The organism is Pelistega europaea (genome assembly GCF_013133775.1).
GTDB lineage: Bacteria > Pseudomonadota > Gammaproteobacteria > Burkholderiales > Burkholderiaceae_B > Taylorella > Taylorella europaea.
Map to the genome: position 1 here is coordinate 1 of NZ_JABGBO010000012.1, position 83,675 is coordinate 83,675.

Below are 83,675 nucleotides of genomic sequence, written 5' to 3' on the forward strand. Positions count from 1 at the left end.
GAAGAGTGGTTAACTGTTTATAATACGCAAAGACCCCATGATGCACTAAAAGGTTTAACACCCCTAATGTACAAACAAATGCATTCCGTTTCTACTTCTTAGTTGTACTAAAAATGGGATGGGTACAATTGTAATTGAAGGGCGTCTGAGGCTCTAGATAAGCCAATGGATTATTGATGTCAAATTTGATAGAAAGTACAGGCACCATCTGTGAAGATGGAATGCGGAGAAATATATTTACCAAGAGCGTTCTGTCAGTGTACAGTTAGCCTGCATGGTGGTAGGGATTAGCATATCCACCTTTTGTTAGGAGGTCAGACGAGATGAGGAAAATTAAGCGGTAGTGCAAAGTTTTATTACAATCGCCACCTGTGTTGTAGATAATAATTTGGTTACTCATTATACTGTTCCATATTGTTAATGTAGACTTTTTAAAGTATTACTATCGGTAGTTTTGAATATCTATTTAACTATTATTGCTGTTGGGTATCTGTGTTAAAAGATCCTTTATGAAACTCTGTATTTCCTATTGGATGTATTACACGACGAACCATAGTGTGTATTAAATCACTCAAACTCAATCTCCTCAGAAAGTTTATTATAAATATTCACCTGTGTTTTGATGCTTAACTCAGTTACCAACCATCCGTGTAAAGAAGCTTGTTTTATAAAATCATCTATTCTATTAACACCCTTAATCTCTTTAAGTGTGACGACAACACCGAAACGGATGCCTTCTCCATCTCTGCTGTGAAGTCTTTCTAGGGTTCTGATGCTCATGCCCCAGAGTGGACTACTTTTATTCATAACCTCTTTGGCTTGTTTTCGGCTCGAAAATACCTCACGGATGTGCTTGATGTTATCCCATTTCCTAAAGAGTCCACGAGCTCTGTCTTCTTTGATATAGCCAGGGGCATCATCTAAATTCTGTTTATCACGATTGATAGGTTTTATGCCGTTATTGGTCAATGGACCGAAATGAAGATTGAGTTCAGTGTTCGTGTAGTCAACACCTTGGTGTCTAGAGCATTTGGGAAAGTAGCACATAGTTGCCTTAGCAACGTAGGGATATTTTTGGTTGACGATAGGTACTGGGAATCGATAGTTATAAGAATGATATTTCTCAGACACACCAGATACGATAAATTTAATTTCATCATCTGGTGTACTGAGAATGTCTTGTATCTTGATGGGTACTATACCGTTGCCGATGAGAGTTGTTTCTTCAAAGGTTTTTTTGTCGTTCCATTGAATAGCGGAATCAACGAGTAATGCTTTGGCCTCTTCTCTGCTTAGTCCCATGATATGAATGAGATAGGCAAGTTTTCTGGCAATAAATGGGGCCGCATAACTAGTCCCAGTGACATGAGCAAGTCCTAATGGTTTGCAAACGTTGATATACTGACCGTTGCCTCCCCCATAGTAAGCAATATCTGGTTTGATAAAAAAGGATAGAACAACTCCTTGACGGGTATATCGGGTGGGTTGTCCACTAAAATCAACTGCATTTACAACAACCGAGTTTAAAGAGTCAGCAGGTGCCCCTATTTTCTTTCGTTGTAAGGATGAGTCACTTGCATTGGTTCCTGCTATCACAAAAATAACATCGTACTCAAATTGAATATCATCAAGTACTGCTGCTTCTGCGGAAATAAAGTTGTCTTTGATTTCATCATTAGAGCCAAGGGAGAGGTTCCATACTTTGATATCTGTATTTTGAGAAACAATTTCTTTGATTTTTTTGATGATAGAGAAAGAGTTAAATCCTTTATGAAGAGCAACACCAAAGTGTCTCACGCGAAATCTACCGCATCCGTCGTCTAAGTTTTTATTGAGATTAGGTGCATCGACAATCAAAGAGGATACTGCTGTACCATGTTCGTAATCCTTGGCTTCTCTACGAATTTCTCTAGAAATACAGTCATGATAGTCTACCCAATCCTTAAAATACACTTGTTCGTCAAATAAAGTGTCAATGACGCCAATTGTTGGTTCATTGTGAGGAGGTGGAATAAAAGACGAGATTTGTTGAGCAGCTGAATGGAAGTTTTCTGGAAAGAGTGTCGAGAAATCTTCTACTGCCATAGATACCAAATAGGGAATATGTATGAAAACTCGTTCTACATATTTCTCATCTAGGAGTACTGTTGTATCGTCTAACATATTGGCAGATGAAATATGAATATCTAACTTTTCAAGTAAGTCATGGATATTCATATCCACATCATAAAAGGAGACTATAGCCTCTTTAGTAGATGGGAGAGAAGCTGTCTCAATGTCAAATTTTTCGACAAAAATAGTGTCTCTTAGGAGTTGTTTAAAGGTGGTCTTTGATAATCCATACTTGGGATACGGTAAATTATCAAACGTGCTACTTTTATTAAAGTCTTGATAGGATAGTACGCCACTAGGGAATGTATGTCGAAAGAGAGCTATGACCTGATGCGATAATTCAATCGTCTTATTTAGGGTTTCTTGAGATATATAGTGAGTAATAATGTGTTTTGTTTTATCGCTGTTAAATTTAGCACCGACAACCGTATCATTAGAGTGAGAATTACTTTTAACACGAAAATATGCACCGATGCGGTTACTTTTAGCCACTATCCTGTCGTAATAGACGCTGATTAATGCTCCTTCAATAAACGCTTCTTGAGCCCAGAATTCACTCACCCTAACTAGGCAATTATGTAGTGACTCTAAGTGTGATAGTTGAATGGTAGAGCCATTGGGAATAGTGACCGGTCCAGGCTTATTGGTGCGACTGGCTTGTTGGAAACTTTGTCCCCTTAATGTCAGAATATTATTCATTAGGTCTCCTCATTTAGTACACGGGATACACTACTCTTGGATATTCCAGATAACACTTCGATTTCTCTGACAGTAAAGTTAAGTTTGTGTAGTTGCTGGATAGAGAGGTTTTTTCCTCCGTGTAGATTTCTTAATAGTCTTTTGAGGTAATCATAAGGGTCTTTGGGGTCACTAAACGCTATAGAGGTTCTAATAATGTTCCGGAGATCACCTGGATTAGGAAGTTTAGTGCTGCTATGAAGGATTTTTTTGAAAAGCCGCATATCACGGGCAGCATTTTTAAACTGTTTGAGAAAGTCTTCTAAGATGATGGTAGCAACATCGACTTTGTCCTCTTTTGAGTACCGATCAAAATCAATTACAGCATCGAATCGTCGAGTTAGTGCCTTATCTAGGTCGTTGAAGAGGTTGGTTGTAGCGATGATAACAACATCGGGGTGAAGGTTGTCTAGCGCCTTTAGAAATGTAGAAGTTACTCGCCCCATTTCGCGAACATCATTTTGATTGATACGATCAAGGGCGATAGCATCAATTTCATCAAATAAAATGATGTAGCCTTTTAAAAAGGGCAGGTGGTTAATTTTATTGAAAACTTGGGTGAGGTTTTTGGCTGTTTGACCAAGTTTACTATCGACTAAACCACTAAAATCTACCATTAGGAGTTCACGATTTAAGAGTCTAGCGACTTGCTTAGCACTTTCTGTTTTACCTGTGCCAGGGGAGCCAATGAATAAGAATTTATTGATGCCGATGTTATGATTCACGGCATTGATAATTCCTTTGAGGTCATTGGTAATAGTGGTGGGGAGAGGCAATGGCTTTGAATCTAGCTTAATTGGATATAAGGTAGAGTCTGTCTCCCTTTCTTGAGGTACAAAACGAGTAGAGTCAGAAAGAATGCTCATAATGTACTGAGCAAGTTCAGCATCACCCGATTGGTCAAAATCTCGGGCAATAGCAATCGTCTGATTTCTAAACTCAGGTTCCTTATTCTCGTAATGGTATTTAATTAAATCAATAATGTCTGCTTTTCTCATAGTATTACCTCTGATAGGAATAATACTATAATCAATGGGACAAAATCAATATATTTGGGACAAAAATATTTTGTGATGTGTGTTGAGAGAAATATCATCCACCAATATACGTATTCAAACGCTTTGAGGCGTTACGCAAATGCGTTTCGGCTGCCTGTGCAGCTTTTTCAGGATTTTTTTCTTCTATGGCTTGATAAATAGCCAGATGCTCTTTTTGTACATATTGAATAAGGTTATCGTGATATTGTGCAGTATTGCTTCTGGCTCGTCGGATAAGGCTACGGACGTGTTGTTCTAAATAAGCATTTAGTGCAATAAAGTGTGGGTTGTGTGTAGCATCTACAATAGCCTGGTGGAATTGGAAATCCTCTTCATCTCCTAGCCTATCATGCAAAATAGCATATTCCATACTGACCAATGCTTTTTTTATCTTTTTTAAATCTTCTGAATTGTGACGAGCTGCAGCAAGTCTAGCTGCAGCTCCTTCAATAGCAACAAGTAGTTCTAAAATTTGTGCTATGCCTATGGGATCATTTAATTGGGTTGTTTCAAGTTTAAAAGAAGATTGTTTTCCTTTTTCGTTCACAAAAACCCCTCGACCTTGTTGAGCATTGACCAGGCCTTCCGATTTTAGATGAGAAATTGCTTCACGGATAACAGAACGGCTTACATCAAATTTCTCACAGAGTTGTTTTTCGCTTGGGAGCTTTTGTCCTGCAGTGTAGTTAGAGGCAATATCGGTTTTAAGTAAGTTGGCGATATGTGCTGATAGTGTTTGGTTAGTTTCCATCGTTATTTCTCACGAATTTAATAGTTGTAATAGGGTATGTCTAGCCAATACAGTAGAAGTATAAATGAAAAACGAATAGTCGTTGTTTCATAAAAGATTTTTTATATTAGGGAAAATCCCTAACTTAAGATAACTTGTTGATTATAAAAATAAAAATCAAATTATGAGATGGCAGAGCATATTTTTCATTTGACGAGTTTCCCTCATTATATGATAATCTTTCCAACTTGTCTGATAACTTATTAAAAGATATATGATAAGTTGATTGTCTTTATACCATATACCCTTGAAGGAGACGTCTATATGAAAAATAAAAGTTGTTTATTCGTGGTGAGTAGTTTACTTTGTGCAGCGGGAGCACAGGCTACACCACTTAAGGTTGCATTAGTGGAGACGCTATCTGGGCCTCAGGCATCTACTGGTCTGCTTTATCGTTCTGCAGTTAAATATCAGTTAGAAAAGATTAATCAAGCTGGTGGCTGGAATGGCGAACAAATCGAGGTAGTTGAATATGATAATCAAGGCGGTCCGGCAGGTGCATCTGACAAAGTCAAGGCGGCAATTGCTGATGGTGCCAAAATTATTATCCAAGGATCATCTTCTGCGGTTGCTGGCCAAATTACGGAGGATGTTCGTAAGTACAATATGCGTCACCCAGGTAAGGAAGTACTTTACTTAAATATGGGAGGTGAGGCATTAGAATTAACTGCAAATAAATGTCATTTTTACCACTTCCGTTTCACAACAAATGCCCCTATTCGTGTAAAAACATTAGTTCAAGCAATGAAAGAGGCTGGAGAATTAGGCAGTAAAGTATATTCGATGAATCAGAATTATTCGTGGGGTCTTGATATGCAGAAATCAATCAAGGACTTTGCGGAACTTGGCGGATACAGTGTTGTAGAAAGTACATTACATGATGTCAACCGTATTCAGGACTTTGCTCCTTATGCAAGCAAAATTAAGGCAAGTGGAGCTGAAACAGTTATTACCGGGAATTGGTCTAACGACTTATTGCTCCTTATGAAGGCTACTCGAGATTCAGGCTTGGCGGTTCGTTTCGGTACGGTTTTCTTGGATCAACCTGGCAATATTGCTAATGCGGGAACCACGGCAATGGGGCATTATATTTCGCATGCTTTTAATATTGAACTCAATGCTGATACAGAAAAATTTGCTCAGGCTTATAAGGAAAAAACAGGACATTATCCTTCGTATGTGGAGCCTCAAACGGTCTTTGGTATGCAGATGCTAGAAAAGGCACTGAAAGAAACGCCAGCTGAAAATGGTGAGATGAATGTGACGAAGTTGGCATTAAATCTTGAAAAAGTAAAAATTACCACACCAATGGGTGAGACTTTTATTCGTAAAGAAGATCATCAAGTTGTATTGCCAATGGTTGTATCAAAGGTCTCTAAAGATGTGAAGTATCCTGTAGACGGTACGGATATGGGATTTTCTCCAGTGAAAGTTTTCGCAGGGGCGGATGCGGTTAATCCAGTGGAATCAACTTGTCGGATGAAAAGACCTTAATGATCTAATCTAAATCATTTTAATAGTTTGTTGAGTATTTGGTCGAAATGATTTATTTCGACCAACGAGGACTTTTTGTCCCTCAAAAGGAGGACTCGATGGAGTTTTTTGTTGTTTCACTACTAAATGGCAGTATTTATGGCTTATTGCTGTTTATGGTGTCAGCGGGATTGACGCTTATTTTTGGGATGATGGGCGTATTAAATTTTGCTCACGCATCATTCTATATGGTAGGTGCATATCTTGCTTATACGCTGCAAAAAGTCGTGGGATTTTGGCCAGCGATTATTATTTCTCCTCTTATCGTAGGGGTAATTGGAGGAATTATTGAACGGTATATGTTGAGAAAAGTACATGCTCATGGACATGGACATCAGTTGTTGTTGACATTTGGAATTTCGTTCATTATCACAGAATTGGTGAAATTATTTTATGGTAATTATCCAGTTGATTATCGAATTCCAGAAGCCCTCAACTTCACAGCAATTCATATTTTTGGCACGAATTATCCGTTTTATCGCATTTTCATTGGCATTACTTCATTGCTCATGTTCGCATTAATTTATTTGCTGCTAACAAGAACAAGAGTAGGCATTATTGTACGAGCATCTATTTATCGCCCTAATATGGTTGAAGCATTAGGACACAATGTTCCGCTTGTATTTATGGGAGTGTTTGGGGCTGGGGCTGCATTGGCAGGCTTGGCTGGAGCTATTGCAGGGGCTTTTTACACGACCAATCCTAATATGGCCCTTGAGCTAGGTGTGATGGTATTTGTTGTAGTGGTAGTAGGAGGTTTGGGCTCTTTAGCTGGTGCTATGCTAGCTTCTTTACTTATTGGACTGATTACTTCTTTTGCTGTTGGTCTAGATTACAGTCTTGCCGATTTACTATCGTTGATTGGTGCAGGCAATTGGGCGACGGAAATAGGAGGTATTTTAACGCTTAAGATTTCGTCTTTAGCCGCTACTATTCCTTTCTTGTTAATGCTCTTGGTGTTGTTGTTAAGACCATCTGGTTTGATGGGAAATAGGGAGTAGTTATGCGTCGAATACAAATTATATCTATCTTATTACTCATTATTGCTTTGGCTATATTGCCATTGTTTGTTTCTACTTCTCTTGTCAATGCAGGTATTCAGATGTTGATTGCTGCCTTATTTGCTAGTGCATTTAATGTATTAGCTGGGCAGGGAGGGATGCTATCTTTTGGTCATGCAGCTTACTTTGGTATTGGTACCTTTGCAACGATTCATGCCATGAATGCTTTTGCAGGCGAGGGATTATTAGCCACTCCTTTATTACCTATTGTCGGGGCTGTTTTTGGTGGTATTTCTGGCTTATTCGCTGGATGGTTCTCCACACAAAGAAGTGGAGTGTACTTCTCAATGATTACCTTGGCATTGGCGGAGTTGTTGCATGCTTTAGCACCTCATTTAACAAGTTTATTTGGGGGTGAGGCTGGTATTGCATCTATGAGGATGCCTGCGTGGGGATTCGATTTTGGATCTTCTATTCATGTCTATTACTTAGTTTTATGCTGGACTGTATTAGGTATTGCTATTTTATTTTTTATTACTCGTACCCCATTGGGGCGGCTTTGTGTAGGTTTGAGAGAAAATGCACATCGTCTCAAATTTATGGGATACAACGTGCATAGAGTAAGACTATTGGTATTTGTGGTGTCTGCAACATTTAGTGGTTTAGCAGGTGCACTTTTAGCAATGAATAATGAGGCAGCAAACTATGTTTTGTTTGATATTTCTTTATCGGCACAAGTCGTCTTGAATGCCTATATTGGCGGGATTGCAACGTTTTTAGGCCCAGCAATTGGTGCTGCTGCAATGTCTTTTTTTGGATATGTGGTATCTGACACGACTAGAAACTGGTTGCTATATCAAGGAATTATCTTTGTGTTTGTCATGATGTATATGCCAACAGGTCTGTTCTCAGTAGGAGATTGGTGGCTTAAACATAAACACAATCATTCAGCAGCACGATTGGTTGCTTATTTAGCTGGAAGATTACTCAGTGCCTTGTTATTTGCGATAGGGGTGGTGTTTTTTGTTGAGTTCTTGTCAATTATTTTGAACCAAGATTATCAAGCTAAATTACAAGGGTTATCGGAATGGCCTGCAGTCAACTTTATGGGATATGAATGGTTACCTGGTGCAGCAGTAACATGGATTGTTCCTTTGTTATTCATCGCAGCAGGTACATTGGGGATTCAATTTCTTAATAAAAAATGGCAATTGCATCAGAAGGAGGATATGGAATGAAAAATCAATCAGAAACCTTAGCGGATGCAGTATTGACGCTGTCCAATGTATGTAAATCATTTGGAGAGGCACATATTATTCGTCATGTTAACTTTGAGTTAGTAAAAGGGGAACGACACGCTATTATTGGCCCGAATGGTGCAGGAAAATCAACGCTTTTTCATCTAATCTCTGGGCAATATACACCTACAAAGGGAGAAATACGTTTAAACGGGAAGAGAATAGATCATTTAGAGCCTAATGAAATTAATAGACAAGGATTGTCTCGTTCATTCCAAATTACCAATATTTTTCCTAAGTTAAGTGTTTTTGAAAATCTACGTCTAGGGGTAATGCACAAGTATGGTTTGGACTACACATTTTGGAAAAGAATTTCTAAGTTTAAGCAGATTACGCAGGAAACGGAACAATTATTGGAGAAAGTACGGTTAGCTCATTACGCAAATGTACTTGCTGGCGAGCTTTCTTATTCAGAACAGAGGGCTTTAGAGATTGGTATGGCATTGGCATCAGATCCATTTGTTTTGTTACTTGATGAACCAATGGCGGGTATGTCAAGAGAAGAGACTGATTATGCTGTCGATTTAATTAAGGAGGTTACACAGGATAGGTCTTTGATGATTGTTGAACATGATATGGATGTTGTGTTTTCTTTAAGTGACCGAATTAGTGTATTGGTCTATGGAGAGATTATTGCGACGGGGACTCCAGAGGAGATTAGAAATAATGAGTTAGTAAAAGAGGCTTACTTGGGTAGTGAGGTGACAGTATGACGGCATTATTATCGGTACAAAATTTGCATGCTCATTATGGTAAGAGTCATATTTTGCAAGGGGTCAGTTTTGATGTTAAGTCAAATCAAGTAGTTAGTTTACTGGGGCGTAATGGTTCAGGTCGTTCTACTACGTTAAAGACTATTATGGGGCTAGTGAGAGCGACGGGAGGGCATATTTTATTAAACGGTAGAGATGTGGCGAAAGATACCCCTTATCACATATCCCGTGCTGGGATTGCTTATGTCCCAGAGGAAAGAGAGGTCTTTGGTAATCTGACGGTTGATGAAAATTTACAAATGGGTATGCAGAGTGCTAGAGCAGGTACAGCGAGTTGGACTGTTGAGGAAATGTTTGATTTCTTCCCTAGGCTCAAGGAGAGAAGGAATACATTTGCAGGCAATCTTTCTGGGGGTGAGCAGCAAATGTTGACAATTTGTCGCTCTTTACTAGGTAACCCTCAAGTGATACTTATTGATGAGCCAACAGAAGGGCTGGCTCCTAAGATTGTAGAGGTCGTAGGAGAAGCAATACAAGAAATTCATCGACGTGGAGTGTCGGTGGTACTTGTAGAGCAGAAACTGACTATTGCACTAAAAATTTCAACGGAGGTATGTGTATTAGGACATGGAAAAATAGTATTTCATGGTACGCCTGATGAATTAACCTCTAATTCTCAATTATTTAAGGATTGGTTGGCAGTATGAGTACGGTAATTTCGGCAGAAGCCTTACAACAATTTGCTAAGGGAAAGGATTTCTTAGGTATTGATGGTAAAGTCGCATTGATTACAGGTGCGGGTAACGGTATCGGTTTGGCAATTGCGCATGCTTTTGCGGTAAATGGTGTCAAGTTAGTTTTAATAGATATTGATGCTCATGCCTTGCAGGAGACAGAGGATGCTTTAAAAGTAGTTAATCCGAAAGTAGAGATTGTTAGTTATCCATTATCTGTTACTGATGAAAATGCGGTAAACCAGGCTGTGGATGACGCAGTGAAGCACTATGGGCGTATTGATATTCTTATCAATAACGCAGGTGTTTCAATGAATAAACCAACATTGGAGTTGACAGGAGAAGAGTGGAGAAGAGCCATTGATATTAATGTGAATGGTGTGTTCTATTTTGCTAGAGCAGTGGGAAAGTATATGACGCAGCAGCACGATGGTGTCATTTTGAACATGGCTTCAATGTATGGTGTAGTAGCAGCACCTGAGAGGGCTGCTTATTGTGCTAGTAAGGCTTCGGTGGCGATGCTGACAAAGGTATTAGCAGTGGAGTGGGCGAACCAAGGAGTACGAGTAAATGCTATTGCTCCTGGATATATCAAGACAGCATTGGTGGATGACTTAGTAGCTAGAGGAAGAATGGATTTAGCTGCCTTGACTAAACGTACGCCAGTTGGACGTCTAGGGGAAATTCATGAAATCGCCCAATTAGCACTATTCTTAGTATCAAAGAATGCATCTTTTATTAATGGAAATATTAGTGTGATAGATGGTGGATGGTCTACCTATAGTTATATCTAGCACGTAGTAAGGAGAATTTTATGGCAGAGATGATTGCTCTTAATCCAGCGAATACTTGGGTTGAGTTGAAAGTAACAGAAGAGGATTGGAAAAAAGCTGATCCTAAGAAATTAGGTACCTTGCTTTCACATATGTACTTAATTCGTATATTTGAAGAAACTGTACTAGATTTGGCTATGGCTGGAATGGTACATGGTCCAGCCCATTCCAGTATTGGACAAGAGGGTGGAGCCGCTGGGTCTATTGTTCCCCTTAGAAGTGATGACCAAATTAATGGTTCTCACCGTGGACATCATCAGTTTTTAAGTAAGGCTCTCGGCTTTGTGGCCAAAGAAGGTATTGATCCTAAAAATGTACTGTCAGTTGAAATAGAAGAACTCTTGGAAAGAACCTTAGCAGAAATTATGGGGCTATCAAGAGGTTTTTGCAAAGGTCGTGGTGGCTCCATGCATTTGCGATGGTCAGAAGCAGGTGTTTTGGGGACGAATGCTATTGTGGGAGGGGGGGTTCCTCTTGCCGCTGGGGCTGCATGGGCACACAAACATGCAGGGACTGATGCTGTTGCGGTGACCTATTTTGGAGATGGTGCAGTTAATATCGGTTCGGTGTTAGAAACGATGAATTTAGCCGCAGCATGGAAAATTCCTCTTTGTTTCTTTATTGAGAATAATCGTTATGCAGTTTCCACTCATATAGAAGAAGTTACTGCAGAGCCAAGGTTGTCTGCAAGAGGTTCGGCTTTTAATATTCCAAGTTGGAAGGTTGATGGAATGAATCCTCTGGCAGTATCCATTGCTATGGAGCAAGCACTAGAACATATGCGTGCAGGTAAGGGGCCAACCATTATTGAAGCGGATGTTTACCGTTATTTCCACCAAAATGGGGGCTTCCCTGGTAGTGCATTTGGGTATCGTTCAAAAGAAGAAGAGCAAGAATGGAGGCTGCGAGACCCTCTCATTCTGCTAGGACAGAAGATGGTGGAGAGGGGGCTTATTTCAGAGGAAGAAATTGAAGCATTGCGTCATCGTATCAAGACGGCTATGCAAAAGATTGTGGAAAAACTTACCGAGCAGATTCCAGATGATAAAGCAGGTAAGCGACAAATCAAACCAGAGCTTTGGCCTAATGTTGATTTCAAAGATGTTGGTATTCGTAGTGATTTACATGAGTTGGATGGAGTCAGAACGGAGGAGCTTTTCTCCTACCAAGGTAAGGTGGAACAGCGTAAGTTTATTGATGTCGTAGCAGATGTGATGAAACATCAGATGACAAAAGATGCTGGTATTGTTGTTTTAGGGGAAGATGTTCACCGCTTAAAAGGTGGTACGAATGGTGCAACGAAGGGGTTGACTGAGTTGTTTCCTAATAGGGTATTGGGGACACCTATTAGTGAGAATGCCTTTATGGGATTGGCTGGGGGACTAGCAATGGATGGTCGATATAAACCTGTCGTTGAGTTTATGTATCCCGATTTTATGTGGGTTGCTGCTGATCAAGTGTTCAACCAAGTAGGAAAAGCAAGACATATGTTTGGTGGTGATATTGATATGCCACTTGTGTTACGAACCAAGGTAGCTATCGGTTCTGGATATGGCTCTCAACACTTAATGGATCCTGCTGGTATTTTTGTGACGAGTCCAGGTTGGAGAATTGTAGCTGCATCAACCCCCTTTGATTATGTCGGCTTGATGAATGCTGCTTTAACAATGAAAGACCCTGTACTTGTTATTGAACACATTGACTTATACAGTAGTGTAGGCCCTGCCGCTATTGATGATTATGATTATCAAATTCCTTTTGGAAAAGCATCGATACGAAGAGTTGGCTCGAAAGTGACTGTTTTGACTTATTTATCGATGGTAAACCATACATTGGATGCTGTTGAAAATACCGGAGTGGATGCCGAAGTTATCGATTTGCGTTGGTTGGATAAAGCAAGCTTGGATTGGGAAACTATTGAGGCAAGTGTTAGGAAAACTAATAATGTGCTCATTGTTGAACAAGGAGCTCAGGGAACTTCATATGGGGCGTGGTTAGCTGATGAAATTCAACGTCGTTTGTTTGATTGGCTAGATCAGCCTATTCAGCGAGTAACAGGAGGAGAGGCATCTCCTAGTATTTCAAAGGTGCTTGAGAGAGCAGCTCATGCTAGAACAGAAGAGGTAGAACAAGCCCTTGTTCGTATTCAACAAGCGCAGGGAGGTGACAATGTCTGAAGTGATGAAAATGACCGCTCCTATGGAGGTTGGAGTAGCGTGTTTAGATTTAGATAAACAACAGCAGTTTTATGTAGATGTACTAGGCATGAAAGTGATTAGTAAATATGTGATTTCTGCAGAGATGGCGGCGACTACAGCACTTTCTTGTGAGTCATATACTGTGATTCGACTACAGACTCCATGGGGTGAACGTATCAAGTTATTGCATTCAAATATTACTCAGCCTGTTGCTGACTCACCAAAATTTATCCTAGAGAGAGCGAATACTATTTACTTGACTTTTATCGTGGATAACCTTGAGCAGATGATGCAAAAACTATCAGACAATGGCATTGTCTTTAGTACTGGTACGCAAAAGGTAGAAGTAAGACCTGGAGTTTACTTAGCTTTTTGTGAGGATCCTGAGGGAAATATTTTAGAGTTTGTTCAGTATGCTGATATTCGTGAATATCGCAGTGACTTAATGTTATAGAAAAGAGGGGTTGTAATGGCAACATTAATACATATGCCAGAGGTATCGGCAAATACACCTTCAGCAGTGATTGTGGCGTGGACGAAGAAAGAGGGTGAAAAAGTATCTGTAGGTGATTGTCTTGCGGAGATTGAAACAGATAAGGCAATTATTGAATTTGCGGCAGATAATGAGGGAGTCCTTGGTAAGATTCTTATTGAGGCGGGTAGTGATGTGAAAGTTGGGACACCTATTGCTGTCCTGTTAAATCATGATGAAAAAAATATAGATGTAAATGCATTGCTTAGTGAAGTGCCGTCAATCGCTCCTGATGCAGCAGGGGATACGAGTCAGTCTCCTGTGATGTCTGATTCAGTAAATCAAGACCTTCCTGTGGTGAGTAGCTCTTCGAGAATCTTTGCTAGCCCTCTTGCTAGAAGGTTAGCAAAACAAAACGATATAGATTTATCAACCGTTAAAGGAACAGGGCCTAATGGCAGAGTTGTCAAGAACGATATTCAACGTGTCTTGGAAACTAATCGTATGGCACCAACGATGCGTAATGTCGCCATACCAGACCATGAGGTTTATACGGATATTCCTCATTCTTCTATGAGAAAAGCAATTGCTCGACGTATGCTCGAGAGCAAGAATACTATCCCACACTTTTATGTGAAAGTGGATTGTCGAATGGATGCGTTGCTAGCATTACGGGCAAATGTGAATCAGCACGCTGAACGTAAAATTTCAGTGAATGATTTATTAACCAAGATTGTCGCTTATGCACTTCATCAGTATCCTCAAGTAAATGTTAGTTGGTCTGATGAAGGGCTACGACAATATCATCATAGCGATATTGCCATTGCTGTTTCTACCGATAGAGGTTTAATTACCCCTATTGTCAAATCTGCAGAGCAAAAAAGTGTATCGGCTATCAGTCAGGAAATTTCTGACCTGGCTACTCGAGCAAGAGAGGGAAAATTGCAACCATCAGAGTATCAGGGAGGAACCTTTACCATTAGCAATTTAGGTATGTTTGGTATTCAAGAGTTCAGTGCTATTATCAATCCACCGCAAGCCGCTATATTGGCGGTAGGAGCTACGGAAGATAGAGTTATCGTAGAGGATAAACAGATGGTCATCGCTTCGATGATGTCAGTCACTTTGTCTGTTGATCACCGAGCCATTGATGGTTCTGTTGCTGCAGAATGGCTAATGCAGCTTAAAAAACTAATCGAAAACCCACTAAGAGCACTTATATAGGAAATAATACTATGAACCAAGTGGAAAAATTTGATGTTGTGGTGATAGGAGCTGGCCCTGGTGGTTATGTGGCCGCTATTCGAGCAGCACAGTTGGGTTTAAAAGTAGCAATTGTAGAAAAAAATCAATTAGGTGGTATTTGTCTTAATTGGGGATGTATTCCTACAAAAGCTCTGCTAAGTTCCGCATCTGTTTTACGTTCTTTGCGTCATGCTAAGGACTATGGTATTAGTGTACAAGGAATTAGCGTTGATTTATCAAATGTTGTAGAGCGCTCAAGAAAGGTGGCAAAACAACTTCAGAATGGGGTACAGCACTTGATGAAGAAGAATAATGTGACTGTTTTTCAAGGGATAGCATATATCCAAGGAGAAGGTAGCATTGTTATTACTCAAGATACACGAAAACAGACTTTATATGCACGACATATTGTTGTCGCCACTGGAGCCAGTGCTAGAGTATTAGATACTTTCCCTATGGGGAAAGAGGGAGTATGGTATTACAAAGATGCTTTGATGCCTGAATGCCTTCCCAAGAAATTGTTAGTGATAGGTGCTGGAGCTATTGGTGTAGAGTTTGCCTGTTTTTATCATGATATGGGGGTAGATGTTACCTTGATAGAAGCTGGGGGTAGTATTTTGCCGGCGGAAGATGGTGAGGTTTCTGCTTATATGCAGAATGTACTTAGTAAAGACGGCATTCACCTTCATGTAGGTACAATGGTCAAAAGAGCAGAATACCAAGAAGGTAAATGGAATATTACCCTTGATAATAATGAAGAGTCGGTTATACAAGTAGATAAAGTGCTTGTAGCCATTGGGGTGGTTGGTAATATTCAACAAATAGGTTTGGAAAATACTAAGGTTGAGGTTAAGCATTCTTTTATTTGTACAGATGACTTTGGAGCTACTGCAGAGAAAGGTATTTACGCTATTGGTGATGTTGCAGGGGCACCTTGTTTGGCACATAAGGCCTATCACCAAGCCGTTAAGTGTATAGAAAAAATAGCGGGTAAAACTCCTAAGGCATTGGATTTTGGAAGGATTCCTGCTTGTACTTATTCATATCCTCAAGTTGCACACATTGGTATGACAGAAGAGGTTGTTAAACAAAAAGGAATTTCATATAGGATAGGGAAGTTTCCTTTTAGTGCCAATGGTAAGGCTATTGCTGCTGGAGCGACAGAAGGGTTCGTTAAGGTAATCTTTGAACGGAATACGGGAGAGTTACTAGGAGCACATATGGTTGGCCACGATGTTACTGAAATGTTGCAAGGCTATGGCATAGCGATGAGTCTGGAGACAACTGAGCAAGAGTTAATGGAAACTATTTTTGCACACCCTACTCAGTCTGAGGCAATGCATGAGGCGGTATTAGCGGCATTTGGTCAGGCACTGCATACATAAAGAGAGAAATTTTTTTAGAAAATATAATGATATATCATATAGGGTATATCCTATATTGCGCTAAATGGTGAAATATCGGTATATTTAAACTATGACGGATGGTGCTAGGTAGTAGTTTTTACGTCATCAAAAGGGGTATTAAATTGCAATTTAACTTTCAAAATAAAAATGTCGTCATCACAGGAGCAACAGGTGGAATAGGTAAGGCGTGTGCACAGCTATTTGCTGAAGCAGGAGCCTCTTTAATTCTTTGTGATCGTGATATAAAAACACTACAAACGTTGGAAACAGAGCTAAAAAACATCAGGCTAGACTTGTCTGTTAGGTGTTTTGCATTAGATGTGTCCTCATACGAAGCTATTGATTATTTCGTTGAACAGATACGAAATTATTACAAAGAAGTGGATTATGTTATTCCATGTGCAGGAATATACCCTGTAGATCCCATCCAGTCTTTAACCAAAGAACGGTGGGATAGTGTCATTGCCATTAATTTGACAGGGGTTTTCTATTTAATTCAAGGGTTAGTCCCATTATTATCTGAGCATAGTGCCATTGTTAATTTGTCTTCAATGGCTGCTCATAGAGGAGCATTCTACAACTCTCATTACAGTGCGTCGAAAGGAGGCATCATTAGCCTTACTAAAAGTTTGGCTAGAGAGTTAGGTCCTAGAACGCGGGTGAATGTTGTCTCTCCAGGGATTATTGCGACAAAGATGATTGATAACATTCCTGATGACCGACAAAATCAATCTAAAGCTGATTCTATGCTGAAGAGGTTGGGTAAGGCAGAGGAGGTTGCGTCTGTTATAGCCTTCTTGTGCAGTGATGCAGCAAGTTTTATTACAGCAGAAAATATTCACGTAAATGGTGGACTATACGTGGCTTAATCGTATTTGTAAGTAAAGGAGATATAAATGAACATTGGTGATATTAAGATTTTTAGGAATAAGAGCTACATTAATGGAGAATGGGCGGGGTCGCCAGATGTTTTCTCTGTGACAAATCCTGCGACAGGTGAGCACTTGGCTGATGTGCCATCTATTAAGCAAGATATGGTCAAAAAGGCTATTGAGGGTGCCAATGAGGCTTGGAAATCTTGGAAGTTATTGACAGCGAAAGAACGAGCAGCTTATTTGAAGAAATGGTATGAATTAATTTTAAATCATATTGATGACTTAGCGGTTATCATGACACTAGAGCAAGGGAAGCCTTTAACAGAAGCAAGGAATGAGATTTTATATGGAGCTAGTTTTATTGAGTGGTTTGCCGAGGAAGGCAAACGTGCTTACGGAGAGATTGTACCAACACCAAATACGAAGCAACGTATATTAGTTATCAAGGAGTCAGTTGGTGTTTGTGCTGCCATTACCCCTTGGAATTTCCCTGCTGCCATGATTACCCGCAAGGTGGCACCAGCATTGGCTGCGGGGTGCACTATGGTGATTAAGCCTGCCTCTCAAACACCATTAACTGCTTTGGCTTTGATTGGTTTAGCTGAACAAGCCGGTTTCCCGAAAGGTGTACTTTCAATAGTCACTGGTGATGCGAGAGAAATTGGGTCTGAACTGACTTCTAATCCTTTAGTACGTAAAGTGAGCTTCACTGGCTCTACCGAGATTGGTAAGATATTAATGAAGCAGTCTGCAACTACAGTGAAAAAAGTTTCGATGGAGTTGGGAGGGAATGCACCTTTTATTGTTTTTGATGATGCTGATGTAGATGAGGCTGTACAGGGTGCTATTTTATCTAAATTTAGAAATGCTGGACAAACATGTGTATGCGCAAATAGATTGTATGTACACAAAAATATCTATGAACAATTTACAGCGAAGCTAGTTGAGGCGGTTCGTCAATTAAAAGTAGGGTCTGGACTAGAAGATGGTACAGATATGGGGCCATTAATAGATGAGAAGGCTGTTGCCAAGGTACAAGAACATATTCAAGATGCCTTATCTAAAGGAGCGACGTTATTGACAGGGGGTAAGCCTCATCAATTAGGTGGGAATTTTTTTGAGCCTACTGTGGTAGCTAATGTAACGCAAGACATGAAAGTGGCTAAGGAAGAAACCTTTGGACCATTAGCCCCTATTTTTGTGTTTGAGAGTGAGCAAGAAGTTATTGATAAGGCGAATGATACTGAATTTGGCTTGGCGTGTTATTTCTTTACGAATAATCTTTCTAGAGTATGGAATGTTGCTGAAAAATTAGAGTATGGTATTGTAGGTATCAATACAGGCATCATTTCTAATGAGGTAGCACCTTTTGGTGGTATCAAGGAATCGGGATTAGGACGAGAAGGGTCTAGACACGGTATTGATGATTACTTAACGTTGAAATACATGTGTATGGCTGGAATCAAAGCATAGTATCTAAATTTCTCTTCTCTTCAAGGGTTTGGGCTAATGTAATCATTAGCCCTTTTTTTGATGTATTAGCAATTCTGCTTGGTGGTAAGATTATGTCATTAACCAGCCACCTGCAACATCAATAACTTGCCCAGTGATGAAATTGGCTTTATCTGATGCTAAGAATATGCAGGCATCGGCAACCTCTTCAGGATTGCCTAGGCGTTGAAGAGGGGTATTGGCAATGACTTCAGCATTAATATCTTGAGAGACACTTTGAATAAGAGGTGTATTGATTCTTCCAGGGGCTAAAGCATTAACTGTCACATTAAAAGGTCCCAGTTCTGCAGCCCAGTGACGAGTAGCACCAATAATAGCTGCTTTAGTCGCAGAATAATGCGATGCGACAAAATGACAATAAGATTTTCCAGCAACAGACGACATAGAAATAATTCTTCCAAATTTTTGTTGAGTCATATGTAAGGAAACTAAATGTGTGAGATAGAATGCAGAATTTAAGTTGAGATTAACTACCTGCTCCCATTCTGTTGGGTCAAGCTCCCATATGTTGGCAGGTTTACCTTTGTGTTTTGGTGAAATACCCACATTGTTGATGAGAACATCTATTGGACCTAGGTCGTTTACAATTTGTTCATATGCAGCTTTGCAATTCGCATATGAGTCTAGGTTTGTTGCGACAAATTTGTTTTGAATATTCTTTTCAGATAGTCTGTTGGTTAACGCAAGTCCTGCAGTCTCGTTGAGATCGATCATTCCAATTTTTACATTATATTGTGCAAAAGCATTGATAATAGCGGTACCAATACCTCCAGCAGCACCAGTAATAAGTACTGTTTTACCATCAATCATATTTTTGTCTCCTTGAGTAAGAGTCTTGTTAATGTCCGAGATAGGCTTCTTTGATATGTGGGTTATGTAATAACTCATTACTGTTTCCCTCGATGACAATGGAGCCATTTTCGATAACATAACCTCTATTGGCAACCTTGAGTGTATGGAAAACATTTTGCTCGACCAATAATACGGTTATTCCTGATTGTGAAATAGTTTGAATAATGTCAAACATTTGAGAAACAAGTAAAGGCGACAGTCCTAAAGAAGGTTCATCAAAGATTAAAAGTCTAGGTTTAGACATTAAGCCTCGGGCGATGGCGACCATCTGTTGTTCGCCTCCTGATAAGGAGCTAGCTTTTTGGTGAATCCTGTCTTTTAATTTAGGAAAAATTGATAGCACATAATCAATGGAGTCATGCAAGTGATGTCTTGCCTCTTTCTTGAAGGCACCAATCACTAAATTTTCTTGGACACTAAAATCAGGGAAAAGTTGTCTTCCCTCTGGAATCATAGAAATTCCACTATTGACAATAGCTTTGGGAGTTAAGTTTGTGATGTCGTTTCCATCAAAGATAACATTTCCACTAGTGGCTGGGATAACGCCACAAATTGTTTTCAAAGTGGTTGTTTTGCCAGCTCCATTGGATCCAATAAGGGTGACTACTTCCCCTTGATTTACATCAAAAGATAAGTCGTAAAGAATCTGACTTTTACCATATCCAGATGAGATTTTATTAACTTTAAGCATGTGTAAACTCCTTGCCTAGATATGCTTCAATTACCTCGGGATTCTCGATGACTTCTTTAGGTTTTCCCGAAGTGAGGATTTTTCCTTCATTGATAACGATAATTCGATCTGATAGTGCCATAGTGGCTTGCATCATATGCTCAATTAATACAATGGTTACACCAGAGTTGCGAATGTTCTTAATCATTTTGATAGCTTTCTCAATATCAGTAGGATTAAGACCAGCCAATACTTCATCCAATAATAGAATATGCGGTTGAGTTGCCAAAGCTCTTGCTATTTCTAATCGCTTCATTCCTCCAATAGTGAGATTTTTGGCTTCGGTATAAATCAAGTCTGATAATTCTGTTGTTTCTGCAATCTCAAGAGCAACGTGACGAGCTTCTTCTGGACTAGATGTATTTAAGAAAGCTCCAATCATGATGTTTTCTAAGACGCTTAATCCAGTAAATGGTTGGGTAATTTGGAAAGTTCTTCCTAGACCTGCTCTAGCAAATTCATATGGGGATTTGCAGTTAACCCATTCACCTTCTCTATTTTTAAATGTAATAGTACCTTCGTCGGGAATAATGAAACCTGATAATTGATTAAAGACGGTAGTTTTACCAGCACCATTAGGACCAATAATACCGAGAATTTCATTTCTATAGACAGAGAAAGAGACATTATTGGTGGCTTGTAAACCGCCAAACCGTTTATGCAATTTTTCTGCTTTCAGAATGACTTCATCCGTAGGTAATTGTGGTTCAAAATGTTGATTGGTTTGCTGTATCTGTTGAGTATGGTGGTGGATTAAACGCCCAAAATTTGGGAGCTTTTCAACAAAAGATAACACTCGATCTTTTAGTACACCCACAATTCCTCGAGGGACGGTAAGTACAACTATTACAAGAATAAGGCCATAGATTAAGCCGTGAACACCATTCCCTGATGCACTTAACCATCCCCTTGCTAATTCAGCGATAGGAAGCACAATAAACGTTCCTACAATTGGTCCTGTTAATGTCCCAATGCCACCAATTAGGGTAAACATAGCTATCTGGATAGATAGTTGTAAAGAGAAGGCGGATTCTGGATCAATAAAAGTCAAATAAGTGATGTGAAATGAGCCAATTATACTTGTTAAAAATGCAGAAACTGTTGCTGCATATACTTGTACTCGAGCGGTGTTAATACCTACAGCTTTGGCGGCATCTTCTCTTTCCCTCACTGCAATGAGGTAGAATCCTAGACGAGATGTCCTGATAAGCCATGAAATCCATAATACAACTAAAAAAAGAGCGAATGCGATAAAGACATAATTCAGTTTGTCACGAAAGACAATCCACTCCCATCCTATGTTTAATGGGATACTGACGCCACTTGACCCTCCAGTAAACTCCTCTTCGTGAATGACAAGTAAGCGGACTACTTCCAAAATAGCAATAGAAGCAAGGGAGAAGAAAGGTCCTTTAAGTCGTAATGTGGGGTAACTGATAATGATTGCGATAACACCCGAAATAATAGCACCTATGCCCATTCCAATCCACGGAGAAATCCCAAAGTTGATTGTCAAGAGTGATGCAGTGTATCCACCTATCCCATAATAAACTGCGTGACCTAATGATAGTTGTCCAGCGAAGCCTCCCACGATATTCCAGGCCATCGCTAATGCAGCAAAAACAAATAGAGACGTAAATAGATTTGTAATAAAAGGTGAAGGGAACAATACCGGTATTGCTAACATCAAAAGAAATGAGAGCAAACTAAGGTAATTTTTAGGATGCAGGAAATTTGGAATCATATTGGTTCTCCTATTATTTTTTATGTCCAAAAAGACCTGTTGGTTTTAATACTAAGATGACAAGGAAAATGCCAAAATAGACAACCTCTTTTAGGTCTGGGGCTATGTAATAGCTGGAAAGCGTATCAATGATTCCAATAATTAATGAACCTAAAAAGGCTCCTTTAAGGCTACCTAGACCACCCAAGACAACAATGACAAAAGAAGTTAGAACAAAATAAGTTCCTAGAGTAGGAAAAACAGGGTAAAGAGGCGATAAAAAACCGGCTGCTATACCAACAAACGATGCACCTAATCCAAAAGCAATAACATAGACTTTTTTTACATCAATTCCCATAAGAGAGGCGGCGTATCTATGTTGTGAAACAGCACGTAAAGCTCTACCTAAGAATGTGCTGTGTAGGAATATATGTAATGCTACTGCTAATATTAGTGCAACAATAAAGGTAATAACTTGACCTTGTACAATTGAAAATGGGCCAATAGATAAAATAGCTGCACTTGTTTCTGAATAAGTTTGATATAAATCCGCTCCGAAAATCACCAGAGCAAGATTTAGTAAAACAGTAGACAAGCCTACTGTTGCAAAAATCTGTATATGCTCATCTGCATCTAATAGTGGCTGAATGATAACTTTTTGTGTTAGTGCCCCCACAGCGAACAATATAATGGCGGCAGGAATTGCACTGGCATAGGGATGAACATTAAATTGCGTTGATATTAAATAAATAATATACATGGCCAACATGAGAAATTCGCCATGTGCAAAGTTGACTACTCTCACAGTGCCAAATATTAAAGTTAATCCTAGGCTGATAATGGCATAAGCTCCACCTAATAGAATGCCATTAATGAGTAGCTGTAAAAATATCTCCATGGATACTCCTTTAAAAGTAGTCGTATTACTTGTCACTAGACAAGTAATACGATCTCTTTAATCATCTGAGTTATTTTTTGTAGATTCCTTCTTTCTGAGCGAATTTTTCGGGGTAAATAGTGACTAACTCATTGTTCTGCCACTGCATGACATAGAATTCAGAACTAACGTTTTGACCATCTTCGCCAAAGCCAAATCCCCAACCATTCGCACTAGTTGCAGGCTCTTTTTTGTAGTTAAGAACTGCCTCACGAATTTTGTCTTTATCAGTTGATTGAGCTTTTTCAATAATATCAAAGAAAGCTAGAGCTCCAACATAATTCGCTAAACTGTGTCCTGATTGTGGTTTCGATTTATATTTTTGCTCGTAAGCTGTAAGAAAATCGTTAAGTCCTGGGGCAAAATCAGGTTTGATAGAAGGTTGAGGGAAATCTAAATCAAATACCCCTTCAATATCACTTCCTACTGCGGTTGCCGTGTCTTTCAAGGAGTAGCCACCGCCAGCACCGATTGTAATCAGTGGTTTGAAGTTAGCAGCTTTGGCTTGTCTAAAGTACAAAACAGAGTCATTTTGGTAAGATGTCTGTAAAACGACGTTGACTTTACTGCCTTTTAATCTGAGAATCAATGAGGATAAGTCCACTGTTTTTGCTGAATAAGGTAAGACTTGGACCACATTGTAACCAAGCTCTTTCGCTTTTGTTTTTTCTGCTGCGGCGACTTCTGTTCCATAGGGGCCGTCTTCATGGATGATGCCAATTTTAATGTCATCCTTTTTTAGCCCCATTTTAGGAGCAATGAGTGTGTCCAATGTATCCACGACAGACTGTCCATAAAGCGTTGCGTTTGGATTACTTCTGAACAGATATTTGTATCCCCTATTAGTAATTTTATGTGCGACAGCTCCTAGTTCAAAATAAGGTACACCTGCTAGCTCAGTAACAGGGGTGGCTGCGTATGAAATCCCAGAAGCATAGCTTCCAAATACTGCAACAACATTATCAGACACTAAGCGTTTAGCTTCGCTCACGGCTTGAGTGGGATTAACTGCATCTGCCGCAACAATGTCAATTCTTTTGCCTAAAAGTCCACCTTTTTTATTAAGCATTTCAACGGCTAAATCAAGACCACGGGAACTTTCTTGTCCGAGCAAGGCTAAAGCACCACTTTGTGGGTATAAAGAGCCAATTTTAATGGTGTCGGTAGCATGGGCAAGTGTAGATAAAGTTGTTAATGCTACTGAGATGCCGCAGCATGTTAATAAATGTTTGAAGATTGTCATGTGCTGTCTCCGTATTAAAACGATTATAGGGTATTAAAATATGATATATCATATTTTAATACCCTATAATCTAAATGGTTGAACACAATTTGAATATTCGTGCTAACCCTTATATGTTATCTGTATCTGATTTATGAGGAAAATTAGGATTGTTCTTTTTCCATGAGCCACTGAATCATGTAATGCCCGCCCCACATTAAGTCTTCCTGAATAGCCAGTTTTGCCACTTCAGGTTGTTTATTTCTCAAGGCTTCTAACACTATTCGATGTCGATGGGTTTTATGCAAGTCATTGTCTTTTTGGGCAGCAAGTTTGACATGGAAAATCTTGATTGTAGGGCCACACAATACCCAGAAAGGTTCAACAGTTGCTTTTAATGTGGTCAATTTGCTTGCATCCATGAGAGCAAAGTGAAACTCTCTATTTAAAGCAGAGGTCTTTGTAGGGTCAGTAAATGCAAATTTCTCGAGTTCATCCTGGATGGTAGATAGGCGCTTGATATCTTCGTCAGTAGCATTTTCCGCAGCAGCGGCGGCAGCAGCTCCTTCTAAATGAAAGCGAATAAGCTGGATTTCTTTAAGTTTTTGAGATGTCAGGACAGGAACATGGATTGCCGTGGCTGTTTTTAGTTCTAGACTTTGTTCGCTGACTAGCCTGAATATGGCTTCACGTACGGGGGTTATTGAGACTCCCATAGCTTGAGCTATTTCACTAATAACAAGCCTCTCTCCCGGTTGATAGTCTCCAGACATCAATGCATTCTTCATGTTGTTGTAGACTTTGATGGATAGGCTTTCTTTTTGAATTGGATTAAATTTTAATTCTGGCATTATTATTTACTCAGGGACTAAGTTAAATATGATATGTCATCATGATATAACAAAGGTTACCATAACGAGTGTGGTATGTCTCAAAAAAGCTACATATAAATAAAATACATCATATATGATATACTTTTATGAAATTAGTAGTATATCAATAGAGGAGACATCTATGAAAGAAATTACAGGACATACCAAAGTATTTTTTATTATTGCAGACCCAATTCATCATGTGCAGACGCCACAAATGCTTAATAGGGTGTTTGCAAAACATCAGTTTGATGGGGTGGTTGTTCCTCTTCATATTCCCAAACAGTCTTTGGCAGATGCTATGAAATTCTTCAAAGGTCTTAAGAATTTTGGGGGGTGTGTAGTCACTGTACCTCATAAGATGGATGTATTGCAGTATTGTGAGCGTTTGACGAAAGAGGCTTCAATGATGGGAGCGGCTAATGTATTTAGGAAACATGAAGATGGCTCTTTAGAGGCACATATGTTAGACGGAGAAGGATTTATTCGAGGACTTAAGGGGCATAATCATTCTGTAAAAAATAAGTCTGTATACCTTGCAGGGGCGGGGGGAGCGGCGAATGCACTGGCTTTTGCTTTGCTTAATGAGGGTGTTGCTAAGCTAACAATAGGCAATAGAACTCAGCAAAAAGCGGAAGATTTAAGAGACAAATTATTGATGGTTAATTCATCTTTTGATATTCATATTGGCACTGGCAATGTTTCTGGACATGATGTGGTAGTCAATGCAACCTCTTTAGGTTTAAAGGACGGGGATGCGTTACCTCTTGATGTTGATACGTTAGATACAAGTCAGCTGGTGTGTGAAATTATTATGCAGCCAAAGGAAACAGCATTATTAAAAGCAGCGCTACAAAAAGGGTGCCAAATACATTACGGAACACCTATGCTAGAAGGGCAAGTTGAGTTAATGGCTGAGTTTTTTGGAGCATCAAAAGATGAATAATGAATTTGATTTTGTCATTGTTGGAGGAGGTACTGCTGGATGTATTCTAGCTAATAGATTAACAGAAAATACAGGTGTGCAGGTCATGATGCTAGAGGCAGGAACTCAACAACATTCGCCTCTTATTAGTATTCCGGCAGGGTTTAGTAAGTTGATGACAATGCCTAAATACAATTGGCTTTTTCATACTCAAAAAGAAAGTCATCTCTATAACCGTGAAATTGCCGTTCCCCGAGGCAAGGGACTGGGTGGGTCTTCGCTAATTAATGGGATGATATATGTCAGGGGAATTAAGCAGGACTATGACTCTTGGAAAGAGTTAGGTGTTCAGGGGTGGGATTTTGAGGCAGTCCAACCTTATTTTAAACGGATTGAAAATTTCCCTGGAGGCGGAAAAGAAAGAGGCCATGCTGGTCCAATGCATATTACTCGAGTAACAGAGAATCCTCCAATCGCTAATGCTTTCATCAAGGCATTTCAGGAATATGGAGTATCGTTTAATGAGGATTACAATGCTGGAGAGCAAGAAGGTGTCGGGTATTACCAAGTTCTGCAGCATGAGGGCAAGCGCTGGAGTGTTGTGGATGGTTACATAAAACCTATTTTGCATAGGAAGAACTTGAAAATCTGTGATAATGCCTTTGTCAAGAAAGTAATTTTTAATGGTAAAAGATGTATTGGCGTGGTTTACCAAAAAGAGGGGCAAGAGTTTGTGGTGCAAGCACGAAAAGAGGTCATCTTAAGTGCAGGAACTATTCAAAGTGCTCAGCTCTTAGAGGTGTCAGGCGTTGGTAACCCTGAAATTCTAAATCAACTAGGGGTTTCAATAGTGCATGCTAATAACAATGTCGGAGAAAACTATATTGATCATTTTGCTACACGAATGAACTGGAGAATTAATGGTTTTGAAACATTAAATGAATCTTCTAGAGGGGCAAAGTTACTTTGTAATATCGCCAAGTACTATATATCTAAAAAGGGCATATTGACTTTTGGGACGGGACTTATCCATGGATTCGTTAAATCTACTCCAGATCAGGAAGTTGCTGACATACAATATTTTGTTATTCATGCAAGTTATGCAAATGCAGCAGACCGAAAATTAGATACTCAACCTGGTATGACATTTGGCGTTTCTCAACTACGTCCAGAATCAGCGGGATTTATTCATAGTCAATCCCCTGATATGACTGTCCCTCCCAAAATTTCTCCTAACATGTTGACAGCAGAAATTGATCAAAGGGTTTTGGTTAATGGAATGAAAATAGCTAGACAGATAGTGAATACTCCCAGCTTTAAACCACATCTTATAGAAGAAATGAGCCCAGGTATTGCAGTGGATAGTGATGAAAAGTGGCTAGATTTTGCTAAACGAAATGGTCAAACCATCTATCATCCAATAGGAACGTGTAGGATGGGAGCGAATGAAGATATGGCTGTTGTAGATTCGGAGCTTAAAGTAATGGGAGTGACAGGGTTGCGTATAATAGATGCTTCTGTTATTCCTAAGATGATTTCAGGTAATATTCAGGCTGCTGTCATGATGGTAGCAGAGAAAGGAAGTGATATTATCCGCAAGGAATATGGATTGTAATTTATAATCAAACAAAGATTAGAAGTTGCCTAGAAGTGTCAATTTCTTGCTCTCTATTGTCAACGTTGATTGCTCATCCATGGTCTGTTTATTCAACCATAAAGTAGTATAGAATGCATTTAATGGCGTATTGAAGAGTTAAATCTTTTTCTCATATTATAGGAGAAGTAAGATAACATTGTATAACAATGCATTGTATTGGATATTGTTACATCAGCCTTTGTTGCTTGTAGTGCGGAGCCTTGGGCTAGTAATCATATTGGTACGATTCTTTATTGTTTAATAGAGTGCTGGCATTTTGGGGGGCAGCTATGTTAGTTTTGATATCAATGTAAGCATTATAGGCTTTGTTTGAGTCTGCAAAGGATGGCAGTGGCTGGGTATGAACATGAAAGAGGTCTGGGATGAGGGAAATTTTTCTGATGCTTCTCGCATGTATCGTTTTGTCAACTGAACTCGCAATAGCCAAGGAGAAGTATCATTGCGATGAAGGTAGAAAATATTGCAAAGAAATGAGCTCATGTGAGGAAGCAAAATTTTACTTGAATCGATGTGGTATGACGAGGCTGGATAGAGATAGAGATGGTATTCCTTGCGAGAACGTATGTGGGCGGAAAGGAAAATAAGAAGTCCATCCTTACTTTGTTGCAGAGGTCTCTTCACTGTATGCAGGTACGTTTATACGTCAAGAGTTATCTTTTTTCATTTATCACTCATCTATTGTAAGAACTACTGAGAGAAAAAACTACTCCATCTCTTCATCAATAGTTGATAGTTGAACTTTTTAAAATTGTTCAACTTCCAATTTGTGCAACAGCCAATAACTTCTTATTAGATGTTGTTTTTTACCCCAAAATTTTCATGACGTTTCACAAAACTGAAATATACAAAATGTTATAATTAGACTTATTGTCTTTATAAATCAAATTGTATGTCAAATCAGAAGGATCATATTCCACGGATTGCCAGTGTGGCGTTTGCTGTGACGTTGTTTGTCACGGTTAGTTATTTTTTAGTGTGGGGTTTTGATTACACGCAAGGTAATTTCCCCACGCTTTTTGTATTAGCCACTTTGTTTGGCGTCTTTATGGCGTTCAATATTGGTGGTAATGATGTCGCTAACTCTTTTGGTACTAGTGTGGGGGCTGGTACATTAACAGTGCCTCAGGCATTGGGGGTTGCTGCAGTTTTCGAGGTATCTGGTGCTGTTATTGCAGGGGGCGAAGTTACCAAAACTATCCGTTCTGGCATTGTTGATTTACAAGCCCTTCATATTCAACCATTGGATTTTGTTTTTATTATGATGGCTGCTCTTTTGGCTGCTGCACTGTGGTTGCTTTTTGCTACTAAGAAGGGGTGGCCTGTTTCTACTACTCATTCCATTATTGGGGGTATTGTAGGGGCGTCTTTGGCTTTAGGGGTAATGGTTGCGACTGATGGGGTAAGTAGTTTAGATTTAGTGCAATGGCGCAAGATTGGTGAAATTGCTATTTCTTGGGTCTTATCACCTGTGTTAGGTGGGGCAATGGCGTTTATCCTCTATCGCCAGATTAAGATTTATGTGCTTGATTATAACGAACGTGTTGATGCTGAGTTAAAAGATATTAAGAAGGCTAAAAAGGCTCATAAAGAACAATACCGTACACGTTTTGAAGCTATGTCTGAACATGAAAAGGTTATTGCTGCTTCTGCAATGGCGCGTGATGCACAGACTTATGGGGAAAGAGAAAATAATGAAGATGAATTGGAGCTAGAGTCTGAATACTATAAAGGTATTTATGCTCTGGATAAACGTCGTCAATCGCTAGACGCACATAAGGCTCTGCAACATTGGGTTCCGCTTATTTCTAGTGTGGGCATTATGATGATTGCGGCAATGTTGTTGTTTAAAGGGCTTAACAATCTGAAACTGGGGTTAAGTACGTTGCATAATTTCCTTATCATTATCATGGTGGGGGCATTGATTTGGATGGGAACTTATATTTATGCACGAACTTTGAAACATAAAGATTTAGTGAAATCAACTTTTATTATCTTTAGTTGGATGCAGGTATTTACAGCTGCTGGTTTTGCATTTAGTCATGGTGCAAATGATATTGCTAATGCGATTGGTCCTTTTGCGGCTATTCTTGATGTGTTACGTACGGGTGAGATTTCTTCACAGGCAGCAGTGCCACCCATTGTTATGGTGACTTTTGGTATTGCGTTGGTAGTGGGCTTATGGTTTATTGGTAAAGAAGTTATCCAGACTGTAGGTACTAATCTTGCTGAGATGCACCCTGCATCTGGTTTTACAGCAGAGTTATCAGCGGCAACGATTGTGATGCTAGCTTCATTGCTCGGTTTGCCGGTGTCTAGTACACATATTCTTGTTGGTGCGGTATTAGGTATCGGTATTGTCAATCGTAACGCTAACTGGAAGTTGATGAAGCCTATTGCGACGGCGTGGGTAGTGACTTTACCATCTGCTGCGGTTTTATCTGTTGTAATCTTTTTGGGATTAAGAGCAGTATTCTAAGATAGATGTGGTAAAGGGATAATGGGCATTATTCCATAGTTATGCCTTTATAAAACCTCCCCTTAAATTAAGCACTATTTTCATAGGAAAGTAGTGCTTTTTTTGTTGGGGGCTAGTAGGTCTTCCAGACAATGGTGTAGTGTTGGATTGTAGTTTAGTGCTAACTTGTGGTGTACATGATGTTATAAGAGGGGTTGGTGGTAATTGATTTTTAAGGAAAAGAAGTAAAAAAGCATTCTTTGTTATACAACGGATGTCGTTACATAGGATAGGGTCACTCTCATGCGAGGGGAGTGAATTAAAACCACGTTAAAAATGTGATGCGTGGTGATGTTCTTGATGATTTCTTAGTATTAATTGAATATATATTTTTATTACGTTGGTTCGTCTTATTCATTGATAGCAGCACAACAAAACGTATTAAAATGAGCTTCTCACTATTTTTGGAGGCGATGATGTCAACGTTACCCATTACGGTGATGACACCAAGTTATAACCGTGCCCATACTTTATCTAGGGTATATGAAAGTTTGCTTGCACAGACGTTTCAATCATTTGAATGGTTGATTGTGGATGATGGCTCAACCGATAACACCAAAGAATTGGTAGATTTATGGATTGCGGAGGGTAAACTTAATATACGCTATGTTTGGCAAACAAATCAACATAAAAAGGCTGCTTTTAACCATGGTGTTCGTGAAGCAAAAGGGGAGTTGCTCGTTGCCCTGGATAGTGATGATACGATGCTACCAGATGCATTAGATGATATGTGGAGACGGTGGGAATCTCTAGAAAATAAAGAACAATATGTAGGGATTTGTGGTTTATGTGCTAATCCAGATGGGAGCATTGTGGGCGATAAGTATCCTCAAGATAGTATATCTATCACTACACTTGATATGTATTTTAGATATAAAGTAAGGGGTGAAAAATTTGGTTGTCTAGTGACAGATGTCTTGCGTAAGTTTCCGTTTCCTGAAAATGTGCCTGGTTTTGTACCAGAAAGTCTCGTATGGCGCAGTATTGCACGGGCAGGATATAAAACACTATTTATCAATCATGTTTATCGAACTTATTTTGATAGCACAGATTCTTTATCAAGAGAGGGTGTTATGTTGGGGGATAAACATGCATTGGGGCTATTATGGCTAGCAAAAGATATGGTTAATGATTGTTTGCCTTGGTTCTGGTATCAGCCCATGGAATTCATCAAAGCGGCTATTCGTTATAACCGTTTTGCAAAAGTGCTAAAGAAACAAGGGCAAGAGCTTCCTGTGTGGGGACAGTTAACGGATTGGCGAGCTAAATTATTGGTGACGATTATGAAACCAGTAGCTAGCATAATGTATAGGTAGTCTATGTTGGTGTAATAAGGGGAATAGATAGCTGGTGCGGTATATATCCCCCTTGTGGTCCATACTGAAGTGGATACCTATTCCAGTGAACGGTATCAATGTTATCTCCTTAGAGCATGTGGCTTTCCTTATCGCTAAACTTCTCGACCCAGTATTTTGTCGATGGATTATGCTGAGTTGAAACCTTTTGTTGTCCTTTTATTTCTTGCTCAATGCCTCTAGCAAGAACCTTTCCTAGCTCTACCCCCCATTGGTCAAAGGGGTTAAGCCCCCATACTAACCCTTCGACAAATACTTTATGTTCATACAATGCCAATAAAGCGCCCAATGCAAAAGGGGTCAGTTGTGGTAACACAATTAGGTTTGATGGGCGACCGCCAGGTTGTTTGCGATGTTTGGCCAATAGGAGAGCTTGTTCTTCACTCATTCCTGTTGCGATATTTTCGGCATAAGCCTCTTTCTCTGTCTTGCCATTCAGTAGAGCCTCTCGTTGTGCTAGACAGTGTGCCAGTAATTGTTGATGATGGTCTTTCCAGCGATGGTCTTCATGCTGGCAGACGATAAAGTCTACAGGAGCACCGTCTGTGCCTTGATGTAGCCACTGAAAGAATGTATGTTGAGCATCGGTGCCAGGCATACCCCAAACCACAGGACCTGTGGGTATGTTGATAGGTTGTCCTAAATGATCGACTGACTTACCCAACGATTCCATCTCTAACTGCTGTAGATAAGGAATTAAATTGGCTAAACGAGAGTCGTAGACAGCCAGATTACGTGAACCATAGCCAAGTACACTGCGATTAGCAATTTCGGCCATGGCCATTTGAATAGGCATGTTCTCAGGGATGGGAGCATTTAAAAAATGCTGATCCATCGCGTGAGCACCATTGAGTAAACCTGCCAATACACCAGAACCAACGGTTAGCCCAGCAGCAACACCTACTGCAGACCAAAGAGAGAAGCGTCCGCCCACCCAATCCCAAAATTTAAAGATTTGGTGTTTAGGCACACCCCACTGTTCGGCTTTTTCTGGTTTAGCAGTGACAGCAATAATATGATTAAAAGGATTGTCAATATTAGCTGCTTGGAGCCACTCTAGGGCTCGTTGTGCATTTGCCATTGTCTCGGCGGTTGTAAATGATTTGGTTGCAACCACAATGAGGGTGTCACGAGGATCAAGCCCAGCAAGCCCTGCTTCAATTGCGTGCCCGTCGATATTGGCTACATAACGAATATTGCGCCAAGTACCAGCATAACCAAAAGCACTATTGGCTAAGCGTACCCCCCAATCACTACCCCCAATCCCAATATGAACAATATTACGCCAGCGACGGTCACTGTCGGTACGGCGTACGAATTCCAGTACCCGTTTGCGTTCTTCTGCTACTTCTTCGGTGGGTTGAGGGTTGCGTAGCATGATATGCCATGCTGGGCGTTGTTCGGTACTGTTAATCTCAGCACCGTCAAATAAGGCTTGACGCTGTTTATCAAAATGGCGGGCTTGAAGTAAGGCATGAATAGCATGCTCAATATTTTGAGAATAACGTTGTGCACTTAAATCAAAATGAATCCCTGCTGCCTGAAAAACACGTAGCTGGTGCTTGTCAAGAGTTGTATCAGTTACGGCAGTACAGAATTGTTGCCATTCGGAAAGTGTATGTAATGGAGGTAATGTCATAAATCAGCCTCAAGAGTGATTGAACATTGATTCCTGTAATCAACAATAACCGTGGATATTTTACAATAAAAAGCTCAACGACAATTTCAAGATGCAGAAAGAGGGATATAGGAGGAATAAAAATAAAGGAGGGAGGTTATGTTTTATTCCCAAACTGACTAGTTATTTTTAGAGATTCCAGAAAATTGAAATTTTATGACAAAGACTTTTAAATAGAGGGTATGTCTATCGTGTAATATAATAGCAAGTAATTTTTATGAATTCACAAAGGTTTTGCTATGAATCCTATCCGTAAAGCTGTATTTCCTGTTGCTGGGCTGGGTACTCGTTTTTTGCCTGCTACTAAAGCGATGCCTAAAGAGATGCTTCCTATTGTTGATAAGCCTCTGATTCAATATGCTGTCGAAGAAGCTGTGCGTGCAGGCATTACGGACTTGATTTTTATTACAGGTCGTCATAAGCGCTCTATTGAGGATCATTTTGACCGTATGCCTGAGTTGGAGTTTGAACTAGAGCATAAGGGAAAAACAGAGCTATTGAATATTGTGACCAGTATTTTACCTAGTAATGTTAACTGCATTTATATTCGCCAACCAGCGCCATTAGGATTGGGGCATGCGGTCTTATGTGCGGAACCTGTGGTGGGTAATGAACCTTTTGCCGTACTGCTTGCTGATGACTTGATTGATGCTGACGTCTCAGTGACTCAGCAGTTGATTCAGGCAGCACATGCGAATGATGGCAGTGTTTTAGGCACTCAGGAGGTTCCTCTAGCTGATACGAAAAAATACGGTATTATTGCTGGAGCTACCTGTGCTGAACGTACTATGCGAGTGAATAACATTGTTGAAAAACCGAATCCTGAACAAGCTCCCTCGCGTAATGCTGTGGTTGGTCGCTACATTCTTGAGCCAGAGATTTTTGAGCATCTTCGTCATGTTAGTCGAGGGGCGGGCGGTGAAATTCAATTAACAGATGGTATTGCTGCCATGCTTAAGACTCGCAAGGTGTTTGGATTTCAATATGAAGGCACTCGCTATGATTGTGGTAGCAAGGAAGGTTTTTTTAAAGCCAATATTGCTATCGGTAGGAAGTACCACGGTCTAAGTGTGGAATAATTTTTAGTGCAATAACGCAAGGGGATTTGGAGTAAAAAACAAAGTCCCCCTTGTCTTTTTATGTTTTCAGTTTTTTGGGGCAAAAAAATGCCCAGAACCTATCGATTCTGGGCAAAATCCACCAAAGGAGGAGGGTGGAGGAGACAACTGTAGATGGAATCAACCATCAATGTCGTAATTATGACATTCTTTTTTGTGCATTGCAAGATAAATATAGGTAAAAACCCTAGTAAATTGTAAAAAAGTCTTAAAGTGTTGCCTGAAAAAAACACTCTCGCTAGAATTCATACGTGATATTTAAAATCACGTTAAGATAACGCGATTAGGGCTTTATTCGATAATATGGATACGCAAACTATCTCAATACAATACCTTTATGTAGCACTCACTGCTTTTATGGTGGGAGGGTTAATTGTTTTCTCTGAACGCTGGCATGGGCGTTTTACGGGGGATTATGATTTGAATAAACCCCAGGCCTCTCACAAGGTCTCTACCCCTCGAGTTGGAGGGCTGGCTGTGTTTGCTGGTACTCTGGCTGGGTTGTTGGTGTGGGGTAAACCAGACAATACGACTCTACATTGGTTATGGCCTGCGTTATTTGTGGCATCTCTACCAGTATTTGGTGCCGGTATTCTTGAAGATATTACCAAAGATGTGGGGGCTGGTAAGCGTTTATTGGCTGCTTTTTTATCGGCTGCTATTGCATGGTGGTTTTTTGGCGGAGTGAGTCGAGTAGATGTTGAGGTTTTCGACTATTTGTTTGGTTTTTGGCCTATCTCACTTATCTTCACAGTTATTGCTGTGGGTGGATGTACTCATGCATTGAATTTGATTGATGGGATGAATGGTCTTGCCTCTATGGCATCGGTACTGATGTCTATCTCCATTGCTTTGGTCGCCTATCAAGTCGGTGATATGGCTGTCTTCACAATCGCTTTATCTATGGCTTCTGCTATTGTTGGGTTCTTTGTGTGGAACTTTCCTTTTGGTCGTGTGTTTTTAGGTGATGGTGGTGCGTATTTTATTGGTTTTGCGTTAGCTGAATTGTCCGTCTTGTTAGTGATGCGTAATCCATCAGTATCTCCTTTTTATGCGATAGCGGTGTTGTTTTATCCTGTGTTTGAAACTTTATTTTCTATCTGGCGGCGTAAATTTAAACGTGGGGTGCCTGTTGACCAGCCTGATGCCTTACATTTACATCAACTGATTTTTCGTCGTTTAGTGCGAGTGACATTTGATCGAGATGGCAAGGAAACACCAGGCTATTTGTGCAATGCCTTGACTTCGCCTTATCTATGGGTGTTGACCTTATTAAATCTAGTTCCTGCAACCTTGTTTTGGGACTCGGCTTGGTTGTTATGTGTTGGTATGTTGATTTTTGCAAGTGCCTATATCTGGTTATATTCTCGTCTCGTTAAATGGCGTTGTCCTCGTTGGTTATTGTTGCCTTCTATTTTTAATAAACGTTGATTAGTCGTTGTTGTTTCTGTACTCAATATATACGGGTAATAAGTGTTTGTGAAATGGGGATGGGTTAGTGAAAGGGTAACGTTTCGTCGATACTCAATACTTTAAAATAAGACTAATAAAACAGATAGTTACCATTTTACTGACTTTTAAAAACTAGGTTTTTTTACGTAAAAATTGCAATGGATTGAAAGGATTGTAAGAAAGCGTGGAATAAGAGAGATTTTCATCAGTATTGAAAAGCGGTATGATATTTAACTGTTTCAACGCTGGATGGCATATGTTTGATTTTGGATGCGTTGGATATATACATTGACTTCATCACAAAGGTTTACGATGAGGGAAACATTGAATAGCCAATGTTGTAGATGCCGATAGACAGCGTTTTTATATGTTTTTACTCTTTAGGAGTTTAAAGTGCAATTACAAGATATTAAATTAGCGATTGTAGGGTTAGGTTATGTGGGTCTACCACTTGCGGTAGAGTTTGGTAAAAAGCGTGATGTATTAGGCTTTGATATTAATAAAAAGCGTATCGCTGAGTTGCAATCAGGTACGGACCACACCCTTGAGGTTTCTTCTGAAGAATTAAAAGAAGCGGCTCATTTGCACTTTAGTGCAGAAAGTACTGAGCTTGCTAAAGCGAATACTTTTATCGTGACTGTACCTACCCCTATTGATGAGTATAAACAGCCCGATTTAACTCCTCTTGAAAAAGCAAGTGAAACTATTGGTAAGGTTCTTAAAAAGGGCGATATTGTTATTTATGAATCGACTGTATATCCTGGTGCAACTGAAGAGGTGTGTGTACCAGTTTTAGAAAAGTTCTCAGGTCTCAAATACAATGTAGACTTCTATGCAGGTTATAGTCCAGAACGTATCAATCCAGGCGATAAACAACATCGTGTATCCACCATTAAAAAAGTAACTTCTGGCTCGACTCCTGAAGTGGCAGAATTGGTGAATGCTTTATATAGCTCTATCATTACAGCTGGTACTCATAAGGCTTCTAGTATTCGTGTGGCAGAGGCAGCCAAGGTAATTGAGAATACTCAACGTGACGTTAATATTGCTTTAATTAATGAATTAGCGTTGATTTTCAATAAGATGGGTATTGATACTCAGGCTGTGCTTGAAGCGGCAGGTACTAAATGGAACTTCTTGCCTTTCCGTCCTGGTCTTGTCGGTGGTCACTGTATTGGTGTGGATCCTTATTACCTTACCCATAAAGCACAAGCTATTGGCTATCACCCAGAAATTATTCTTGCTGGACGTCGTTTAAATGATAGTATGGGGTCTTATGTAGTGTCTCAACTTGTGAAAGCGATGACCAAGCGTAAAATCCAGGTACAAGATGCGCATGTATTGGTGATGGGACTGACTTTCAAAGAGAACTGCCCTGATATTCGTAATACTCGTATTGTGGATATTGTAAAAGAACTCGGTGAGTACAATATTAAGGTGGATGTATATGATCCATGGGTAGATGTTGAAGAGGCTCAACATGAATATGGAATCACTCCTGTCTCTAAACCAGAAGTGGGTTCTTACGATGGTATTATCCTAGGTGTAGCACATAAACAATTTGCAGAAATGGGTGTGAAAGCTATTCGTGCTTTAGGCAAGCCTGAGCATGTGCTTTATGACCTTAAATATGTATTAACTGCAGAAGAGGCGGATATCCGTTTGTAGTATTATGACAACAGCATTTGAACAAGTTAAAACAACGTTATTGGGGCAGCCTCGCACCTGGCTAGTGACCGGGTGTGCAGGTTTTATTGGCTCCAATCTACTAGAGACATTGCTTAAGTTAAATCAAAAAGTGGTGGGGTTGGATAATTTTGCCACTGGACATCGCCATAATTTGACTGAGGTTCAGTCACAAGTTAGTGCTGAGCAATGGGCTAATTTCCACTTTATCGAAGGGGATATTCGTGATTTGGATACTTGCCGTGCCGCAGTGAAAGGGGTGGACTATGTATTACACCAGGCTGCATTAGGTTCAGTTCCTCGCTCGATTAATGACCCTATCACAAGCAATGACGTTAATATCGGTGGTTTCCTGAATATGATGGTGGCAGCACGTGATGAAAGTGTGAAAGCTTTTGTTTTTGCTGCTTCTAGTTCCACTTATGGTGACCATCCTGACTTGCCTAAGGTTGAGCATAAGATTGGTAATCCACTCTCTCCTTATGCGATTACCAAACTAGTTGATGAGCTTTATGGTCGCATTTTCGCTCAATGTTATGGTTTTAAATCAATTGGGCTACGCTACTTTAATGTATTTGGTAAGCGTCAGGATCCTAATGGTGCTTATGCTGCTGTAATTCCTAAATGGACAGCCGCAATGATTCACCAAGGTGATATTACGGTCAATGGTGATGGTGAAACAAGCCGTGACTTTTGTTTTATTGAAAATGTTGTACAGGCTAATTTGCTTGCCGCTACACATATGCCAGAGAGTGGTTTTGAAGTGTATAACGTGGCCTATCATGCACAGACTACGCTGAATACATTGTTCAACTATATTAAGGATACGCTGGCAGCTAATGGGGTGGTTTATACGAAATCGCCTATTTATGCTGATTTCCGCAAAGGTGATGTACGCCATTCATTCGCAGACATTACCAAAGCTAAAACGCAGCTTGGCTATGAGCCTGCTTTCTCTATTATAGAGGGCTTGGCGAAAGCGATGCCTTGGTATATTCAGTTCTTAAAATAAGTGAGCGGTTCTAGTCACACATCCAAAAGCGACCATATGCGCATTGTCTCAGGGGCAATGCGGGTCGCTTTTTTTCTAATTATTGGCAAGCTCGCAGGGGCCATAAAAGAAATGGCTGTTGCCCATCGCTATGGCGTTAGCGATGTCGTGGATGCCTATCAGTTTACTCAGAGCATGGCTAATTGGCTCCCTACAACTATCGTGGGGGCATTTTCTATTGTGTTAATCCCGGTGTTGGTGAAGTTACGACATCTTGGTCAAGAGGAGAAGAATCGCTTTCTTGCAGAGCTACAGGCATGGATTATTGCTGTTGGTGTGTTTATTGTCGTAGCTTCTGTATTGGCATGGCCCTGGGTCATAACACATATGTCAGGTAAATTAAGTCTGGCAGCCAAGGAGTATAGTCAACAGATGATATGGGTATTTGGACCTGTTGGTTTGTTGATTCTCATCGTAGGCGTGCATATGGCGAGGCTACGGGCATTAGAGCGTCATATCAACAATTTGCTAGATAGTTTGCCAGCTTTATTCATCTTTGTATGGATTTTACTCTCACCTGGCGATACATCCATTTTCCCCATTATTCTTGGGGTGCTATGCGGTTATATACTACAGACCGTTTTATTGTGGTATATGGCAAATAAGGCGGAGGGTGAACGTTGGATTCCCCTGCATTGGCAGTTCCAATCTTCCCATTGGAGGTCCTTACTTCACGCGGCTGGTTTTATGCTAGTAGGGCAAATTGCATTGAGTTTTGTTGCTCCTATGGACCAGATGTTTGCTGCCCAGCTAGGTAATAACGCCAATGCAACAATGGGTTATGCAACACGTTTGGTATCTGTCATTATTGGGATTGGGGCTGCTTCAGTTGGTCGAGCAGCATTGCCTGTGTTGGCTGATGTACAACACCGAGGAGAGGCACAACAAGCAAAAAATATGGCTTTGAAATGGTCCCTGGCGATGGTGGGGTTAGGCTTACTTGCCTTAGCTATAGCGTGGATGTTGGCTCCTTTTATGGTGAAACTCGTTTTTGAAAGAGGTGCTTTTACTTCAGATAATACGGTCGCAGTTGCTCAGGCATTACGTTTTGGATTAATGCAAGTGCCTTTTTATTTTGGAGTGCTGATTTTAGTGCAGTTATTGGCTAGTCAAAATCGTTATAAACTGATGGCAGTGATTGCTTTAATGAATTTTGCTGTGAAGTTCTTGTTGAATTTCCTACTCGCACCACGCTATGGGGTTGAAGGGATTATGACAGCTACAGCAGGAATGTATTTATTTTCTTTTGTATGCTATTTTTTAATTGCGTGGCGCTTACCGATTAAACAAAATGTCTAATATACAAGCTAAATTGTCCATTATGATTGTAATTCCTTCTCTGCACGGAGGTGGTGCGGAGCGGGTAGCCGTGACATTGGCAGATTATTGGCAGTATCGGGGTTATGATGTGACATTATTGACGCAATCAGACCCTAGCACGGATGTCTATGAACTCAATAAAAATGTGCGTCGCTTAAGTACCCAGCAATTTGGACAAACAGGTGCATGGTCGCAGCTTAAGAAAGTCTTGGCTATTCGTAAAATGGTACAGCGTTACCGTCCAGATGTAGTGATTGGTATCATGACAAGTGCATCAATATTGTCTATTCTGGCTTGTACGGGTCTAGGTGTGCCAGTGGTGGCGACTGAGCATGCTCATCCTCCATCACAGAAAATGTCTACATTTTGGCAGAAGTTGCGTCAATTCGCATACCCAAAGGCGGCTAAAGTCATTGCTCTGACGCAAATGAGTGCACAGTGGCTTGAAGACAATCTTCCTAATATTCGTGTGGGAGTAATCCCCAACGCTATTCAATGGCCATTAAAAAATATTCCTCCTGTAGTGCTTCCTAAGAAACCTCAGGGTAGCAAGTTATTACTTGCTGTTGGTCGGTTGCATCCTGAAAAAGGGTTTGATGTGCTTATCCAAGCATTTGCATTGCTTGCTAATCAACACCCAGACTGGAATCTTGTGATTCTTGGCGAGGGTGGGGCACGTGATACACTCACCGCACAGGTTCAGCAATTATCCTTAAATGACCGCGTACGACTACCTGGGCGAGTTGGTAATCTGTTAGACTGGTACGAACAGGCAGATATGTTTGTATTGAGTTCGCACTTTGAGGGCATGTCAAATTGTTTACAAGAAGCCATGGCTTGTGGTCTGTGTGTTGTATCATTTGATTGCGATACAGGACCACGAGAATTAATCCGCGAAGGTATAGATGGAGTCTTGGTGCGTCCAGTAGCCGATGCGACTGCACTAGCAAATACTTTAGGTGTGTTGATGTCTGATGATGCTTTGCGAGCACAATATGCAATTAAGTCTCCCGAGATTAAGGACCGTTTTTCTATGCAGAAAGTTGGCCAGGCATGGGATGATTTATTTATTGAACTGGGTGTGAAGCATTCGCGTTGATAGGGAGATAATATCTTATATCCTAGTGATAGCTTTTGGACGGTCATTTGTCATGGGTTAGAGCAATGCACCACTGTTATAACGATAAAATGATATGTGCCGTGGTGAGTTGAAAATGTCATATAAAAAGGCAATAAGCAAGATAAATCAATCGGTGAATAGCAAAAAGGAATAAAAAATATGTGTGGAATTGTTGGACTGATAGGTTCATTTGAACAAAAACAGGAGCTATTGACACAAGCCTGTGAGCGCATTCAACACCGTGGGCCAGATAGTCAAGGTGTGTGGCTTAGCGATAATCAGCAAGTAGGGTTTGCACATGTTCGTCTGGCTATTCAAGATTTATCTGAACAGGGTCATCAACCTATGCTAAGTGATGATGGGCGTTATGTGTTGGTATTTAACGGTGAAATTTATAACCACCTCGAATTACGTGAACAGCTTCATAAAGCCACATGGCGAGGACATTCTGATACTGAAACGATGTTAGCTTGCTTTGCACAGTGGGGTGTAGAGTCAACTTTGCGTAAAATGGTGGGGATGTTTGCTTTTGCTCTATGGGATAAGGAAGAAGAGACGCTGACATTAGGTCGAGACCGTTTTGGCGAGAAGCCATTGTACTATGCACATAGCCCTTACGGTTTGCTATTTTCCTCTGATTTAAGAGCGTTAATGCCCGTTGCAGGATTTAACCGTCAAATTAATCGACAAGCTGTCGTTGCCTTGATGCGACACAACTATATTCCCGCCCCTTATACGATTTTTGAGGGTGCATATAAGCTGCCTCCAGCAAGTTATCTTGTTTTCTCACATGATCAATTGTGGAATCAGCATGAGTGGTCTCATCCTACTGCTTATTGGTCCGCCTATGACATTGCTAAACGTAGTAGTGATCGCATTTTTGAAAGTGATGCTGCTGCGATTGACGCATTTGATAAGGTGCTATCTGATGCGGTTAAAGGGCAAATGTTAGCGGACGTCAAGTTGGGGGCTTTTTTATCTGGGGGAACAGATTCTTCGCTTATTGCTGCATTGATGCAAAAACAGAGTGAGCAACCCATTAGAACATTCGCTATTGGTTTTAAAGATGATAACTATAATGAGGCCCCCTTTGCCAAGGCTGTTGCACAACATTTAGGGACTGAACATACAGAACTCTATATGGATGGTGATGATGCCTTGGGTTTATTTGAACAGCTTCCTCTTATGTATAGTGAGCCCTTTGCTGATTCGTCACAACTACCAGTAGCGGTCATGATGAAAATGACTGCTGAACATGTTAAAGTGGCCCTATCTGGGGATGCAGGTGATGAACTCTTTGGTGGCTATAATCGGTATAAACGAGCACAGCACTGGTGGACACGATGTCATAATGTTCCTGCTTTCTTAAGACCGCTTGTATCACGAGTGGCACATCAGATGTCACTGCATTATGGCGACTCCCTTGAGAAGCAAATGAAATGGCAACAGTTTTCTTTGTTGATGCAGGCAAAAAATAGTGTGAAATTCTATCAGCCGTTTGTATCATATTGGAAAAATCCAGAGCAACTTGTTGTTAATGGAGTAGAGCCTGCAACAGCTTTTGAAAATAATCCATTGAGTGATTTGCTGAAGACAATGATGATTACGGATACTTTATCGTATTTACCAGATGATATTTTGGTCAAAGTGGATAGAGCTGCCATGTATTATTCATTGGAAACAAGGGTGCCATTACTTGACCATCGAATTTTTGAGTTTGTGTGGGATATTCATCCGAGATACAAATGGCGTGATGGTAAGAGCAAGTGGTTGATGAAAGAAGTGTTATACCGCTATGTTCCTCAAACATTGCTTGAGCGTCCCAAAAAAGGATTTTCTGTCCCTTTAGGAGATTGGCTAAAAGGTCCTTTGCGTGAGTGGGCGTGGGATTTATTAAGTAGTGAGCGGTTGAAGAAACAAGGTTTGCTTAATGAAGCTATCATTCAAAAAACCTGGTTGGCACATCAAACAGGTCAAGGTGATTGGAGTGCCCAGCTTTGGGGCGTGTTGATGTTGCAAGCCTGGATTGATGCTTATGATATTGCAGTGTAGGATATGAAAATTTTATTTCTGCTGAGTTCTTTAAATGCGGGTGGGGCAGAGCGTGTAGCCTGCACATTGGTCAATGCTTGGGTGGCCAAGGGTTATGAGGTAGTGATGGTGCCTTGCTTTTCCCAAGGTAGTGGGCAATCTTTTTATTCTCTTGATGCTAGGGTGCAGGTGCGTTGGTTAAGTGAGGCTCTACCCAGTAATAAATGGCTTGCACGTCTAGTAAAACCTATCGTCTTGCGTCGCATTATGCAAGAAGTCAAGGCGGATGTAATGGTATCATTTTTAACCAATGTGAATGTTATGGCATTGCTAGCCAAGCAAGGTTTAGATATTCCACTTATTGTCTGTGAGCGTTCAGACCCCTCTTTTCAAAAAATTAGCGCGAGTCTTAGATTCTTGCGTAGACATCTATATGCAGGGGCAGATGCGGTGCTGTTGCAGACTGAACAGGCTGCTAAAATGTTTGCCCAGTCTATGCCTGTGTTGAGACGTTTACGAGTGATACCGAATCCTTTGCCGATAGATTTGGAAAAGTCACTGGAGAATGAAGGTAACAATGTAGGCACACAGTCCGGAAGTAAAGTGGCTGTTGCAGTAGGGCGTCTAGTTCCTAGCAAACAGTTTGATAAACTTATCGCCAACTTTACTCATATTGCTGCACAATGCCCAGATTGGCAATTACATATTTATGGAGATGGTCCAGAACGAGAGACCTTGCAACAGCTGATTACCTCTTCGCATATGCAAGAGCGTATTTATCTTAAGGGTAAAACAAACCAACCTTGGGCAGTGATGCGACAAGCTCAGTTACTTGCTATGAGTTCACGTTTAGAGGGGTTTCCTAATGTGATGTTGGAAGCAATGGCCTGTGGACTTCCTGTCATTTGCTATGATTGTCCAAGTGGACCACGAGAATTGAGCATAAATGGTGAAGTGGCTCGGTTAGTTGCACTGGATGATGAAAAAGCCTATCAACAACAGCTACTCGAATTAATGCAAAATAGTGAGGAACGGATGTTATTGGCTAAAAATGGTCAACAAAGTGTATTGACTCGCTATTCTCAATGGCAAGTTTTAAAACTATGGGACGATTTGTTGGCTGAAGTCGCAAGATAGTGATGAATGGCATGATGGTGAATTCATATGTTGGTCTCAATATGGAATCGTAAGTGATAGTGATGATGGGTATGATGGTTAATTTTGTTGTTCAGTATGGCTCCCCGCACCATGATAATAGCAGTGATGTAAACCAACACAATGGCAAGGATGCCATTGTGTAGTTTATGGTAGTAAAAGGTTTTAATAAGATGGTCAATATGGCCAAGATGAATAGAGCGATTTAATGTAGAGCGTATGATGGAGTAGGGGCGATAATGACATTCAAAGTAGTGCATCTAATTAGTGGTCTAGGGCAAGGGGGAGCAGAGACAGTACTTACTCGGCTGGTAACTCACTCTAATCAACAAAATATTGTAGTGAGTTTTGGTGACGAGGGGGTGTATGGTGCAACGCTCAAAGCAGCAGGTGTGTCAGTTTATACGTTGGGTATGCAATCAGGTAAACTACGTTGGCAGGATTTAAAACGTTTAATTGCATTACTAAAACGGCTTGAACCTGATGTTATACAAACATGGATGTATCATGCTGATTTTTTTGGTGGTATAGCTGCTCGTTTAGCTGGATTTAAACATATTGCTTGGGGGATTAGGAACTCTGGCGATAGTCTAAAAAATAGCTCTAAGACAAGTTACTATCTTGCTCGTTTAAGTGCCTTTTGTTCTCGTTTTATCCCTCAGCGAATTATTGTCTGTGGAGAAAAAGCTGCAAAAATTCATACTTCATGGGGGTATCAGGCTGACAAAATGGTGGTAATACAAAATGGCTATGATTTGCGTCAATGGCAGGCAAATCCTACAGCAGGAGCTGCATTACGCCAAGCGTGGAGACTCACAGAAAATACTCCTTTGCTAGGTTTTGTGGCGCGCTGGAATCCACTAAAAGATCATCCTAGTCTGATTAAAGCCTTTGCTTTAACCAAAAAGTCTTACCCTGATGCTGTGTTGGCCTTGATCGGTAAGGGGTTGGAAACTTCTAATAGTGAGCTAATGGCTTTACTGTCACAACAAAATTTGCAGGTGGATAGAGATGTATTGCTTCTTGGGCTACGTACCGATGTACCAATGATTATGTCTGCATTGGATATTCATGTGTTATCTAGTATTGCTGAAGGGTTTCCTAATGTAGTGTGTGAATCTATGGCATGCCAGGTTCCTAATGTAGTGACAGATGTGGGAGATGCTGCATTGATTGTGGGTAACAATGGTTGGATAGCACAACCTGCGAACCCAGATGATTTGGCGGATAAGCTTAATCAGGCACTTGCATTGCTTGGTAAACCACATCAGACAAGACAACATTATCAGCAATTTGATGAGCTACGTCAGAAAGCACGTCAAAGTGTATTAGAGCGTTTTAGCTTAGAGACCATGGTGCAGAAGTATGAGCATACTTGGGAGTCCATGATAGAGGGTCACTTGTAAAAAGTTAACGTTACAGAGAGAAGCATGTCAAAAATACTATTTGTGGTCAATAATCCTGCATTTTTCTTGTCACACCGAGTGCGTATTGCTTTGGCCGCCAAAGAGAACGGTTATGATGTCCATGTGGCTACTATGCCTGGAGAGTCGGTTAAGCAAATTGTGGCATATGGTTTTACACATCACGCATTAGATATGTCGCGCAGTGGTACCAACCCTTTAAATGAGTTGAAAACCATTCTAGGGCTTTATCGTTTATTCAAACAGGTTAGGCCGGATTTAGTGCACCTTGTGACAATTAAACCCGTGCTATACGGTGGATTGGCGGCTCGTTTGGCTCATGTGCCTGCGGTGGTTTATGCGATTTCAGGATTGGGGTTTATTTTCACTCGTCAGAAAAAAGGTGTGGATTTATTAAAAACAGTTGTATCTACCCTTTATAAGCGAGCTTTGGGTCATAAAAATAGCCGAGCAATTTTTCAAAACGATGATGATTGTGCAATTTTGACCAAGTTAGGTGCTATCCGTTCAGAACAAGTGGTGATGATTCGTGGAGCTGGTGTAGATATGAATGAGTTTGCTCCGACCCCAGAGCCGGCGATGCCTATTACGATTACGATGGCAGCGAGATTGCTTAAGGACAAAGGAGTGATGGAGTTTGTTGAGGCAGCGAAATATGATGAGAAAAAGCAATATGTTTGGCAATTGGCGGGAGGAATTGATAAGGGGAATCCTGCTTCACTAACCGAGACGGAGTTTGCTAATATTGGCGCTTATGTTAGGTGTCTAGGAGAACGTAAGGATATTGCCCATCTTTATGCTCAATCACATATTGTGGTCTTACCCTCGTATCGGGAGGGGATTCCTAAATCATTATTGGAGGCAGCTGCAAGTGGGCGACCTATTGTGACAACTGATGTACCAGGATGTCGAGATACGATTATTCCAAATGTGAGTGGTATATTGGTTCCAGTTAAGAATGGACGAGCGATTTATGAGGCTGTAGTGAGTCTAGCGGAAGATGCAGAGTTGCGTCAGCATATGGGGGTTGAAGGAAGGAAGTTAGCAGAGCGTGAGTTTGCTATGCCAATTATTATTGAAAAACATCTTGAGGTGTATAGGGCTCTTCTTTAGCTTTTTTGCCAAACTACCCACTATATTTTCACTCCATTATTCCATTGAGCTGAGTGAACCGCACATTAAAACCCCTGCTTATTGAGCTTTGAAAAGCAAGACAATATGTCACAAGGAAGTCATAGATGTTGCCATGGTGAGGATGCTGTGCAAATGCACGGCATCCCAAGGCACCCAGGAGGTTCAGTTAAGAGAGCAAAAGCCTTTTTAAAATCCTTCTAATGATATAGAAGGAGCAAAAGTTTCTAGCATTTGCTTAAACTCTGTCTTAATACGCTTTAAGCTCTCTGCATTACGCCCTTCAAAACGAAGCACTAGCACAGGAGTGGTATTAGAAGCACGTGCCAAACCAAAGCCATCTTCGTATTCTGCACGAATGCCGTCAATCGTAATGATGCGCTTGGCTGTAGGAAGAACAGCTTTCTCTTGTAAAGTCTTAACCAACGCATGGGGTTGCCCCTCAGCCATTTGTACTTTAATTTCTGGAGTACTCTCATCTTTGGGGAGTGCTTCAAGAACAGCTGAAGGATTATCATAGGCTGAGAGAATCTCAAGTAAACGAGTACCAGTATAGAGCCCATCATCAAACCCATACCAACGTTCTTTAAAGAAAGTGTGTCCACTCATCTCCCCACCAAGAGCAGCATCGGCTTCTTTCATCTTTTGTTTGATAAGGGAGTGTCCTGTTTGCCACATTAGGGGGTGTCCGCCTGCTTGCTCAACCTGCTCGCCTACATGTCGACTGCATTTGACATCAAAGACAATCGTTGCACCAGGAACACGGCTAATCACATCACGACTATAAAGGATGAGTTGACGGTCTGGCCAAATGATTTCTCCTGACTTGGTTACAACACCAAGACGGTCGGCATCGCCATCAAAAGCTAATCCTAATTCGCAGTTGGTATTTTTGACATGAGTAATTAAGTCTTCCAAATTGTGAGGGTCTGCAGGGTCTGGGTGGTGATTAGGAAAGTTGGCATCAACCTCGCAAAAAAGCTCATCCACTTCACAACCCAAAGCTCGAAATAAGCTTGGAGCCACTTTGCCACCTACGCCATTACCAGCATCAATAGCAATATGCATAGGGCGTTTAAGTTTGACATCACTAACGATGCGTTGAATATATTCAGGTATGATGTCTGTTGTAATCTCAGCAGCGTTTTTATTAAGCAATGGTTGTGAGCTTAATGCTTGCATTTCATCATATAGTGCAGTAACGCTGGCACCGTAAATAGCTTTGCCATCAAGCATCATCTTAAAACCATTGTATTCGGGAGGGTTATGACTACCGGTGATGGCTACACAAGCACCAATCTCATGAGCATAAGTGTAGTAATACACTAAAGGGGTAGGTACCATGCCGATATTGACGACTTCTACCCCTTGGTCTCGAATGCCCGCAGATAACCCTTGAGCAAGTTCAGGACTACTATGGCGACCATCAAAACCCACTACACATTGGGTATGCCCCAACTGGTGGGCACGCTGACCGAGGGCGCGTCCTAGTAAGAAAGCAAAATCTTTATTAATCTGTGAAGGGAAAATGCCACGGATATCGTAGGCTTTAAAAACGCTAGAAATCATTATTATTCAACCTGTTTTTAGTGTAATAAGAATAGTACAATATTATCTCCTGTTTTTTGGTTAGAATGAAACTATCCTCATTAAAACAGTAAATTTTTTATTATTTATTTCAGGATTTTTATGTCGTTGTTAGCTGAGCTTCAGGATATTGTAGGTGTCGAACATGTGCTTAAAGGAGATGAAACCGCTCCCTATCTGACTGATTGGCGTGGACGTTATACAGGTAAAGCCCTTGCTGTCGTGCGTCCTGCTGATGTAGAAGAGGTGGCTGCTGTGGTGCGTGTCTGCTTGCAGTTTAATACCCCTATCGTGACACAAGGGGGTAATACTGGATTGTGTGGAGGAGCCACACCGAGCAATAAAGGTGATGCGGTTGTGGTGTTGATGACAAGGCTTAATAAAATTCTGGAAATTGATACCGATAACGACACAATAACAGTACAAGCAGGATGTGTATTGCAAACCGTTCAAGAGGCAGCTGTACAGGCGGGGCGTTTATTTCCGCTAAGCCTGGCTTCAGAAGGGAGTTGTACCATAGGTGGTAATTTAGCCACCAATGCTGGTGGTACTCAGGTGCTGCGTTATGGTAATGCACGTGAATTAGCATTGGGATTGCAGGTGGTCACGGCAGATGGCGAGATTTGGAATGGTTTACGAGGTTTGCGTAAGGATAATACGGGTTATGATTTACGTGATCTTTTTATCGGTAGTGAGGGAACATTAGGTATTATTACAGCAGCTACTTTGAAACTTTATCCATTGCCAGTAGCTCGCAGTACAGCGTTTTTAGCATTTAATAGCATTGCCGATGCGGTTAAAGTGTTATCTCGTGCTCGGCATGGGTTTGGTTCAGCACTGACAGGATTTGAGTTAATTTCAGCTTATTGTCTGGGGATTGTCGCACAAGTGTTTCCCCAAATTAAATTACCATTTTCTCCTGATAAATCACCGTGGTATGCTTTATTAGAGATTTCGGATAATGAGAGTGAGGATCATGCACGTGGGCGTTTTGAAGCAGTCATAGGAGATGCACTAGAAGCAGGCGAAATTGTAGATGCTGTGATTGCAGAGACAAGTGCTCAAAGTCAAGCCTTGTGGCATATCAGGGAGAGTATTCCTCTTGCTGAGGCAGCCACAGGCAAAGGCATTAAGCATGATATTGCTGTACCAGTCTCCAAAATTCCAGAGTTCATAGCACATACGAACGCTTTGTTGCAGGCCCGGTTTCCAGGGGTGCAACATATTATATTCGGTCATCTAGGAGATGGTAATCTGCATTATAATGTGGGAGCCGCTCCAGGGCAGGAAGAAGGGTTCTTGTCGTTGCAAAAAGATGTATATAAAATTGTTTTTGATAGTGTTTATGCGGTTAATGGCTCAATTTCTGCTGAGCATGGAATAGGTCAACTTAAAAAAGATTTACTTATTGACTATAAAGATGAAGTAGAATTAGCCTTGATGCGCAAAATAAAAAGGGTATTAGATCCTCATGCGTTGTTTAATCCAGGTAAGGTGATTAGTAGTGTTGAGTTTTAAAACGTGGGTATGTGGAGTTTTGTTGGCACTCTCACCAACAGTATGGTCACAACCTGTCGATGTAATGAGAAAACCGTGGCTGGCAGAAGAATTAAAGCAATCTGTCGATGCTGATGAGGTGTATAGTATCCTAGCAATAGAAACAGCATTTTTTGAGGAAAACTATGCTTTTGCAGCAAAGGAGGCCCTGAATTTTACTAAGTATCACCGGGTCAGCCCTCAAATTGTTGAAATAGCAGTGAATTATTACTATACCGAGGGTGATTATGAACATGCTTATGAGGCTGTAAAGTATTGGTATAGGGCCTATCCAGACAATGACAATGTTCGCACGTGGTATACCACTTTACTTGGACAAACTGGGCGAGATAAAGAATTTTTGCGTGCTTTACAACAATCTTTACGTAATGCACGACCTGAGGCACTTAAGGACAAACTGCATTCCAACGCATTGATTTTAGAAGAAATTCGTGATGAGCATAAGGCGTTGGCTTTTTATGAGCAGATGACGGCCCCTTTTCATTTGCAATCAGCAGATTATCATGTGTTGTTTTCAGACTTTGCGGCAAGGGCAGAGAAGCTTGACTTGGCGTGGAAAGAAGCATTTAAGGCATTAGAGGTGGATAAAAACTCCGAGGAGGCTGCCTTACGAGTTTTGTTCCTATCACAGGGAGGAAAAAGAGAGCAAGGCATGCGATTCGTGCAACAGTTTCTCAATAAGCATCCACAATCACGCAACCTCTATCTCAATTACATTAGTGCTTTGACAGAAGATGGAGAGTATAACAACGCGATTAAAGCAATTAAGCGTATGCAGAAAGTCTCTCCTGAAGATTTTGATTTGTTGTACTTTCAGGCGCTTATTCACTATGATGCTCAGCAGTGGTCAGATGCACGTCGAGTGTTAAATCAGTTTATCGATATTCAACAACAGCGCCAGAAATCGCTGCCCAAGGATAGCAGCACTGCAGATGAGAAATTATTGGATGCACGTAAACTGCTTGTTTCCATTTACAAGGCTGAGAAAAAATATCGTTTAGCATTAACTGAGTTGAACAAGATTCCTGATCAAGACCAAGATGCAGAACTGCTCATGGAGAAAGCACGTCTGCTAACAGCATTAGGATCAGTACGAGAAGGGCTATCTATATTGGATATGGCTTCACAGGCTTTTCCTGAAAATCGAGGTGGTTTTTTATGGTTAGGTGGGAACCTACTCAATGAGTCAGGGCGTACTGATGAAGCGATTGTTTATTACAATGATGCTTTAAAAGAATTACCTAATAATGCTGATATTAAGTATGCACTGGCGATTTTATATGATAAGCGTGGTGAGGTGTGGCCTGCAGAGAAATTGCTAAGAGAGGTTATGCGTGAAGAGCCTGACTTGGCTGATGCGTATAATGCTTTGGGCTATATTTTTGCTGACCGTAACTATAATTTGGAAGAGTCTCAGGAATTACTGGAAAAAGCATTGATGCTAGATTCCGCTAACCCCTACATTATGGATAGTATGGGGTGGTTGCAATTTAGGTTGAAAAATTATGACGTTGCTTTGGAGTATTTAGAACGAGCTTTTGATGAAAAACCAGAAGCTGAAATTGCAGCTCATTTAGCTGAGGTGTATGTGGCTAAAGGAGATCAACATAAAGCAAGGGAAACGTTAAAAATTGGTTTGCAAGATGATGCGAGTAATGCAGTTTTGCGAGAGACTATTCGACGGCTAAACTTGGGGGTGAAATAATATGAAAAAATGGTGGCACTATGCAGTATTAGTGGTTATGGTGGTATTGAGTGCTTGTAGCTCTCTGGAGAATCGCACAAAAGCAGAAGGGGAGGGAGCAGCATCTATTAGTTCTCAACTGCATAGAGAAGGGCGTTTTTCGGTATTAGTCTATGATAAATCAGAAGAGAGAAATACTGATTCTGTGCAGGGAGGGTTTGATTGGCAGTCAACGGGGCAGCATGTTGTTTTGGACTTAAGTAATCCGTTGGGGCAGGTGCTTGCTCGTATTGAGGTGCGGCCTGGATTTTCCCGTTTGACAAGGGCAAATGGGGAGGTTTTTGAGGCAGAGCATCCAGACATGCTTGTCCAAGAGGTGATTGGACGTGTTTTCCCTGTTAGTGGTTTGCAATATTGGATTCATGGCAAACCAATGCCTGATTTAACATTAGAAGCGGCTGAGTATGATGGGCAACACAGGTTAACAAAGTTTACCCAAGCCGGCTGGACAGTCGTTGCTCAGAACTATGATGCGGAAGGTCCTAAGCGTTTTCAGTTGGTGAATCAACAGGCGGTTGAACGCATCACCATCCGTATTGTGATGGAGTAAGAGAAGCGAATTAAGAGTTTGTTTTTTTACTGAATTACTGGGATACTCTAAGATTTTGAGGTTTACCTAAAATAAGGATTAAATCAGTAAGGAGTAGCCTTAAATTTCTGTTGATTTTAATGATTTTTTCATATAAAGGGTAAAAATGTCAGAAGCTTTGTCAGCCCAAGTGGAAGTACAGGCACCAGCTAAATTAAACTTATTTCTTCATGTGGTTGGGCGCACTGAGAATGGCTACCATAATTTGCAATCTCTTTTTACTCTTATTGATTTGTGGGATGTCTTACGTTTTTCAGTGCGTAAAGATGGGCTTATTCGGCGTTGTAATGAGATAGCGGAGATTCCTGAGTCAGAGGATTTGGTGGTCCGTGCTGCTAAGCTCTTACAAGCTCACACTGGCTGTTCGCTGGGAGCAGACATCGAAGTGTTTAAACAAATCCCTAGTGGTGCTGGATTAGGTGGAGGATCTAGTGATGCGGCAACTACATTGATGACACTTAATCAGTTGTGGGGGACTGGGCTCTCTAATGAAGCATTGCGTGCTTTGGGAGTACAGTTAGGTGCTGATGTTCCATTTTTTATTTTTGGCAAGACAGCTATTGCTACGGGAGTTGGTGAGCAGTTGATGGCTTTTGATTTGTCTCCTTTGTATTATCTTGTCGTGCGTCCTCATCTATCTATTCCTACTTCATTGATTTTTAAAGATAAAGACCTGGTGCGTAATAGCCCTATATTGTCAGCAAAAGAGTTGGCACAAGGGCGTATATTGATGGAGCAGGCACAACATTTTGCACGCAATGATTTAGAAGCCGTGGTTTTGAAATTATTCCCTGAATTGGCTGTACTGATAGCAGGATTACGCGGTGAAGCAGGAGTTGATTTACGAATGACGGGATCGGGTTCTTGCTTTTTTGCTCCATTTTTGTCTTTAGAAAAGGCTCAAGAAGCGAGGGATAGGGTAGTAGAGTGGCATGCACATCACCCCTCTGCATTAAAGATAGAAGGACTTTTTGTGGTTAAATCAAAATAAGAGGTTGTAAAGACTAAAGACCACTTTAAAAAGTTAAAAGTTGCTTATAAACAACACTAAAATAAAAAATATAGTGGTTTTGGCTTTGAGTGCTTTTCAAGAGAAGAAAACTCTGTCATAATTTAGTTCTTGTCAGGCAGGCAATTTAAGCAGTCTTGATAAAAATAAAGAGTTGGGGCGTCGCCAAGCTGGTTAAGGCACCGGATTTTGATTCCGGCATGCGAAGGTTCGAATCCTTCCGCCCCAGCCACCATATGGACCGTTTATGCTACATCCTATAGAGGCTGTTGGATAAGCGGTTTTTTATTTTTAATTCCTCACTTCTTCCTCATTATCATGGCCGATAACAATTTCATGATTTTCACTGGTACAGCAAACCCCAAGCTGGCCGTCGATGTTGCTAATCACTTGGATATGTCACTAGGAAAAATGACCGTAGGCCGTTTCTCTGATGGCGAAGTGATGGTAGAAATCCTCGAAAATGTCCGCGGACGCAATGTCTTCATCTTACAACCAACCTGTGCACCTACCAATGATAATCTTATGGAAATCATGGTGATGGTCGATGCGTTACGCCGTGCTTCAGCTGGTACAATCACAGCGGCGATTCCCTATTTTGGTTATGCTCGTCAGGATCGTCGTCCTCGTTCAGCACGTGTGGCAATCACGGCTAAGGTTGTGGCTAATATGCTCCAGTCAGTAGGAGTTGATCGTGTATTGACGATGGATTTACATGCTGACCAAATCCAAGGTTTCTTTGATATTCCTGTAGACAATATCTATGCGAGTCCTGTTTTGCTAGCTGATATTGCTCGCCGTCAGTTTGAGGATTTGGTTGTAGTGTCTCCTGATATAGGTGGTGTGGTGCGTGCACGTGCACTGGCCAAACAATTAGAGACCGACCTGGCTATTATTGATAAACGTCGTCCTCGTGCTAATGTCTCTGAAGTAATGAATATTATCGGGGATATTGATGGACGTACTTGTCTCATTATGGATGATATGGTGGATACAGCAGGTACCTTGACCAAGGCGGCTACTGCTTTAAAAGAGCGTGGGGCCAAAGCTGTGTATGCTTATTGTACTCACCCTGTATTATCTGGAGCAGCAATTGAGCGTATTAGTGGTTCTGATATTGACGAATTGGTTGTGACAGATACAATTCCTTTGACCGATGCAGCTAAACAATGTGGTAAAATTCGTCAATTATCTACTGCTGCTTTATTAGGTGAAACTATTCTGCGTATTTCTACAGCGGCATCAGTAAGTGCCATGTTTGCTGAGTAGTGACAAGTTTTTGGGTTGTGGCTGGTCGCGGCGACAACCCTTTTCGTTGCTCCGTTGTTTTGACGGAGTTTTTATTTAACTGATGTAACAACGACGTTTGACTTGTGCGATATTTTGAGAAATGCACAAATTTTAGCGTAAGAGTTACGTTTTATTTTGGAGTTATCCATGAAATTTTCTGCAACTACACGTAGCGTACAGGGATCGAGTGCGAGCCGCCGCCTGCGCCGTGCTGGTCGTTTGCCAGGTATCGTTTACGGTGGCAAGGGCGAAGCAACTAGCATTGAATTAGATCACAACGAAATTTTCCATGCTGTGCGTAAAGAAGACTTTCACTCTTCAGTTCTTGAAATGAACCTAGACGGTAAAGTTGAAACTGTGTTATTACGTGCTGTTCAATGGCATGCTTACAAACCACAAGTATTGCATATTGATTTCCAACGCGTTGACGCTAATCAAAAACTTCACACTAAAGTGCCTTTCCACTTTGTTGGTGCAGAGGAGTCTCCTGCTGTTAAAGGTAGTGGCAACCAAGTAGCTCACATCGTTACTGAAATTGAAGTTTCTTGCTTGCCTAAGGATCTTCCACACTTTGTTGAAGTTGATTTGTCTAAACTAGAGGCAGGTGGTGTTGTTCACCTAAGCGATGTTGCTCCTCCTAAAGGTGTTGAATTCATCGTTCACGGTGATGATCCTGTTCTTGCTTCTGCTGTTGCTCCTAAGGGTGCAGTGGAAGGTGAAGAAGAGTCTGCTGAAGAAGCTGCTCCAGCAGCAGAACCACCAGCAGCAGCTGAATAATTTTAGCTGTCTACACCACCAGAACGGTAGTTTAGTTTTTATAGGCTTACATGTTGTGGTGGTTTTCAAACTAATAAAACCCAATGTATCTTTCTACATTGGGTTTTGTTTTGGGTACAGACTTCCCATTATTCCTCTGGCATAGCATCCATAAAGGCATGGCGACTCTGATGGTACTGCTCCTCGCTTTCGCCTAATCGCCAAAATGGTACAGCATAGCAGTATCGAGCAGGAACTTGCCATTGTTGGCGTACGATATGCCGTAATGAATCCACCATAGCGGCCTCTCCAGCAATCCAATAGCGGGCATTTTCCGTCTCAGGACGACATTGAGAGAACTGCTGTATTAATGCTTCTAGTGAATGGTCTGGTGTAAAAGTATGGATTTTGACCTTGGTAGGTTTTTGTAAATTTTTGGGGGTATCGGATTCACAAGGTAGCCATAGCAATACATCACCATAGGTTGTTTCAGGTAAGTCTGCCAGAATAGCGGTAATTGCAGGTAATGCACTTAAATCGCCAGCAAGAAGACAGGCATCAACACCACCTTCAAATAAATTTTTATCGCGAGGAGGGGTAATGCCAATCGTTTGTCCTATCTGTACATGCTCTGCAAAAGTAGAGGCAGGACCATTTTCTCCATGTAATACGAAATCAATACTTAAGCTACAGGCTTGCCTGTCAAAACCACTTAAGGTATAGGAGCGTTTGATGGGTGCTGTTGCCTTGTTTAACCAACGTGGACCTCTATCTGTTATTTGAGGCAGTTCGGGTTTGGTTTGTCCTGGCAGGGGAAGAAAAATCTTAATATGTGCCCCATTACGTTCAAAGGGGTAATCAAAGAGTTCAGCATTATGAAAGACAATACGACGCAGATTGGGGCTAATATCATACCAGCTTTGTACTTGGATTAACCGTGGTCGTTTAGGGTTAGAAAAAGATGTTGTATCCATTGATGTATTCTATGATTTAAGTGTTGATAGATTTAAACTTTCGGCATGTGTCTATGAGGATTGCCGCAGTTTTTTGAGCAGTTATCATGGTTGTCCTTTTGTTGTGTTTGTAGGGGTAGTTGTAGCAATATCAATGGCACGTAAAAATGAACCTGAAAATAGGCTACCATGGGTGTCATTAGGATAATCTTGATAGTGTACTTTTAAGCCAGGCAATGCACTTAATCGTTGTGCAAATTGACGATGTAATTCAGGTGTAGCTGTAGCAGCTGCTTTTTCTCGTGCCTGAATTAGTTTTTGTTGTTCTGCATTTTGACCGACTTTCTTGCGTTCTTTACCACTTTTTTCTATCCAAAGTTGGGTGTGATGAAACTGAGGTGATTGTGCGAGAATGGTATCCATTTGTTGCATGAAAAGCCCAGATTGCCACCATAATGAGGGGTCTGCAGCAATATATTGTGAGAAACCAGCTTGATGGAATAGTGCATAAAGTACAAACAAACCTCCGTAGGAGTGCCCCCAGAGCGTCTGCTGTTGAGTATTTAAAGGGACTAATTTAGCGACTTCTGGGCGAATCTGTTGAGTAATCAGTTGCAGGTATTCTTCTGCGCCACCGTTTTTGCGACTAGGATTTAAAGCGTCCACAAGAGGCTTCCCATCGGTGTCTGGTGGAGTATAGTCATAGGCACGAGCATCTCCATCTAGCCTTAAATTGTTGGCAGGTGCAATGAAGACAAAAACAAGTGGAGACTCCACTGATAGCCGTCGTAATTGCTGTGCATTTAGTAGCTCTGGTAAGGCATTGCCGTCTAAGGCAAATAGTGCTGGAAATCCTGTAGCTGTGGGTTTTCTATCAGGGATAAGAATATGCACACGATGACGAGGGGCTCCTTGAGCATCCTTAAAATCCACTGTTTGAAAACGATACCCAGTATTTTTTTGAGTAAAAAGACTTAAATCCGCTTGGCGAGTCATATCAGGCGGAGTATTTGCTTTTGTGTGTGCTAGGCTGTTGACAGCCGGTAAGACTGCCAACAGTAATGAGACAATAAAATAACGTATCATTTTTGAATTAAACGAGCATCTGCATTAAAACCGCGTTTAGCATCAGGTTTTGCAGTATTAAATTCACGGAAAGTGCTGTTGATAGAGACTTTGAGTGGTTTGCCATTAATATCAGCAGAAGCAGAAAGTTTCACACCACCGCCACTTGTTTCACCACTTTCCATATCAGGTAATTGTAATTCATCTACTTTCACTGTGACATTAGCAAGTTGAGCTTCTTTTTTTACAATTTGTTGTCCACGAGGGCGAATCTTGTCTTCTTTTTTGAATTCAGGAACATCAGTCTTGTCAATGATTAGACCCAAGGCAAGGACAGAGGCATGGTCAAGTTCAACTTTTCCATCCTTGACAGGGATTCCCAACAATAATTTAATGCCACGGTGGATATGACGGCTATCCATCCAGCCGTTTCCTTCTTTAAGAGGAAGGGCATCGGCGGCTAATGAATAATTACGACTCATTACTTGGATTTTATAGCCAGGAACTTTTTCTTTGCCTAATCCATCATAAATATCATTAACTAACTCTGGAGCTGTTCCTTGTGCATTGCCAAGTACACGAGCTGAGGTTTCAAAAACGCTAACGTCTTGTCCTGCATAATTGACGGTTTGCTGATGCCCAAACCCTTTAGCTAAGGTTACAGAACTAGCTAGACTGAGAGATGCGGCCAAAAGTATCTTAGAAAATCTTTTCATTTTGATAACATCCTATTAAAAAATTGATGTATATGGCTTGTAAGAAAATTAAGGCATACTCATATAAAAAAGGAGTATGAACTGTTTAAGTACAGAATCCCATTATCATAAACAGCCAATATAATATTGAGAATGAGAATTATTATATATAAATAAAAGAAAAAAGGGAAAGTCATTCAGGGGCTTTCCCTAAATTTCTGCTTCCTCCATCTGCTTTATGGGTGCATGATGGAGGCTAGTCATCATCATAAATACTTATAAGCATTCATAAGAAAACTAGAAGTTAAGTCTTAGACTAGCGTAGTAAGAGCGTCCATGTTGGTTGAAGGTTTGTGCATTAAATGCTGACTCATTGCTGCGATAGAGTTTTTTATCAAAAATATTACTTACACCAACACGAACTTGACCATGTTTCCATGTATAGCCTACATTAGCTCCAACAATGCCATAGCTTGGTACCTCAAGAGATTGGGTATAGCGAGTCTCTAGGTTTTTAGTGGCTACACTACGCGGTTTAATACGTCCGTATTGTGTGTAGGTAATATTGGCATCCCAGTTCTCATTAGGAATCCATGAGAGGGTACTGTTAACAGTATATTTAGGGATTAATGATAATGGGTTGCCTTGATAGTCTTCGGATTTTTGCATATAAGTGAAGTTAGTACTCCATTTAAGGGTATTGTGTAGTGGAATCACAAGATTTCCTTCTATCCCTGCAATAGTTGCACTAGGTGTATTTACCCATTCTAAAAAACTATATTGTGTGGCTGTAGTAGCTCCCCCTCGTCCTCCAGAACCACCACGTCCACCGCTTCCACCAGAAGAGCGTACAGTAAAATCATCTACAGCATAATCACTTGCAGTAATTTTATTGGTATAGTGGTTATGGAAATAGGTGAGAGACGCTTGATAGCCATTTTTCTGAAATTCAATGCCCATCATGTGTCAATGCAAAAGACTCGCGATAAATACGTGAGGTTTCTTCTACTCCATCTGCTAGTAGCTGTGAGGTAATACCACCTGCATTACTATTTTGTGTATCACCATTATAGATATTACCTTGGCGACTAAAGCTTGCATCTAATGTCAAACTATGATTATCATTTAGCTTCCAGTCAAAGCGTGCTGCAATATCTTTATTACGCACTCCCTCAATACCTGCAGCAGTAGCAGATCCAGCAGCACTGTTAATAGTAGGAGAGTCTGCATCAGTTTTGTTCATGCTACCATAGATGCGGAATGCCAATTTATCATTGACAATAGGACCACTAAATAAGAAACCTATACGGTTAGTGGCTCCTTCATCGCTATCTTCAGGACGATTAGTATAGTAGCTGACATAACCAGAATATTCATTGGTGATTTTCTTAGTAGTAATATTAACCACACCACCCATTGCACCAGAGCCATAACGTGCTGCAGCAGGGCCGCGAATGACTTCAATAGACTCAATTGCTTCAGGTGGAACCCAATTACTATCGCCAGTGGTGTTGCGTTCTCCGCGCATACTGATTCGAGCTGTATTGCGTGAGGTGACAGGTTTGCCATCAATAAGAATCAGAGTATTTTCTGGACCCATACCACGTAAATCAATTTGGCGCTTGTTACCGCGCTGTCCTGATGCTGTATTTCCTGTTAGATTGACACCTGGCATAGTACGTACAATTTCGGATATATCGTTAACAACAGGGGTACGTTCCAAATCTTTGCTTGTAATAATTGAGGCTCCTAGCGATTGTTGTAACTGTTGTTCTGCAGTAGCATAGACTTTATCAAGGGTAACAACACTTGTGTCGTCCGTAGAGGGTGTTGTGTTGGTTGTTGTGGTATTGGTTGCGGTGTGTACGGTGTCTGGGGTTGATGGGGATGTAGCAGATTGAGCATATACTGTGCTACTTAGTAAAAGGGATAAAACAGACAAATGCAGAGGGGTTGACTGCATGAAATCTCTCCTATATTAGGGTTAAAAAAGTAGTTTCATTATGCTTTATTGATAATCAAAATGAGAATTGTTATCACCAATAACAATTTACATTATGAAATAATTTTGGCTTTGCTAATGATGGCATCAATAAAGGATGTTAGAAAATAGCCAGAAAAATAAATTCATTTCTTTTACATTTAGTAATTTATCAGTGTGATTTGAAATAATAACGCTGTTTGAAAACAACGCTAGTAACAGAGTTTATCTGTCTGAGAAAAAAGAAGAAATCCCTGCTAGGTGGATGATTAGATTAAAATACGCTATTCACATCACAGGAATTACTATGTCAGATATTTCAATTCGGTTGATTGTGGGGCTAGGGAATCCAGGTCCTCAATACGAAGCAACTCGTCATAATGTAGGGTTTTGGTTAGCGGATCAAGTAGCGGAAGACTATAAGACAAACTTTGCCATGGAAAGTTCATTACATGGTCAATTGGCAAAGTTTAAGACCTTAAATGGCAATGTTTATGTACTCAAGCCAACTACCTATATGAATCGTTCTGGGCAGGCGGTACGTGCGGTAGCCCAGTTTTATAAAATCTCTGTTGAGGAGATTTTGGTATTGCATGACGAACTGGATATTCCTCCAGGTGAGATTAAGCTAAAAAAAGGTGGCGGTCATGCTGGGCACAATGGTTTAAGGGATATCCAAGCACAGATGGGAAGTCCTGAATTCTGGCGTTTGCGTATTGGTGTGGGGCATCCACGCACACTGGGACTAGCACAACAGGTCGCCGATTATGTGCTACATCCACCCCGTAAGGAAGATATGTCACTCATTGAGGGGAGTCTGACTCGTGGTAGGGTTAGCATAGAGGCTTTATTAAAAGGGGATAAAAATCTTGCTTCACGTGCATTAGCAGCCCCTAAAAATGGTTAATTTATCGACAAGTGGGCTAATCATAGTGTGATAATGGGTACTTGCCATATAGCAAGGGATAAAGTGCATATGCATTCTATGTTGGCATACCCATGGTATTTATGGAAAATAGCAATAACAAAAGGATTAAAACCTATGAAAAATAACAGCATTTCTTTTTTTCAAGATTTGCACGACTTTTTGCAGTACATAAAAAAACCTTCTCTCGGTGTGCGTTTACCCGTGCGTCGTGGGGATGGTTGGTGGAGTGATTTTAAAGTACATACATCGTTTAAGCTATTGTGGAAGTGGTTGTTTTTTCTATGGTTTTTTAATATGGTAGTGCTTGGACCTCTGGCATTAGTTGCGTCAGAAGAGTTAGGGGCCACACACCGGATTAAAGTGGATACCCCCTATCTGGTGCTACTAGCTGCGGTTTGGGCTCCTTTGGTAGAAGAGTTGCTGTTTCGATATGGATTGCGCCGTCCTAAGCTAGCATTGGTATATATTCCTTTGTTAATTTTTGTCTTTATTAGCAAAATGCTCTGGCTAAATATTGCCATCGTAGGATGTATTGTCCTGTCATTTGTGCTATTAGACTTAAAAAGGCAAACTGGTGAGGCTCAAGCTCTACCTTTTGCTTGGAGGCAACGGTATTGCACTTTCTTTCCGTGGGTATTTCATGGTTCAGTTTTGGTTTTTGCGAGTTTGCATTTAATGAATTATGAGTTACCTGCACTAGGTGATATGTGGCTCTTGCCATTTTTAATTCTCCCACAATGGCTAACAGGCATGGTTATAGCGTGGATGCGTGTGCGCGATAGTTTTGCTTGCGGAGTGGTGATGCATGCCTTATTTAATGGGGTGCCAGTATTGTTACTATGGATGGCTTTGCAGTTTGTTCCCGCAGAAGCCTTGTCATGGATGTTTTCATAGAGTGAATTTTGCTAAAATCATTCTTACTGTATTTAGTTGATGTCTCTTAACATAGAGACTTTTTATTTTTAAGGATTATTATGGCTTTACAATGTGGCATTGTTGGTTTGCCTAACGTGGGAAAATCCACACTTTTTAATGCGTTGACAAAAGCAGGAATTGCAGCAGAAAACTATCCTTTCTGTACGATTGAGCCCAATGTGGGTATTGTAGAAGTACCAGACCCTCGTCTAAATCAGCTGGCTGAAATTGTAAAGCCTGAGCGTATTTTACCTGCAACAGTAGAGTTTGTGGATATTGCGGGACTTGTGGCAGGGGCTTCTAAAGGAGAGGGTTTAGGGAATCAGTTTTTGGCCAATATCCGTGAAACAGATGCGGTTGTGCATGTAGTGCGTTGTTTTGAAGATGCGAATGTTGTTCACGTGGCTGGTAAGGTTGATCCAGTCAATGATATTGAAGTGATTAATACGGAATTAGCTTTAGCAGACTTGGCAACAGCTGAAAAAGCATTATTAAAATCACAAAAAGTAGCCCGTGCAGGTGATAAAGATGCACAGAAACTCACGGCAGTACTAGAGAAAATCGTTCCTGTATTAAACGAAGCCAAAGCCATTCGTTCTCTTGGTTTGGATGAAGAGGAGCTTGCTGTAATTAAGCCTTATGGTTTTATTACAGCTAAGCCTGCGATGTATGTGGCTAATGTGAAGGAAGATGGTTTTGAAAACAATCCCCATCTAGAGGCAGTGCAAAAATATGCTGCTGCCGAAAATGCTCCAGTCGTTGCGGTATGTGCTGCTATTGAAGCAGAAATTGCTGACTTGGATGATGCCGATAAAGAAATGTTTTTGGCAGATATGGGTATGGAGGAACCTGGTCTAAACCGAGTAATTCGTGCTGGCTTTAAATTGCTAGGATTGCAAACTTATTTCACAGCAGGAGTCAAGGAAGTACGTGCATGGACCATCCATGTTGGCGATACAGCACCCAAAGCAGCAGGGGTTATTCACTCTGATTTTGAGCGAGGTTTTATCCGTGCTCAGACAATAGCTTTTGAAGACTTTATTCAATATAAAGGTGAGCAAGGTGCAAAAGAAGCAGGCAAGATGCGTGCAGAGGGCAAGGATTACGTTGTTAAAGACGGTGATGTATTGAACTTCTTGTTTAATGTTTAGTGTTTCCAATAAAGGGTTGGTTTGAGGATATGGGATAAACCAACTCTTGTTGTTGATGTAATAAGTCTCCCTGATGTTTGCTTGGTATGGTTGTCTATGATGGCCAATAGGATGTAAGCAATGAAAAAATGGTTTAAACGTATAGTTATCAGTTGTGTTGTCTTACTGATAGTTGCCTTTATTGGGGTTGCTGTTTTTATTCTAAATTTTGACCCTTCAGCTTATAAGAATAAATTAGCGCAACTAATCAAAACACAATATAACCGTGAGTTGGTGGTAAACGGTGATATTGACTTATCATTGTTTCCACGTATTGGTTTGACCGTTAACCAGATTTCTCTATCAGAGCCAGGTAGTCAGGAGCAGTTTGTCGCCATTGATAAGGTGCGATTAGCGGTTGCTCTCTGGCCCCTTGTGTCCAACCGATTCTTAGTGGATCACTTGGCGATTGATGGTCTTAAAGCTAATATTCGTCGTGATAAGGACGGTACCTATAACTTTGAGGATTTATTGCGTTATTCCCTCCAACCGCAGCAGGAGGCAGGAGGCAAGAGTGGGCTGGATTCAGACTCATTACAGCAACGGGTACAGAACACCGACTTCAAAATTGATATTGCTGGTCTGACTTTAAACCACGGTGTTTTACACTATCAAGACACAAAAAATAATCTTGTTTTACAGGATATGACCATTAGGACAGGACGTATCACAGAGGGGCAACAGTTTGATTTAAATCTTGCAGGGCATTTGACCGGACAAGAGAATCAAGTAGATGCTCGCCTTGAAATTAATGGGTTGATGCTGCTTAAGCCTCTTAATCAAACATATGCGTTTAACCGCCTGAGTGCAGACCTTAAAGGGAAATGGGGGACATTGAATCTTACGCAAGCTAATATCAAAGGCAATGTTTCTATAGATACATTAGAGAATGCTCTTAAAGGGACTGATTTAGATGTGCGAGTACTTGGAGAAGGCACAGAAAAGTCAGGTATTAAAACGGTTTCTGCCACACTATCAGCTCCAAAGCTTAACTATAACGTGAGTGATTTGAGCTTAGCATTAGATAACTTAAAATTTAATTCTAAAGTAGATAGCAAGGATAAACAAAGTCTTTCTATCTCTTTTGATGCTCCTGCACTTGATATTTCTCCTAGTGGTGCAGGGGGAAAACCATTAACGGGTAAATTGCAAATTAAAAGTCCTGTTAAGCAGGTGGATTTAGGATTCTCCCTTGATAAGATGACAGGGACGGCAATTTTGTTGAATGTAGACAAAATTAACTTATCGGGGAGCTACAAAATTGATGGGGATAAATCTATTGGTCTTGATTTATCATCGTCAGGTCAGATTAGTGTATTTAAACAGTCAGTTGAATTACCTGATTTATCGGGTGGTCTAACCTTGCAAGAGCAGCAGACACAAACCATTCCGTTAAAAGGCCATATTCAGACTTTATTAGGGGAGCAACGTGTTAATTTCTTCCTTACTGCCTTAGCTACTCAGGGAAGTATTGATGTACAAGGAAGCATTGAAGACTTGTTCCACCCCCGAGTGAGTTTTGATGTGAGTGGTAATCAAGTTGACCTAAAGGCTTTCCTACGTGATGTACGTTTGCCTCTAGGAGGGGAGCGTAATTCAGCTAATTCAGTTAAACCAGCTGCAGACACTGATACATCTACACAAAATAACTCTTTAGCCAATGCTAATAACTCTGCAACCACAGCAGAGAGTCAATCAACAACAAGTGCCGCACAAGATGCTAGTGTCGATACAAAAATGACTCTTGCCGAGGGGAACAGTAGTCTGACTTTAAAACAGGAACTTCTATCCCGTTTAAGTGGGGTAGGGACCTTTAACTTCAAACATATTTCTTATGATAGAGTGGGTCTAGACAATGTGGGGGCGACTTTATTGTTCAATCATAGTGATGTAAAAGTTAAATCTGTTCGTGCGGATATCTATGGCGGCAAACTTTTTGCTAATGGAGAATACTCTCTCAAGAATCAGGCATTGACAGGTGATGTTAGCCTGAGTGATATTCAAATTGAGACACTTCTTTCTTCTGTGACAGATAATCCAAAATTAAGTGGTATAGCACAGATGAAAGCTGAGTTCTCCTCTCGTGGGGATACCGAGGAGGCGTTGCTTGATGCATTGCACGCCAAGCTGGCTATTACAGCAAAGCAAGGTAGAATTCAAGGGGTGAACATTGATGAGATGCTTTCACAACCTCAGGACTATGCCAATCCTTGGGATTTATCAGCTTCTTTAGCAAGTGAAGAGGGGATAAGTACTGACTTTAACCAGATTGTTTTAGAGTCTCAATGGCAAGATAAGCAGTTGTTAATCCAGAAGTTTACAGTTTCTACACCGACTTTAGTGCTAAATGCTAAACCCAATGTGGGGAATTATCATCTTGGTATGGATTATTTATACCTGCCTGCCACGTTGAAAACAAAACGTCCATTTAAAGTAAAAAGAGGCTCTGTTACTGTCCAGGTGAAAAGTGTGGAGTTACCAGTGTTGATGTTGGGACCGTTATCTTCACCTGATGTGAAATTGCAGTTAGATAAATTATTAAATCGATAAAAAATTAGTGTAGTGGAAAATTATATAAACACAAAAGAGCCTATGATAAGTTATACCCCAATTATGCACTGTCCTGCGGTAGTGGGAAGAGAGATTGACAAGGAATACCAACATCGTTGGGTGATAGTAGATGCCCAGAAGCAGGTAGTGCCAGCAACCACCCCTAAGCTTGCAGATATTCAGGTGGATATTAAGTTTGGTTATTTAGTCCTTCGAGCAGAGGGGATGCTACGTCTTGATATTCCTATGGAAGTTATTGAAGATGATGAGAGTGCATTTGAATGGATAACCATAACACAAGATGCACCAACCGTACGAACTGTGAGTGAGGGTGACTTAGCCGCACAGTGGTTTAGTGTGTACTTAGGGCAACCTGTCCGCTTGATGAAAAAAGTATAAAGGTAGCAAATATATTTGTAAGCCACCATGACTCCCCCTTGTTTGGTTGAAAAACAAGGGGAATCTATTTAAAAGGAAAAACAGCGTAAGAATAATGGGTGGCTCAATAGAGACTATTTTTTAGCCGCTTGAAGACGTTTGAACTTTTCCATGAGCTGCTCAGGAGTCTCGCTCCATTCGGGATTGGGATGAATACAGTCTACAGGACAGACAGACATGCATTGAGGTTCATCATGGTGTCCGACACATTCAGTACACTTTTCTGGTTGGATAATATAATATTCAGGCCCCATATAAATTGCATCGTTGGGGCATTGGGGTTCACAGACGTCACAGTTGATGCATTCGTCATCAATAATGAGTGCCATAATTTCTTACTACCTACTATTTGAGCGCTTGTTTGCGAGCTGCCACCTTCTCAATAAGCCAGCGTTCGACAGAAGGGAAAACGAATTTACTCACATCACCACCCAACATGGCAATTTCTCGGACAAAAGTTCCAGAGATGAATTGATATTGGTCAGAAGGTGTCATGAATAGCGTTTCAACATCAGGAAGCTGGTAACGGTTCATACCCGCCATTTGGAATTCATATTCAAAGTCAGACACTGCACGTAAGCCACGGATAATAACGCGAGCATTTTCTTGGCGTACAAAGTCTTTGAGTAAGCCATCAAAAGTCTTAACAGTGACATTAGGATAATGTCCTAATACCTCTTGAGCGATGCTTAGACGTTCATCTAGTGTAAAAAATGGATTCTTACCGCGACTGGCTGCTACGCCGACAATAACTTGTTCGAAAATACCAGAAGCACGGCGCACTAAATCCTCATGACCTCTTGTAATTGGGTCAAAAGTACCAGGATAAACAGCAATTAACATGAGTGTCTCTCTCACCAAAAAATATAACTCCCCCCATTTTAGCATATTGTGCAGTGCAACGCTTTATTGCATGAAAACGTCGTCAGGGAATACTGGTGACACAATAAAGTTCTGGGTAAGACCTGCCCGTTGTATATTAATTGACGTTACTCTACATATTCGAATAGATGGAAAAACACCATGCCAGCTTTTGACTCTCTAATCAGTTCAAATGGAGCAGGTAGGGCTTGTGGCTTATCAGATTCAATATATACTAGCCCATTTGGTTTGGTGATGTTGGGAAGAAAGGGTTTTACTTGCTCTAATAAGTCACTTTGAAATGGTGGGTCAAGCATGACTAAATCAAAGCGTGATGCATCCATGCGATTAAGTACTAGTAGAGCATCATGACTGTGGATACGTACTTGTGATAAGTTAAATTTATCTCTGATAGCACGAAGATTCTGTAATGCTTTGGGGTGGGGCTCTACCATTTGTACATGAGATACACCACGGGAAGCTGCCTCAAAACCCAATGCTCCAGTCCCTGCAAATAAATCCAATACAGCTTTGTCTGCATATTGCCCTTGCCAGAGATGTTGTATCCAGTTAAATAGGGTTTCTCGTACTCGATCAGGCGTAGGGCGCAGACCAGGCACATCAGCCACAGGTAGCTGCATACGTTTTAAACTTCCGCCGATAATACGAATCTTTTGAGGGGTATTTTTGATTGCTTTGACCATGGGTGAAATACTATCTATTAGAATGACAGAATTATACTATCTTATGTGCTTAGCGTTTATTTGAGTGACAACAGAGGACAGAGTCAGTAGCTAGATGCCCAAAAGAAAACAGTCAGTTAGGAGCCAGATAATACAAGCTGTATAAATTAGATTAGTGCTGATGAGGTTGGAAAATTCTTTTTTAACGTTAAAATATGAGGATTAAAAGTAGTCATTATTTTTCAGGAAAGTATGGGATATGTTTAGTTTTTTTAAACGTTGGCGTTCAGGGGATAAGAATAAGACTGAAGATAAAGCACAGCAAGAGCAAGTAGTAGAACAACAAGCACATGAAAAAGTTGTATCTGAAGAGGGGATTAAGACTCCTAATTCTTTTCTTTCTAGTGAGAAATTAGAGAGTAAAGTAGAACTTAAAGAGGAAGATTCTCAGGCAGTGGAGGTTGTACCTAATCCTGTAGAGATTCCTGCACCCACAGTGGTGCCAGAGCCTGCGGTTCCTACCGTATCGAATCTACCAGACCTACCTGCACCTGGCTCTGATGGTAAAGTGCGTATCAAAATTAACCTTAATGACTTTGCCCCTCCTATTTCTGATGAGGAACTGGAGGCAGCTGCACTTGCTGAAATTCCAGAAGATAGTCCATTACGTTATCAAACAGAATCTGAAGAGATTGCTGCGGTTTTAGAGGCTGATGACCCAGCCCATGATGAGAATGAGGAGCCTGAGAATATCGTCACTCATAGCAATGATATAAAAGAGATGACGATGAACTCAAGCCTTGAGTCGGAGAAGGTTCCACATGAGAAAGGGGATATAACTAGTGCTTTGGAAGAAAGCGAGACACTGTCCAGTAAAACTGTAGCCACAGTCACAGAAGTCCATAGTGATGAAAACGGTGAGGAAACTGTTCATAGTGCCACTCCAGTATCGGAAAAGCAATCATGGCTGTCTCGTCTGAAAAAAAGCCTATCACGTACAGGTTCAGGGATTAGTGCTTTATTCGTTGGTGTTAAAGTCGATGAGGATTTGTTTGAGGAGCTTGAAACAGCCCTGATTATGGCTGATGCCGGAGTGGAAGCAACACAATCCTTACTGAGCAAATTACGCACTAAAGTAAAAAAAGAACGTATAGAAGATGCAGCAGAAGTGAAAAAAGCTCTGCATGGCTTGTTGACGGAGCATCTTAAACCACTTGAGAAGCGTTTTGTGTTGGATCAAGATATTACCAATGTGGTGATGATTGCTGGGGTCAATGGTGCAGGAAAAACAACTTCTATTGGTAAATTAGCGCATCATTTCCAGGCTAGTGGTGCTAGTGTATTACTTGCCGCGGGTGATACTTTCCGTGCAGCAGCGAGAGAGCAGTTGATAGAATGGGGTTCTCGCAATAATGTACAGGTTATTGCTCAAGATGGGGGAGATCCTGCTGCGGTAGCGTTTGATGCTGTAAATGCAGGTCGTGCTCGCAAGACCAATGTGGTGATGGTAGATACAGCAGGTCGCTTGCCAACACAAACCCATCTCATGGAAGAGCTAAAGAAAATCAAACGGGTTATTGGAAAGGCAGACAATACCGCACCACACGAGATATTGCTTGTTGTTGATGGTAATACAGGTCAAAATGCCATTGCACAAATTCGTGCATTTGATGCTGTATTAGGGCTGACTGGCTTAGTAGTTACTAAATTGGATGGTACAGCCAAAGGTGGTACACTTGCGGCAGTAGCTGCTGGCAGTCAAGGTGTGCGTCCTATACCAGTGTATTGGATTGGAGTGGGTGAGTCTTTACACGATTTACAACCCTTTGTGGCCAGTGAGTTTGCTTCGGCTTTGCTAGGGGAGTAGCATAAGTTTACAAAGCATGCATTATTTATCCCCTATAAAGAATAGAATGTTGATTCTTCTTTATAGGGGATTATTATTGCTATAAAGCTACTTATGAAGTGGCTATTAAGCCGGTCCAAATGGTCAATTTGGACAATGGTTTAGATAGTATGATAGGGCTCGGTATTAATCAAAAATAATTTTCTTGGGTAGGCGTTTTAATGCAACATCTGCCTCCCGTTTTAAATCGGTCAACTGTGCAGATAACCAGCCCACTGCAAACCATGCCTCAGGGTGTTTATCCGTGATGCTGGTAAAGTAATTTAAGGCGGTGGCATGATCATTCAGTGCTCCAAATACTTCTTGTGCATGAGCAAGGCGTTTGACATAAGCGTTTAGATTGGCGTGTCCTTCTACCCCTTCGTAAACATTTAAACCATAACGCATACGTTTGATACGCTTGCGTAAATCATGGTAAGCCTCAATATTTTTACGGTCGTTATGTTTCCAATGAGAGATAATTGCTTTATTCCATTTATTAAGGCGTTTTTCTAGGGTTTTACGTAGCCCTTGTTGTGCTTGTTTACTTGGAATGAGAGGGATGATACTCATCGCGGGCATATCAGTGGCTACTTCAAGTCCTGTGGTAGTAATAATGCCTTGATCACTGATGCTGGATAGTGCTTCTGTTGTTGCAGGGGCATTTGTATTAGTACTGGAGTCTACGCTGTTATCTGCAATAGTGGTGTGAGAGGGTAAGGCAAACTTTGTTGCTGCATCAGTCTCATGAGCATTTAAGTTGGTATCGTTTTCTGTTGTATTAACCTCTTTTCCAAAGTCAATAGTGCCAGACTCAGGTGGGTTGGAGATTGGTTGGTTGGACTCCTTGCCCATGTTGTCTTCGGTAATTGGGTCTGTCAATGGTGTCGTAGCCACCCAAGCCAGTAGTTTTACCAAGAACACTTGGAAACGGCTGTCACGTGCCATGTCGGTTGCACTACGGCCTTGGTAGTGATCAATCTCAATATTTGGCATACCAGCTTTTTGTAATGATGGCATGATAGATTCAAGCATGACATCAGTATCACGTGTCGCCCCAAATTGAGCAAGAAATTGTTTTAACTGTGTCTGTAATGCAAGGTCAGGCAAATGTGCTGCACCATTAAATAAGCGCCAGTTAGAAGCAAGGCGACGCATACCAATGCGAAGCTGATGTACATGCTCTGGAGAGGCGACAGACAGTACTCCTGCGGTATCTACCTCTGCTAAATAGGCTGCATTCATTGCTATTTGTTCAATACATTCTTCGGTGAGGCGACAAAGGGCTTGTGTTGAATTAAGATGTTTTTCTAATGCATAGGGTCTTGCTTTACGCTCAGCCCAAAAGCGAGCAGTTTCTTGAGACTCGACGTGAGGTTTAAACTCATCATCCACTTCATTAATTTTTGCCATCATAGAGGCCAGCGCATCTCCGCGGTGAGATTTAGTGCGAGTGTCTAGAATTAAGTCATATTGCTTAATCCAACGCAGACCAATATCAAAAATAGCTTGGACATCTCCAGACTTAAGCTCAAACTCAACTTCATTAAGTGGTAATTCAAGACGTCCAGCACGAATAAAACCAGTATCATAGGCAATTTCTACACGTCCAGTACGGGTGCGTTGTATCTTATAAAGACGTAGCACGTCTGTCTCATAACGCAACTCTAGTGGTTTAGTCAACTTGGCTAGAATGGTTTCAGCTGCAGTGCCTGCATATAAACTTAAATCTAATACAGGTCCTTGACGACGATGATTCATCTCAATACGACTTAAACTATTAGCTCCAGCCATTTTAAGTGTTTGCACCCATTCATCACCTTCTTGTCGAAGGCGAATAGCAACCTTGGCTTTAGCGAGTTGGCGGTCGCTGGTATCAAAATACATGGCACGTAGGCTGATTTTGTCAGCCTTGCCAAGATATTTTTGAATCTTATGGCGACTATGCTGTGGGACATGCAATTTAAGTTCTTGTTCAGACATAATGTGAATATTGGACGTAAAATTAAAACCCCATCTTAACACTTTCTTGGTGTATAGATAGGGTTTCCTTGTCTCATTAGGGAAAGCAATGAGAATATGTCATGTCATAAAAGTCTTAATCTAAGAGACAAGAGCTATAGACATGAAAAGATTAATTGCTCATAGAGGTAACTTTAGCTTGTATATAGTTCTCCAAGACGGTTTTTTGTTGGGGAGTAAATAGTAATCCCAATCGTGTACGACGCCATAAAATATCATCAACAGAAAGTGCCCATTCTTGCTCAATTAACCAATTCACCTCAGATGCATATAAATCATGCCCAAAGTTTTGCCCCATATCAGCTTGATTACCAGATAAAAAGGCATGTACTAAATTACCATAAGCCTTGGTGTAGCGCATGGCGAGTGCATCAGATATCCACGGATATTGTTGGGTAAGTTGTTGTGCAAATTGCTCTGGAGTCTGAATATCTCCACCAGGAAGTTTTTCGGTGGATGTCCACGCTTTGGGCTTGCCAGTAAAGCGAGCCAGCTTTTCAAGAGCATGTTCAGCTAGACGACGGTAGGTGGTAATCTTACCCCCATAAATAGACAGCAATGGAGGTTGTGAGCTGTTGCCTCCACTTAAATCAAATACATAATCACGTGTTACGGCAGAAGCAGAACCAGTGCTATCATTGTAAAGTGGGCGTACCCCAGACCAAGCAGAAATCACGTCAGCACGTGTAAGTGGTTTAGTGAAATAGCCGTTGATCAACTCAAGTAGATAAAGAATTTCTTCTTCACTAATAACGACGTTAGCAGGGTCGCCAGTGTAATCTACATCAGTGGTTCCAATCATGGCAAAATGATCACGGAATGGTGTAGCAAAGACAATACGGTTATCTTTGTTTTGTAATATATAAGCATGGTTGCCAGGATAGAATTTGGGAACCACTATGTGACTTCCCTTCACAAGACGTAGTTTGTCTGCTGCTTGTTGTGGGCGAATCAGTTTTTCAAGTTGGGAAACCCAAGGTCCAGCTGCATTAATTAATATTTTCGCGGATGCTTGGAATGAACTACCATTATCCTTAGTGATAGTAATATGCCATTGCTGATCATCATGAGAAACAGCGGTTACTTTGCTTCGTGTCAGTATAGTTGCACCATGTTGACGTGCACTCATAGCATTAAGGATAACAAGACGAGAGTCATCTACTTGACAGTCTGAATAAATAAAGCCTGTCGTATAGTGGTCTTTTAAAGCCTTACCGTAGTCATTTTCTTTGCTTAATGAAATGCCAGAAGAACCAGGTAGGCGTGCAGAACGCTTGGCAAGATGGTCATATAGGAATAAACCACAACGAATCATCCAAGCAGGACGAAGGTGCGGTTCGTGAGGTAAAACAAAACGTAGCGGTTGCACAAGATGCGGCGCAATATCCAAGAGCGTTTCACGCTCGGACAAAGCCTCACGAACAAGACGAAACTCATAATGTTCAAGATAGCGTAATCCACCGTGAATAAGTTTGCTACTGGCAGAAGATGTGGCACTGGCAAGATCATTTTGTTCGCAAACAAGCACTTTTAGACCTCGGCCTGCTGCGTCCCTTGCAATACCAACACCGTTGATGCCACCACCGATGATGCAAATATCATATTGGTGTTGAGAGCTAGAAGATGACATAAAAATACTACGAAAAAAGGGTTAAACATCCATCAAGTGACAGTACTAAAATGATAACCTGACACTAACTATGGGATTTTACCACTTTGTCTATAGTCTCCTTAAAATCTGAGAGTGATTTACAGAGTTTTTTCGTGTGCAAATCGGGAAATTCTTGGAAAATCTCCATTAGCCATATACGGTAGGCTTTTTCAATTCTATGGTAATGCCGTAATCCTTTAGATGTGAGACGAATAAAGGTACTACGTCGATCAGATTCATTAGTGATACGTTCAACAAGTAAATCTTTCTCTAGTTGTAGTGCGATGGAGGTTATATTGCCATTACTGACCATTAAGATGGAGGAGAGATCCCCCATTTTGAGTCCCTTGCGGTGAAGTGCTAATTGTGCCATCACATCAAAACGAGGTAGGGTTGTATTAAATTGTAGACGTAGTTTGTCACGTATGTGGTTTTGGAGTTTGTTGTGACAGCCTTGTAGTTGTAGCCATAGTTTCATCTTATCGCAGATTTCTGTGCTAATGCGAGCATCTCTCTCAAACTTCATAATACCTCCTCTCTTACCATCATTGTTTTAAAATTAAATTAAACATAGTTATACGAGAAAAAACAGTGTCTTTAAACTAGGACTAATCCTTATAAGATAAAAGGGAGTACAATGTCGGTTTGAATGTGAGTTTTATTAATAGGTCTAATGATGGTTCAAGAAGCAGTGAGTGTGGTGGATTATCCCATCGCCAGTGTTAATGAGATTGTAGAAGATTTACGTCAAGGCAAAATGGTCATCTTAGTAGATGAAGAAGACAGAGAAAATGAGGGGGACTTGCTGATGGCCGCCGATTTCGTAACGCCTGAGGCGATTAATTTCATGGTGACTCATGCAAGAGGGTTGGTGTGTTTAACTCTTACCCAAGAGCGGTGTGAGCAATTGGATTTGCCACTGATGACAACCCGTAATGGCTCTGGATTTGGTACAAATTTTACGCTTTCTATTGAAGCAGCAGAGGGCGTGACTACAGGGATTTCTGCTGCCGATCGTGCGCGCACAATTAAAGCAGCCGTGGCCCCCAATGCTAAACCTACCGATATTGTGCATCCTGGACATATTTTTCCTGTGCGTGCAGTTCAAGGGGGAGTGTTGATTCGTGCAGGACACACCGAAGCTGGTTGCGACTTAACACGGATGGCTGGGTTAACTCCAGCGGCAGTTATCTGTGAGGTTTTAAAACCAGACGGTACGATGGCGCGTTTACCAGATTTAAAGGCTTTTGCCAAAGAACATCAAATCAAAATTGGTACGATTGCAGATTTGATTCAATATCGTAGCGAGCATGAGTCTATGGTACAGCGTATTGCCGAAAAGACATTGCAAACTCCGTGGGGGGAATTTAAAGCGATTGCATATCGTGATAAAGCATCTGGAGCCCCTCATATTGCATTAGTACACGGAGAAATCTCTCCTGAGGAAGAGACATTGGTGCGTGTACATGAGCCTGTGACAGCTTTGGATTTTCTTGATACAGAGAGTTGTGCTCATAGTTGGACAATGGACAAGGCATTGACAAAAATTAAAAAAGCTCCTAGCGGTGTTGTTGTGTTGCTTAATGCTCAGGGCTCTGAAACCCGATTGTTTAGTCGTTTGGAATCATGGAATGATGAGACTGCATTATCCAAGAACCATCCCGAACGCTATGACTTGCGAACTTACGGTGTTGGAGCACAGATTTTACGTGATTTACATGTGGGTAAGATGCGTCTACTAGCTGTACCACGTAAAATGCCAAGCATGGCGGGTTACTCGCTTACTATCACTGGATTTGATGCGGGTGATAACGCATAGCGTTTTTGATAAATTTTGATAGTATAATACGGCAATACAGTCGGTGTATTGCCGTTTTTTAATTTAAAAGAAGCCGTTTTCGTTTTTTACGTCTTTCTTAAAAGGAATCCATCATGAAACCCTATACTTTAGAACCCAATCATAACGGTGAAGGTTTGCACATCGGTATTGTGTGCGGTCGCTTTAACGAGGAAATTGGTTTTGCGGAATTAGACGCCTGCTTGGATGAATTGGCTAAGTTGGGTGTTGATGAGCGTCAAATCATGGTTGTAACTGTGCCAGGAGCATTGGAAATTGGTTTGGCTTTGCAACAAATGGCATTGAGCTACGAATTTGATGCTTTAATCGCATTGGGAGCCGTGATTCGTGGTGAGACTTACCATTTTGAAATTGTGAGTAATGAAAGTGCTGCAGCGATTACTCGTGTCGGTTTAGATATGAATATTCCTATTGCTAATGGCATCCTTACTTGCGAAAATGATGAGCAAGCTCAAGAGCGTGCAGAAACCAAAGGGCGTGATTGTGCTATTTGTGCTGTTGAAATGGCAAATCTAGCAGAAGCCTTGATTCCTGAGTCTGATGATGATGAAGACGAGGATGAAGACGATTTTGATGACGAAGAATAATTAGGAATAGAATGAGTATAAAAAATCGAAGTGCTCGCCGTCGAGCTCGTGAGTATGCCCTACAGGGGATTTATGCCTGGATTATTAGTGGTTGTGCTTATCAAGAGCGAGGGGCTATTGATGCACACTTGCGTAATCAGGAAGAGTTTCCTTTAGCTGATGAGACCTGGTATAAGACCATTTTGTATGGGGTTTTTGACCAGGCAGATACCTTGCGTGAGAAGTTTTCCCCGTTTATTGATCGACCTGTTAATGAGCTATCTCCTATTGAGCATGGGGTGCTATTACTCGCCACTTTTGAATTGTCTGAGTTGCAAGAAGTTCCTTATAAAGTGGTGATTAATGAGGCTGTTGAGTTGACTAAGGAGTTTGGGGGTACAGACGGCTTTAAATTTGTCAACGGTGTGTTAGATAAATTGGCTGCTGAGCTTCGTGCTGTAGAGGTTAAAGCTCAACAACGTTAAGTTCTTGCCGTTTTTGGTTTGATAGACACATATAATGCCCCTTTTTATAGCAGAAGGGCATTTTTCTATATCTCACCACTCATTAGAGGCGAGATATACGCAAAGGCGGGTGGTAAGTGAGTGGTGAATTTGATTTAATCCGACGCTATTTTTCCCATACACAAGCACAGCCTGATAATATGGCACGACGTGCAGGTGTTATTCTGGGTGTGGCTGATGACTGTGCTATTTTTACATCTCCCCAAGGTAAACAAATCGCTACAAGTACAGATTTACTTGTAGAAGGGAGACATTTTTTCTCCGATGTGAACCCCTACGCACTAGGACATAAGGCACTAGCAGTTAATTTGTCAGATTTGGCAGCGATGGGAGCCAAGCCAATTGGATGTTTGTTGGGTTTGGCTTTGCCCCGTATTGATGAGGATTGGCTACAAAGGTTTTCTCAAGGTTTTTATCATTTGTCCAATAAAATGGCATGCCCGCTTATTGGGGGTGATACGACCCGTAGTGAGCAGGGAGTGACGATTAGTGTCACCGTGTTTGGTGAAGTGACTCCTCCCTATTTAACTCGTAGTGCCGCTCAGGTTGGGGATGTAATTTGGGTGAGTGGGTATCTAGGGGACGCACATATTGCATTGGAGTGTTTGTTGAAACAGCACCAGGGACAGACTCTGAATGCAATGGAGTTGCACTTGTTGGAACGAACAAGGTCTGCCTTAGAATATCCTCAACCACGTATTAGTCTAGGGCTGGCTTTGCATGGATTGGCGCATGCTATGTTGGATATTTCAGATGGATTGTTACAAGACCTCGGTCATATACTCTCTCAAAGCCAAGTCTGTGCTAAAGTATACGAGGAGAAGTTACCAGTTAGTCCGCATTTGCTGGATATGGATGTTATACAGAGACGAAAGGCAGTGCTGGCTGGTGGTGATGTGTATGAGTTATGCTTTACAGCACCTGCTTCTGCTACGGGAAAGTTGCATGCTTTATCACACCAATTAGCCATACCCCTTACGCCTATTGGTGAAATTTGTGCCAATAAAGAGGGGGCATTAGGGGGACTAGTGGCAGTGGTGGATGCACAAGGTCAACCAGTTAAGTTGGCATCTCATGGATTTGACCATTTTGCCCCTTTTGATAACTAGGTGGAATATACAAATGATACAACAGGTAGAACAACCAATTAATAACCCTACTTTTGCATGGATGAAAGGTTCTATTTTCCGGATAGTGGGGTTTGGTTTTGGGTCTGGGCTGATTAGAAAAGCTCCTGGTACTTGGGGAACCTTAATGGGGTGGGTACTATGGCTATTGATTAGCTTGGTAATGACCAACGACATATTACAAGCTGTTCTTATTTTTGCAGGATTTGCTTTAGGTATTTACGTCTGCCAGCGTGTTGCTAATGATATGGGAATCATGGATCATGGTGGTATTGTTTGGGACGAGATCATTGCGTTTTGGTTAGTATTGTTCGTGATGAGTCCCTTATCCCTTGTTTGGCAGTTAGGGGCTTTTATTATTTTTCGTTTTTTCGATATTGTTAAACCTTGGCCAATTAGCTTTTTTGATGAACGCTTTAAAAATGGTTTTGGTGTCATGTGGGATGATATTGTAGCGGCGGTTTATACGCTTTTTGTGATTGCTGTTTTGGTAAGAGTAATCGGGGTATAAATACTAATAGAGGTATGCCATGAGTGATGAGAGCAACTCTCTTAATCTTCTCTCCCAGAAAGTTGGTGAGGTTTTACTATCGCATCATGCCATGATTTCGACTGCTGAGTCATGTACAGGAGGCTTGGTAGCAAGTACTGTCATAGATACAGCTGGCTCTAGTCAATGGTTTGAGCGTGGATTTGTTACTTATACCAATCAGGCTAAAATGGATGTGCTGGGCGTATCAGCGGACACCTTACAGCAGTATGGTGCAGTAAGCATACAGACAGCAGGCGAAATGGCAACAGGGGTATTGCATAACATACAGACACAGGAAGATTATGCTAATCACTATACGCAATGGGCAGTGAGTACGACTGGGGTTGCTGGCCCTACAGGAGGTACAGCAGAGAAGCCTGTAGGTATGGTCTGTTTTGGTGTTGCACGACGCATGCCACAAGGGGAGGTTGACATTGTTCATACCAGCACAAAAATTTTCTCAGGAGATAGGCTATCCATTCGCCGGCAATCAGTACAGTATGTGTTGGAAGTATTACTTTCCTTGGTAGAGCGGGGGTAAAAAGGATTTCCTGTGTTGCATTCATTGTGTGAAGTGAATGTTTTTAAATCTCTGCACATATCATAATAATCATATCTATCAAATAAACCCTGTGTGATTGTTGTTGTGAATTTTGACAAGAAAAAATGTAGTGAATAACTGCATAAAGATAGGGGTTTTGTTAAAATGTCAAGGTAAAGACTTTCTAAAAACTCACTATGACAACATCAGAAAATCCTTTTAAAAGTAAACGAGGCATTAAGCGAATCTGGAATGCTACTCGTTATTCTCTTCAAGGCTTTCGTGCTGCCTTTACATTTGAAGCTGCATTTAGACAAGAGCTATTTCTCTGCATTTTTTTAGTTCCTTTGGCATTTGTGTTAGGTCAGAGCGGTTTTGAAATTTTATTTTTGTTGTCTACACTTGTGTTAGTGCTTGTAGTTGAATTGCTTAACTCTTCGATAGAGGCTTTAGCTGATCGTATTACCAATGATTTTGACGAATTTATCGGTCGAGCTAAAGATATGGCAAGCGCGGCGATTTTTTTGTGCTTCACTTTTGTGACTGTGACGTGGGTTTATTTTTTAGTAAAACGATTTTTTTAATGCAACAACGCTGTTATGAAATTTACCGATAAACTTAAGGATGCTTGGCAGAAAAATAACTCTTTATTGATGGTGGGACTAGATCCTGACACGAGTCGTTTCCCAGAGGAGTTTAAAAACAATCCTCAAGCAATTTATGATTTTTGTGTAGGGATTGTTGATGCTACTGCTCCTTATGCTTGTGGATTTAAACCGCAGATTGCCTATTTTGCCTCTCAAGGAGCAGAAGAACAGCTGATGGGGATTTGTGAATATATAAAAACGAATTACCCTCATTTGCCCATCGTATTAGACTCTAAGCGTGGTGACATTGGCACAACTGCAGAACATTACGCTCGAGAGGCGTTTGAACGCTATCAGGCTGATGCAATCACTGTCAATCCTTATATGGGGTCAGATTCTATTGACCCTTATTTAGCATGGGAAGATAAAGGGGTTATTATTCTTTGTCGCACCTCAAATCAAGGAGGTTCTGATTTGCAGTTTGCTACGTTAGCAGATGGCACCCCTTTGTATTTATATGTAGCAAAACTTGTTGCTGAAAAATGGAACCGCACAGGTCAATGTGGTCTAGTAGTGGGTGCAACATTCCCTGAAGAGATAGCAAAAGTTCGCCAAGTCGTTGGCTCAGATATGCCCCTGTTGATTCCCGGTATCGGTGCTCAGGGAGGTGATGTGCTCAATACTGTACTAGCAGGCTGTAATGCAGCAGGGGAGGGAGTATTGATTAATTCTTCTCGAGCTATTTTATATGCTAGTGCTGGTAGTGATTGGCGTGAGGCGGCAACTAAAATGGCAATTAATACTCGTGATGAGATTAATCAGGCACGGCATAGTTTGTCACTAGCTCCTCGCTAGGTTGTTTATCGAAGTCGACATATCACCAAGGGTTCATAGTAGTGGTTAGTGAAATATACTACATACGCTGTAGTGGACAATCCATATGTACTATCGATAACTACTAACGATGATAGGCGTTTTTTCATGAGTACTATTAATAGCTACCAACGATGATGAGTGTTTTTAAAATAGTTGGTAGTGATATAAATCTGTCTATTTGCATAGAATTTTTGAAACCTTGCCTAAAACCAAGTTAAAATGAGCAGTAGATTTGGATAACCGTTTTTGCTATTTTAAAGCCTATGTTGCACGAATTAGATCATATTGCTGCTCGGTTGGGGCAGTTATCAGAATTGAGCCATCATTTATTGGCGGAGAGAAATCAATTAAGAGCACGTCTTGAGACTGTTCAGGCTTCAGAGGCCTCTTTGCGTCAACAATTGTCTGAAAAAGAGGCTGAAGTTGAGCAGTTAAGTGCAGATTTGTTGACGCAGACTGAGGGCGTGCGTACGGAAAACGCGACATTGCAGGAACAAGTTCAAAGTTTAAATACCCAAGTTCAGAATTTAGAAAGTGCTCTTGCTAAAGCTAAAACTGATTTAGAAACTTGGAGAGCCAGTGTACAGTCGGTGCGTAATCGCGTATCACATTTATTTGAGAATTTACCCACTAATGCCAATACTTCAGGAGAATAATAATGGAGCGAGTAGAAATTAGTATCCTGGATCGTAATCTTACCTTAAGTGTTGATGCATCAGAGAAAGATAAGTTGTTAACTGCTGTGAAAAATGTGGATCAATTGATGCAATCTATCAAGGCATCTGCTCCCAATCTCAGTGTGGAGCGTATTGCAATTATGGCGAGCATTAAGCTTGCCTCTGATGTGTTAAGTGTGGCTTCTGATGATGGTCCATTTAAGGGTATACAATTTGGTGAATTTCAGGGTAAAATAGAGTCAATCAATGCTTTGTTAGACAGTACTATTGATGAGCTAAAGGCTGTCTGATTTTGAGTGTAGCTTTTGCCCTGCGGTAGTCGTGACCTTGGTCATTCATCTCTTACCTATGCATATGGCACTAAGCAGTAAATCAGTAAAGTGGGAGTGATTGTCGCTTTTGTCCGATGAACCCGAAGCTTTATTCCAGTCTGCTAACTTTGAACTTTAGGGTTCGAGGTGCCGACCTTGACGCTACAGGTGGGGCAACCCTTTTATAAGCGAGTCTTTATGACTCGCTTTTTTTTCATCTGACTTTGCGTTCGATTATTTTAAAGGGTTCTCGTTACTGTACAGTTGTTTTGCTCTATTTCAAAAGACAGCATATTTGCATAAGCTATGGTATCTTGTAAGCCTCAAAATTTTTAGGATTAATGATGTTTATAAGAACTCTAGCTCTTAGTAGCATGGCTACTTTTTGTACACTTCCCGCTTTGGCACAACAGGTTGAAGAGAGTGCCGCCCATACAATGTCTGCTGATGTAGCTGGTCGCCCTCATCTTCGTGGACATACATTGATGATGAATTTGAGTGCTTCAGTTCAAAAAGAAGTTGATGCGGATACTGTAAGATTGGTTTTTTCTAAACAAGTGGTGGGTGATAATCAGCAGCAGCTTACTCAAGAATTAAATAAGGCCATTAACGCGGTGATTGATAAGGGTAAAAAGGTTTCTGAATTGCAGATTTCCAATGGGGATTATGGATTTTGGCAAACTAGTGAAAAGGACAAAAATATTCGTTGGGAAATGCGTGGTGAGGTGATAGTCATTTCTAAAGACTTTCAAAAAGCCCAAGACTTTATCGCCACAGTTAAAGATGATATGACCCTAGATGGGATACAGTTCTTCTTATCCGATGAAAATCGTAAAAAAGTTGAAGATAGCTTGATTACCCAAGCTGCAGCAGATTTTAAATTTAAAGCTGAAACTGCTATGAAATCCTTTGGTTTTACTAATTATCATGTGGTGAATATTAATTTAGGAAATAGCCCTATCAGAGTTCCTCACATGCCAGGCATTGGTTTGATGAGCAAGGCAGCAGCATATGATGGTAACTCTGTAGAACTTTCTAGTACAAAGATTCCTGTATCCTTGAGTATTGAAGGGACTGTGCAAGGATACAATGAAGAGAAATAATTTATAACTTAAAATTTTGTGCTTTATATATCCCTTTGTTGAGCAAGGATGCAATGAAGGGAAGTAATTTATAACGACTTTTTACTAGCTACAATAAACAGTACAATTCCAGCAATAATCATTGGCAATGATAACCATTGCCCCATACTTAAACCTAGAGCAAGAAAACCTAGGAATGCATCAGGCTCGCGAGTGTATTCAACCAAGAAACGGAAAAATCCATACCCGATGAGAAAGAGTGCACTTACTTGCCCAGTGGGGCGTGGTTTACGAGAAAAAATCCACAAAATAATAAATAGTGTGAACCCTTCTAATGACATTTGATAAAGCTGTGAGGGATGACGAATAGCTCCATCGCTATGAGGAAAGACCATTCCCCAAGGAACGTCTGTAACGCGTCCCCAGAGCTCACCGTTAATAAAGTTCCCAATACGACCAAATGCTAATCCAAGAGGTACTAAAGGAGCTACAAAATCGGCAATTTGGAAAAACGTTTTTTGCTCTTTATGGGCAAAATAAAACATGGCAGTGAGTACACCAATCAGCCCACCATGAAAGGACATGCCACCATCCCAAACGGCAAATATTTCTGTAGGATGGGAGAGGTAGAAGGAGGGCTGGTAAAATGCTACATAGCCTAAACGTCCTCCCAAAATAACGCCAAGAATGCCATAGAAAAGCAAGTCTTCAAAACGCTCTTTGGTGATATTCAAAGCACCTTTAGTAATACGGTAGCGTCCTAATCCCCATGCACAAGCAAAGGCGAGTAGATACATTAAGCCATACCAATGAATTTTGATAGGCCCCAGGGCAATAGCAACAGGATCAATTTGAGGAAATGTTAGCATGTAGTTGGTCACTCACTTATCTAATTTATAAAACATGATGCAGTATGATTTTACCTTATTCAATGCAGAAGCATGTAAAACTCTTTTCCTTTAATCAGTTCAATGTGGAAGGAGTAGGAATGTCTGTCATGATAAGAGAGTAGGCTATGCTAACCATAATGACAAAAATAATAAAATCTAATATTTGCCATGACAAAGGCTTTTTAAAGATTGGTTGCAATAAGCGAGCTCCATAACCTAGAGCAAAGAAGAAAATAGTAGAGGCTGTAATATTGCCTAGATAGAAAGCCATTCTGTGTTCTGCATATTTAGTTGCTACCGATCCGATAATAAAAAAACAGTCGATATAAACGTGAGGATTTAACCATGTTAATGCACAAATGATAAGGACTGCCTTTTTAAGTGGCATCTTTTTTTGCTCTGCATCTGTCTGGAGTGATTGACCACCTTTGAAAGCACTTTTCAAATGCAATAAACCGTATACAAATAAGAATGCAGCCCCGATATATTGCATGGCTGTCAAAGCCCATGGCAAGGACAGAATAATGTGACCGAATCCAAAAGTGCCAATGCCGATAATAATCATATCGAAAATGGTACATAAAAAACTAATCCAGAATGTATGTTCTTTTTTTAAGCCTTGCTTAATAATGAAAGCATTTTGAGAGCCTATGGCGACAATCAAGGATAGGCATAATAGAAAACCAGAAATGAAAGCGGTACTCATTGTTAAACTTACTAAATGGGTCAAAACAAAATATGAATGATTTAGCCTCTTATGAGGAAAGTAAATCATGCTATGAATTCGTATAGGTTTCAATAAGGGAAATATGCAGTAGAAAATAGTGTTGTATATTTGCCGCAATTAGCATGGGAGTGACTAGGGGGAAAAACTTACTAGAAAGGAGTTGCATTTTCACAACATTCAAAAAATGGGCATTTGTTGTATTTTTGCTACTATTTATTAGTGGGGGATATAGGGTTAATACGTAGATAGTGGGTTGATTTTTAGGGGGAAATAGGAGGTTTTATGGGGGGGTATAGGAGGGGGGAGAGAGGGGAGGGGGATAGGATTTTTTATCAAAGGGGGTTGCCAAGGGGGTAAAAAGGGTTCATAATGCGAATCTTTCCTGATTCACGCAATCAACAAACTGTTGAGAGGTGAAGAGGGGTCAAGTGAGTGATTGACTGAAAGAAGTTGATTGTGGTTTTAAAAATAAAAAATATTTTTAAAAAGTGCTTGACAGGATGTAGTTAGATAGTTCATAATTACGTTCTTTGCTGCTAACGAGCAATATCGTTAGACGGATTAAGTGATGATTTAA

The 83,675-nt window shown here is 40.9% G+C and carries 76 protein-coding genes and 1 tRNA gene; 52 read left to right on the forward strand and 25 right to left on the reverse strand.

Annotated features, from left to right (window positions below):
* On the forward strand, nt 1-102 hold a 102-nt coding region (locus HKX40_RS10915), incomplete at its 5' end, for an integrase core domain-containing protein (RefSeq protein WP_171588563.1).
* A 465-nt stretch (nt 103-567) separates the two neighbouring features.
* Here the strand turns inward: HKX40_RS10915 and HKX40_RS09835 are convergent.
* The 3 genes from HKX40_RS09835 to HKX40_RS09845 all read right to left on the reverse strand — a co-directional run bounded on the left by HKX40_RS09835 (nt 568) and on the right by HKX40_RS09845 (nt 4,638).
* On the reverse strand, nt 568-2,811 hold the full coding sequence (locus HKX40_RS09835) for a S8 family peptidase (protein ID WP_171589408.1): 2,244 nt from the start codon (nt 2,809-2,811) through the stop codon (nt 568-570).
* Nucleotides 2,811-3,848 (reverse strand): ATP-binding protein, encoded by a 1,038-nt coding sequence (locus HKX40_RS09840; RefSeq protein WP_171589409.1) that lies wholly within the window; start codon nt 3,846-3,848, stop codon nt 2,811-2,813. Before HKX40_RS09840 ends, HKX40_RS09835 begins: the two co-directional genes overlap by 1 nt.
* A gap of 94 nt (nt 3,849-3,942) precedes the next feature.
* Nucleotides 3,943-4,638, reverse strand: coding sequence for a FadR/GntR family transcriptional regulator (locus tag HKX40_RS09845; RefSeq protein ID WP_171589410.1), 696 nt, complete (start codon nt 4,636-4,638; stop codon nt 3,943-3,945).
* A 303-nt stretch (nt 4,639-4,941) separates the two neighbouring features.
* Here HKX40_RS09845 and HKX40_RS09850 point away from each other — a divergent pair, with 303 nt between their 5' ends.
* From HKX40_RS09850 to HKX40_RS09905, 12 genes are all read left to right on the forward strand, one after another.
* Nucleotides 4,942-6,171 carry a branched-chain amino acid ABC transporter substrate-binding protein gene (locus tag HKX40_RS09850; protein ID WP_171589411.1) on the forward strand — a complete coding sequence of 410 codons (1,230 nt, stop codon included), beginning with the start codon at nt 4,942-4,944 and terminating at the stop codon, nt 6,169-6,171.
* Nucleotides 6,172-6,269: 98 nt separating this feature from the next.
* Nucleotides 6,270-7,211: a branched-chain amino acid ABC transporter permease gene (locus tag HKX40_RS09855; protein WP_171589412.1), complete on the forward strand. Its 942-nt coding sequence runs from the start codon at nt 6,270-6,272 to the stop codon at nt 7,209-7,211.
* Nucleotides 7,212-7,213: 2 nt separating this feature from the next.
* Nucleotides 7,214-8,449 (forward strand): branched-chain amino acid ABC transporter permease, encoded by a 1,236-nt coding sequence (locus HKX40_RS09860; RefSeq protein ID WP_171589413.1) that lies wholly within the window; start codon nt 7,214-7,216, stop codon nt 8,447-8,449.
* Entirely contained in the window at nt 8,446-9,222 is a 777-nt protein-coding gene (locus HKX40_RS09865) for an ABC transporter ATP-binding protein (RefSeq protein ID WP_171589414.1), read from the forward strand. The genes HKX40_RS09860 and HKX40_RS09865 overlap by 4 nt, the downstream gene beginning before the upstream one ends.
* The gene (locus tag HKX40_RS09870; protein WP_171589415.1) at nt 9,219-9,929 is read left to right on the forward strand and encodes an ABC transporter ATP-binding protein; all 711 of its coding nucleotides are present in this window, start codon (nt 9,219-9,221) and stop codon (nt 9,927-9,929) included. The genes HKX40_RS09865 and HKX40_RS09870 overlap by 4 nt, the downstream gene beginning before the upstream one ends.
* Nucleotides 9,926-10,750, forward strand: coding sequence for an SDR family NAD(P)-dependent oxidoreductase (locus HKX40_RS09875; protein WP_171589416.1), 825 nt, complete (start codon nt 9,926-9,928; stop codon nt 10,748-10,750). Before HKX40_RS09870 ends, HKX40_RS09875 begins: the two co-directional genes overlap by 4 nt.
* A gap of 20 nt (nt 10,751-10,770) precedes the next feature.
* Nucleotides 10,771-12,966, forward strand: a complete 2,196-nt coding sequence (locus HKX40_RS09880) for an alpha-ketoacid dehydrogenase subunit alpha/beta (RefSeq protein WP_171589417.1) — start codon at nt 10,771-10,773, stop codon at nt 12,964-12,966.
* A complete protein-coding gene (locus HKX40_RS09885) occupies nt 12,959-13,441 on the forward strand; it encodes a VOC family protein (protein ID WP_171589418.1) in 483 nt (160 codons plus the stop codon). Before HKX40_RS09880 ends, HKX40_RS09885 begins: the two co-directional genes overlap by 8 nt.
* A gap of 15 nt (nt 13,442-13,456) precedes the next feature.
* Nucleotides 13,457-14,683 carry a pyruvate dehydrogenase complex dihydrolipoamide acetyltransferase gene (locus HKX40_RS09890; protein WP_171589419.1) on the forward strand — a complete coding sequence of 409 codons (1,227 nt, stop codon included), beginning with the start codon at nt 13,457-13,459 and terminating at the stop codon, nt 14,681-14,683.
* An 11-nt stretch (nt 14,684-14,694) separates the two neighbouring features.
* Nucleotides 14,695-16,089, forward strand: coding sequence for a dihydrolipoyl dehydrogenase (gene lpdA / locus HKX40_RS09895; protein WP_171589420.1), 1,395 nt, complete (start codon nt 14,695-14,697; stop codon nt 16,087-16,089).
* A 143-nt stretch (nt 16,090-16,232) separates the two neighbouring features.
* The gene (locus HKX40_RS09900; RefSeq protein ID WP_246233679.1) at nt 16,233-16,979 is read left to right on the forward strand and encodes an SDR family NAD(P)-dependent oxidoreductase; all 747 of its coding nucleotides are present in this window, start codon (nt 16,233-16,235) and stop codon (nt 16,977-16,979) included.
* 27 nt (nt 16,980-17,006) lie between these two features.
* Complete coding sequence (locus HKX40_RS09905; protein ID WP_171589422.1) at nt 17,007-18,458, forward strand: NAD-dependent succinate-semialdehyde dehydrogenase; 1,452 nt, start codon at nt 17,007-17,009, stop codon at nt 18,456-18,458.
* Between the two features lie 90 nt (nt 18,459-18,548).
* Here the strand turns inward: HKX40_RS09905 and HKX40_RS09910 are convergent, their stop codons facing one another.
* The 6 genes from HKX40_RS09910 to HKX40_RS09935 form a co-directional block, all read right to left on the reverse strand.
* Nucleotides 18,549-19,307: an SDR family oxidoreductase gene (locus HKX40_RS09910; protein WP_171589423.1), complete on the reverse strand. Its 759-nt coding sequence runs from the start codon at nt 19,305-19,307 to the stop codon at nt 18,549-18,551.
* 28 nt (nt 19,308-19,335) lie between these two features.
* Nucleotides 19,336-20,040 (reverse strand): ABC transporter ATP-binding protein, encoded by a 705-nt coding sequence (locus HKX40_RS09915; RefSeq protein WP_171589424.1) that lies wholly within the window; start codon nt 20,038-20,040, stop codon nt 19,336-19,338.
* Nucleotides 20,033-21,823, reverse strand: coding sequence for a branched-chain amino acid ABC transporter ATP-binding protein/permease (locus tag HKX40_RS09920; protein ID WP_171589425.1), 1,791 nt, complete (start codon nt 21,821-21,823; stop codon nt 20,033-20,035). Before HKX40_RS09920 ends, HKX40_RS09915 begins: the two co-directional genes overlap by 8 nt.
* A 13-nt stretch (nt 21,824-21,836) precedes the next feature.
* Nucleotides 21,837-22,700, reverse strand: coding sequence for a branched-chain amino acid ABC transporter permease (locus HKX40_RS09925; protein WP_171589426.1), 864 nt, complete (start codon nt 22,698-22,700; stop codon nt 21,837-21,839).
* Between the two features lie 70 nt (nt 22,701-22,770).
* The gene (locus tag HKX40_RS09930) at nt 22,771-23,982 is read right to left on the reverse strand and encodes an ABC transporter substrate-binding protein (RefSeq protein ID WP_171589427.1); all 1,212 of its coding nucleotides are present in this window, start codon (nt 23,980-23,982) and stop codon (nt 22,771-22,773) included.
* A gap of 143 nt (nt 23,983-24,125) precedes the next feature.
* Nucleotides 24,126-24,812: a GntR family transcriptional regulator gene (locus HKX40_RS09935; protein WP_171589428.1), complete on the reverse strand. Its 687-nt coding sequence runs from the start codon at nt 24,810-24,812 to the stop codon at nt 24,126-24,128.
* 163 nt (nt 24,813-24,975) lie between these two features.
* On the opposite strand from HKX40_RS09935, the gene HKX40_RS09940 reads away from it, so the two are divergent.
* From HKX40_RS09940 to HKX40_RS09960, 5 genes are all read left to right on the forward strand, one after another.
* The gene (locus tag HKX40_RS09940; RefSeq protein ID WP_171589429.1) at nt 24,976-25,779 is read left to right on the forward strand and encodes a shikimate dehydrogenase family protein; all 804 of its coding nucleotides are present in this window, start codon (nt 24,976-24,978) and stop codon (nt 25,777-25,779) included.
* A complete protein-coding gene (locus HKX40_RS09945; protein ID WP_171589430.1) occupies nt 25,772-27,373 on the forward strand; it encodes a GMC family oxidoreductase in 1,602 nt (533 codons plus the stop codon). Before HKX40_RS09940 ends, HKX40_RS09945 begins: the two co-directional genes overlap by 8 nt.
* Before the next feature lie 422 nt (nt 27,374-27,795).
* A complete protein-coding gene (locus HKX40_RS10815) occupies nt 27,796-27,999 on the forward strand; it encodes an excalibur calcium-binding domain-containing protein (RefSeq protein WP_281360258.1) in 204 nt (67 codons plus the stop codon).
* A gap of 305 nt (nt 28,000-28,304) precedes the next feature.
* Complete coding sequence (locus HKX40_RS09955) at nt 28,305-29,891, forward strand: inorganic phosphate transporter (protein WP_171589432.1); 1,587 nt, start codon at nt 28,305-28,307, stop codon at nt 29,889-29,891.
* 455 nt (nt 29,892-30,346) lie between these two features.
* A complete protein-coding gene (locus tag HKX40_RS09960) occupies nt 30,347-31,246 on the forward strand; it encodes a glycosyltransferase family 2 protein (RefSeq protein WP_171589479.1) in 900 nt (299 codons plus the stop codon).
* A gap of 109 nt (nt 31,247-31,355) precedes the next feature.
* Here the strand turns inward: HKX40_RS09960 and pgi are convergent, their stop codons facing one another.
* Complete coding sequence (pgi, locus tag HKX40_RS09965) at nt 31,356-32,924, reverse strand: glucose-6-phosphate isomerase (RefSeq protein WP_171589433.1); 1,569 nt, start codon at nt 32,922-32,924, stop codon at nt 31,356-31,358.
* Nucleotides 32,925-33,202: 278 nt separating this feature from the next.
* On the opposite strand from pgi, the gene galU reads away from it, so the two are divergent.
* From galU to HKX40_RS10005, 8 genes are all read left to right on the forward strand, one after another.
* Nucleotides 33,203-34,042 carry a UTP--glucose-1-phosphate uridylyltransferase GalU gene (gene galU, locus HKX40_RS09970; protein ID WP_171589434.1) on the forward strand — a complete coding sequence of 280 codons (840 nt, stop codon included), beginning with the start codon at nt 33,203-33,205 and terminating at the stop codon, nt 34,040-34,042.
* 342 nt (nt 34,043-34,384) lie between these two features.
* Complete coding sequence (locus HKX40_RS09975) at nt 34,385-35,512, forward strand: glycosyltransferase family 4 protein (protein WP_216605231.1); 1,128 nt, start codon at nt 34,385-34,387, stop codon at nt 35,510-35,512.
* 414 nt (nt 35,513-35,926) lie between these two features.
* On the forward strand, nt 35,927-37,201 hold the full coding sequence (tviB, locus tag HKX40_RS09980) for a Vi polysaccharide biosynthesis UDP-N-acetylglucosamine C-6 dehydrogenase TviB (RefSeq protein WP_171589435.1): 1,275 nt from the start codon (nt 35,927-35,929) through the stop codon (nt 37,199-37,201).
* Between the two features lie 4 nt (nt 37,202-37,205).
* Nucleotides 37,206-38,231 (forward strand): SDR family oxidoreductase, encoded by a 1,026-nt coding sequence (locus HKX40_RS09985; protein WP_171589436.1) that lies wholly within the window; start codon nt 37,206-37,208, stop codon nt 38,229-38,231.
* A 36-nt stretch (nt 38,232-38,267) separates the two neighbouring features.
* Nucleotides 38,268-39,569 carry a murein biosynthesis integral membrane protein MurJ gene (murJ, locus tag HKX40_RS09990; protein ID WP_171589437.1) on the forward strand — a complete coding sequence of 434 codons (1,302 nt, stop codon included), beginning with the start codon at nt 38,268-38,270 and terminating at the stop codon, nt 39,567-39,569.
* On the forward strand, nt 39,562-40,689 hold the full coding sequence (locus HKX40_RS09995; protein ID WP_171589438.1) for a glycosyltransferase family 4 protein: 1,128 nt from the start codon (nt 39,562-39,564) through the stop codon (nt 40,687-40,689). Before murJ ends, HKX40_RS09995 begins: the two co-directional genes overlap by 8 nt.
* A gap of 180 nt (nt 40,690-40,869) precedes the next feature.
* A complete protein-coding gene (gene asnB, locus HKX40_RS10000; protein WP_171589439.1) occupies nt 40,870-42,762 on the forward strand; it encodes an asparagine synthase (glutamine-hydrolyzing) in 1,893 nt (630 codons plus the stop codon).
* A gap of 3 nt (nt 42,763-42,765) precedes the next feature.
* On the forward strand, nt 42,766-43,878 hold the full coding sequence (locus HKX40_RS10005; protein WP_171589440.1) for a glycosyltransferase family 4 protein: 1,113 nt from the start codon (nt 42,766-42,768) through the stop codon (nt 43,876-43,878).
* Between the two features lie 23 nt (nt 43,879-43,901).
* Here the strand turns inward: HKX40_RS10005 and HKX40_RS10010 are convergent, their stop codons facing one another.
* A complete protein-coding gene (locus tag HKX40_RS10010) occupies nt 43,902-44,156 on the reverse strand; it encodes a hypothetical protein (protein ID WP_171589441.1) in 255 nt (84 codons plus the stop codon).
* Here HKX40_RS10010 and HKX40_RS10015 point away from each other — a divergent pair.
* On the forward strand, nt 44,136-45,302 hold the full coding sequence (locus tag HKX40_RS10015) for a glycosyltransferase (protein WP_171589442.1): 1,167 nt from the start codon (nt 44,136-44,138) through the stop codon (nt 45,300-45,302). The two genes, HKX40_RS10010 and HKX40_RS10015, sit on opposite strands and share 21 nt — an antisense overlap.
* A gap of 24 nt (nt 45,303-45,326) precedes the next feature.
* Nucleotides 45,327-46,433, forward strand: coding sequence for a glycosyltransferase family 4 protein (locus HKX40_RS10020; protein WP_171589443.1), 1,107 nt, complete (start codon nt 45,327-45,329; stop codon nt 46,431-46,433).
* Between the two features lie 207 nt (nt 46,434-46,640).
* On the opposite strand, the gene HKX40_RS10025 is transcribed toward HKX40_RS10020, so the two are convergent.
* Nucleotides 46,641-48,020 carry a phosphomannomutase/phosphoglucomutase gene (locus tag HKX40_RS10025; RefSeq protein ID WP_171589444.1) on the reverse strand — a complete coding sequence of 460 codons (1,380 nt, stop codon included), beginning with the start codon at nt 48,018-48,020 and terminating at the stop codon, nt 46,641-46,643.
* A gap of 120 nt (nt 48,021-48,140) precedes the next feature.
* Here HKX40_RS10025 and HKX40_RS10030 point away from each other — a divergent pair, with 120 nt between their 5' ends.
* The 7 genes from HKX40_RS10030 to HKX40_RS10060 all read left to right on the forward strand — a co-directional run bounded on the left by HKX40_RS10030 (nt 48,141) and on the right by HKX40_RS10060 (nt 55,004).
* Nucleotides 48,141-49,556: an FAD-binding oxidoreductase gene (locus HKX40_RS10030; protein ID WP_171589445.1), complete on the forward strand. Its 1,416-nt coding sequence runs from the start codon at nt 48,141-48,143 to the stop codon at nt 49,554-49,556.
* The gene (locus tag HKX40_RS10035; RefSeq protein WP_171589446.1) at nt 49,543-51,300 is read left to right on the forward strand and encodes a tetratricopeptide repeat protein; all 1,758 of its coding nucleotides are present in this window, start codon (nt 49,543-49,545) and stop codon (nt 51,298-51,300) included. Before HKX40_RS10030 ends, HKX40_RS10035 begins: the two co-directional genes overlap by 14 nt.
* A 1-nt stretch (nt 51,301) precedes the next feature.
* Nucleotides 51,302-51,889 carry a lipoprotein insertase outer membrane protein LolB gene (gene lolB / locus HKX40_RS10040; RefSeq protein ID WP_171589447.1) on the forward strand — a complete coding sequence of 196 codons (588 nt, stop codon included), beginning with the start codon at nt 51,302-51,304 and terminating at the stop codon, nt 51,887-51,889.
* Between the two features lie 145 nt (nt 51,890-52,034).
* A complete protein-coding gene (gene ispE / locus HKX40_RS10045) occupies nt 52,035-52,919 on the forward strand; it encodes a 4-(cytidine 5'-diphospho)-2-C-methyl-D-erythritol kinase (RefSeq protein WP_171589448.1) in 885 nt (294 codons plus the stop codon).
* A 173-nt stretch (nt 52,920-53,092) separates the two neighbouring features.
* Nucleotides 53,093-53,169, forward strand: a tRNA-Gln gene (locus HKX40_RS10050).
* 86 nt (nt 53,170-53,255) lie between these two features.
* The gene (locus HKX40_RS10055) at nt 53,256-54,206 is read left to right on the forward strand and encodes a ribose-phosphate pyrophosphokinase (protein ID WP_171589449.1); all 951 of its coding nucleotides are present in this window, start codon (nt 53,256-53,258) and stop codon (nt 54,204-54,206) included.
* 168 nt (nt 54,207-54,374) lie between these two features.
* Entirely contained in the window at nt 54,375-55,004 is a 630-nt protein-coding gene (locus tag HKX40_RS10060) for a 50S ribosomal protein L25/general stress protein Ctc (RefSeq protein WP_171589450.1), read from the forward strand.
* Between the two features lie 128 nt (nt 55,005-55,132).
* Here HKX40_RS10060 and HKX40_RS10065 read toward each other — a convergent pair whose 3' ends face one another.
* The 5 genes from HKX40_RS10065 to HKX40_RS10660 form a co-directional block, all read right to left on the reverse strand.
* Complete coding sequence (locus tag HKX40_RS10065; RefSeq protein WP_171589451.1) at nt 55,133-55,957, reverse strand: siderophore-interacting protein; 825 nt, start codon at nt 55,955-55,957, stop codon at nt 55,133-55,135.
* Nucleotides 55,958-56,041: 84 nt separating this feature from the next.
* A complete protein-coding gene (locus tag HKX40_RS10070) occupies nt 56,042-57,022 on the reverse strand; it encodes an alpha/beta hydrolase (RefSeq protein WP_171589452.1) in 981 nt (326 codons plus the stop codon).
* On the reverse strand, nt 57,019-57,717 hold the full coding sequence (locus HKX40_RS10075) for a hypothetical protein (RefSeq protein WP_171589453.1): 699 nt from the start codon (nt 57,715-57,717) through the stop codon (nt 57,019-57,021). The genes HKX40_RS10070 and HKX40_RS10075 overlap by 4 nt, the downstream gene beginning before the upstream one ends.
* A 276-nt stretch (nt 57,718-57,993) precedes the next feature.
* Nucleotides 57,994-58,659 (reverse strand): TonB-dependent receptor domain-containing protein, encoded by a 666-nt coding sequence (locus HKX40_RS10655; RefSeq protein ID WP_216605232.1) that lies wholly within the window; start codon nt 58,657-58,659, stop codon nt 57,994-57,996.
* Nucleotides 58,646-59,659 (reverse strand): TonB-dependent receptor plug domain-containing protein, encoded by a 1,014-nt coding sequence (locus tag HKX40_RS10660; RefSeq protein ID WP_216605233.1) that lies wholly within the window; start codon nt 59,657-59,659, stop codon nt 58,646-58,648. Before HKX40_RS10660 ends, HKX40_RS10655 begins: the two co-directional genes overlap by 14 nt.
* A 325-nt stretch (nt 59,660-59,984) precedes the next feature.
* On the opposite strand from HKX40_RS10660, the gene pth reads away from it, so the two are divergent.
* From pth to HKX40_RS10105, 5 genes are all read left to right on the forward strand, one after another.
* Entirely contained in the window at nt 59,985-60,584 is a 600-nt protein-coding gene (gene pth / locus HKX40_RS10085) for an aminoacyl-tRNA hydrolase (protein WP_171589454.1), read from the forward strand.
* Between the two features lie 135 nt (nt 60,585-60,719).
* On the forward strand, nt 60,720-61,499 hold the full coding sequence (locus HKX40_RS10090) for a CPBP family glutamic-type intramembrane protease (RefSeq protein WP_171589455.1): 780 nt from the start codon (nt 60,720-60,722) through the stop codon (nt 61,497-61,499).
* Between the two features lie 80 nt (nt 61,500-61,579).
* Nucleotides 61,580-62,671, forward strand: a complete 1,092-nt coding sequence (gene ychF / locus HKX40_RS10095; RefSeq protein ID WP_171589456.1) for a redox-regulated ATPase YchF — start codon at nt 61,580-61,582, stop codon at nt 62,669-62,671.
* A gap of 120 nt (nt 62,672-62,791) precedes the next feature.
* The gene (locus HKX40_RS10100) at nt 62,792-65,260 is read left to right on the forward strand and encodes an AsmA family protein (RefSeq protein WP_171589457.1); all 2,469 of its coding nucleotides are present in this window, start codon (nt 62,792-62,794) and stop codon (nt 65,258-65,260) included.
* Nucleotides 65,261-65,302: 42 nt separating this feature from the next.
* Entirely contained in the window at nt 65,303-65,659 is a 357-nt protein-coding gene (locus HKX40_RS10105; protein ID WP_171589458.1) for an MOSC N-terminal beta barrel domain-containing protein, read from the forward strand.
* Nucleotides 65,660-65,772: 113 nt separating this feature from the next.
* Here HKX40_RS10105 and HKX40_RS10110 read toward each other — a convergent pair whose 3' ends face one another.
* The 3 genes from HKX40_RS10110 to rsmD all read right to left on the reverse strand — a co-directional run bounded on the left by HKX40_RS10110 (nt 65,773) and on the right by rsmD (nt 67,263).
* Entirely contained in the window at nt 65,773-66,027 is a 255-nt protein-coding gene (locus HKX40_RS10110; RefSeq protein WP_171589459.1) for a YfhL family 4Fe-4S dicluster ferredoxin, read from the reverse strand.
* 16 nt (nt 66,028-66,043) lie between these two features.
* A complete protein-coding gene (gene coaD, locus HKX40_RS10115) occupies nt 66,044-66,541 on the reverse strand; it encodes a pantetheine-phosphate adenylyltransferase (protein WP_171589460.1) in 498 nt (165 codons plus the stop codon).
* 146 nt (nt 66,542-66,687) lie between these two features.
* Nucleotides 66,688-67,263, reverse strand: coding sequence for a 16S rRNA (guanine(966)-N(2))-methyltransferase RsmD (gene rsmD, locus HKX40_RS10120; RefSeq protein WP_171589461.1), 576 nt, complete (start codon nt 67,261-67,263; stop codon nt 66,688-66,690).
* A 238-nt stretch (nt 67,264-67,501) separates the two neighbouring features.
* Here rsmD and ftsY point away from each other — a divergent pair, with 238 nt between their 5' ends.
* Nucleotides 67,502-69,109, forward strand: a complete 1,608-nt coding sequence (ftsY, locus tag HKX40_RS10125) for a signal recognition particle-docking protein FtsY (protein WP_171589462.1) — start codon at nt 67,502-67,504, stop codon at nt 69,107-69,109.
* A 165-nt stretch (nt 69,110-69,274) separates the two neighbouring features.
* Here the strand turns inward: ftsY and HKX40_RS10130 are convergent, their stop codons facing one another.
* The 3 genes from HKX40_RS10130 to HKX40_RS10140 all read right to left on the reverse strand — a co-directional run bounded on the left by HKX40_RS10130 (nt 69,275) and on the right by HKX40_RS10140 (nt 73,326).
* Nucleotides 69,275-71,110, reverse strand: coding sequence for a CYTH and CHAD domain-containing protein (locus HKX40_RS10130; RefSeq protein WP_171589463.1), 1,836 nt, complete (start codon nt 71,108-71,110; stop codon nt 69,275-69,277).
* Nucleotides 71,111-71,261: 151 nt separating this feature from the next.
* Nucleotides 71,262-72,779 carry a glycerol-3-phosphate dehydrogenase gene (glpD, locus tag HKX40_RS10135; RefSeq protein WP_171589464.1) on the reverse strand — a complete coding sequence of 506 codons (1,518 nt, stop codon included), beginning with the start codon at nt 72,777-72,779 and terminating at the stop codon, nt 71,262-71,264.
* 64 nt (nt 72,780-72,843) lie between these two features.
* Nucleotides 72,844-73,326 (reverse strand): MarR family winged helix-turn-helix transcriptional regulator, encoded by a 483-nt coding sequence (locus HKX40_RS10140; RefSeq protein WP_171589465.1) that lies wholly within the window; start codon nt 73,324-73,326, stop codon nt 72,844-72,846.
* Nucleotides 73,327-73,473: 147 nt separating this feature from the next.
* On the opposite strand from HKX40_RS10140, the gene ribBA reads away from it, so the two are divergent.
* The 11 genes from ribBA to HKX40_RS10195 all read left to right on the forward strand — a co-directional run bounded on the left by ribBA (nt 73,474) and on the right by HKX40_RS10195 (nt 81,502).
* Nucleotides 73,474-74,619, forward strand: a complete 1,146-nt coding sequence (gene ribBA, locus HKX40_RS10145; protein ID WP_171589466.1) for a bifunctional 3,4-dihydroxy-2-butanone-4-phosphate synthase/GTP cyclohydrolase II — start codon at nt 73,474-73,476, stop codon at nt 74,617-74,619.
* Between the two features lie 113 nt (nt 74,620-74,732).
* Nucleotides 74,733-75,245: a 6,7-dimethyl-8-ribityllumazine synthase gene (ribH, locus tag HKX40_RS10150; RefSeq protein ID WP_171589467.1), complete on the forward strand. Its 513-nt coding sequence runs from the start codon at nt 74,733-74,735 to the stop codon at nt 75,243-75,245.
* An 11-nt stretch (nt 75,246-75,256) separates the two neighbouring features.
* On the forward strand, nt 75,257-75,709 hold the full coding sequence (gene nusB / locus HKX40_RS10155; protein WP_171589468.1) for a transcription antitermination factor NusB: 453 nt from the start codon (nt 75,257-75,259) through the stop codon (nt 75,707-75,709).
* Between the two features lie 116 nt (nt 75,710-75,825).
* Nucleotides 75,826-76,857, forward strand: a complete 1,032-nt coding sequence (gene thiL, locus HKX40_RS10160) for a thiamine-phosphate kinase (protein ID WP_171589469.1) — start codon at nt 75,826-75,828, stop codon at nt 76,855-76,857.
* 13 nt (nt 76,858-76,870) lie between these two features.
* A complete protein-coding gene (locus HKX40_RS10165; RefSeq protein WP_171589470.1) occupies nt 76,871-77,386 on the forward strand; it encodes a phosphatidylglycerophosphatase A family protein in 516 nt (171 codons plus the stop codon).
* Between the two features lie 19 nt (nt 77,387-77,405).
* Nucleotides 77,406-77,948: a CinA family protein gene (locus HKX40_RS10170; RefSeq protein WP_171589471.1), complete on the forward strand. Its 543-nt coding sequence runs from the start codon at nt 77,406-77,408 to the stop codon at nt 77,946-77,948.
* A 197-nt stretch (nt 77,949-78,145) separates the two neighbouring features.
* A complete protein-coding gene (locus HKX40_RS10175) occupies nt 78,146-78,532 on the forward strand; it encodes a diacylglycerol kinase (RefSeq protein ID WP_171589472.1) in 387 nt (128 codons plus the stop codon).
* 15 nt (nt 78,533-78,547) lie between these two features.
* On the forward strand, nt 78,548-79,390 hold the full coding sequence (pyrF, locus tag HKX40_RS10180; RefSeq protein WP_171589473.1) for an orotidine-5'-phosphate decarboxylase: 843 nt from the start codon (nt 78,548-78,550) through the stop codon (nt 79,388-79,390).
* A 284-nt stretch (nt 79,391-79,674) separates the two neighbouring features.
* The gene (locus tag HKX40_RS10185) at nt 79,675-80,067 is read left to right on the forward strand and encodes a hypothetical protein (protein WP_171589474.1); all 393 of its coding nucleotides are present in this window, start codon (nt 79,675-79,677) and stop codon (nt 80,065-80,067) included.
* 2 nt (nt 80,068-80,069) lie between these two features.
* Nucleotides 80,070-80,378: a cell division protein ZapA gene (locus tag HKX40_RS10190; RefSeq protein ID WP_171589475.1), complete on the forward strand. Its 309-nt coding sequence runs from the start codon at nt 80,070-80,072 to the stop codon at nt 80,376-80,378.
* Between the two features lie 395 nt (nt 80,379-80,773).
* Nucleotides 80,774-81,502: an SIMPL domain-containing protein gene (locus tag HKX40_RS10195; protein WP_171589476.1), complete on the forward strand. Its 729-nt coding sequence runs from the start codon at nt 80,774-80,776 to the stop codon at nt 81,500-81,502.
* A 68-nt stretch (nt 81,503-81,570) separates the two neighbouring features.
* Here HKX40_RS10195 and lgt read toward each other — a convergent pair whose 3' ends face one another.
* Together lgt and HKX40_RS10205 are read right to left on the reverse strand one after the other, a co-directional pair.
* Nucleotides 81,571-82,350 (reverse strand): prolipoprotein diacylglyceryl transferase, encoded by a 780-nt coding sequence (gene lgt / locus HKX40_RS10200; protein WP_171589477.1) that lies wholly within the window; start codon nt 82,348-82,350, stop codon nt 81,571-81,573.
* Between the two features lie 94 nt (nt 82,351-82,444).
* Nucleotides 82,445-83,077: a LysE/ArgO family amino acid transporter gene (locus HKX40_RS10205; RefSeq protein ID WP_171589478.1), complete on the reverse strand. Its 633-nt coding sequence runs from the start codon at nt 83,075-83,077 to the stop codon at nt 82,445-82,447.
* Between the last annotated feature and the right edge of the window lie 598 nt (nt 83,078-83,675).

What these genes read in the sequence shown, in the direction of transcription:
- HKX40_RS09835 (WP_171589408.1), bottom strand. Translation starts at nt 2,811, where the DNA reads ATGAATAATATTCTGACATTAAGGGGACAAAGTTTCCAACAAGCCAGT.
- HKX40_RS09840 (WP_171589409.1), bottom strand. Translation starts at nt 3,848, where the DNA reads ATGAGAAAAGCAGACATTATTGATTTAATTAAATACCATTACGAGAAT.
- HKX40_RS09845 (WP_171589410.1), bottom strand. Translation starts at nt 4,638, where the DNA reads ATGGAAACTAACCAAACACTATCAGCACATATCGCCAACTTACTTAAA.
- HKX40_RS09850 (WP_171589411.1), top strand. Translation starts at nt 4,942, where the DNA reads ATGAAAAATAAAAGTTGTTTATTCGTGGTGAGTAGTTTACTTTGTGCA.
- HKX40_RS09855 (WP_171589412.1), top strand. Translation starts at nt 6,270, where the DNA reads ATGGAGTTTTTTGTTGTTTCACTACTAAATGGCAGTATTTATGGCTTA.
- HKX40_RS09860 (WP_171589413.1), top strand. Translation starts at nt 7,214, where the DNA reads ATGCGTCGAATACAAATTATATCTATCTTATTACTCATTATTGCTTTG.
- HKX40_RS09865 (WP_171589414.1), top strand. Translation starts at nt 8,446, where the DNA reads ATGAAAAATCAATCAGAAACCTTAGCGGATGCAGTATTGACGCTGTCC.
- HKX40_RS09870 (WP_171589415.1), top strand. Translation starts at nt 9,219, where the DNA reads ATGACGGCATTATTATCGGTACAAAATTTGCATGCTCATTATGGTAAG.
- HKX40_RS09875 (WP_171589416.1), top strand. Translation starts at nt 9,926, where the DNA reads ATGAGTACGGTAATTTCGGCAGAAGCCTTACAACAATTTGCTAAGGGA.
- HKX40_RS09880 (WP_171589417.1), top strand. Translation starts at nt 10,771, where the DNA reads ATGGCAGAGATGATTGCTCTTAATCCAGCGAATACTTGGGTTGAGTTG.
- HKX40_RS09885 (WP_171589418.1), top strand. Translation starts at nt 12,959, where the DNA reads ATGTCTGAAGTGATGAAAATGACCGCTCCTATGGAGGTTGGAGTAGCG.
- HKX40_RS09890 (WP_171589419.1), top strand. Translation starts at nt 13,457, where the DNA reads ATGGCAACATTAATACATATGCCAGAGGTATCGGCAAATACACCTTCA.
- lpdA (WP_171589420.1), top strand. Translation starts at nt 14,695, where the DNA reads ATGAACCAAGTGGAAAAATTTGATGTTGTGGTGATAGGAGCTGGCCCT.
- HKX40_RS09905 (WP_171589422.1), top strand. Translation starts at nt 17,007, where the DNA reads ATGAACATTGGTGATATTAAGATTTTTAGGAATAAGAGCTACATTAAT.
- HKX40_RS09910 (WP_171589423.1), bottom strand. Translation starts at nt 19,307, where the DNA reads ATGATTGATGGTAAAACAGTACTTATTACTGGTGCTGCTGGAGGTATT.
- HKX40_RS09915 (WP_171589424.1), bottom strand. Translation starts at nt 20,040, where the DNA reads ATGCTTAAAGTTAATAAAATCTCATCTGGATATGGTAAAAGTCAGATT.
- HKX40_RS09920 (WP_171589425.1), bottom strand. Translation starts at nt 21,823, where the DNA reads ATGATTCCAAATTTCCTGCATCCTAAAAATTACCTTAGTTTGCTCTCA.
- HKX40_RS09925 (WP_171589426.1), bottom strand. Translation starts at nt 22,700, where the DNA reads ATGGAGATATTTTTACAGCTACTCATTAATGGCATTCTATTAGGTGGA.
- HKX40_RS09930 (WP_171589427.1), bottom strand. Translation starts at nt 23,982, where the DNA reads ATGACAATCTTCAAACATTTATTAACATGCTGCGGCATCTCAGTAGCA.
- HKX40_RS09935 (WP_171589428.1), bottom strand. Translation starts at nt 24,812, where the DNA reads ATGCCAGAATTAAAATTTAATCCAATTCAAAAAGAAAGCCTATCCATC.
- HKX40_RS09940 (WP_171589429.1), top strand. Translation starts at nt 24,976, where the DNA reads ATGAAAGAAATTACAGGACATACCAAAGTATTTTTTATTATTGCAGAC.
- HKX40_RS09945 (WP_171589430.1), top strand. Translation starts at nt 25,772, where the DNA reads ATGAATAATGAATTTGATTTTGTCATTGTTGGAGGAGGTACTGCTGGA.
- HKX40_RS10815 (WP_281360258.1), top strand. Translation starts at nt 27,796, where the DNA reads ATGCTTCTCGCATGTATCGTTTTGTCAACTGAACTCGCAATAGCCAAG.
- HKX40_RS09955 (WP_171589432.1), top strand. Translation starts at nt 28,305, where the DNA reads ATGTCAAATCAGAAGGATCATATTCCACGGATTGCCAGTGTGGCGTTT.
- HKX40_RS09960 (WP_171589479.1), top strand. Translation starts at nt 30,347, where the DNA reads ATGTCAACGTTACCCATTACGGTGATGACACCAAGTTATAACCGTGCC.
- pgi (WP_171589433.1), bottom strand. Translation starts at nt 32,924, where the DNA reads ATGACATTACCTCCATTACATACACTTTCCGAATGGCAACAATTCTGT.
- galU (WP_171589434.1), top strand. Translation starts at nt 33,203, where the DNA reads ATGAATCCTATCCGTAAAGCTGTATTTCCTGTTGCTGGGCTGGGTACT.
- HKX40_RS09975 (WP_216605231.1), top strand. Translation starts at nt 34,385, where the DNA reads ATGGATACGCAAACTATCTCAATACAATACCTTTATGTAGCACTCACT.
- HKX40_RS09985 (WP_171589436.1), top strand. Translation starts at nt 37,206, where the DNA reads ATGACAACAGCATTTGAACAAGTTAAAACAACGTTATTGGGGCAGCCT.
- murJ (WP_171589437.1), top strand. Translation starts at nt 38,268, where the DNA reads ATGCGCATTGTCTCAGGGGCAATGCGGGTCGCTTTTTTTCTAATTATT.
- HKX40_RS09995 (WP_171589438.1), top strand. Translation starts at nt 39,562, where the DNA reads ATGTCTAATATACAAGCTAAATTGTCCATTATGATTGTAATTCCTTCT.
- asnB (WP_171589439.1), top strand. Translation starts at nt 40,870, where the DNA reads ATGTGTGGAATTGTTGGACTGATAGGTTCATTTGAACAAAAACAGGAG.
- HKX40_RS10005 (WP_171589440.1), top strand. Translation starts at nt 42,766, where the DNA reads ATGAAAATTTTATTTCTGCTGAGTTCTTTAAATGCGGGTGGGGCAGAG.
- HKX40_RS10015 (WP_171589442.1), top strand. Translation starts at nt 44,136, where the DNA reads ATGACATTCAAAGTAGTGCATCTAATTAGTGGTCTAGGGCAAGGGGGA.
- HKX40_RS10010 (WP_171589441.1), bottom strand. Translation starts at nt 44,156, where the DNA reads ATGCACTACTTTGAATGTCATTATCGCCCCTACTCCATCATACGCTCT.
- HKX40_RS10020 (WP_171589443.1), top strand. Translation starts at nt 45,327, where the DNA reads ATGTCAAAAATACTATTTGTGGTCAATAATCCTGCATTTTTCTTGTCA.
- HKX40_RS10025 (WP_171589444.1), bottom strand. Translation starts at nt 48,020, where the DNA reads ATGATTTCTAGCGTTTTTAAAGCCTACGATATCCGTGGCATTTTCCCT.
- HKX40_RS10030 (WP_171589445.1), top strand. Translation starts at nt 48,141, where the DNA reads ATGTCGTTGTTAGCTGAGCTTCAGGATATTGTAGGTGTCGAACATGTG.
- lolB (WP_171589447.1), top strand. Translation starts at nt 51,302, where the DNA reads ATGAAAAAATGGTGGCACTATGCAGTATTAGTGGTTATGGTGGTATTG.
- ispE (WP_171589448.1), top strand. Translation starts at nt 52,035, where the DNA reads ATGTCAGAAGCTTTGTCAGCCCAAGTGGAAGTACAGGCACCAGCTAAA.
- HKX40_RS10055 (WP_171589449.1), top strand. Translation starts at nt 53,256, where the DNA reads ATGGCCGATAACAATTTCATGATTTTCACTGGTACAGCAAACCCCAAG.
- HKX40_RS10060 (WP_171589450.1), top strand. Translation starts at nt 54,375, where the DNA reads ATGAAATTTTCTGCAACTACACGTAGCGTACAGGGATCGAGTGCGAGC.
- HKX40_RS10065 (WP_171589451.1), bottom strand. Translation starts at nt 55,957, where the DNA reads ATGGATACAACATCTTTTTCTAACCCTAAACGACCACGGTTAATCCAA.
- HKX40_RS10070 (WP_171589452.1), bottom strand. Translation starts at nt 57,022, where the DNA reads ATGATACGTTATTTTATTGTCTCATTACTGTTGGCAGTCTTACCGGCT.
- HKX40_RS10075 (WP_171589453.1), bottom strand. Translation starts at nt 57,717, where the DNA reads ATGAAAAGATTTTCTAAGATACTTTTGGCCGCATCTCTCAGTCTAGCT.
- HKX40_RS10655 (WP_216605232.1), bottom strand. Translation starts at nt 58,659, where the DNA reads ATGATGGGCATTGAATTTCAGAAAAATGGCTATCAAGCGTCTCTCACC.
- HKX40_RS10660 (WP_216605233.1), bottom strand. Translation starts at nt 59,659, where the DNA reads ATGCAGTCAACCCCTCTGCATTTGTCTGTTTTATCCCTTTTACTAAGT.
- pth (WP_171589454.1), top strand. Translation starts at nt 59,985, where the DNA reads ATGTCAGATATTTCAATTCGGTTGATTGTGGGGCTAGGGAATCCAGGT.
- HKX40_RS10090 (WP_171589455.1), top strand. Translation starts at nt 60,720, where the DNA reads ATGAAAAATAACAGCATTTCTTTTTTTCAAGATTTGCACGACTTTTTG.
- ychF (WP_171589456.1), top strand. Translation starts at nt 61,580, where the DNA reads ATGGCTTTACAATGTGGCATTGTTGGTTTGCCTAACGTGGGAAAATCC.
- HKX40_RS10100 (WP_171589457.1), top strand. Translation starts at nt 62,792, where the DNA reads ATGAAAAAATGGTTTAAACGTATAGTTATCAGTTGTGTTGTCTTACTG.
- HKX40_RS10105 (WP_171589458.1), top strand. Translation starts at nt 65,303, where the DNA reads ATGATAAGTTATACCCCAATTATGCACTGTCCTGCGGTAGTGGGAAGA.
- HKX40_RS10110 (WP_171589459.1), bottom strand. Translation starts at nt 66,027, where the DNA reads ATGGCACTCATTATTGATGACGAATGCATCAACTGTGACGTCTGTGAA.
- coaD (WP_171589460.1), bottom strand. Translation starts at nt 66,541, where the DNA reads ATGTTAATTGCTGTTTATCCTGGTACTTTTGACCCAATTACAAGAGGT.
- rsmD (WP_171589461.1), bottom strand. Translation starts at nt 67,263, where the DNA reads ATGGTCAAAGCAATCAAAAATACCCCTCAAAAGATTCGTATTATCGGC.
- ftsY (WP_171589462.1), top strand. Translation starts at nt 67,502, where the DNA reads ATGTTTAGTTTTTTTAAACGTTGGCGTTCAGGGGATAAGAATAAGACT.
- HKX40_RS10130 (WP_171589463.1), bottom strand. Translation starts at nt 71,110, where the DNA reads ATGTCTGAACAAGAACTTAAATTGCATGTCCCACAGCATAGTCGCCAT.
- glpD (WP_171589464.1), bottom strand. Translation starts at nt 72,779, where the DNA reads ATGTCATCTTCTAGCTCTCAACACCAATATGATATTTGCATCATCGGT.
- HKX40_RS10140 (WP_171589465.1), bottom strand. Translation starts at nt 73,326, where the DNA reads ATGAAGTTTGAGAGAGATGCTCGCATTAGCACAGAAATCTGCGATAAG.
- ribBA (WP_171589466.1), top strand. Translation starts at nt 73,474, where the DNA reads ATGATGGTTCAAGAAGCAGTGAGTGTGGTGGATTATCCCATCGCCAGT.
- ribH (WP_171589467.1), top strand. Translation starts at nt 74,733, where the DNA reads ATGAAACCCTATACTTTAGAACCCAATCATAACGGTGAAGGTTTGCAC.
- nusB (WP_171589468.1), top strand. Translation starts at nt 75,257, where the DNA reads ATGAGTATAAAAAATCGAAGTGCTCGCCGTCGAGCTCGTGAGTATGCC.
- HKX40_RS10165 (WP_171589470.1), top strand. Translation starts at nt 76,871, where the DNA reads ATGATACAACAGGTAGAACAACCAATTAATAACCCTACTTTTGCATGG.
- HKX40_RS10170 (WP_171589471.1), top strand. Translation starts at nt 77,406, where the DNA reads ATGAGTGATGAGAGCAACTCTCTTAATCTTCTCTCCCAGAAAGTTGGT.
- HKX40_RS10175 (WP_171589472.1), top strand. Translation starts at nt 78,146, where the DNA reads ATGACAACATCAGAAAATCCTTTTAAAAGTAAACGAGGCATTAAGCGA.
- pyrF (WP_171589473.1), top strand. Translation starts at nt 78,548, where the DNA reads ATGAAATTTACCGATAAACTTAAGGATGCTTGGCAGAAAAATAACTCT.
- HKX40_RS10185 (WP_171589474.1), top strand. Translation starts at nt 79,675, where the DNA reads ATGTTGCACGAATTAGATCATATTGCTGCTCGGTTGGGGCAGTTATCA.
- HKX40_RS10190 (WP_171589475.1), top strand. Translation starts at nt 80,070, where the DNA reads ATGGAGCGAGTAGAAATTAGTATCCTGGATCGTAATCTTACCTTAAGT.
- HKX40_RS10195 (WP_171589476.1), top strand. Translation starts at nt 80,774, where the DNA reads ATGGCTACTTTTTGTACACTTCCCGCTTTGGCACAACAGGTTGAAGAG.
- lgt (WP_171589477.1), bottom strand. Translation starts at nt 82,350, where the DNA reads ATGCTAACATTTCCTCAAATTGATCCTGTTGCTATTGCCCTGGGGCCT.
- HKX40_RS10205 (WP_171589478.1), bottom strand. Translation starts at nt 83,077, where the DNA reads ATGAGTACCGCTTTCATTTCTGGTTTTCTATTATGCCTATCCTTGATT.